Annotated in this window: 63 protein-coding genes (1 of these 63 running past the window's edge); 46 read left to right on the top strand and 17 right to left on the bottom strand. The window is 54.3% G+C overall.

The genetic code is table 11. The features are described 5' to 3' along the window. Window positions 1–240: 240 nt before the first annotated feature. The 14 genes from EKM97_RS00855 to EKM97_RS00790 all read left to right on the top strand — a co-directional run bounded on the left by EKM97_RS00855 (window position 241) and on the right by EKM97_RS00790 (window position 16675). The gene (locus EKM97_RS00855; protein ID WP_125570375.1) at window positions 241–795 is read left to right on the top strand and encodes a PadR family transcriptional regulator; all 555 of its coding nucleotides are present in this window, start codon (window positions 241–243) and stop codon (window positions 793–795) included. Continuing rightward, on the top strand, window positions 782–2365 hold the full coding sequence (locus EKM97_RS00850; protein WP_225419179.1) for an MFS transporter: 1584 nt from the start codon (window positions 782–784) through the stop codon (window positions 2363–2365). The genes EKM97_RS00855 and EKM97_RS00850 overlap by 14 nt, the downstream gene beginning before the upstream one ends. Window positions 2366–2594: 229 nt before the next feature. Beyond that, window positions 2595–4619 (top strand): methionine--tRNA ligase, encoded by a 2025-nt coding sequence (gene metG, locus EKM97_RS00845; RefSeq protein ID WP_125570374.1) that lies wholly within the window; start codon window positions 2595–2597, stop codon window positions 4617–4619. A 172-nt stretch (window positions 4620–4791) separates the two neighbouring features. Further along, window positions 4792–5574, top strand: a complete 783-nt coding sequence (locus EKM97_RS00840; RefSeq protein ID WP_125570373.1) for a TatD family hydrolase — start codon at window positions 4792–4794, stop codon at window positions 5572–5574. Next, window positions 5567–6136: a ribonuclease M5 gene (gene rnmV, locus EKM97_RS00835; protein WP_125570372.1), complete on the top strand. Its 570-nt coding sequence runs from the start codon at window positions 5567–5569 to the stop codon at window positions 6134–6136. Before EKM97_RS00840 ends, rnmV begins: the two co-directional genes overlap by 8 nt. Beyond that, window positions 6126–7016, top strand: coding sequence for a 16S rRNA (adenine(1518)-N(6)/adenine(1519)-N(6))-dimethyltransferase RsmA (gene rsmA, locus EKM97_RS00830; RefSeq protein WP_125570371.1), 891 nt, complete (start codon window positions 6126–6128; stop codon window positions 7014–7016). Before rnmV ends, rsmA begins: the two co-directional genes overlap by 11 nt. A gap of 134 nt (window positions 7017–7150) precedes the next feature. After that, the gene (locus tag EKM97_RS00825) at window positions 7151–7402 is read left to right on the top strand and encodes a Veg family protein (RefSeq protein WP_125570370.1); all 252 of its coding nucleotides are present in this window, start codon (window positions 7151–7153) and stop codon (window positions 7400–7402) included. A gap of 581 nt (window positions 7403–7983) precedes the next feature. Continuing rightward, window positions 7984–8832, top strand: a complete 849-nt coding sequence (gene ispE / locus EKM97_RS00820; protein WP_125570369.1) for a 4-(cytidine 5'-diphospho)-2-C-methyl-D-erythritol kinase — start codon at window positions 7984–7986, stop codon at window positions 8830–8832. 102 nt (window positions 8833–8934) lie between these two features. Continuing rightward, on the top strand, window positions 8935–9816 hold the full coding sequence (locus EKM97_RS00815; protein ID WP_125570368.1) for a cation diffusion facilitator family transporter: 882 nt from the start codon (window positions 8935–8937) through the stop codon (window positions 9814–9816). A 288-nt stretch (window positions 9817–10104) separates the two neighbouring features. Next, window positions 10105–10953 carry a pur operon repressor gene (purR, locus tag EKM97_RS00810; RefSeq protein WP_125570367.1) on the top strand — a complete coding sequence of 283 codons (849 nt, stop codon included), beginning with the start codon at window positions 10105–10107 and terminating at the stop codon, window positions 10951–10953. A gap of 1 nt (window position 10954) precedes the next feature. Then, window positions 10955–12106: a VanZ family protein gene (locus EKM97_RS00805; RefSeq protein ID WP_125570366.1), complete on the top strand. Its 1152-nt coding sequence runs from the start codon at window positions 10955–10957 to the stop codon at window positions 12104–12106. Between the two features lie 186 nt (window positions 12107–12292). Beyond that, on the top strand, window positions 12293–13015 hold the full coding sequence (locus EKM97_RS00800) for a LysM peptidoglycan-binding domain-containing protein (protein WP_164507378.1): 723 nt from the start codon (window positions 12293–12295) through the stop codon (window positions 13013–13015). A gap of 220 nt (window positions 13016–13235) precedes the next feature. After that, the gene (gene glmU, locus EKM97_RS00795) at window positions 13236–14627 is read left to right on the top strand and encodes a bifunctional UDP-N-acetylglucosamine diphosphorylase/glucosamine-1-phosphate N-acetyltransferase GlmU (RefSeq protein ID WP_125570364.1); all 1392 of its coding nucleotides are present in this window, start codon (window positions 13236–13238) and stop codon (window positions 14625–14627) included. Window positions 14628–15691: 1064 nt separating this feature from the next. Beyond that, window positions 15692–16675, top strand: coding sequence for a ribose-phosphate diphosphokinase (locus tag EKM97_RS00790; RefSeq protein WP_125570363.1), 984 nt, complete (start codon window positions 15692–15694; stop codon window positions 16673–16675). A gap of 124 nt (window positions 16676–16799) precedes the next feature. On the opposite strand, the gene mscL is transcribed toward EKM97_RS00790, so the two are convergent. Together mscL and EKM97_RS00780 are read right to left on the bottom strand one after the other, a co-directional pair. Next, a complete protein-coding gene (gene mscL / locus EKM97_RS00785) occupies window positions 16800–17177 on the bottom strand; it encodes a large-conductance mechanosensitive channel protein MscL (protein ID WP_125570362.1) in 378 nt (125 codons plus the stop codon). Between the two features lie 60 nt (window positions 17178–17237). After that, window positions 17238–18299, bottom strand: coding sequence for a YdcF family protein (locus EKM97_RS00780; RefSeq protein WP_225419178.1), 1062 nt, complete (start codon window positions 18297–18299; stop codon window positions 17238–17240). A 71-nt stretch (window positions 18300–18370) separates the two neighbouring features. Between EKM97_RS00780 and EKM97_RS00775 the strand changes: the two genes are divergently transcribed. Then, window positions 18371–18829: an NUDIX hydrolase gene (locus EKM97_RS00775; protein WP_125570361.1), complete on the top strand. Its 459-nt coding sequence runs from the start codon at window positions 18371–18373 to the stop codon at window positions 18827–18829. 59 nt (window positions 18830–18888) lie between these two features. Here EKM97_RS00775 and EKM97_RS00770 read toward each other — a convergent pair whose 3' ends face one another. Both EKM97_RS00770 and EKM97_RS00765 read right to left on the bottom strand, forming a co-directional pair. Continuing rightward, entirely contained in the window at window positions 18889–19707 is an 819-nt protein-coding gene (locus EKM97_RS00770) for a Cof-type HAD-IIB family hydrolase (RefSeq protein WP_125570360.1), read from the bottom strand. Between the two features lie 20 nt (window positions 19708–19727). Then, window positions 19728–21086 (bottom strand): HD domain-containing protein, encoded by a 1359-nt coding sequence (locus EKM97_RS00765; RefSeq protein ID WP_125570359.1) that lies wholly within the window; start codon window positions 21084–21086, stop codon window positions 19728–19730. A 1090-nt stretch (window positions 21087–22176) separates the two neighbouring features. Here EKM97_RS00765 and EKM97_RS00760 point away from each other — a divergent pair. From EKM97_RS00760 to EKM97_RS00710, 11 genes are all read left to right on the top strand, one after another. After that, complete coding sequence (locus EKM97_RS00760) at window positions 22177–22614, top strand: DUF1934 domain-containing protein (protein ID WP_125570358.1); 438 nt, start codon at window positions 22177–22179, stop codon at window positions 22612–22614. Window positions 22615–22665: 51 nt separating this feature from the next. Beyond that, window positions 22666–23232 carry a DNA-directed RNA polymerase subunit delta gene (rpoE, locus tag EKM97_RS00755; RefSeq protein ID WP_125570357.1) on the top strand — a complete coding sequence of 189 codons (567 nt, stop codon included), beginning with the start codon at window positions 22666–22668 and terminating at the stop codon, window positions 23230–23232. 695 nt (window positions 23233–23927) lie between these two features. Then, window positions 23928–25529, top strand: a complete 1602-nt coding sequence (locus EKM97_RS00750; protein WP_125570356.1) for a CTP synthase — start codon at window positions 23928–23930, stop codon at window positions 25527–25529. A gap of 133 nt (window positions 25530–25662) precedes the next feature. Beyond that, entirely contained in the window at window positions 25663–26931 is a 1269-nt protein-coding gene (locus EKM97_RS00745) for a UDP-N-acetylglucosamine 1-carboxyvinyltransferase (protein WP_125570355.1), read from the top strand. A gap of 93 nt (window positions 26932–27024) precedes the next feature. After that, window positions 27025–27273: a type B 50S ribosomal protein L31 gene (locus EKM97_RS00740; RefSeq protein ID WP_125570354.1), complete on the top strand. Its 249-nt coding sequence runs from the start codon at window positions 27025–27027 to the stop codon at window positions 27271–27273. Window positions 27274–27781: 508 nt separating this feature from the next. Next, a complete protein-coding gene (locus EKM97_RS00735) occupies window positions 27782–30331 on the top strand; it encodes a KxYKxGKxW signal peptide domain-containing protein (RefSeq protein ID WP_125570353.1) in 2550 nt (849 codons plus the stop codon). Between the two features lie 39 nt (window positions 30332–30370). Continuing rightward, window positions 30371–32023 (top strand): mucin-binding protein, encoded by a 1653-nt coding sequence (locus tag EKM97_RS00730; protein ID WP_125570352.1) that lies wholly within the window; start codon window positions 30371–30373, stop codon window positions 32021–32023. Window positions 32024–32627: 604 nt separating this feature from the next. Beyond that, entirely contained in the window at window positions 32628–33278 is a 651-nt protein-coding gene (locus tag EKM97_RS00725; RefSeq protein ID WP_125570351.1) for a hypothetical protein, read from the top strand. Window positions 33279–33363: 85 nt separating this feature from the next. Then, the gene (locus EKM97_RS00720; RefSeq protein WP_125570350.1) at window positions 33364–34110 is read left to right on the top strand and encodes a hypothetical protein; all 747 of its coding nucleotides are present in this window, start codon (window positions 33364–33366) and stop codon (window positions 34108–34110) included. A gap of 179 nt (window positions 34111–34289) precedes the next feature. Beyond that, window positions 34290–35675 carry a UDP-N-acetylmuramoyl-tripeptide--D-alanyl-D-alanine ligase gene (locus tag EKM97_RS00715; protein ID WP_125570349.1) on the top strand — a complete coding sequence of 462 codons (1386 nt, stop codon included), beginning with the start codon at window positions 34290–34292 and terminating at the stop codon, window positions 35673–35675. A gap of 390 nt (window positions 35676–36065) precedes the next feature. Beyond that, window positions 36066–37676 carry a DEAD/DEAH box helicase gene (locus tag EKM97_RS00710; protein WP_125570348.1) on the top strand — a complete coding sequence of 537 codons (1611 nt, stop codon included), beginning with the start codon at window positions 36066–36068 and terminating at the stop codon, window positions 37674–37676. 68 nt (window positions 37677–37744) lie between these two features. Here EKM97_RS00710 and EKM97_RS00705 read toward each other — a convergent pair whose 3' ends face one another. Further along, the gene (locus tag EKM97_RS00705) at window positions 37745–38233 is read right to left on the bottom strand and encodes a redoxin domain-containing protein (RefSeq protein WP_125570347.1); all 489 of its coding nucleotides are present in this window, start codon (window positions 38231–38233) and stop codon (window positions 37745–37747) included. 258 nt (window positions 38234–38491) lie between these two features. On the opposite strand from EKM97_RS00705, the gene EKM97_RS00700 reads away from it, so the two are divergent. Both EKM97_RS00700 and EKM97_RS00695 read left to right on the top strand, forming a co-directional pair. After that, window positions 38492–38842, top strand: coding sequence for a hypothetical protein (locus tag EKM97_RS00700; protein WP_125570346.1), 351 nt, complete (start codon window positions 38492–38494; stop codon window positions 38840–38842). 137 nt (window positions 38843–38979) lie between these two features. After that, window positions 38980–40035: an N-acetylmuramoyl-L-alanine amidase gene (locus tag EKM97_RS00695; protein ID WP_125570345.1), complete on the top strand. Its 1056-nt coding sequence runs from the start codon at window positions 38980–38982 to the stop codon at window positions 40033–40035. 90 nt (window positions 40036–40125) lie between these two features. Here EKM97_RS00695 and EKM97_RS00690 read toward each other — a convergent pair whose 3' ends face one another. Then, the gene (locus EKM97_RS00690; protein WP_125570344.1) at window positions 40126–42459 is read right to left on the bottom strand and encodes a cation-translocating P-type ATPase; all 2334 of its coding nucleotides are present in this window, start codon (window positions 42457–42459) and stop codon (window positions 40126–40128) included. A 193-nt stretch (window positions 42460–42652) separates the two neighbouring features. Between EKM97_RS00690 and EKM97_RS00685 the strand changes: the two genes are divergently transcribed. From EKM97_RS00685 to EKM97_RS00675, 3 genes are all read left to right on the top strand, one after another. Next, a complete protein-coding gene (locus EKM97_RS00685) occupies window positions 42653–43579 on the top strand; it encodes a proline iminopeptidase-family hydrolase (RefSeq protein WP_125570343.1) in 927 nt (308 codons plus the stop codon). 987 nt (window positions 43580–44566) lie between these two features. After that, window positions 44567–45103 (top strand): GNAT family N-acetyltransferase, encoded by a 537-nt coding sequence (locus tag EKM97_RS00680; RefSeq protein WP_125570342.1) that lies wholly within the window; start codon window positions 44567–44569, stop codon window positions 45101–45103. Next, on the top strand, window positions 45100–46290 hold the full coding sequence (locus tag EKM97_RS00675; RefSeq protein WP_125570341.1) for a multidrug effflux MFS transporter: 1191 nt from the start codon (window positions 45100–45102) through the stop codon (window positions 46288–46290). Before EKM97_RS00680 ends, EKM97_RS00675 begins: the two co-directional genes overlap by 4 nt. A 115-nt stretch (window positions 46291–46405) precedes the next feature. On the opposite strand, the gene EKM97_RS00670 is transcribed toward EKM97_RS00675, so the two are convergent. Next, window positions 46406–46870 (bottom strand): MarR family winged helix-turn-helix transcriptional regulator, encoded by a 465-nt coding sequence (locus tag EKM97_RS00670; protein ID WP_125570340.1) that lies wholly within the window; start codon window positions 46868–46870, stop codon window positions 46406–46408. Window positions 46871–46999: 129 nt separating this feature from the next. Between EKM97_RS00670 and EKM97_RS00665 the strand changes: the two genes are divergently transcribed. Together EKM97_RS00665 and EKM97_RS00660 are read left to right on the top strand one after the other, a co-directional pair. After that, window positions 47000–47929, top strand: a complete 930-nt coding sequence (locus tag EKM97_RS00665) for an alpha/beta hydrolase (protein WP_125570380.1) — start codon at window positions 47000–47002, stop codon at window positions 47927–47929. Between the two features lie 304 nt (window positions 47930–48233). Then, window positions 48234–49100: a DegV family protein gene (locus EKM97_RS00660; protein WP_125570339.1), complete on the top strand. Its 867-nt coding sequence runs from the start codon at window positions 48234–48236 to the stop codon at window positions 49098–49100. Window positions 49101–49836: 736 nt separating this feature from the next. On the opposite strand, the gene EKM97_RS00655 is transcribed toward EKM97_RS00660, so the two are convergent. Then, window positions 49837–51207, bottom strand: coding sequence for a hemolysin family protein (locus EKM97_RS00655; protein ID WP_125570338.1), 1371 nt, complete (start codon window positions 51205–51207; stop codon window positions 49837–49839). Between the two features lie 259 nt (window positions 51208–51466). On the opposite strand from EKM97_RS00655, the gene EKM97_RS00650 reads away from it, so the two are divergent. Then, on the top strand, window positions 51467–52084 hold the full coding sequence (locus EKM97_RS00650) for a type 1 glutamine amidotransferase (protein ID WP_125570337.1): 618 nt from the start codon (window positions 51467–51469) through the stop codon (window positions 52082–52084). A gap of 63 nt (window positions 52085–52147) precedes the next feature. Here EKM97_RS00650 and EKM97_RS00645 read toward each other — a convergent pair whose 3' ends face one another. From EKM97_RS00645 to EKM97_RS00630, 4 genes are all read right to left on the bottom strand, one after another. Beyond that, window positions 52148–52708: a class I SAM-dependent methyltransferase gene (locus EKM97_RS00645; RefSeq protein WP_125570336.1), complete on the bottom strand. Its 561-nt coding sequence runs from the start codon at window positions 52706–52708 to the stop codon at window positions 52148–52150. Window positions 52709–52729: 21 nt separating this feature from the next. After that, window positions 52730–53095, bottom strand: a complete 366-nt coding sequence (locus tag EKM97_RS00640) for a hypothetical protein (RefSeq protein ID WP_125570335.1) — start codon at window positions 53093–53095, stop codon at window positions 52730–52732. 27 nt (window positions 53096–53122) lie between these two features. Continuing rightward, complete coding sequence (locus tag EKM97_RS00635) at window positions 53123–53911, bottom strand: tyrosine-protein phosphatase (RefSeq protein ID WP_125570334.1); 789 nt, start codon at window positions 53909–53911, stop codon at window positions 53123–53125. A 791-nt stretch (window positions 53912–54702) separates the two neighbouring features. After that, window positions 54703–55110: a helix-turn-helix domain-containing protein gene (locus EKM97_RS00630; RefSeq protein WP_225419177.1), complete on the bottom strand. Its 408-nt coding sequence runs from the start codon at window positions 55108–55110 to the stop codon at window positions 54703–54705. Window positions 55111–55473: 363 nt separating this feature from the next. Here EKM97_RS00630 and EKM97_RS00625 point away from each other — a divergent pair, with 363 nt between their 5' ends. The 10 genes from EKM97_RS00625 to EKM97_RS00580 all read left to right on the top strand — a co-directional run bounded on the left by EKM97_RS00625 (window position 55474) and on the right by EKM97_RS00580 (window position 81358). Next, window positions 55474–55920, top strand: coding sequence for a universal stress protein (locus EKM97_RS00625; RefSeq protein WP_125570333.1), 447 nt, complete (start codon window positions 55474–55476; stop codon window positions 55918–55920). Window positions 55921–56032: 112 nt separating this feature from the next. Continuing rightward, window positions 56033–56590 (top strand): DNA-3-methyladenine glycosylase I, encoded by a 558-nt coding sequence (locus EKM97_RS00620; RefSeq protein ID WP_125570332.1) that lies wholly within the window; start codon window positions 56033–56035, stop codon window positions 56588–56590. A 54-nt stretch (window positions 56591–56644) separates the two neighbouring features. Further along, window positions 56645–57574, top strand: a complete 930-nt coding sequence (locus tag EKM97_RS00615; protein ID WP_125570331.1) for a DMT family transporter — start codon at window positions 56645–56647, stop codon at window positions 57572–57574. A 132-nt stretch (window positions 57575–57706) separates the two neighbouring features. Continuing rightward, window positions 57707–58201 carry a hypothetical protein gene (locus tag EKM97_RS00610; RefSeq protein ID WP_125570330.1) on the top strand — a complete coding sequence of 165 codons (495 nt, stop codon included), beginning with the start codon at window positions 57707–57709 and terminating at the stop codon, window positions 58199–58201. Between the two features lie 171 nt (window positions 58202–58372). Beyond that, window positions 58373–59674: a pyrimidine-nucleoside phosphorylase gene (locus tag EKM97_RS00605; RefSeq protein WP_125570329.1), complete on the top strand. Its 1302-nt coding sequence runs from the start codon at window positions 58373–58375 to the stop codon at window positions 59672–59674. 1107 nt (window positions 59675–60781) lie between these two features. After that, complete coding sequence (locus tag EKM97_RS00600) at window positions 60782–62041, top strand: carboxylate--amine ligase (protein WP_125570328.1); 1260 nt, start codon at window positions 60782–60784, stop codon at window positions 62039–62041. Window positions 62042–62067: 26 nt separating this feature from the next. Next, a complete protein-coding gene (locus EKM97_RS00595) occupies window positions 62068–62529 on the top strand; it encodes a universal stress protein (protein ID WP_125570327.1) in 462 nt (153 codons plus the stop codon). 852 nt (window positions 62530–63381) lie between these two features. Continuing rightward, the gene (locus tag EKM97_RS00590; protein ID WP_125570326.1) at window positions 63382–64983 is read left to right on the top strand and encodes a glycosyltransferase; all 1602 of its coding nucleotides are present in this window, start codon (window positions 63382–63384) and stop codon (window positions 64981–64983) included. A 1-nt stretch (window position 64984) separates the two neighbouring features. Beyond that, on the top strand, window positions 64985–66520 hold the full coding sequence (locus tag EKM97_RS00585) for a glycosyltransferase (RefSeq protein WP_125570325.1): 1536 nt from the start codon (window positions 64985–64987) through the stop codon (window positions 66518–66520). A gap of 27 nt (window positions 66521–66547) precedes the next feature. Further along, the gene (locus tag EKM97_RS00580) at window positions 66548–81358 is read left to right on the top strand and encodes a KxYKxGKxW signal peptide domain-containing protein (protein ID WP_125570324.1); all 14811 of its coding nucleotides are present in this window, start codon (window positions 66548–66550) and stop codon (window positions 81356–81358) included. 105 nt (window positions 81359–81463) lie between these two features. Here the strand turns inward: EKM97_RS00580 and EKM97_RS00575 are convergent, their stop codons facing one another. Next, on the bottom strand, window positions 81464–81880 hold the full coding sequence (locus EKM97_RS00575; RefSeq protein WP_125570323.1) for a winged helix-turn-helix transcriptional regulator: 417 nt from the start codon (window positions 81878–81880) through the stop codon (window positions 81464–81466). A 131-nt stretch (window positions 81881–82011) separates the two neighbouring features. On the opposite strand from EKM97_RS00575, the gene EKM97_RS00570 reads away from it, so the two are divergent. Continuing rightward, the gene (locus tag EKM97_RS00570) at window positions 82012–82989 is read left to right on the top strand and encodes an aldo/keto reductase (RefSeq protein ID WP_125570378.1); all 978 of its coding nucleotides are present in this window, start codon (window positions 82012–82014) and stop codon (window positions 82987–82989) included. A 235-nt stretch (window positions 82990–83224) separates the two neighbouring features. Here EKM97_RS00570 and EKM97_RS00565 read toward each other — a convergent pair whose 3' ends face one another. The 4 genes from EKM97_RS00565 to EKM97_RS00550 all read right to left on the bottom strand — a co-directional run bounded on the left by EKM97_RS00565 (window position 83225) and on the right by EKM97_RS00550 (window position 86674). Further along, entirely contained in the window at window positions 83225–83833 is a 609-nt protein-coding gene (locus EKM97_RS00565; protein WP_125570322.1) for a TetR/AcrR family transcriptional regulator, read from the bottom strand. 165 nt (window positions 83834–83998) lie between these two features. Continuing rightward, window positions 83999–84925: a glycosyltransferase family 2 protein gene (locus EKM97_RS00560; RefSeq protein WP_125570321.1), complete on the bottom strand. Its 927-nt coding sequence runs from the start codon at window positions 84923–84925 to the stop codon at window positions 83999–84001. Then, window positions 84925–85341, bottom strand: coding sequence for a GtrA family protein (locus EKM97_RS00555; protein WP_125570320.1), 417 nt, complete (start codon window positions 85339–85341; stop codon window positions 84925–84927). Before EKM97_RS00555 ends, EKM97_RS00560 begins: the two co-directional genes overlap by 1 nt. 193 nt (window positions 85342–85534) lie before the next feature. Then, window positions 85535–86674: a glycosyltransferase gene (locus EKM97_RS00550; RefSeq protein WP_125570319.1), complete on the bottom strand. Its 1140-nt coding sequence runs from the start codon at window positions 86672–86674 to the stop codon at window positions 85535–85537. 526 nt (window positions 86675–87200) lie between these two features. Here EKM97_RS00550 and EKM97_RS00545 point away from each other — a divergent pair. Next, window positions 87201–88126: the 5' portion of a GH25 family lysozyme gene (locus EKM97_RS00545; RefSeq protein ID WP_125570318.1), read on the top strand. The gene runs 751 nt beyond the window's last position; the window shows 926 of its 1677 coding nt (coding positions 1–926); the start codon lies at window positions 87201–87203; its stop codon lies beyond the right edge, outside the window.

Raw genomic sequence — 88126 nt, 5'->3', positions numbered from 1 at the left:
AGTATTCGCAACGCTCCAAACGTTGCTTTCAGACCGGCCAGATGCGATTTCATGTCCCAAATACCGAGGTGAATAATCCAGGTTAAAAGTGGTAGCTATCCTCCAGACATATTCTGGGGGATTTTTTATTTGCTGCCAGCTTAGGAATAATTTTCAGAAAGCTCTTGACTATATGTCGCAGCGACCTATACTGTAATAGGTCGTTACGACATATGAACGAATTCCGTGGGGGGTAAGTGGATGTACGAATTATTAATTCTTGGTGCGTTAATGGCGCACGAACGCAGTGGTTACAAACTCGGCCTGATTTTGGAAGCGAGCTTGGAACCGCGCCGTAAGATCTCCAACGGTGTCCTCTACCCGATGTTGCATAAGCTCGCTACCGCCGGGTACATCACCCTCCGCGACGAAACGACAACCGGACGCCGTTCGAAGGTTGCCACCATTACGGATGCTGGTCGTGAGCGTGTGCACGAACTGATGCGTGAAGCAATTCCCGAGGATGCCAAGCGTGAGTCGGCTTACCGTTTCAAGTTTCGGGCGATGAGTTATGAACCCGTTGCGGTGCAGCGGCAGATTCTTGAGGAATACCGGGCATTGTGTGAGGAGGACCAAACCGTCTACGGTTATGTCGCCCAACACTTGGAGCAACGCCGGGCTGCTGGCAAACGCGGCGACGATGTGGTGTCGATATTGAGCATGCTGCAATTGCAACTGGCCTTAGCCAAGACCAAATTGCAGTGGGTCGATACGCAGCTGGCTCAGTTGCCAGCTGCAGACGATGTCCAGAACTAGATTAAGAAACGAGGCAATTATTTTGGAAAAATCATACCGCCGGTGGATTGCGCTGATTGCGATGTCACTGGGAACCTTTATGGGGCTGCTCGATGTGACGGTTGTCAACGTGGCACTGCCCACCATGGCCGAGCACTTCAACGAAACCTTCACCAACTTGCAGTGGGTGCTGAACATCTATACTCTAGTGCTTGCCGTCAGCCTGCTCATCCTCTCCAAAATGGGGGACATGTACGGCCGCAAGCGCATCTTCTTGGCCTCCATTGTCATTTTTGTTATCGCGTCTGCAGTTAACGGGATGGCCCCGAACCTACTCATTCTGAATATTGGCCGTGCCGTGCAGGCAATTGGTGGTGCGGGGATGAACTCACTGGCCATGGCGCTAGTGGCGTCCAACTTCAGCGGTCGTCAGCGCGGTCTTGCACTAGGCATTCTGGGTTCCGTCATCGGGATGTCCACCGCTTCAGGGCCGCTGATTGGCGGTTACCTGGTTGGTCAGTTTGGCTGGTCGTCCATCTTCTACGTCAACGTACCAGTAGGGATTATCACCGTGATTCTCACCATCATCTACGTCAAGGAAACACCGAGTTATGGCGCGCACGACCGGATTGATTTTGCGGGTATGCTGCTGTCGGCGGCGACGTTGTTCAGTTTGATCTATGGTCTGATTCAAAAGGAAGGCCACCCGCACTGGAACTGGACCAGCCCGCAAGTTGCCGGCTGGCTTGTCGCTGCAGTGTTGCTGTTTGCGGTGTTCATCTACGTTGAGGCGCACGTCAAAGCGCCAATGGTGAATCTTGAGATGTTCAAGAGTCGCCACTTCATCGGTACCATTGTGGTCGCGTTCACGCTGGGGGTTGCCATCTATTCCTTCAATGCTTTCTTGACGGTACTGATGCAAAATTACATTGGCTACTCCGCGTTCCAGACCGGGGTTCGGCAGCTGACCATTAGTATCTGGTCGCTGCTGCTCGGTCCAATCACCGGACTACTGGGTGCGCGCTTCAGTAAGAAGCGCATGATTAGTCTGAGTTTGTTTGTCGGCGGCATTGGCTTTTTGCTGATGATGAACGCAATGACAGTGAACGTCAGCTTTGGCCAGATGTGGCCGGCAATGATCCTGATGGGGATTACCAACGGGATGGTTAACCCGCTGCTGAACACAGCGGGGATGGAAGGTATGGCCCCACAGGAAATGGGGATGGCTTCCGGCTTGATTAACGTCTTCCGGCAAATTGGGACTACCGTCGGGGTCGTCGGTCTCGGCCTAATTCAGGATCGACACTACGAAAACTACCTGGCCGGCCACATGGGTAGCTTGGCGATGCCAAGTGCCGCCAAGGCGGCAATCCACAAGGCACTGGTTGCGGCCGGTCCATTCTCCGGTCACGAGATTGCCTTCTCAACGCGGATGAGCAAAATGCCTTTTGCTCACGCTTTGCAGCACGTCGTTGTGAGTGCCTACACGGGTTCAATGGCGGCCATTACTCTGACGGCTGCGGTTGTGCTGGTAATTAGTGGGGTGCTCGCGGCGCTCCTCATGCGAGATCAGCCAGCGGCACGCGGGTAAGGTTCTCTAGTGTGAATTCGAGTAAATAATCATTCTGTCAGGCCATTACGATTCCAACTTGGAAACGCGGCCACCAGAGTAACTTTTTTCATTTAGTGCAAACAAAGGCGTATCTCCAAGTGCAGGGGATGCGCCTTTGTTTGCGCGAATGCGCGGAAGCTACCCGCTCTGCGGACGACTCTGTGATATACTCGTACTATCTATGATTGAATATCGGAGGCATCGCTTCATGGCTGAAAAACCTACTTACTACATTACCACACCTATCTACTACCCATCAGGTCGGCTGACCATCGGGAACGCCTACACCACAATCGTTGCGGACGTGCTCGCGCGCTACAAGCGCCAGACTGGTTACGACGTTTTCTTCCTGACAGGGACTGACGAACACGGTCTCAAGATTGAGCAAAAGGCCGAGGAACTCGGCACCAGCCCGCAAGAATACGTTGACGGCATGGTCAAGGGCATCAAGGAACTCTGGAAGACGCTGGAAATCACCAACGATAAGTTCATCCGCACAACCGATGCGCAGCACGTGGCAGCAGTGCAGAAGATTGTTGAAAAGCTGATTGACCAGGGCGATGTTTACCTGGGTGAATACACCGGCTGGTACTCCGTGGAAGATGAAGAATACTTCACCGAAACCCAGCTCGCTGAAGTCTACCGTGATGCGGATGGCAAGGTCATCGGTGGTAAGGCGCCATCAGGTCACGATGTGCAACTGGTGAAGGAAGAAAGCTACTTCTTCAAGATGAGCAAGTACGCTGACCGTCTCCTTAAGTACTACGAAGATCACCCGGACTTTATTCAGCCAGAATCTCGTAAGAACGAAATGATCAACAACTTCATCAAGCCAGGTCTGGAAGACCTCGCCATGAGTCGCACCAGTTTTAACTGGGGTGTACCGATTCCGCGGAACCCGAAGCACGTGGTTTACGTGTGGGTTGATGCGCTGCTCAACTATGTGACCGCACTGGGTTACATGAGTGATGATGACTCCCTGTTTAAGAAGTACTGGCCTGCCGATGTGCATTTTGTGGGTAAGGAAATTGTGCGTTTCCACACAATCTACTGGCCGATCATCTTGATGGCACTCGGTTTGCCGCTGCCTAAGAAGGTTTACGGTCACGGCTGGCTCCTGATGAAGGACGGCAAGATGAGCAAGTCCAAGGGTAACGCGGTTTACCCTGAGACCCTGATTAACCGTTACGGTCTGGATGCGCTGCGTTACTACATGATTCGTGCCATTCCGTTTGGCCGCGATGGTATCTTCACGCCAGAAGACTTCGTGCAGCGGATTAACTACGATCTGGCTAACGACCTCGGGAACCTTTTGAACCGGACTGTGGCCATGGTTAACAAGTACTTTGACGGCAAGGTACCTGCACTGGACGCCGGGCGCACCCAGTTCGATGATGCGCTGGAAGCAACTGCTGCGCAGACGGTTGCCGACTACGCCGCGGACATGGACAACCTGCAGTTCTCCGACGCAATGGACGCCACTTGGCGGCTCGTTGCCCGTGCGAACAAGTACATTGACGAGACCGAACCATGGGCGCTTGCCAAGGATGACGCCAAGAAGGGCGATTTGGCCGCCGTTATGGCCCACCTGGTTGAGAGCTTGCGCGTGATTGCCGTATTGGCGCAGCCAGTGCTGGTAAGTTCCGCCAAGAAGATCTTCGACCAGCTTGGTCTGGACATCACGGCTGAAGACCAGCTGCAACCAGAATTTGGTCACCTGCCAGCAGGTATCCAGGTGGTTGCCAAGGGTACGCCAATCTTCCCTCGTCTGGACATTGACGAAGAAGTAGCTTACATCAAGGGCGAAATGGCCAAGAGCAAGGATAAGAAGCACGAAAACAACAAGCACAAGAACGCTGAGAAGGCGGATAAGGTGGTTGTTGCGGCCGACACCCGGAAGGATGAGATCAGTTTCGATGACTTCGACAAGGTGGAAATCCGCGTTGCCGAAATCAAGGCCGTTGAAAAGGTGAAGGGCTCTTCCAAACTGCTCCAGTTCACGCTGGACGCCGGTGATGAAGGCGACCGTACCATCCTGTCCGGGATGGCAAAATTCCACCCTGACTACGAGAAGCTTGTCGGCAAGAAAGTCATGGCCGTGGTGAACATGAAGCCACGCAAAATGATGGGCATCGCCAGTGAAGGCATGCTGCTTTCGACTGAAGATAGTCAGGGCCACATCAGCCTGACCTTCGTTGACCCAGCACTGGAGAACGGGGCACTGCTCGGTTAATCAAATGTTTCTGCAAAAAGTCCGCATGGCGGGCTTTTTTTGTTACACGCCACTCGCCCATGCTCGCGGAGCCAAGTCGTCCTAATTTCGGAGAAGGTTGGCAGAACACCCCTGTACGCCTTACAATGGTAATAATTATGATTACGACCGGAACATTTGAAAGGAAACCGCCATGCAGATTTTTGATTCCCACACCCATCTGAACGATGAGCCCTACGCAGGGCAGGAAGCCGAATACGTGCAGAACGCGGCTGACTTGGGTGTCACCGAAATGGCCATCGTTGGCTCAGATACGAATCTGAACGCTGGTGCCGTGCGCCTCAGTCAGCAGTTTAAGAACCTCTACGCGATTGTCGGCTGGCACCCGGAATCTGCCAAGGACTACACGCCAACTGCCGAGAAGCTGCTGCTGGAGCAACTGGCGCTGGATAAGACGGTGGCGATGGGCGAAATCGGCCTGGACTACCACTGGGACACTTCCCCGCGTGATGTGCAGCGAACCGTTTTTAAGCGGCAACTTGAACTGGCAGCGGAGCTGAATATCCCCGTGTCCATTCACAGCCGGGATGCCTTCGAAGATACCTACAATATTCTGGCCGCCAGCAAAATTCGCGATTTCGGCGGCATCATGCACAGCTTCACCGGTAATGCCGAGTGGGCGCGCAAGTTCTTGGATTTGGGCATGTACATTTCTTACTCCGGTATTGTCAGTTTCAAGAATGCACCCGAGGAGCACGAATCCGTTCAGGTGATTCCAGAAGACCGCCTGTTGGTCGAGACCGATGCGCCTTACCTGACGCCAGAGCCACACCGCGGCCGGCCCAACCAGCCAGGTTATACCCGTTTTGTGGCTGAGGCTGTTGCTAAGTTCCGCGGCGACTCTCTTGAGCACATCGCGGCGATTACGCACGCTAACGCACACCGTATTTTCCGTCTCGGTGACGATAATGACTAAGTTCAAGCAAATCATCGTGGTCGAAGGGCGCGACGATACCAAACGCTTGCGGGCGCTGGTCGGGGACGTCGATACAATTGAGACGGGTGGCAGTGCCATCAGCGATGCGACCGTGCAAAAGATTGCGCTCGCGCAGAAAACGCGCGGGGTCATTGTGCTGACAGACCCAGATTTTCAGGGCCAGCGCATCCGCAACATCATTCGCCAAGCGGTGCCAGACGCGCAACACGCGTTCTTGCCGCGTGAGCTGGCGGTGCCGAGCAAGGCCGGCGGCTCCTTGGGCGTCGAACACGCAGACGCCCGAGCGCTACTTGATGCTTTAGCCAGCAAGGCAACGCCGACAGAAGACGCGCCGCAACTGATTACGCGCGACGACTTACAACTAGCCGGCTTGCTGGGTGGCCCGGATGCAAAACGTCGGCGCGAACGGCTCGGCGACCTGCTTGGCATTGGCTATGCAAATGGCAAACAGTTACTGCGCCGCCTGCAGGAGTTCCAGGTGCAACCCGCTGCTTTTGTCGCGGCACTCAAAACAATTAACGAGGATAAACATGACGAATAACTTACCACCAATCGCTTCTCCAGCCCGTACGCGAGCCATCATGGAAGAGTTTGGTTTTCGGACTAAGAAGCAGTTTGGCCAGAACTTCCTCACCAACACGGACGTTTTGCGCCGGATTGTTGATGCGGGTGAAGTCACCCCGGATGATGATGTCATCGAAATTGGTCCCGGGATTGGCGCACTGACCGAATTCTTGGCCGCTAGTGCCCACCAAGTGTTGGCATTAGAAATTGACACGAACCTTTTGCCTGTCCTTGCCGAAACGATGGGCCCATATCCCAACGTGACCGTGCTCAACCAGGACGTGCTCCAAGCGGATCTGCCTGCGCTCGTCGCTGAACATTTCGATGGTCAGCACAACATCAAGTTTGTGGCGAACCTGCCGTACTACATTACAACCCCAATTCTGATGCACCTGCTGACGGCGCCAATTGAAATTGCCGGCATCACGGTCATGATGCAAAAGGAAGTGGCAAGCCGTCTGACCGCACAGCCGGGGACCAAGGATTACGGCAGTCTGTCCATTGCGGTGCAGAATGGCATGGATGTCGAGGTCGCCTTTACGGTGAACCGCAACTCCTTTGTACCCGCACCTAACGTGGACTCTGCCATCGTGGTCTTGCACAAACGGCAAGAACCGCGTGCAGCGATTGCTAATCAGGCCGCTTTCACTAAGCTGGTGAAGGGGAGTTTCGCGGCGCGGCGCAAAACACTCTGGAATAACCTGCAGCATCTCTACGGCAAGGAAACCGACGCAAAAGTTAAGATTAAGGCAGCCCTTAACGCCAGTGATTTGGAACCAAGCATACGCGCAGAACGGCTCAGCATCGAAAAATTTGCGGAATTACAAAAAAACTTGCAAAATGAGGGCCTTTTGTGATTCAAAAATAATTCTAAAAAAGCGTTTCCAAATGCATGAGAGTGCCGTTTAACGCTTGTCGCATCTTGACTGTCGTGGTATAATTGCAAAATTTGCTAAATCGTGCTAAAATACCCCCATAAGGGGTGAATTGGATGCCAATTACATTAGCAAGTATTAAGCACCAGCTCGACAGTAAGATTGGTGAGAACATCATGGTAGTTGCCCAGGCAGGCCGTAAGAAAGTCACCCGGCGGCGTGGTGTTCTCCGTGAGACGTTCCCCGCTATCTTTGTGGTCGAACTCGACCAGAACGAAAACAAGTTCGAACGTGTCTCATACAGTTATGCAGACCTTCTGACCAAATCTATCGAAGTTAAATTTGACGACGAAGCCCAGGTTTCTTAATCTGGGAAGATCGCAACAAAATGAATTGAATTGGCGAACCGATTCTCTTCTCTAGAATTAGCATGCCAAGCGCACGCCCAGCTGATGTTGGACGTGCGCTTTTTGCTATAGGCCGTGGCTGGCCGGCATTGGTTCCGCAACCGGCGGCGGACTGGCGGGGACCGCTCCAGACCTCGGGTCTTCCGCTGGCAGATTTGCCGCAAATCCCGGCGTCAAATCTGCGCTCCCGAAAATGGTGTGTGCAGCCGCGTTCCGCGTCTTCAAACACCATTTTTTTCGCCAGTCCATCGCCGTTTGCTCCACCAATGCCGACCAGCCACTCCGTCATGATGCGAACTCTGCCCTTGCCAATTTTTTCTGGACAGTGAATGCGTAGTTAATTTTTATCAGGAGATATTCTGTTCCATTCTGGTAGCAATCTCCGTTAACGGCGCCCTCGCCCGCGGTACCAACTCACCCCAGTTCCAGCGCATGACTCGCGAAACACAACCGAAAAAGACGTGAGACCAGCATTCACAGGTGCATTGCTAGCGGTAAAAAAGTATACTTATAAGTAAAATTACGATGACTGGTGGTTGCTGATGGAAATTACGCAAAAAGCACCGGCCAAGATTAATCTGAGTCTGGATGCACTGTATCGCCACAGCAACGGGGACCATGAGTGGCGGATGGTGATGACCAGTGTGGATTTAGCCGACTACGTACACATTAAGCCGGCGGGGCGCATCACCGTAACGACTGATAGTGGTTTTTTGCCCGAAGATCCACGAAACTTGGCCTACCAGGCGGCGCGCGTGCTGCAGCGAGAATCTGGGGTGCGTGCTGGCGCCAAAATTCATATCGAGAAGAATATTCCGGTGGCTGCTGGACTGGGCGGCGGTTCATCGGATGCTGCCGCCGTCCTCCGCGGACTCAACGAATTGTGGGGACTTGGTTACAGCCGTGAGCGTCTCGCCAAAATCGGCTTGCAGGTCGATTCTGACGTGCCTTATTGCGTATACTCCGAAACTGCGCTCGTCAGTGGGCGCGGGGAGATTGTGCAACCACTGGGACGTCTGCCCCAGTTTTGGGTCGTACTGGCTAAACCGAGTGTTTCGGTATCGACACCGAGCATTTTGCGCGCCTTCGACTACGACGAAAAACACGTTTGCCCAGATACTGCGACTGTTTTGGCTGGCATCAAAGGCCTGGATTTTGACTTGATGGTTTCGGGCATGGCGAATTCGCTCGAAGACGTGACGGCCGTGCGCTATCCGGAAATCAACGCCCTCAAGGCTCGCATGTTGCGCTACGGTGCCGATGTGGCCCAGATGAGCGGTAGTGGACCGACAGTGTTCGGCCTGTGTGCCAAGAAGAGCCGGGCGATGCGCGTATACAATAGTATGAAGGGCTTTTGCAAAGAGGTTTACCTTGTGCATACGCTCACTTGATGGGCTATACTTGAGTACTAGGGTTGCGGCTTGCTACGACCTGATGATAAACGCGCAATCAAGGGCAACCTTGGTTGCAGCTTAGACGAGAGGTAGATTCGAATGCATGAACATAACGCAAATGGGCGCGCGTTCACGCTGGGAATGGTAGTCAACACTGCCTACACCGTGATTGAACTTGTTGTCGGGACACTGATTGGTTCGGTGTCCTTGGTGGCAGACGCGTTGCACAACCTGTCTGACGTTCTCAGCCTGGGGCTCGCTGCGCTGGCGAACTGGCTGACCCATAAAAGTCCTACTGTGCAGCGGACGTATGGCCTGAAGGGTGGGTCCATTCTGGCTGCACTGATTAACGCCTTTATTCTGCTGATTGCAATGGGGGCCATCATTTTTGAAGCCTTTGGGCGCTTTGCCCATCCTGAGCCAGTTTCTGGTGGCACCGTGATGCTGGTTGCGGGGATTGGGATTCTGATTAACGGTGGCACTGCACTACTGTTCATGAAGGGCCGTCATGGCGATTTGAACGTGCGGGGCGCATTCTTACACATGGCCGCTGATGCCGGTGTATCCTTGGCCGTGGTAATTGCCGCACTGATTATGAGCTTTACTGGTTGGAGCTGGCTTGACCCACTGATGTCGATTCTGGTTGCAGTGGTGGTCGTTGTTGCGACCTGGGGGCTGCTCCGTGACGCCGTCAACATGGCGCTTGCCGCGGTGCCGCGTTCAGTGGATGCTAGTGAGGTGGCGGAAGCCATTCGCGATTACCCAACTGTGCGTTCATTTCACGACCTGCACATCTGGGCAATTAGCACGACGGATACCGCACTCACCGTGCATCTGACGCGGACCACGCGGGCGGATAACGACAAATTTTTGGCAGGACTTGCGGAAGAATTACGCAAGAAATGCACAATCAGTCATATCACCATTCAGATCGAGTGCGGGGATTACCCAGAACTCTCCTCGACAGATAATAATTTCTAGCGCTGCTAGTGGCTGGACTTCTGCATGTGAAGTCCGGCTTTTTTGTTTCCACAATTATTGGCGGCACGTAAAATGGTGCTGATTCTGGCAGCTGCACGTGTAGATTTGCCATGTAAGCGTGAACGGTAACGTTCGGAATTAAGGGTGAATGGCGAAAATCGCAATTTTCCGCGAATATTCGGCAAATCTAGTGGAATTTGTTTGCTTAATTCACGGATGATTATGTATAATTGTCAGGTATAATACGCGTTTGAATATATAAATTAAATCCATTAAGGAGTGCTAACTATGAAAACTCGTCGTAGCGATCGTTTGATTGACATGACCCGTTACCTGCTGGAACGGCCGCACACACTCGTGCCGCTGACCTTCTTCTCGCAGCGTTACGAGTCCGCTAAGTCTTCCATCAGTGAGGATTTGGCCATTATTCGCCGGACTTTTGCCCAGCGTCACACTGGTATCTTGGAAACCGTCCCTGGTGCGGCTGGTGGGGTGCGCTACATCCCCGTCATTGCTGAGGCCGAAGCCAAGGATTTCATCCAGAACATGGCCACACGGCTGTCTGATTCCGAACGCCTGTTGCCAGGGGGTTACGTTTACCTGACTGACCTGCTCGGGACACCCGAAATTCTGCGCCAGATTGGCCGCCTCATTGCCACCCAGTACATCGACTCGTCCGTGGACGCCGTCATGACCGTGGCCACGAAGGGGATTCCAATTGCGCAGAGTGTCAGTCAGTACCTGAACGTGCCGTTTGTCATCGTGCGCCGTGATTCCAAAATCACTGAAGGCTCCACGGTGTCCGTTAACTACGTGTCCGGTTCGTCCGATCGCGTTGAGAAGATGGAACTGAGCAAGCGCAGCCTCAAGCCTGGCTCTGGTGTCCTCATTGTCGATGACTTCATGAAGGGCGGCGGCACTGTCAACGGGATGAAGAGTCTCATTGAGGAATTCGACGCTAAGCTCGTCGGTGTGTCCGTCTTCGCCGAAGGTAGTTTCGACGGTGATCGCATGATTGACGACTACACGTCCTTGCTGCAGATGGATCCAGTTGACGCTAAGGCGAAGACCATCAACGCCAAGCCAGGGAATTACCTGGACGTGAACGCAGAACTGCTGAACGGCCTGGAGAACTAAAATGAGCGCCTACCTGATTCCGATTCGCACGGCGATCATTGTTTTCCCTTTTCTGGCACTGCTCATCGCGTTGCCATTTCTGATTGTGCAGTACCGACGCTTTGGTAGTTTCACTTTTGGCCGGGCGTTCGTGCTCTACACCTTCGTGTTCTACATGCTCACAGCCTACTTCATGGTGATTCTGCCCTTGCCGGCGCGCGAGTGGGTGGCCAAGTTGACTACCCAGCGCTACCAGATTATCCCGTTCACCGCGTTGCGTGAGTTTTTGAATACCAGCGGCTTCGTGGCGACCAATCCGCACACCTGGCTCGGCGCGTTGCGTAGTGCGTCCTTCCTGCAGCCGGCATTCAACCTGCTGCTGACACTGCCGTTCGGATTTTACCTGCGTTACTATTTCCAGCGCAACTGGAAACAAGTGCTCCTGATGTCATTCGGGCTCAGCCTGTTCTTCGAATTAACACAGCTGAGCGGTCTGTACTTCATTTACCCGCGTCCATACCGCTTATTCGACGTTGACGATTTGATTGTGAACACCGCCGGCGGCCTACTTGGCTACTACTTAACGCCGCTGCTTCGTCTGGCATTCCCCAACCGGGACAAGATGGACCAGCGCAGTTATGAACGCGGGCAAAAGGTCAGTTGGTTGCGCCGCTGGGTGGCGTGGTTTATCGACTACGCTATCTGCGGTGCGCTGGTGCGCTTCGTGCTCATCCTGCTTTTACATGACGCATTGGGCTTAGCCAATAGTATCACCACACCACTGTCCTACATTGCCATGATTGCCCTGGTTTTCATTTTGCCAAGTTGGGGCGGTGGCGCGACGCTCGGCAAGCGCCTTGTACGGATTAAGGTGCAGCCGGTGGCGGCAGCGGCTGGCAACTGGCGTGTGCCATTGCGTTTTGCCCTGCTGTACTACTTCTGCATCCCAGTTTGGCACTGGTGGTGGCTAGAAGTGAGTCATGTGCTGACGGTCATCTCCGCACGCACGGAATTAAACCTGATCATTGTCGGCATTCTGAGTCTGGGCGTTCTCTTCTTCATGGCGGATGTCCTCTGGACACTCTGGCACCATGATGGGCGCCTGTTCTATGACGATTGGGCCCGCACCATGCAAAGCAGCACGGTGACCCCTAAGCAAAATAATGCGCAATAGCTTTAGCAAGCAGCAGCGCCGACTCCAAGAGGGGACGGCACTGCTGCTTTTTTGCGTAAACTGACACTTTTGTCTAGGTGGAACGTATTTCCCAGGCAATAACTCGCATTTGCGTGTTGGCTTAGTTTTGGTGCGGCCGTATAATAAATTTAAGATGTTGTTGGCGGGTGCATGAGGAGTAGCGAGATGCAGGAACAAAGTAGCGCAGAATACATACGGAAACTAAAAGCAAAAATTGCCGCTTTGCCGCGCAAAGAACGCATTAAGCGGCTTGAACACGAACGCCATAATTCGCCGAACCGGACGGTGGCTAAGCAACTAGACGAAATGCTGAAGGTGGAGCGCGGTGGCTACCGGCGCCGCATCGGCCTCAAGCTGGCAGGTTGGGTCGTCATTTTAGCTGCCATTTTTTACGTGCTGATTGCTTTTGGCCAGCCGCATCCGCAGCGCCAGGCCGCACAGTCTTCTAGTCGCAGTAGTAAGGTGCAAAAGTCTTCCTCAAGCAAGAAGAGCAAGCATAAGGCGAAGAAGCAAAAGCAGTCCAGCTCAAGTAGTAGCAGTTCAGCGGCAACGAGCTCCTCATCCAGCACCGTTGCGGCAAGCAGTAGCAGCGTCGTGAGTTCTTCCAGTAGTGTGGTCAGCAGCAGTTCGGTGCAGAGCAGTAGTGCATCTGTTCAGCGGCAGGCTACCAGCAGCTCACAGCGTAGCCAGACCACGCAACAAACGCAGACAACGCGAACACAGCAGGCAACTAGCACGAGTCAATCGAGCACATATACCATTAAGAATGGGGACAACCTCTACCGCATCGCGGTCAACCACGGTTTGACCTTGAAGCAGCTGCAGGCACTGAATGGCATGAATGACAGCTCAGCGCTGACACCTGGACAAACGATTCGGGTTAAGTAGGCGTGCATTGTTAGACGGAAGTAATCAAGATGGCAGCGCGGGCATTTCGCCGGCGCTGTTTTTGTGTGTGCAAGTTCTGATGTGCCGCCTATACCAATTTTGTTAAATGTTTCTAGCGACCGCGTACGGGTCGCCGTGAAATGCCAAACCGGCGTTGTTTCAGGCGGAACGCTGATATATGATATAAGCATGTATACAAGTTAATGAAGGAGTTAAATCGATGACAACAAGTAAGTTCACCATTATTTTGGCTGCAGGTAAGGGTACCCGGATGAAGAGCAAGCTCTACAAGGTTTTGCACAAAGTTTGCGGGAAGTCCATGGTCGACCACGTGCTCACACAGGTGGAAGCAATGCATCCGGACGAAATCGTGACGGTTGTGGGTCACGGCGCCGAAGCCGTGGAATCCGAGCTCGGCGACCGCAGTAAGTTCGTTGTCCAAGAACAGCAGCTGGGGACCGGCCACGCCGTATTGCAGGCAGAACCGCTGCTTGGCGATAAGGAAGGGATGACCCTCGTCACCATCGGGGATGCGCCGCTGCTGACAGCTGAAACTTTTGACAAGTTGTTTGCTTACCACCGCGATAAGGGTGCGACAGTCACCATTTTGACCGCCCAGGCACCAGACCCAACTGGTTATGGCCGTATTGTTCGCGGCGATCTCGGCACCGTGCAGAAGATTGTGGAACAGAAGGACGCCAGCAGCGAAGAAGCCAAGATTGATGAGATCAACACTGGTGTCTACTGCTTTGATAACAAGGCGCTCTTCTCCGCACTGCACGAAGTTAACAACGACAACGCCCAGGGTGAGTACTACTTGACCGACGTCATCGAAATCCTGAAGGCCCGCGGTGATGTCATTGCGGCATACAAAATGAAGGACTTCGACGAAAGCCAGGGGGTCAACGACCGGCTGGCGCTCGCTTCCGCCACTAAGGTGATGCAAAAGCGGATTAACGAGCAGCACATGCGCGACGGTGTGACCATCATTGACCCAAGCAACACTTACATTGACGTCGATGTCAAAATCGGTAACGACACAATCATTGAACCTGGGGTTATCCTCAAGGGCAAGACGGTCATCGGCAGTGACTGTGTCATTGGCGCCCAGACACGCATCGAAAACAGCACAATTGAAGACGGTGTGCACACACTGTCCTCCACGATTGAAGACAGCATTATGCGTGCCGGTAGCAACATCGGCCCTAACAGCCACTTGCGTCCGCAGAGCGACATCGGCGAAGGTGTCCACATCGGGAACTTCGTTGAAGTCAAGAAGGCAACGCTCGGTGCCGGCACTAAGGTTGGCCATTTGACCTACGTTGGTGACGCAACGCTTGGCAAGAACATCAACGTGGGTTGCGGGGTTGTCTTCGTTAACTACGACGGCGTGAAGAAGTGGCACGCCAATGTCGGCGACAACGCGTTCATCGGCAGCAACTCCAACATCATTGCGCCGGTCGACATCGCGGACCACAGTTTCGTGGCTGCGGGCTCAACCATCACGAAGGATGTGCCTTTCCACGCGATGGGGATTGCGCGTGAACGCCAGACTAACAAGGAAGACTTCTGGGACCGCCTGCCACTGTCCAAGTCTGACGACTGGAAGTAAGCTGTAACACTGTCCGTCAGCGTAAGTGTTGAAACTTTCAATCAAATCATCCGCAAGGATGAAAATAGTGGTTAGACCGAAGGTCGGAACTGGGCCGGATTAGCTTTGCTCCCGGGAAGGGCGTGCGTGGGACCGTTCCAGCCAGCTGCGCTGTCTTCCACTGGCGATTTTGCCGCAAACCCGCCGGCAAAATCCCGCTCCTATCGAAAATGGCGGTGTACATTTCGCACGAAGTTCATGTGCGAAACATACACTGCCATTTTCGTGGTCACGCACACCCTTCCCGTCCGCTGCCGGCAATCCGACCCAGTTCCGACGCGCATTCACATGACTGTGGTTGTGAAAGCTTCAGGTTACGGTGGTGAACGCTTATGCGTGCTCTGGTAGCAAGTCGTTCGACTGAAAAAAGTTGTATATTCTTGACACTTTAACCACGTGGTAATGTGTTGGCCACGGAGGTGTGGGTGTGCTTGGATGAAGCGATTGAGGGCGGAGCGGCGAATGCATTATCGTTTGGAGACACGGCGTGGTTTTAGCCGTGGCTGCACACGATAATGCCGGGAGCGGCGATTTGACACGGGTTTTGGCAAATCGGCCAGTGAAGGACAGGCGCAGCCTGGCCTGAACGGTCCCCGCCGCGTAGCCCTCAATCGCGGAATCCAAGCGCACCCGCGCCGGAGTTGCCAATCACCGCCTTGCGGCGGTATGAAAACTGCTTAAAGTGCAAAGCGCACCCTTGCGGGCGCAGACTTACACTGACGGACAGCGTCAGCCGTTATGTATCCATAAATTTTATGTTCAACTAAAAATGCCTCGCTATCCTCACGAAAGTTCCGAATAAAATGAGAGAATTGCGGGCGAGGGTGCGCTAAACCCGAACTTTCGTATTTGAAAACAAACAGAATTAGAATAAAAAAGGTGTTTTCACAGCTGAAAACGCCTTTATATTGCGATTGGTCTCATGTTCTTTCATGAGACACCAAGCTGTTTCCGGCTTGCTTTTTCCATACATTCCGTTACACTTTAATACGGAAGTAAAATACTATCTAAATATGGAGGCTACCATGTCTGCGCATTACGCCGACCCGAAACTCAAGATTTTTGCCCTGAACTCAAACAAGCCACTCGCCGAGAAAATTGCGGCTGAAGTTGGTGTCGAACTGGGTAAGTCATCTGTTCGTCGCTTCTCCGATGGTGAGATTCAGATTAACATCGAAGAGAGTATTCGTGGGGACGATATCTACTTGATTCAGTCCACCTCAGCGCCCGTCAACGACAACTTGATGGAACTGCTGATCATGATTGATGCACTCAAGCGGGCGTCTGCTCACACAATTAACGTTGTTATTCCTTACTACGGTTACGCACGGCAGGATCGTAAGGCTCGTAGCCGTGAACCAATCACAGCCAAGCTGGTCGCTAACATGCTCGAACGCGCCGGTGCTGACCGCGCCCTCGTGCTTGACCTGCACGCCGCTCAGATTCAGGGCTTCTTCGACATTCCTGTCGATCACCTGATGGGTGCGCCACTGCTGGCTGACTACTTCCTGAGCAACGATTATGTCGGTGCCGACACTGTTGTTGTTTCACCTGACCATGGTGGTGTGACCCGTGCCCGGAAGCTCGCTGAGTTCCTGAAGGCACCTATCGCCATCATCGACAAGCGTCGTCCTCGTCCAAACGTGGCCGAAGTGATGAACATCGTTGGTAACGTTGACGGTAAGCACGCCATCATCATCGATGACATGATTGACACCGCCGGCACGATTACGCTTGCCGCCGCTGCGCTGAAGAATGCGGGCGCTAAGTCCGTGCTCGTTGCTGCAACGCACGCCGTCTTCTCCGGCCCTGCTGTGGAACGTCTGAACAACTCTGTCATTGAACAGGTTGTTGTAACGGACTCCATTCAGCAGCCCGCCGAGCAGAAGCTCGACAAGCTGGTTACCGTTTCCGTGGGCCCACTTATTGGCCGCGCCATCAAGCACATTCACGAAAACCGTCCAGTTTCCCCACTTTTCGAAAACCGTTTCCGCAAGGATGCTGAATAAAAATTTGGCGACGCCACTTGGCGCTTAGCCATCGTTAAACCAAAACGTCCCCGCACAATCCTGAATCAGGACTGTGCGGGGGCGTTTTTGTTGTCGCGCACGCTGTTGTGTGCTAACCGCGCGATTACTTGCTTTGCTGCTTGAGGAGGTCACGAATCTCCGTCAGCAATTCTTGTTCGCTCTGGCCTGCCGGGGCGGCTTCTTCAGGCGCCGGTTTGCGCAGAATTTTGTTAACGGCTTTGACCAACAGGAACACCACGAAGGCCATGATGATGAAGTTAATGACGTCATTCAGGAAGTTCCCAATTGGAAACTTCGCGGACAAAATGGTGAAGCTCAGCTTGCTCAGGTCGGTCTTGCCGATGAACAGGGACAGCAACGGGTTGATGAGATTGGTGGTCAGCGAACCAACCAGTGCGGTGAACGCACCCCCAATGATGACACCAACGGCTAAGTCGAGCATGTTGCCGCGGGTGATAAAGTCGCGGAATTCTTTGAGCATTTTGCGTTTTCCTCCCTTGTGAAAGTTGTCTTTAGAATCATTATACGAGTTTGCCTTGGCCTAATGGAACAGGTTGACGATGCCGCCGATGAAAATAATCAAGGAAGGAATGCTTAGAATTCCCAGGCTGATGGCGTGACGGCGCTTGTTCATCAGGAAGACGGCCGCGAATTCGCGAATGGTGGCATTAGGCAGGAAGTAGAACGCCGTGTGCGCCCCCATGCCGTTGGCATTCAATCCGGCTTCTTTAGCAAACAGTCCGGCGCGGAACAGGTGGTAATTGTTGGTGCAGAACTGCGCCCGGTACTGGCCGTCAGGGACTAAATCGTTGATAATCCGTGCTGAAAATTGCATGTTTTCCAAGGTTGTGCGGCTACGGTCTTCCAGGAGGGTGGCCTCTTCAGGGATGCCGTGGTCGAGTGCGTACTGGCGCATTGCGGCACCCTCACTGAGTTGTTCATCGCCGCCCTGACCGCCAGAGAAGATAATGCGTGGCAGTGGCCGGCCCTTGATGCGCTGTTTCTGGTAGTAGGCGATGGCAACGTCGATGCGCGCACCGAGTAGCCGGGAGACCTTGTGCCCGTCAATCAGACCAGCCCCGAGGACGATCAGAAAATCTTGATTGTGCAACGGTCGGCGCAGGTTATAGGCGACCAATACAGTTAAGAAATTCCACAGGGTGAACAGCAGGTATGCCGTGCCCAGTGCAATCATGCTACTGATGGCCTCGTAGATAAAGGTGGGCAAAAAACGCTGGCCAAACACCCCAAAAACATCCACGATGACGATAGCAACAGCGAGAAGCAGGGTCAACATGTTGGCTAGCGAGTGACTTTCTTTGCGCCAGACGATGATGGCGTTCCAGATTAGCCAGACCAGGTGCAGGGCGAAGAATAGCACAATCAGAATGACGATGACCCCGAACACCGCGAGTGCCGGGTAGATTAACCAATTTTTGCCGGTCGCAATCACCAGGGTGCCGCCGCAGAAGATATCGCACGCGAGCGCAATATTAATGAGCAAACCGTTAATGAGTCGTCGGGGCTCGATGGTGAGGCTGATTCCCGCTGCGAGTGTCGTGATGGCGGCCATGGCCAGCACCACGTATACAAAATCATTCAAAGTGCATGGTTTCCTTTCGCTTGTGATTTAATGGGTTTATAATGATAGCAATATAAGAAGGCGGTGCGATTATGACGAACCCGGTTTTTGGTACTAAGGATCCGAAGTTGCAGTATGAAAAGCGCGTCGGCGTGTATGCGGTCATTCCGGATGCATCTGGCAAGCGGATTCTCACCCTCGCGGCGCCCAACGGGGCCGTGTTCTTGCCTGGCGGCGGTGTTGAGGCCGGCGAAAGCGACGCGCAGACGTTGACACGCGAACTGCTTGAGGAATTCGGTGTCGCCGTCGACATTGACGAGTGCCTGGGCAAGGCAGCGGAGTACTTCTACTCTCACCATCGCGAGACGGATTACTACCACCCGGCGACCTTCTACGCGGCGCATAATTTGCGTGTGGTGGCCAACCCGCTAGAGGATTTCAACGTGCTCATGATGATGCCGGTGTCCGTGGCCCTGGCGCAGCTCAAGCGACCAACCCACCGGTACGCGGTGGGTGAGTGGCTCAAAATGCGTGATCAGGCTAATCGCTAAACTAAACAAGCAAGCGCGTTCTGCCGCAATTACGGCAGAACGCGTTTTTGTTGACCACGCTATTGTTGCGCGTCGAGGACGTACTGGCGCAGAGCGACCGCAACCCCATCATCCTTATTGCTGGCGGTAACGCCGGTCGCGATGGCCTTGAGTTCATCTTTGGCGTTGCCCATGGCGATGCCGGTGCCGGCAAAGTCGAACATGGACACGTCGTTGTGCGAATCGCCCATCGCCATCACTTCGTCTGCTTGCAGGCCCAGCTTAGTCGCCAGTTCGCGCAGGGCGTTGCCCTTGCTGGCGTGCTTGCTGACAAACTCGAGCAGGAAGTCCTCGCTGCGGTTGGCGTAGAAATCAGTCTGCAGCTTTGGGTCTAGTTGCGGCATGGCCTTGTCCAGCAGCGGTTTGTCGGCGAAAAACATGATTTTGGAAAACTCAATGTCGCGGGCGATTTGCTGCGGGCCGGCGAACTTGACTGCCATGTTGGTGTCGACGGCTTCGAACAGCTCACGGTGGGTGAGCAGCGGCGCGTCAGTGTACATGGCACTCTGGTCTTCGGCAATCATGGTCAGCCCAAACTTGGCTGCTTGCGCGTACAGGCGCAGGTAGTCTGCGTAACTCAAGCTATGCTCAATGAGTACCTTTTGGCTCGCCGTTGTTTGCACGAGCGCGCCGTTGTAGGGGATGGCGTAGTCGTCATCGCTCACTAGGTTCAGCTCGGGCAGGAAGTTCATTACGCCGGGCAGAGGCCTGCCCGTTGCCAATACGACGCGCACCCCCCGCGCGCGCACCTGGCGGATAGTCTCCGCAACAGCGGGGCCGAGTTCTTGCCGCTCGTTGAGCAGGGTGCCATCCATGTCTAAAGCAACCAACTTAATCATTTTGCTGCCTCCAAAATTCTTTAGTCTTGCCCGTAGATAGCCGGGTCAATCACGTGCCCGCTGGATAAGTAGCGCTGGAACTGGCCGTATACCGGCTTGTAGTCCGGGCTGTCCGCTGGTGTCAGCATGGCTTTCGGGAAGTAGAAACGTTCGTCACCAGTGACCTTACCGGTAATGGCACCAACCAGGGGACTGAGCGTGGAGAGCTCTTCCAGTGTGTTGTCGTCCTCCATGATTTCGATCTGGGTCTTCGGACTGGCGCTGGTCGGATCGTACTGGTCGTAAGGCAGATCAAAACTAGAGTTCCGGGCGGAATAGTAGTGGCTGTCAAAGCCGGCCTCATCAACGAGTGCCGCCATTTCTGGCAGCAGATGCGCCGTTGCACTGTTAAAGGCTGCCGATTTAAGCGGCTGTCGGTTCAAGAAGCGGGCGGACAGGTCCGCCAGAATTGGGTCAGGGTGCTTTTCCCAGTAGTGGAAGTAGGTAGTCAGCACGCCGTCATCGAGCGCCAAGTAGTCCGGCAAGTCGAACTTACCCTCAAAGAATGGCAGGAGCAGTGTTGGCGTGAACTCAGGTGCGAAGGCATCGTCTTCGTAGAGTTCTTTTGCCCGCTGCAAAATGCCCGTTAGCACGACCTCCATCCCGCGGGAAACGGGGTGGAAGTAAATCTGCTGGTACATTTGGAAGCGGCTGACGATGTAGTCCTCAACCGCGTGCATGCCGTTCGGTTCGAACGCAATGCCGCCAGCATAGGGGCGCATCACCCGCAAAATGCGGGTGAGGTCAAACAGCCCGTAGTTGGTGCCTGTGTTGTAGGCATCGCGTAGCAGGTAGTCCATCCGGTCAGCGTCAATCTGACTGCTAATCATTTGAACAACTTGCGGGTTCGGGTAAGAGTGGTCAATGACGCTAGCCACCTTTTCCGGAAAATCAGGTGCCACGGTCCGCAGTACTTTGTTAACGGTGGTGTCGGGACTGGTAAGAATTTGCCGTGTAATGGCTTCATGGTCAGTATTAAAAATATGCTCGAACGTATGAGAATAAGCGCCGTGCCCAATGTCGTGCAACAGAGCCGCGCAGAGCGCGACGAGGCGCTCGGAATCATCCCACAAGCCGTCGCCGGGTGTCTGGCTCGGGTAGTTCTGGGCAAAATTGTCACAGATTTCTTGAGCGACTTCGTAAACACCCAGCGAGTGGGTGAAGCGGGTGTGTTCGGCACCCTGGAAGACGGTGTTGGCCACACCTAGCTGGTGGATGCGGCGCAGGCGCTGCATCTCGGGGCTGTTGATGAGGTCAAGGATGACACGGTAGCGAACGGGAATGTAATTGTGTACAGGATCGCGAAAGACTTTTTCGCGAGGTAAAATTTCAATATTCACGGCTGCAACCTTTCTCCGTCCAGAGGGCGGACTTCTGCAACAAATTTCTATCCTTAATTATAGGATATGTCTCGTAAATTGGGAAACAAAGCAGGCCAGAAGTTATCGCTGTCCGTCAGCGATAGCGTTTCAGTGACGAAGTCACGCTGGGCCTCTTTGGCGTTTTCATGACGCCGTTAGGCGGTGGAGTCGGCAACTCCGGTGGTGGTGCGCTTGGGCTACGCTCCGGGAACTACGTCGGGCGGGGACCGCTTCAGCCCGCTGTCACGGTCTTCCGCTGGCGGAGTTGCCGCAAGAACAGCGTCAACTCCGCGCTCCCGAGATGATTGTGTGAAGCCACGACGGCAAATACGGCCGTCCTGTCTCCAAACAATCATCTTTTCGCCCGACTCCGTTCCCTGCACTTCGCCCAAGCACACCACCACCTCCGTGGCCGACACGTTACTGAGCAGAATACTACAGAGAGAGGCCCATGCTGTGACACTGAAATGCTGAGACCGACGTTCGACTGTACATGGGCCGTGCAATTGGACGATTATGAAATTCCTGTATGCCGCATGGTAAAAGTATTCAAGGTGTTTGATCAACTAGATGAACCGCTCACGATGCCAAAGTTGCTTAATTTCGTGTTCATCTTTGTCTGCCATTCTCGCCACCGAAGCCCGAAACATTCACCACCACAGTCATGTGAATGCGCGTCGGAACTGGGCCGGATTGGCGGCAGCGGACGGGAAGGGTGTGCGTGCCCACGAAAATGGCAGTGTATGTTTCGCACATGAACTTCGTGCGAAATGTACACCGCCATTTTCGTTAGGAGCGCAATTTTGACGCTGGGTTTGCGTCAAAATCGCCAGTGTAAGACAGCGCAGCTGGCTGGAACGGTCCCACGCACACCCTTCCCGGGAGCAAAGCTAATCCGGTCCAGTTCCGACCTTCGGTCTAACCACTATTTTCAATTCCACCATCCTTGCGGATGGGATTTTCCATGCTTACGCTGACGGACAGCAAGAATAGCGGGCTAGATGTGCGACTTTATGAGCAATTTTGCCTCTTATAGAATATAATGAACAGGAAGAAAGGATGAGGATACATGGATATGTCACGCGGTGTGCCAGTACGGGTGCAGATGGAGACCTGGGTCGAGCAAGATGGCCAGCAGGAACATCACCAGTACGACGAACCCGGTCAGATGGTGCAGCTTGGTAACACCATTTATATTCGGTACGTGGAGCCTGATCAGGACCACCTGCCGGTTACGGTGAAGATTAAGGGTGACAATAACGTGGAACTCACCCGCGGAAGTAATCAGGGCGATACGCGCCTGCACCTGCAGTTCATTGCCGAAAAGCAGGTTCACGCGCAGTACCGGACGCCTTACGGGGTAATTCCGGTTGATACGATTACACCCCGCATTGATGTGGCGTACACATTGGAACCGGTTAACGGTCAGGTGTATGTGGAATACCGTTTAATTGCAAATAATGAACACTTGGGTGATTACCGCATGCGGTTGATTTTTAGCGCTTAGTCGGTTATATTTGATTGTATCTGTGAAAATGTTGAAAGGGGCGCGACTAACTTGAAACTTGACGTATTCAAAGACGCCGACAAGAGTCAGTTATCCATGATCGAGGTTGCCCACGCGATCCTGGAGGAAAAAGGCGATACGATGGCATTCGTTGATATCGCCAACGAGATTCAGGAATTCCTGGGCAAGAGTGATGAAGAAATCCGTGAACGGCTGCCACAGTTCTACACGGACATGAACATTGACGGGAGCTTCATCTCTCTCGGCGATAACGTCTGGGGGCTGCGTTCCTGGTACCCATACGAATCCGTCGATGAAGAGGTTAACCACCCAGAAGAAGAAGAAACACCACAGCGCAAGAAGAAGCACAAGAAGGTTAACGCCTTCCTCGCTGACGCTGGCGACGATGATGATGTTATCGACTACAACGACGATGATCCAGAAGATGATGATCTTGACGACGACGATGACCTTGATGACAGCGGCGACTACGATGACAACGCAGACGACGATGGCAACGAGGACAACGACGACGAGGAAGACTCTCTTCCAGACGGCATCGAAGGTCAGCTGAGCGAATTCAGCGACGACGATGACGAGGATGACGACGAAGCTTAATCTAAGTTAATCAAAATGCGAGCTGCCGGTAACGGTGGCTCTTTTTTTCACTATTGGTATAATCACATCTAATTGGAATACTTACCGATACAATACTAGGTGGTTCATACTTAATTACTCTGAGTACAGCTGATTTTTAGCTTTTAGAGTACACCAAATAGACCTCTGGCATTTTCATCTTTTGCCTAAAGGTTTACACTATTCACGTAATCAGTTTTATTGGCGCTGGACGTCGTATTGATATAACTGATTCGTGTCACGAGATGATAAATCGTTCGTAGTAGGCGATTCATCACGGTGACCGCAACTTTCTTTGAGTCAATGGTTTTACCATTGATCACGGGGAGTTGCTTTTTTGTTGCGTAAATTTAGCGGTGCTTCGTGAACTGAAAATCTGTCGTACGTAGGTTTACGTCAATTATGGCGGATGAAGCTGACTATGGTAGTGTGAACCCGCCCTAATTCCAGCACTAGTCGCACAAACCACCCAAGTAAACGTTTCCCCTTCCTTGACACGCAAGGGCCATTTGGATAACATACTATTTGGGCACTCCGGAGACCTGTTATTTTGGTATTCCGGAATCGATCGGTTGCAAGCTCCCTGTTCTATGGAATAGGGAGCTTGCTTTTTGTTTTTCCCCGTTGCCAAGTATTTATTAATGTGGCCGCACTGCGACCAGAAGATAGGAGTAAATATGACCAAGTATATTTTTGTTACCGGTGGTGTTGTTAGTTCTCTCGGTAAGGGGATCATTGCAGCTTCCCTTGCCCGTTTGCTTAAGAGTCGCGGACTCAAAGTTACCATCCAAAAGTTTGATCCGTACATCAACGTCGACCCCGGTACCATGAACCCTTACCAACACGGTGAAGTTTTTGTTACTGATGATGGTGCGGAGACTGACCTTGACCTTGGCCACTACGAACGCTTTATCGACATCAACCTCAATAAGTACAGCAATGTTACGACAGGGAAGATTTACTCAGAAGTACTCGCCAAGGAACGGCGTGGTGATTACAACGGGGCAACCGTTCAGGTTATCCCGCACATCACTGGCATGATTAAGGAAAAGATCATGCGTGCGGCTAAGCACAGCGATTCTGACGTCATCATCACCGAAATCGGTGGGACTGTTGGGGATATCGAAAGCTTGCCATTCCTCGAAGCCATTCGCCAGATGAAGGCTGATGTGGGTAGCGACAACGTGATGTACATCCACGCCACGCTGGTACCATACCTGCGCGCCGCTGGTGAACTCAAGACCAAGCCAACGCAACACTCCGTTAAGGAACTGCGCAGCCTTGGGATTCAGCCAACGATGCTGGTTCTGCGTTCCGAAAAGAAGGTTACCGACAGCATGAAGGAGAAGATTGCGCTCTTCACCGACGTGCCAACCGAAGCCGTCATTGAATCACCTGACGTGCCAACCATCTACTCCATCATCCGTGTGCTCCACGAACAGGGCATGGACGACTTTGTTTGCAAGTACCTGGGCCTGCCACAGGCGGATGCCCACATTGAAGACTTCGCTGAACTGGAAGAACGCGTGCAGCACCTTGAAGGCAAAGTGAAGATTGCGCTCGTTGGGAAGTACGTTTCCCTGCAGGATGCATACATCTCCGTTTCCGAAGCACTGAAGGCTGCCGGTTACCACTTCAACACCGGCATGGACATCGACATGATTCACGCCGAGGACGTCACCGATGAGAACGCCGCACAGATTCTGGGCGACGCTGACGGGATCCTCGTTCCTGGTGGTTTCGGGGACCGTGGCCTGGAAGGCAAAATTGCAGCGATTCGCTACGCCCGTGAAAACAACGTGCCATTCCTGGGCATCTGCCTGGGGATGCAAATGGCATCCGTTGAATTTGCCCGCAACGTGCTCGGCCTGAAGGGTGCCGGTTCAACCGAAACCCAGCCAGATGCCGCTGATCCAATCATCGACATTCTGCCGGACCAGGACAAGGATGGCGACCTCGGCGGGACACTCCGTCTGGGTCTGTACCCATGTGACCTCAAGGAAGGCTCCGTTGCCGCTGCTGCTTATGGCAACGCCAAGGAAGTCCAGAAGCGTCACCGTCACCGCTACGAATTCAACACCAAGTACCGTAGTGCGATGGAAGCTAAGGGCATGGTCTTCTCCGGGACAAGTCCTGACAACCGCCTGATGGAAATCATCGAACTGCCAAGCAAGAAGTTCTTCGTTGCGGCGCAGTACCACCCAGAATTCCAGTCCCGCCCAACCAAGCCAGAAGGCCTGTTTGAAGCATTCATTAAGGCCGCCGGAAACTTTAATTAAAGCTGGCTAACTAAATAGCAGTATAAAGGAGCGCCCCTTGTATTTTGAGGGGCGCTTCTATAAACTGGAATAATGAGTGTGCGAATATAGGTTCGCACGATTTCGAATAGCAAGTAGTGAGGAATCGTTTCTGATGGAAAAAATGCTGATTCACGGCGGCAAACGGCTGGCCGGAGAGGTCGTCATTGGCGGCGCAAAGAATAGTACGGTGGGGCTTATTCCCGCTGCAATCTTGTCTCGGACCCCAGTGACGCTGGATTCGGTCCCCCACATTCAAGATGTCTACAACCTGATGAGTATCCTGGGCGAAATGAACGTGACCTCTGACTTCAGTGGTAACGTGCTACGCATCGACCCCACCAACATCAAGATGGTCGACCTGCCGAGTGGCAAAATCAAGTCCCTGCGCGCGTCCTACTACTTCATGGGCGCGATGCTCGGCCGTTTTGGCCACGCGGTGATTGGCTTGCCAGGTGGGGATGACATCGGTCCACGGCCGATTGACCAGCACGTGAAGGGCTTTGAGGCCCTGGGCGCAAAAGTCGTTGACCACAACGGGATTTTCACCATTAACGCCCCGAAGTCTGGTTTGACCGGCGCGCGTATCCACCTGGACATGGCGTCTGTGGGAGCGACTATCAACATCATCTTGGCGGCTGTTACGGCAACCGGTCAGACGGTCATTGAGAACGCGGCCCGCGAACCTGAAATCATTGACCTAGCGACCTACCTTAACAACATGGGCGCGGTCATTCGTGGTGCGGGGACTGATGTGCTGCGCATTTCTGGCGTACCGGAATTGGCGGCCCACAACACGCACACCATTATCCCGGACCGCATTGAAGCCGGCACCTACTTGGCAATTGCGGCCACGATGGGTGAGGGTATCCTCATCAAGAACATCATCGCGGAACACCTGGACGCCTTCCTCGCCAAGCTTGAAGAAATGGGCGTGATGATGGACATTAATGAAGATTCCATCTTCGTTTACCCATCTGGAGAACTCCACGGGGTGACGCTGCGGACCAACACTTACCCGGGCATTGCGACCGACTTGCAGCAGCCCGTGACGCCACTACTTTTGCACGCGCAAGGCGAAAGCCGGGTCATCGACAAGATCTACCCGAAGCGCACCCGCCACGTGGAAGAACTCGTCAAAATGGGCGCGAACATCCGCGTGGAAGATTCCCAGATTGTAATCGACCACAGCGAGGAACTGCACGGCGCGGAAGTCGTCGCTGAAGAAATTCGCGGCGGTGCGTGCCTGATGGTCGCGGGACTCATGGCGGATGGCGAGACAGTCATTTCCAAGGTGGACAACATCCTCCGCGGCTATGATCGCGTCGTCATGAAGCTCAAGAATCTCGGCGCTGATGTGCAAATTGTCGACTTGGCGGAATGATTGTCAAGCTGGCGCAACTGTGTTAAACTTACAAAGTTATTGACAAGAATATCTCTAGGTCAGGCAATGGCTTAGGGCAAAGGAGAAATTATCATGAAAAAAGGCATCCACCCAGATTACCACCAGGTTGTATTTATGGACTCATCTACAGGTTTCAAGTTCATTGCAGGCTCAACTGCCGGCAGTGCTGAAACTGTAACCATGGACGACGGTAACGAATACCCACTCATCCGTGTTGAAATCAGTTCTGACTCCCACCCCTTCTACACTGGTAAGCAGAAGTTTGCCAAGGCTGACGGTCGTGTTGAACGATTCAACAAGAAGTACGGTCTCAAGAAGTAAGACAACTAATGAAGCGCGTCACCCCGTCTGGGGCGGCGCGCTTTTTGTATGCCCGGAATTCTTGCGCGGTTAAATAGCAAAAAATATTCGGTGGATGAACGATTTTGTCGGTAAATTGTTTCGTTATTTAATTGTTCTGGGCAATAGTAAGTGCTTAGATTATCCGTGTTTTTGAGTACAATTGTTGCTTTGCTGCGCGGCAATTGCGTAATTAGACTGTATTTTTCGACAAAATGTTCGTGAATTGCAGATTAGCATCGGCTTAATACGTATAAATAATAACTTATATTGCCAGCACGTTTTTTATTGGTATAGGTGCACGATTCGTAATGGTAGTTCTTTAATGTTGACGACCTATTGCATAGTGGCGGGGTTATATTCAGTTATGGATAGGAGATTTAGTTATCCTAATGTTCAACTGTTAAAAACGGTATAACCCGCGTCGCTGCAGGCTTTCACAGGGATTTAGCTTCAATAGCGGAGAAGTTATTTCAGGGAGGAACTCACCATGGAAAACATTAATCGTCATGAACGTCGGCTCCGGGCAGAAGCAGCACGGAAAGTGCACTACCGGATGTACAAGGCAGGGAAGAAGTGGGTGTTTGCCGGTGTTGCGGTATTGAGCCTCGGTGGCGCCGCCGTACTGAGTAGCCAGCAAGCGAACGCTGCCACCGATGCGTCCGCAAGCGCTGCGGAGCTGAAGCAAGACGCTGCAACTGGTGACTCAGCTGCGGCAGATCAGAATACGGATGCCGCGTCGCAAAAGTCAGGTGCCGCGGCCAACACTGCGGATTCTGCAGGAGATAGTCAAGCCGCGAGTGCTGCTAGTCAGAACGGCGGTGCGCCCGCAACGTCAGCTGCTGAATCCAGCGCGGCCCAGTCGAGTGCCGCAGCACCGAGTGCAGATTCTGCAAGTGCGGCTGCTGCAAGTACGGCGCAACCGCAGAGTGACACCAGTGCGGCTACAAGTGCCGCGAGTGCCACTGACAATACTACCGACATTGCGGATGCCGCGTTCGTACAGGCCAGTGCCGTCAGCGCTGAAGTACAGACGGGCAGCCGTGCCGGTTATACGGTAACTTTGAACACGACGGGGATTAAGACCACGCTGCACAATGCAAAGCTGGTTTTGAACATTCCAACCGGCAGCGGAATCAGTTTGGCCAATTCACTAGCATCGCTCGCCATTGATGGCGTGACACCGGTGCCTGATACGGCTGCGGGGACGCTGACTTACGATTTTGGCACCCTCGAGTCCGGAATTAGCGCGAAGCTCGACCTGGATTTTGACACAACCAATGCGCTGGCCACGAATACCAGTGTTGAATTAAGCGGCAAGCTGAGTGCAGATGAAACGACGCAGGATATTCCAGCGGCGAGCGTGAAGCTGACCTCAACGGCAAAAGGTGGCGCCACCAACGTGCTACACAGCGTGAAGAGTGCGGACGGAACGGATACGCAAACCAACCCGATTGCTGGTGATACCGTCAGCTTTGACTTTGGAACCTGGATTCCAACGACTCAAGACGGGACGACCTTGGTTAAAGAGGGCTCACCAATTACCGTGACCTACACACTGCCAGCGGGCATGACTTACACGGGCATGCAAACTGGCACTGACCTCGATGACACCACGCCAACGATTACGCCAAATACTGATGGGACGACCACATTGACCTGGCAGTACACTGCTGGTGATGCGGATTCCCAAATCACGACTGATTTTATCAAGGAATACATCGCGCAGGCGTCGATTGCAAAGACTATAACGGACTGGACAAAACTCACGACTAGTGCGGACATGACCTTTACAGACATTAATGGTGATGGGCAAATGGTGCCAACTGCTGATGCTACGTTCACCGTTACGCCACAGGACTTGCGTGCGGCGATTGCTCAAAAAGGCACAGCCTGGGCGCCAATGTACACTTATAATTCCTATAGTGGCAACATGGAGTCGGATAGTAAGGTGAATACCAACCCAGACCCAACCGTCTACACGGAGGATAGCCCGCTGCTTTACCGGCAAATCCTCGCAACATCTAGCGTTGCGGGGTCCGGTAATCCGGAGGGAACCTTCGTGTACTACGCGGTTCATAACCAGATTGATCCGAACGAGACGCTGCAGACCTTGTACATTAATCCCGCCGTATTTAATGCTAGCGTTACTATTGGCTCGCAGCCGCTCACACGGTATCCATACATTACGATTGCCGTTAAATATCAAGACGATGGCAAGAATGTCTACCATGCTCTGAAGTCAGATGTGAACACCGCTGAATCAACGATTCTGCATCGTGAAGACTTGGTTGCACTGGGACTGGACCCAACAAAGGCGGTTACTGATCTTTATCTCTACTACCACATGACCGCTAATCCAAGTGCCGTCATTCCGGCAAATGTTGACACCTTCTTCACCGATGGGGCAATGGTACATTCGGGAGCTACAGCTGGGCAGCCGACGAATGCACAAGGGTATCCGGTGGATGCGAGTGGGAATGAGATATTGACGTCAATCAAAAAAACGACTTCAGATTTCACTGGTTTTCCGAGTGATTCGGGGGCGCCAATGGGCATTTACCAAAAAATTGGTATTGTAACTAGTGTTAATGATGGCTTCACCGGTAAGATTACACACAGTAGCCTCGTGCAGATGGACACGGGATTGACCATGTTTGCTGACTACTGGTATCGTTTCTTAAATGCCACGGATTATGATTACACCAATGATAAAGTGATTGTCGCCAGCATTCAGCCGTCAACGGTTGAAGTCGCGCACACCCCAACTGGTGTTGAACGTGACGTTGATGCTACTGCAAGCCTAGTTAACAGCGACAGTAGCACCATTGAAGCCGGCAACAAGGTCCTGCACGTACAGTTCACCTTGGGGAAGAACTCCACGGCTAACATTGTGACGAGCACTGCGCCAATTAGTGCTTACGTCATTTTGCCAAGCGGCGTTACTCTGAACACGACCCAGAACACTGATGCCACCGTTGTGGATGCAGATTACCAGGGCACTGGTCAGCAACTGGTCAAAATGAGTTTTGGCCAGTAAATTGCGGCCATTGGTGCCACGCTGAGTGCTGACCTGCCAGTGACCATCAGTGATGTAGCGCCAACTAACTTGGCCTTCAAGACTTTCATTGACCTTGGTGCTAACTCTTACACCGTGACGAGTCTGGATGGCACCACGACTGTCGCCCAGGCGGTCACGGATACCAGTGACCTTAACGGTAATGGTGAGACGACCGACCAGCTTGTGGCCATCGACAGCAACTACATTCTTGGTCAGACCAACAAGGTGCAGACTGGGCAGACGATGACGGGCTCTGGCACAACGGCTGATGGTATCGCGGAGACGACCATCGGTGGTCAGGGCACCGTCACCATCACCACGAGTGCGGACACCGATGCCAAAATCACTGCGCTAGATCTGCTGGATGTGCTTCCGCAAAAAGGTGCGACTGGGCTGACTACCACTGATAGTCGCGCGACCGACTATGCCTTCACGCTGGATGGGCCGATTACCCTGCCAGCGGCATGGGCCGATCAAGTGAACGTCACTTACAGTACGGCCAAGACGGTGGATGCTACGGATGCAAGTCAATGGCAGACTGCTGACGCCATTACAGATTGGTCTGCGGTTACTGCCTTCCGAATTCAGCTTGCCGCCGATAGCGGTAAGGTGATCGCCGGCGGTGCGCAGACCCTGAGCTTCAAGGTGGACGTGCCAAATGATGCCGCGCAGTTTGCGGGTGGCGACCAATTCGTGGCCGACAACACTTACTCGCTGAGTGTGAACGGACTGCAGGCAACTGAGCCACACGCGGCGCAGCTGGCCGTAACGCCGGTCACGATTGACCACGGCACTTACACAACAACGCGGACAATTCACTACCAGACGGCCGATGGCAAAACGCTCAAGCCGGACACGGTGCAGACCATCACCTACAAGACGACTAGCAGCAGCGCCGACGGGCGGACTGTCTACACACCAAGTGGTGCCTACGCCGGCTTCACGCCAGCTGCGATTGACGGCTACACGACGACTGACGCGGTACCAACCGTGATGCCAGACGTCACAGATGCGGCGCCTGCAAACACTGAGTACACCGTTGTCTACAAGGCTGATGCACTGGTAGAAGGCACGTACACGACGACTCGGACTATTCATTTTGTGGACGCCAGTGGCAAGACGCTGCACCCAGACATCGTGCAGACGCTGACCTACAAGACGCTGATTGATCAGGTTAACGGCCAGACCATCTACACACCAGCTGGCAGTTACGCGAGTCTGACGGTTCCTACGGTTGCAGACTACACGCCAACACAAAAGACGGTCGCAGCTGAGGCCAAGGGTGCAACGGACACGCAGCCAGGCAACAACGGTGGTACTGGCATCGGAACGACTACACCGGATAACGGTGGCAATGGTACCGGGACGACAACGCCGGACACTGATGGCGGTCACGTGCTGCCAAGCACCGGTGGTGATGAGACCACTACCGCTACCACTGCCAAGCCAACTGTGGTGAAAACCACGGCGCGGACAACTGGTACTAAGCAAGGTGCAAGCAAGCAACTGACAACCGTAAAGCCGATCGCGAATGCGGCTGCTCAGACGACACGAACCGGCCTGCCACAGACTGGTGATAGTGATACGAAGACGCTGTCCTTCATTGGGATTGCGCTTGCGGGTATCATGAGTATTCTCGGGCTTGGTGCAAAGCGGCGTCGGGAAGACTAATTTTTGGAAGGTTGCAGTGAATAATCATCTCGAAACGGAGTGACAAACTTCGCTTAAACAAGAAGGATGTCCCGCACTGTTAAGGTGGTGGGACATCTTTTTTGCTGTCCCACCGTGAATGCTTAAAGTGAGGGTTAGTTTCAGGTAATACAAAGCGTGTCTAAAATAGACGCGTTACTTACTTTTGTGTCATAATGCGAAGATTTCATCCTGTGTTGTCTTTTTTTCAGGCACCGTCGCCACTAAATTAACAATCGAAAGAAAACAGGCGGGCAAAATATCACCATAATAGTATGTTACAAATCGTATTTAACCGATAGGATTTAGCTTATTCATTTCCGCATAATCCCAAATTAATTTCGAAAAAGGGGTTTCATCTTCTTGCTGGAGAGTGTACTATTAGGCTTGCAAGGGCGAAAGCCAAACAAACCTATACTTGCACTCCCCTAAAAAGTTCCCCCAAACTTTTCCACCGCATTGCGGTGGTTTTTTTATGCCCGCAGTTGTTAAATATACTTATGAAAACCATAATTCCACTTTTGGCCGTCCTTTGGCATCGGGGCTGCCGGCTTGTATAATGGAGCTATACAAAAGGAGGGGTAGCATGGCAGCGTTACGAAAGTTTCTTTACTACTTAAACGTGGTGGGCATGGTGATTTACATTCTGGTGTGCAGCACCTTCTTATTCATGGGCAAGTCTTTGTACCCAGGACAACTGACACTGATTTTGGAAGTGGCAGCGGGCATCGTGCTGGTGTCACTGCCACCGATTATTGAGCGGGTGTTCCACGTGCAGTTGCCTGATATTCTGGTGGCACTGTACGAAATCTTCATCCTGATGGCGATTTTGCTCGGCTCAGGGATGCAGGGTTACTCCGTGCCGTACTGGGATAAGGTTGAGCATTTGTTCTCTGCGGGGATTCTGGCGGGGAGCGGCTTCATGATCTACTCGGCGCGCACGCCAGCGGGGAAGAAAGTGGATCCACTACTGATTTGCTTGTTTGCCGCTAGCTTCGGCGTGATGCTCGGCGTGTTCTGGGAATTCTACGAGTTCACCGGCGACTCTCTGCTGGGCATGAACATGCAGCGCTACATGGCGGGTGGCCACCCACTGGTTGGTCACCCGGTGCTTTATGACACGATGGGCGACCTGCTGATGGACTTTGTGGGCAGTGCTGGGTTGGCGCTTTACGGCTACTTTGCAATGCGCAAGAACGCGGCGTGGTTGAACACCTTCAAACTCGTCAAAAGATAGTTCTGTGTCACATTAGCAGAATGGTAGCGACTAATAATTTTGCGGTGTACAATGGTGGGTGACCAATCAGAAAGTGACGATAGCCTTGCGTAATTCATTGATGTACGTGCGGTTCGAACCGATTTCGACTGCTTTTGTTACCCTCGGGGTGGACCCCGTGGACATGCTTAGTACTGCGAGTCCTAACCCGCGGCACCTTCTTTTGTTGCCCCCAGTGACGGACGACCTCAGCATTAACCAGCACACGGGTTTTAACGTGCTCGATGGTGAAGAGGAAGCCCGCAGCTTTCTGAGTAGCGAGGTGGGCAAGAAGGCCGCCTGGCTGGACGTGCGCGAAGCAGATTACGTTGACGACCTGCTGCCGCAGGAAATCGCGGAACTGCTCTACCTTGCGCACAAGAAGACGCACATGGTGCTGCCTTTCTACTATAAATTGCAGAATGAGTATGCCCGCGTTCCCTTGCCGAGCGGCTTGGTGACGAGCTACTGGCGGCATCCGGAGCAGTTTGAGGCCGTGTTCAGTGCGGCGGTGAACCGGCACTTGCAGGACATTCTGGCATCGCGGCCATTTTGGCTCCGCGGGCGCCGATCGCGCGGCGGTGTGCCACTGCCGTCAGCTGTGCAAAAAACCTGGCAGGACCTCTTGCCAGACGGGGTGGCTTTTGACTGGCCACACGCACAGGTGACAGGGCACGTCGTCAAGATTGCGCTGCTGCGGGTGCAGGAGCGCCGGCTGTTTGCCGAGATGGATCAGGATGCGCTAGATGCTCAGGAGCTCGGCCATCTGATTCTGAACCGCAATGACGGTACTTGGCAGGCAGAACTTAATTGAAAAAACACTACAAGGGGCTGTGACAAAACGGTCGGTGCATCTGCCTAGTATGGCGTGCACACAGAAGGGTCCCACGTCGAACTTGAATTGAATGAGCGGTGCTTGCGCCGCTTGAATTTGGCGGAACCCGAACGTTGTTGTCACTGCTTTTTTGTGGCTTTGAATGGAGAATTGTAATCATGAAAATGACCCTTGAAGAAATAGCTGGCGTCCTGAACGTGACGGCACCAGCGGGAAGCGACCACATTGCCGTTACGGGCGTTTGTTTCGACACACGCAAATTACGCGCCGGTGACCTGTTCGTTCCCCTCCAAGGAAGTCGGGATGGCCACGAATTTATCGAACTTGCGCAGCAGAAGGGTGCTGCCGCAAGCTTGTTCGCTGAAGGCCACGCACCAGTTAACGCCTCCTTGCCAATGCTGACGGTGGCAGATCCACTGACCGCTCTGCAAGATTTGGCGCGCTACTACCTGATGCTGAAGGTGAACCCCAAGGTTGTTGCGGTCACCGGCAGCAACGGCAAGACCACGACCAAGGATATGACCGCGGCCGTGCTCGCCACGCAGTACCACGTTGTCAAGACGCAGGACAATTTCAACAACGAAATTGGTGTGCCAATGACCATTCTCAGCATGGAGCCTAACACTGAGGTGCTGGTCGTGGAGATGGGCATGGATCGGCCAGGACAGCTCGAATTTCTGAGCAAACTTGCTGAACCGGACGTGGCCGTTATCACCATGATTGGCGAGGCACACATCGAGTTCTTCAAGACGCGCGACAAGATTGCCGATGCCAAAATGGAAATCACTCACGGCCTCAAGGAAGATGGTTTGTTCGTCTACAATGGTGATGAACCATTGCTGAAAGAGCGCGCGGCTGACGTGGATCAGGAGCAGAAGACTTTTGGCCTTGATCCGGAAAACGATCTCTACGCCAAGAACATTGAGGCGCACCAGACCAGCACCGAGTTTGACCTGTCCCGCTGGCCGGATCTGCACTTCGAGATTCCAGTAATGGGCGAGTACAACGTGACCAACGCGCTGGCCGCCATCCTGGTGGGTCGCCGTTTCCACGTGAAGCCGGAAGCCATTCAGCGGGCGCTGAAGAACTTCCAGTTGACTGGCAATCGCACCCAGTGGCTGCGCGGTGACAGTGGTGAGCAGATTCTGAGCGACGTGTACAACGCTAACCCAACTGCAACGAAGGCCGTTTTGAACGACTTCGCAGAGTTCCCGGCAACGGGCGAGCGCATTGCAGTGCTCGGTGACATGCTCGAGCTCGGGGATGCCAGTGCCGAGCTGCACGCCAGCCTCGCCGATTCGCTGGATCCAGCGAAGGTACAAGAAGTCTACTTGTACGGGGATGAAATCGCCGCTTTGCGCGATGCCCTGCAAGACAAGTATCCAGAAGGTAAGTTGCATTACTTCCCATTCGGCAGTCAGGCGCAACTCATTAAACAACTGCTCGACCGGGTCAACAGTACTGATCTTGTGCTCCTGAAGGGGAGTCACGGGATGCACCTTGAGAACGTCTTGACGGCACTTCAAGAAGCAGATCGCGGTTAAAATTTTGAAAATATTCTGTGAAAACGTGGTCATTCGTGGCTGCGTTTTTGCATTACCGCTTAAATCATGTTAGATTAGTAGGAGTGCTTTTTGCTTCCACTTTGTTAGTGAAGCAGAAAAAACCGAAAATAGAAGATGCACTTTTCAAAACAGTTTTGACGAATTACAAAATTACTCCTGTTTTGTGAGGTGCGAGGAACCCGCACGGAGCTGCGGCAAAAAGATTGTCACGCGAAACGTTACAACGCAATCGCGCGGCAAAAGGCAGGGGCCTAATAGCCAAGTCGGTGCTGACCAAAATCCTAAAACCGGGATTTTCGTCAGCCCCACCTTGGCTAACGGCCCCTGACCGCCTTTTGCCGCAGCTTCCCAAAATAGGAGGAAATATATTTGAAATTTGCCGAATTAGGCCTTGATCAGGACTTGCTTGCTGCCGTTAACCGGGCTGGCTTTGAAGAAGCCACCCCAATCCAGGCGGAAACAATTCCACACGTACTTGCCGGTGAAGATGTCATTGGGCAAGCACAGACCGGGACTGGGAAGACGGCTGCTTTTGGCTTGCCATTGTTGCAGCTCATCGACAACTCAGACCCATCAATCCAGGCGCTCGTAATCTCCCCAACCCGTGAACTTGCGGTACAGACTCAAGAAGAGCTCTACCGTTTGGGTAAGGACAAGCGCGCTAAAGTGCAGGCTGTTTATGGCGGTGCTGACATTCGTCGTCAGATTCGCGCCCTGAGCAGCCACCCCCAGATTCTGGTCGGAACTCCCGGCCGTCTGCTGGACCATATCAACCGCCACACGGTTAAGCTCGAGAACCTGAAGACTCTGGTTCTGGACGAAGCTGACGAAATGCTGGACATGGGCTTCATTGAAGACATCGAAAGCATCGTTAAGACCGCGCCGGCTACTCGTCAGACCCTGCTCTTCTCCGCAACGATGCCTAAGCCAATCATGAACATCACCAAGAAGTTCATGAAGGACCCAGTCACCATTCAGATTAAGAGTAAGGAACTGACCGCGGATACCGTTGAACAATACTACGTGCGTTCAAAGGAATTCGAAAAGTTCGACATCATGACCCGTCTGTTTGACGTTCAGTCCCCTGAACTCGCCCTGATTTTTGGTCGGACCAAGCGTCGTGTTGACGAATTGACCAAGGGTCTGCAGGCGCGTGGTTACAACGCCGAAGGGATTCACGGGGACTTGTCTCAGCAAAAGCGGATGCAGGTTCTGCGTCAGTTTAAGGCTGGCCAGCTTGACTTCCTGGTTGCGACCGACGTTGCGGCCCGTGGTCTTGATATCTCTGGTGTGACCCACGTTTACAACTTTGATATTCCGCAGGATCCAGATAGCTACGTGCACCGTATCGGCCGTACCGGCCGTGCCGGGAAGTCCGGGATGTCCGTGACTTTCGTTGCACCAAACGAAATGGACTACCTGCACACCATTGAGGACTTGACCAAGAAGCGGATGCTTCCCCTCAAGCCACCAACGGAAGCTGAAGCCTTCAAGGGCCAGATGACGGCGGCAATTGCCAACGTTAAGGAACAGATGAATGGTTCCGAACTGGACCGGTTTGAAGACCAGGCCCAGGAACTGCTCGGCCAGTACGATGCTTTGCAGCTGGTTGAAGCTTACTTGAAGGAAGTTGCACCAGATGATGCTTCTTCTGTACCTGTTAAGCTCACGCCAGAACGCCCACTGCCTCGTCACAAGGGCGGTCAGCGGCGCTGGAACCACGGTGGCAGCCGTAATGGTAACCGTGGCGGCGGCCGCGGTGGTGATCGTCGTGAAGGCGGCAACCGTCGTTATGGTAACGGTGGCGACCGGCGCGAAGGCGGCAATGGCCGTCGTTACGGTAACGATGACCACCGTGGTGGCCACAGCAACTACCGTGGCGACCGTGATCGCGACCGCAATGGTAATGGCGAACGTCGTTACAGCGGCAAGCGCGATGGCAAGCGGAGCTACACCACTCGCCGGACTGAAAACAAGTAATTAAAAGTAGTTAAGCAAAAGGACTTCCGGAGACGGAAGTCCTTTTTTGCTGGGTAAATTAGCTGCAATTAGTGTTCGCACAAGAAGGTGATGGCAGCCTGAAAGTCAGGCAAATCACTCTGCTCCTGGACAATGTCGCGGTAACGGATGACACGTCCGGGATCAACGATGTACAAACTACGGGCGAGTGTGTCACTGGACTTGATGAGTAGCCCCATCTGCCGTCCGAATTCACCAAGCGGGTCCGCGAGCATCGTGACCTCGTGGTTGGCAATTAAGCCGCACCAATTAAGCAAGCTATCGGGTTCAGCGAGCACAATGGTATACAGGTTAATCCGGTTGAATCTGCTCATGAATTGATGGAAGGCGAGCAGCGTTGCGTCGCAAACTTCGCGCGCGATGGTGGGCATAATGGAGAACACCGACCACTCGCGAATGCTGCTGGTGTAGAAGGGCTCACCAAGTGATGTGTAGAGTGTGCACATTGGCAACCGCTGGTTTGTTGCCAGTGGCTCTTTATTCAGTTCGATTGGGCGACCGTAACGTGTGATGCGCAATTTTGCCACCTCCAGCCTGACTACAGGAACCTCCGCCGTCAGGATAATCCAGAATGCGTGGCGCGGCTAGCATGTGCTTGCAGAACATTGGTCTAGTGGTCATTAATGGCAGCTGATTCATCCGCATGGGAAAAGTAATTCAAAATTTTGCAGCTAACGTCGACGAAACTTGCAGAAACTGCCGATAAAATGGCCGATATTTCTTTCCAATCCGCTTATATATGGGTAAAATTAACAAAGACAATCTAGGAGGATATTATGCCTGAAATTGATAACAACCAGTTAGTTGCGCGCTACTTCAAGATGCAACGTGAGAACCGGCCTTACTTCCTCACGGTTAAGGAATACATTGATCAGCAGGTCAATGACCTGTACGCCCGCTTGGAAACCACATTCCAAGACACTGTGATGCTGTCCGTTCAGGACGCCATTGCTTACGCTGCTGACAAAGGTCAGGCGCTTGACCCTGGTTCGAACGTGAACCTGGCAACCCTGAACTACATCATCAAGAGTCTCGACAATCTCGGGATTCTGGTTGAAGGTGGCACCCACGCGCCTGACGTTATTGTCGGGAAGCTGAACTTCGAGAACCGCGCACGGTACATGTAAAACTAAGCAATATGAGTCTGTTCAGCACTCCAACAGGAGAGCGAACGGACTTTTTTTGTCCACAACCAGCGTCTACCTATAATCGGCCTCCCCACCGTGGTAAAATTTAAGATAAACATAACGATGGAGGAATCGCCATGAAGAAAAGCGTGTGGGGACTTATTGTTGCGGCGGCACTGGGTTTGGGACTAACCGGGATTAATGCGGTGAGTGCCAGTTCAATTAATACCCAAGCAGCCAAGTATCCGGTTGCCAAAATTACGACGAAGAAGAGTAATTTTACGTATAAGAAGGCCTTTCGCCAGGGCGTCGGGCGGCCTGAAGGCATTGTCATCCACGAAACGGCTGAACCGACGTGGACTGCTGCTAGCGGCGCGCAGCACTTCATGAACGAGTGGAAGACCAAGCAGACCTACGTCCAGTCGCTGGTTGATTCGGGCGCCATTATTAACATTGGTAGCAACGACTACCAAACTTGGGGTACCGGTGCGGTGGCCAACAAGCGGTTCATCAGTATCGAATTGTGTGAAACGACCAACCAGACCAACTTCATCAAGAGTGTGAACAACTTGGCGTACTACACCGCCACACTTTTGCGGCAGTACAACTTGAAGCCGGACCTCGCCACCAATGATGGCTTCGGGACGGTGTGGTCCCACTACGACGTGACCCATTACCTTGGCGGCACGGATCACAGTGACCCAGTCGGTTACTTTGCCGCCCACGGGTACGACATGAACCAATTCTACGCGCTCGTGCAGAGCTGGTACGGCAAGCTGGGCAAGGTGAAGGCTAAGGCCAGTGCCAAGAATGCCAACGTCATCAAACTTGGCGCCACCAGCAGTGTCTATGCCGGACCAAGCACCAACTACAAGAAGGTGCGCACGCTGAAGAAGGGTAGCGCCTGGAAGTACGCTTCTGTGCACGTGACGCGCGGTCAATTCTGGTTCCAGATTGCCACGAACCAGTGGCTGGTGAACGGGCTGAACGGCAAAACGACAATCAAGACCACCAGCAAAAATCATGGCGTGATTAGCCTCGGCACCAGCACAATTCTGCGTGCCGGTGCCAGCGATAAGGCAAAGGCCATTCGGACGCTTCCTGCCGGCGGTAACTGGAAATTTGACCTGGTGCAGAAAGTTGGCAATCAGACTTTGTACCGTCTGGGCGGTAACCAGTGGGTGAAGGCTTAAATTATTACCCAGGAAATTTTGCGAAATTAAAGAGGCACTGTCAGAATCATGTGCATTGATTCTGGCAGTGCCTCTTTGCGTTGGTAAATGCTAGCGCCAGTTGATTCGCGCCAAGATGCGGCGGCCCAGGAATTCCTGCAGGAGCAGGTACACAGGCACGGTGGAAATCGCCATTGGTCCGTAGATCAAGAAGAGCTTGAAGTCCCATAGCGAAACCAGAGAGAAAAGCTTGTTGATGACGAAGAAGACAACGACCAGCGCGGTTCCGGAGGCGACGACCATCGCAAACTTGTAACGGTTGAATGGGCGCGCAACGCGGAACAGGACGTTGTAGGAAACGCAGGCAATCATCAGGGCGACGAGGGTGCCGGTGGTGCTAAAGGACAGCCCCAGCGCAGTTTCTAGCCAGGTGAGCACCATGGTGTAGATCACAATCTCGAGCGCGGCGGGTGTGGCGAAGGTCATGACCTTCTTCATGAACTGACCGGTGACGCGGGCAAAATTTGGTTCGAGGGTCAGGAAGAAGGAAGGGATGGCCACCGCAATGGCCGACACGGGCGTCAGGTTAATCGGGATAATCGGGTAATCCGCATTGATGAAGATGAACAGCGCCGTGAGCGTCGTGGAGTACATCGTTTTGATGAGGAACAATGAAGCGATGGACTCGATGTTGTTGATGACGCGGCGGCCTTCGTTGAGCACGCCGGTCATGGCGCTGAAGTCAGATTCAAGGAGTACGAAATCAGCAATCGCGGACGCGGCCTCGGAACCGCTAGCCATGGCGACGGAGCAGTCCGCTTGCCGCAGCGCGAGCACATCGTTGACGCCATCACCGGTCATCGCGACCGTGTGGCCGAGCTGCTGGTAAGCGGCAATTAGGCGTTTCTTCTGTTGCGGTGTGACGCGACCGAACACCGTGTTGGCCTGCATGAGGGCACCAAAGTCGGCATCGTCGGCAACGGTGGACATATCGACGTAATGCTCAGCACCAGCGATTCCTGCTAAGCTGGCGACTTTGCCGACCGTGACGGGGTTGTCACCAGAAATGACTTTCAAGGTGACGCCCTGACCGGCGAAGTAACTGAAGGTGTTGACGGCACCGGGGCGCAATTCGTCGGCAATGGTGATCAGACCCAGCAGGTGCGGGGCGGTTAATTGCGGGGTAAGCGCCTGCGCCGAACCGACGACGAGCACCCGCAGACCGGCACGCGCCGCGGCATCGACTTGCGTTTGAACATCAGCGGGCAAATCGCCGCCAAAAGTAAACTCCGGCGCGCCCATGAAGTAGTGGCTGCCGTTGCTGAAGCTAGCGCCAGACCACTTACGGGCGGAGCTGAAAGGCACGGTGTTCGTGCTCGTCCAGAACTGCGGTTGCGGGCAGGTGTCCTTGATGGCGAGGGCGGTTTCGTTGTCGTCGTTCAGGGCGTAGACGAGGGCCGCGGCTGTTTCCTGCAATTTTTGTTTACTAGTGCCGGCGACGGGGATGAATTGCTTGACGTGCAGCTTGCCACTGGTGATGGTTCCGGTTTTGTCTAAGCAGATTGTATCCACGCGCGCCAGTGCTTCAATGGCGGTCAGAGAACGAACTAGTACCTTTTTCTTGGCCAGGTTGCGACTGCCGACGGCCAGCGCCACATTGGTCATCAGCACCAGTCCTTCCGGAATCATGCCAATCACGGCGGCACTGGTGGTCAGAATGGCGCGGTTGTAAACGCCGCGACGGAACATCGACACGGTGAAAAGCGCGATACCCAGCGGAATCAGGACGTAGGTTAGAATCTGAATGATGCGGTTGATGCTGGCGAGCAGCTTGCTGCTGCTCTCCTTCTCGGATTTGGCTTCGAGGGCGAGCTTGCTGGCAAAAGTATTCGCGCCAACCGCGGTAACCTCCATGCGGCCGTTACCGGCAACGGCGAAGCTGCCGGAGAGAATGCGCGCACCCTGCTCCTTGGCAATTGCGTTGGGTTCACCGGTCAGCGGGCTCTCGTCGATTTCTAGCGGTCCAGCGCTGCGCATAATGCCGTCGACAGGGACCTGACCACCGCGGCTAATGGCCAAAATGTCGCCAACCACGATGTCACTGGGCGGAATCTCCTGCATTTTGCCGTCGCGCAGGACGGTGGCGGGCTCCTGGCTCAAGATGGTCAGGGAATCCACCTGGCGCTTAGCACGGATTTCCTGGAAGGTCCCGATTGCCGTGTTGACGATGGCGACACCAAGAAACAGTAAATTCGTATAGCTGCCAGTCGTAAAGATAAAGGCAGCCAGGACCACGTTCACCAAGTTGAAGAGCGTGAAGGTGTTATCCTGCACGATCTGTTTCACGGAGCGGGTCAGGGCCTCATCATGGCGATTTTGCAGTCCGGCCGCAATTTGCGCGCGCACCTGCTCGCTACTTAGTCCGGTTTCAAGCGTCGTTTTCATGGCCACCCCTCCTTACAAGTGTTTGCCCTGTGCGTCTACTTTCTAATTTCATTGTATCCGTTTGCGGGTCACTTTACCTCGGCAAATAGTCTGGTTTTAGTGAAAATTAGTCGGCTATTTTCGAACGAATGGCTGAATTTTGCCGGCAAGTGGTTGATAATAGGAATAATTAGATGAGAGAGGAATGAGGACATTGCCAAAAACAAACCCAAACGGAACGCGCTTCATTGAACTCGACAACGGCTATAAGTTGTGGAGTCAAACACAAGGAGAGGGCGACATTCAGTTGCTCACGCTGCATGGTGGCCCCGGTGGTACCAACGAGATATTCGAGAATTTTGCGCAGGAATTGGCACCATACGCTGTGCGGGTGAGCCGCTACGACCAGCTGGGTTCCTGGTTCTCTGACCAGCCTGACTTTAGTGACCCAAAGAACCGTGAAAAATTCTTGAACATTGACTACTACTTGGACGAAGTGGAAGAAATGCGCCAGAAGTTGGGTCTCGATAACTTCTTCCTGCTTGGCCAGTCCTGGGGCGGCGTGCTCGCCATTGAGTATGCACTCAAGTACGGTCAGCACCTGAAGGGGTTAATTCTCAGCTCCATGATTGACAACCTGGACGAGTACATTACGAGCATCAATGCCATTCGTGAATCCATGTTCAGCGCCGACGAAGTGCAGTACATGCAGCAAAAGGAAGCTGAACACGATTTCCAGGATGCACACTATCAGGAACTAGTTAGCGAATTGGGCGAGCAGTACCTGCACCACCAGAGTGACCCGCAGCCGCGTCACCTCATCAGCACAATGGGCACGGCGGTGTACAACTACTTCCAAGGTGACAACGAGTTCGTCATGGTCGGTGCGCTGAAGGATTGGGATCGGCGCGGCTACATGCAGCAAATCAAGGTGCCAACCTACCTGACTTTTGGCGGCCACGAGACGATGCCTCTGAGCGCGGCTGCGCGGATGGCAGAAGAGCTGCCTAACAGCCGCTTGCACATCACGCCGCACGCCGGTCACGGCCAGATGTTGGACAATCCGGAAGACTACTTCACCAACCTCGGTGAATTCCTGCGCGACGTGAACGATGGTAGTTTTGTGCCAACGCCAAAGTAAGTTCGCTGTCCGTCAGCGATAGCATTTCAGTGACGAAGTCACGCTGGGCCTCTGTGGTGTTTTCACGGCCACCGTTAGGTGGTGGGACCGGCAACTCCGGTAGGAGTGCGCTTGGGCTTCGCTCCGCGGAAACTGCGTCGGCGGGGACCGTTCAGGCCTCCGTTGGAGTCCTTCACTGGCAGAATTGCCGCAAGACCAGCGTCAATTCTGCGCTCCCGGCATTATCGTGTGCAGCCGCGGCGGAAAAGCACCGCCGCGTCTTCAAACGATAATGCTTTCGCCGACTCCGTTCCCGCCCGCTACGCCCAAACACACTCCTACCTCCGTGGCCGGCACGTTACTGAGTAGGGAAAGACCCAGAAATCTGGCGATAACGCACTGAAATGCTCCAACTGACAACAGGACGTCAAATTAATGGTGACAAGATTAGTGTATTCAGACAGAAGACTGACTAACCGTTAATTGTGCCAATATTTCTGAATCGTGTTCCCTCTTCGTTTGGTGTTTCCGCCAGCGCAACCTGAAATTTTCCCCACCAGAATGCTGTTGTAGCACTTAGGGACTGGGGTGACTTGGTGGAGTGAACGCAGGTAGGTGGCGCGCAAAGAACATGAATAGCCCATACAACCGGCGTCAGCCGCATTGTATGGGCTGTTCATGTTCGGGGTAAAGCTTTTTGCCAAGGGCTTCGGCAAAAAGTTTAGCGGTAGCCTGGTTTACCAGGCGTGAGCCAGTGGCACTTTGCGCTTTAGCGCTTAGTGCCACGGCCGCGTAGCTCGCCCCCGCGCCACCTACCTGCGGGCACGTAACCAAGTCGCTCCAGGCTCGACCTTGCGGTCAAAGCCCTATTTTCAACCCCTGTATCCTTGTGGATGAAAGTTCTAACGCTGTCGCTGACGGACAGTATTAGTATTGCCCGGGAAATGTAAAAGCGTGATAATGAATGCTAAACGTATGCGGCTGTGAAGCCAGAAGGAGTGACAGTTAATGCCTGCAATTTTTGTTCGTCCGGGACAGTCGGATGATGTCGACGCCATCATGAAAGTGATCGCTGGTGCCCGCGCCTTTTTGGGCAGCCAGAACATTGACCAGTGGCAGGGAAACTACCCTGACCGTGCTGCGGTGGAAACCGACATTGCCAACGGGGCCAACCGGGTGCTGGTCGTCGATGGCCAAGTGGTTGGGATTGCCAGCCTTATCCAGGGACCAGATCCGTTCTACAAGTACATTGAAGGTGGCACCTGGATTGGTGGCCCCGACGTGCCTTATTACGCTATTCACCGTTTTGCCATTGGTGACGCTGGCCGCGGTTTGCACCTCAGCCGGGCGTTCTTGACGGCACTTTTGTCCGAATTATACAGTCGCGGTGTGCGCGACGTGCGGATTGACACGCATCCGGATAACAAAATTATGCAGCACGTTGTTCTCAGCAATGGGTTTGAACATCGCGGACTTGTTTACCTGGATGAACCAGTGCCGGAGCGGCTTGCCTACCAGTTGGTGTTTGGCGGTGCGACTGAGTGAAGAATGAGCGTAAATTTAGTTGGGGTTTAGCCATTTTGCTTGGGACCTTATCGGCGTTTGGTCCCTTGTCGATGGATTTGTACCTGCCGGCGTTGCCGACGATGCAGGCGGGCCTGCACACTAGCGCAACAATGGCGCAACTGACCATTACGGCCAGTGTTGTTGGATTGGGACTTGGCCAGGTGATTATTGGCCCCTTGTCTGATCGTTTCGGACGGCGCTGGCCGCTACTGCTTGGTGTCCTGTTGTTTACCATTTGCTCCGCACTGATTGCGGTGCAGCAAAATATTGCCATTATTATTGCCATTCGCTTCCTGCAGGGGATTGGTGGGAGCGCCGGGCAGGTACTCTCCAGGTCTATTGCTCGCGATTTGTACAGTGGCAAGCAATTGACGCGCTTTATGGCACTGCTGATGGCCATTAACGGGATTTTTCCAATCATTTCGCCGAGCATTGGGAGCCTGATTCTGATGGCCACCAACTGGCGCGGAATTTTCATCGTGCTAACGGTGATTGGTGCGCTGCTCATTTTGTTCAGTCTGCTGATGCTGCGGGAAAGCTTGCCGGAAACGCGGCGGAGCACGCAACTCTGGGGTGCCTTTCGCGATATGGCTTTCCTGATGGGCGACCGTGAGTTTATGACTTACGTACTTGCGCAAGGGTTCGCTTACAGTGCGCTGTTTTCTTACATCTCTGGCTCCAGCTTCGTTTACGAACGTTACTACGGTGTGCCCGTACTGGTCTTTTCAATTCTGTACGCGGTTAATGGGCTGGGCATTGTACTCGGAACCAACCTGGTTGGCCGTTTGAGTCGGCGTCTATCGACCAAGCGCATTATGCACGCGTCACTCATGGGCGGCGTCGGGGCAGGGCTATTGCTGCTGGCCAATGCACTCACGCTCGATTCATTGATTGTGATGATTATCGGATTGGTGCTCATGCAGATTTGTTTTGCCGGCGTCAATACCACTGCCACCAGCCTCGGTATGAATGGAGAAGCCGAACGTGCCGGCGGGGCGAGCGCCATGCTCGGTCTTGGCAGCAACGTTCTGGGCGGTGTGGCGTCACCACTTGTCGGCATGTTTGGCGCGCAAAACGCGGTGCCCATGGTCGGCATGATTCTAGCCAGCAACATCCTTGCGCTCGGCACTTACGCCATCGGCATGCATGGTCGCATGGATGACTAGTTGGTAATAGCCAAAAGGCCTCAACTCCAAACGCGTGGTACTTGCGCAGGGGTGAGGCCTTTGTCTTTTGCTAAACGTTACGGGTGTCACACTGGCACTAGTGCTTGTGATACTGCTATGATTGGTTGGTGTTATTTCCGTCACGCATTGGCTGGAGGACGTCGTTGTTGATGTGTTCCAAAATGGTGGTGAGGGTCTGCACCTCGCCTTCACCGATGGTACTGGTGAGTTGGTTGAAACTGCGGTTGAGCGCGGTTTCGATTTGCTTTTCGACCTGCACGCCGTTAGTGGTGAGGCTGAGCACATGCCGCCGGTGATCGGCGGTTGCGGTGGTCTGGTTGATGTATTCGAGACTCCGCAGCGTGCGCAACTGGCGGGCAATTGCGGGTTTCGTTACGCCGCGCAATTGGACTAATTCCGTTAAATTGCTTGCGCGTTTATGCGCAATGTCGCGTAAAATTTGGTACTGTTCGAAAGAAACATGGAATTCAGCCGTCGCATTTTGAAGCAGGTTGGCCATTCCCTTTGTAGTTTTGAAGTAAATGTCAGTGAACGCATTACTTAACTGATTGCTATTCATGCTGAGGGCCTCCGAGTTGTATTCATGAACAATATAGCAATTATTGTGCGATAAGTATACCGTATTTGGTTAACTTAAAGTACATAGAGTCAAAAAACAGTCAAAGTCGAGGATTTTAGATTGAAATTTATCCGCAAACATCGTAAACTCACTGCCGCAATTGTGATTGCCCTGGTGGTACTTGGTGCCTATGGTGGCGCTTGTGAGTATTTTTACAGAGTCGCCTTCATTCCGAGTACAAAGACGTTCCTGAACAACAAAGTCAGCAAGCGCGAACAGGCCAACCGCGACTGGTTGGCCGCTGTTCATAAACAGACGTGGACCCAGACAGCGGTTGGGCACAGCGATTGGCAACTGAAGGCGGATTACGTTCCCGCCGCCAGCAAGAGCAGCAAGACGGTGGTGGTGGCGCATGGTTACATGAACACCAAGGAAGATATGGCGGCATACATCCGAATGTTCCACAACGCCGGCTACAACGTGCTGGCGCCAGATGATCGTGGGCATGGTCAGTCTGATGGCACATACATCGGCTATGGTTGGGCGGACCGTCGCGATTACCAGAAGTGGCTTCAGCAACTTCTGCGCCGTGAAGGCAGTCAGCAGCAGATTGCCCTCTTCGGTGTTTCGATGGGTGGTGCGACTGTGATGTACCTGAGCGGCATGAACTTGCCCAAGCAGGTGCAGGCCATCGTCGAAGATTGCGGCTATACGAGTGTCGACGCGGAATTATCCTTCCAAGCCAAGTCGATGTACAACTTACCAAGCCGGCCGCTTGTTCCTAGCGTGTTACGGCTAGCGCAGCTGCATACTGGCGTTGATTATCCGGCCGCGTCCGCCACACGAGCACTTAAGAAGAACAACTTGCCCACCTTCTTCATCCATGGAGCGCAGGATAAGTTTGTGCCAACCAAAATGGTTTACGCCAACTACAAGGCAAGCGCTGGTGAAAAGAAGCTGTGGGTAGTCCCTGGCGCCAGGCACGCCCAAAGCGAACTTAAGCACCCGGCGGAATATCAGCACCGTGTTCTCAACTTCTTGAGTACGCACTTGCGTTAACTTCCTTGTGCAACCGCATTGTAGAACCTGCGCGCTGGCGACCAGTTCAGCGCTGAATTTCGATAGTAAATCGTAACTTTTGCGCAGATAGCGCCAGTTTTTGCCAATCAAAATAGACGTAAACAAGCCCCTGCTAGCGACAACTAGCAGGGGCTTGTTTATGCCGTAATGCTAAACCCAAGCACGCTAACCATATTTTGCACTTTTTGCACAAATTGCTTGCGCAAGGTTACAGCTGAAACCTTGAGTATGACCGCTCGGCAACTTACACTTAGGAGAAAAGCGGAGAAAAAGGGTGGGTGTCATGAAGACAGCAATCGTAACTGATAGTTCGGCATACTTGACGAAGGAGCAGGTTACTGCCGCGGGGATTACCGTAGTGCCGTTAACCGTTATGTTTGGGCAAGAGGAATTGTTCGAGAACGAGACAATTTCCAGTCAAGAATTCTACGAACGCATGCGTACTGAGGACATGCCAACGACGGCGCAGGCACCGCTATATCGCCTCGATGAAACGTACCGGACGCTCGCCGCAGCAGGCTTTGACGCGGTGCTCTCGATTCACCTAAGCGGTGCACTTAGCGGGATGGTGGATAGTCTGCGCGGATTTGTGCAGGACTATCTACCCATCAAGGTTTACGTGCAGGATTCGCGCACGATTAGTGCTGGCCTGGCTTATCAAGTTCAGCTGGCCGCCCGCATGGCAAATGCTGGTTATGCGCCGGAGCAGATTATGCCGGTGCTAGATCAGTTTGATGAGCAGGTGTCCGTAGGCTTTGTGGTCGATAATCTCAAGCACTTGCTGCGTACGGGCCGCATCAGCGGCTCCACGGCATTTTTAGGCAATCTGCTGGCAATCAAGCCAGTCCTGGAAATGCATGACGGCAAAATTGTGCCAGTGGGCAAGGAGCGCACAGCCAAACGGGCTGTGAAGCGCATCGGTAGCGACGCGCTGGCGAATGCGGCGGCGATTGACGGGCCGGTACGCTTCAACATCATCGACGCCACTAACCCAACGGCCGTCACGCAGTTGCGCGAGCAGGTGCTGGCCGCAGACGCTGATGCCACTATTGACCGTAGCGACATCGGGCCGGCAGTCGGTGTGCACACTGGTGAGGGTGTGGTCGGTATCTTCGTTGCACCAGACTGGACGACGTATCCCATGGGCTGAAACTGTCTGTTAGTGTAAGTCGTGAAACATTCATCCGCAAGAATGCGGGTTTTGAAAAGGTGCTAGACCGAAGGTCGGGACTGGGGCGACTTGGTTACGTGCCCGCAGGTAGGTGGCGCGGGGTCGCTCACGCCTGGCAAGCCAGGCTACCGCTAAACTTTTTGCCGAAGCCCACGTCAAAAAGATTTACCCCGAGCACGAATAGCCCACACAAAACGGCCTTCGCCGGTTGTGTGGGCTATTCGTGCTCTTTGCGCGCCGCCTACCTGCGTTCACTCCACCAAGCCGCCCCAGTCCCTAAGTGCTACAACAATACTCCAGTAGGGAAAGTTTCAGACTACATGAGTCGGGGCGCCAAACGCAGACGAACACGTAATCGAGGAATGCTGTCACAATATGCAGTTCATCTGTCTTCCTAAACATGGTGAATATTGAAGTCATAGCCTTTCTAAGTACCGGAGACAGTCATCACTTAGTCACGACTGATGTGTACTGTATTTCCTACTTAGTAATATGTCGGCCACGGAGGCGTGAGTACGCTTGGGCGGAGCGGTCCCGCCCGACGTAGTTCTCCGGAGCGCAGCCCAAACGCACTCACGCCGGAGTTGCCGACCTCACCGCCTAGCGGCGGTATGAAAACAGCACAGAGGCCGTGCGTGACTTCGTCACTGAAACGCTATCGCTGGCGGGCAGTAAAAGGGCGGTGCACCCATCATGAGTGCACCGCCCTTTTGTGTTAGTTATTATCGTCTGTGCTCTCGTCAGCCTTGGCCGGAACTTCTGGCCCAACCGTGACGGTGAACCACTTGACGAAGCCGCGTTCATATTCCGTAACGTGGAAGTGGTAGCGACCCAGGACGATGTCGTCGCCCTGCTTCATCTTCGGGTGGCTTTCCTGCAAGGAACCGCCAACCGTGATGATGTCGGAATCATCGAAATCCGGAATGTCAGTGTGGAAGAATCGCTCGAAGTCGTACAGCGTGGTTTTCCCGCTGACCTTGTAGACATTATCCTGATCGGTGCCGATGATGTATTCATCAGAAACGTCATCGATTTCGTCCTTAACGGTCCCGAATAATTCTTCGTAAATATCCTTGTCCGTGACAATCCCGCTGGTACCACCGTACTCGTCGGAGACGACCACGATAGGGGATTGGCTCTTAATCATTTGCTGCAGAATACTCTGGATAGGGGTAACTTCCGGTACCGTGACGATGGCCCGCAAAATTTTGGCAATGCGGATGGAGTCGTCAACGCGGGACTGGCGGACTAGATCGTAGACATAAACGTAGCCCAGGATCTTGTCCTTGTCGCCATTTGCGACGACGGGGAAGCGGCTGAAGCCTTCTTCAAGGTAGAGGCGCAGCACTTCCTTAACCGTGGCGTTGATGTCGACGACGACCAGACGGGTGCGGTCGACCATGACGTCGCGCGCAACCTTATCGTTGAAATCGAAGGCGCGCTCCATGTAGACCAAGTCATTCTTGTCCAGCTCCCCAGTGGTGACCGCGGTCTTACTCAGGTTGAGGATTTCAGCCTGGGAGAAGGCCTCGCCACCTTCTTCTGCGGGTTTGATGCCAAACAGCCGCAGAAAGGCGATAGAAGACGTGTTCAGGAACCACACGAAGGGGTAGAACAGAATGTGGAAGTAATGCAGTGGTGTGACCACGAACATCAAAGTTTTGACTGAGTAATCAATCGCGATGTTCTTCGGGACGATTTCAGTTAAAACAACTTCCAAGTAGGTCAGGATGATAATCCCGAGAAAAGCCCCAATCACGTGCAGGCCGCCACCGGGCAGCTGCAGGTGCGTGAAGCCGAGCAGACTGACGAGGAGGTATTCTGCCACCTCTTCACCAATCCAACCCATAATCAGACCAGCGACGGAAACCCCAATCTGGGTCGTCGACAGGTACTCGTTTAAGTTGTGCGCCATCTTGAGAGCACGGGTGAGCTTGGTTTTGCTACCTTGGCCCGCCTTCAGCATTTCCTCAAGTGTGCTGGGCCGAGTCTGCACCAGCGCAAACTCGCTCGCAACGAAAAACGCTGCGAACAAGAAGGTAACGACCATCACCAATAGACTAGAGGCGACTTGGCCACTATCCATAGTTTATATTCCCCATTTCACATTAAAATATTCGCTTTAATTTTACCATGAATGCAATAGCTAAGCTAATCGGTCGATTAGTAGTAGATGATTGCTATCTGGTACTTTGCAAGCGACGGATGGCGTACATTATAACAGTATTTGGCAAGGCGTGCAGTCGTCTGGGGTACTTTTCAGTAAAATTCAGGACTAAAGTCGCAGGGCCGGCGCGGCGACCGCGCCAAAAGTGCTAAACTTGGTGAAAAGTGAGGATGACAACATGCAAATTGAAGTAATGCAACACACCCCAATTGAAGAACCCGGCGCTATCGCGGTTTGGGCGCAGGAGCACGACGTTGAGCTCAATGTGCACCGCATCGATATTGGCGATGACATCAAAACGCTTAATCCGGCGGCAATGGACGCGTTGATTGTGCTCGGCGGTCCCCAGAGCGTGAACGATGATGACGACTGGCTCGCTGCCGAGCGGATTATCATTCGCAGCCTGGCCAAACTCGGCCGCCCGGTGCTCGGCATTTGCCTAGGCGCGCAGCAGATTGTGCGCGCGTTCGGGGCGCCGGTATTCACCGCCGATGAACCTGAATACGGCTACCAGCAGGTGCGCGATCTGGCATCTGGCGCCGATTTCACCGCTTTCCAGTGGCATGGCGAGGAGATGGCGGAGTTGCCAGGCGCCAAGCAGTTGTACACGAACGCTGCGGGCACGAATGAGGGCTTTGTCTACCACGACAACATCGTGGGCCTGCAGTTCCATCTGGAGATGACGTCCGCGATGATTGATGAACTTTACGCGAGTGAGAACAAAATGCCGGTGGCTGATCAGCCGGTTGCAGTTGACCGCTTGAACGCAATTTTGGACCAGTTGTTTACGGCATAAAAGCCATGTAAAAGGCGCCGGGGACTCCTCATCGTGAGGAATTTCCGGCGCCTTTTGCATAGCTTAACGTTGATGCCCGCCGAGGCGACTGCGGCGCAGGATGCTCATGACATTCCCGCTGGGCAATTTGGCGAGGTCACTGGCGCTCCAGCTACCAGAGCGGTGGTCACTGGAGTAGATGCTACTTTCAACTTGCTGGACGTATTCGGCGACACCACTCAGCACGATGCGGCCGTGCCCGTGCCGAAGCAGGTGGGCGGTGTTCGCCAGCACGTTGTAGTTCTCGGGACCGACATTGGGCACGATGATTAAATCGTACTGACCGCCGAGAATTGGCCACGTGGCAGTTGGCATGAGCCGGTAGCGCAAACGTGAGGAAATCGCGGCGGCGCGGGCGGTGGCAACGTTGGTGCGGCTGGCATCGACGCCGAGGCTGGCGAGCGCGCCGGCAATAACCGCTTGTTCGTTCAGCCAGCCGTTTTGACTTCCGAGAACAATGACCCGTTTGCCGGTCATGTCGGGTAATTTTTTACGTAAGTTTGTCCAGTCAGCGCTGGGCGCCTTTGTGGTTTTGAGATTCCGTAAGTCGGTGCCGGCGACTTGCGGGTAGATGTGTTGCACCATGTTGAATCCTTTCCGTGGCCGTTAGTCGACGAACTGTAGCTGGTATTCACGCAACTTGCAGTCGATGTTGACGCTGACGTGCCGGTTCAGATCGGTCACGATATTACGGGCCGCCTTCATTTTGGTCTCGAAATCAAAGAACTTACTTTCTGCAGCAAAGACCGCAAAGTCATAGTTCTCGGCGATGAAGGATGCGTCGGTGACAAAGCTGAGGTTATTCTGGTCATGGCGACTGCCAGGCTTCAGAACGGAGTCGATGTAGTGGTACAACTCGCTAGGGGTGAAGTGGAGTGGCGCAATCAGGTCGGTGGTGATGGTGAAGTTCGGCGCATCATCAACCATCGCGTCGTTGATGGTGACTTGAGTTAAGGCTTGGTATAGTTTCATGATTGAATCCTCCACTTGATGAATGAATTACGCGAGGTAGATTTTCTGCAGGTCGCGCAGCTGCTGGTCGGATAGATCCATTGCTTCGTGCAAGTAGCGCTGCATGTCGCCATAGTTCGCGCGGATGGCAGCCAGTGCGGTATCGATGTAGTCTTCCTTAACGGTCCACAAATCGCGAATGCTCTGGGTAAAATTCTGGTTGCGGCCCGCAGCGTGCACCTTAACCATCATTTCCTGCAGTGGTGTTTGGATGAAGTCGTTGGTGGTGATGTAGTCCTGGCGAATGGTGGTTTCCTCCACGCCCAGTGCAGACAGCAGGTAAACAGCGCCCATCCCAGTGCGATCCTTCCCAGCTGCGCAGTGGAACAAGAGGGCAGAGTCATCCGCATCGTTACTCAGCAAAAGGTCAAAGAACTGCCGGTACGCTTTTTGCGCGTGGGGCAAGAGCACCATTTCGGAGTAAGTCCGCATCATGTTCTTGTAACCACCCTGAGCATCGGCGGCAAATTCGACTTCTTCTTCCTTACGGGTCTTGCTGACCTGTGTTTCGTCAGTTTCGAAGACGGGCAGGTGGTAGTAATTTGCACCCACAGGTACGCGGTCGGGCGCGGTGCTGAGTTCTTCCGGTGAGCGGAAGTCAACGTCGTACTTCACGCCGTAATCGCTGAGAAACTTGATGTCGCGATCACTCAGCAGGTCCATTTTGCCGGAACGAATCAGTTTATGTTCCTTGATGTGCTTCTGGCCAGTGCCTGCGTAACCGCCAAGATCGCGGAAGTTAAAACCGTGGTGGATGTTCAGCAGTGTGGGTTCCAAATTAAAGTCACCGTCTCTTCATAGATTTGCGCTGCGTGCGCATATATTAGTTCCATTATAGTCTATCCCGTCTTTTCGTGCGCAGCTAAGCGCAAACTGATACTGTCTGTTAGCGTGAGTCGTGAAACTTTCAATTAAATCATCCGCAAGGATGAAAATAGCGGTTAGACCGAAGGTCGGAACTGGGCCAGATTAGCTTCGCTCCCGGGAAGGGTGTGCGTGGGACCGTTCCAGCCAGCCCTACGGTGTCCGTCTCACTACGCGCTAAAGCGCGAGGTCGACTGGCTGCGCTGTCTTCCACTGGCGATTTTGCCGCAAACCCGCCGGGAAAATCCCGCTCCTAACGAAAAAGGCAGTGTACATTTCGCACGAAGTTCATGTGCGAAACATACACCGCCATTTTCGTGGGCACGCACACCCTTCCCGTCCGCTGCCGCCAATCCGCCCCAGTTCCGACGCGCATTCACATGACTGTGGTGGTGAAAGTTTCAGACCACGCTGGCGAAAACACCAAACGCATGGACAAGTACTGGGAAAAGTCGACGCAGGGATCAACATGTCTGCTTACCGCACACATTGAGAACCGTTATCGCAGCCTTTAACAGTGTTGGAAGTTCGTCGCCCAGTCTCTGTGGGGTTGCCACTCAGTTACGCACCACCACCGGAGTTGCCGACTCCACCGCCTAACGGCGTCATGAAAACACCAAAGAGGCCCAGCGTGACTTCGTCACTGAAATGCTATCGCTGAGGGACAACAAAACAGCCCTTCCACGATGTGAAAGGGCTGCAAGTTATGCTTTGTCGTCGGCCTTGCTGAGCAAGATGCCGGAGACGAATGCGGCGAAGAGCCGCTTGTCTTGTTCGGAGATCAGCTTGTCGTTAAAACTCAGTTCGGTTTCAGGGGAGATAACATCCTCGATGCGAATTGTGTTTGCAGGCAGGGCCGTCTTCTCGCTTTCGGCTTCTTCCTGAGCGTACTTATCAGGGTAAGCCAAGACGAGGAACTGCTGCGCTTCAACGCCGTAGTAATCGGCGAGTTTACGCAAGCTGCGCTCGGACGGAATGGTCTGTTCATTTTCCCACTTAGTGAAGCTGGCTGGGGACGTGTGGGTTGCCATTGCAACCTCCACGATTGATTCACCGCGGCCTTTACGAACCCGCCGGAGTTCTGCACCAATTTCGTTTGCCAAAAAAAACACCACATTTCTTATTGTTGTGAGGTTCAAATCTGAAGACTATTTCTTACTAAGCATAATGTAACCGCCAAAGTGCCCAAAATCAAGTTGTTTTCATGATAAATTTTGCGTTCTTTATCAATTTATAGATAGCAGTAGCGTTATCTGGTAATAGTGTTGGGTACAAATACAGTATGGCGACGCAGGTCGAGGAACACAAAGGATGTTTTTCATGCGCTGAAGTTAGAAAACGCCGTCATGTCGGGCGTAGTAAGGGTTACTGTCCTGATATGTGGTGGGTACAAGTGACAATATAACCGTTTTCACTTGTAATTAATGCGTCAGCGCCGTATGCTTAATTAAACGAAAGCAAGGGAGTTGATTGGTATGAAACAAGAATATGAACGCTTGCTCGTCCCCGTTGATGGTTCAACAGAGGCCGAATTGGCTTTTGCCAAGGCAATCAAGGTAGCATTAAGCAACCACGCCCGCCTGGATATTCTGAACGTATTGGACACGAAGCAGTTTATTGGCAGTTATGGCGGGATGATTTCCGGGGATGCAATCTATCAGCTCACCCAGGATTCGCAGGAGTATCTTGAAGGCCTGCAGAAGCAGGCTGAAGATGCTGGCGTTAAGGACGTTGCGATTCACGTTCGGTTCGGCAATCCGAAGAACGTTATCGCCACCGACTTCCCTAACGAATACCACACTGACCTGATTATGATTGGCTCAACCGGTCTCAACGCAATCGAACGTGTGCTGGTGGGTAGTGTCACCGAATACGTTAACCGCACCGCACCTTGCGATGTGCTCATTGTGAAGACAAAGTAAGTGCGCTAGCATTTGCACCGCAGCTCCCGTTTGGGAGCTGTTTTTTTGTGTTGCGCCAAGCAAACGGCGGTATAATTGCGGAATCTAAGGCAAAAGGACGGGAGGATGACTCATGGAATTAGTCGCAGGAACAGATGAGCATTTTTGGGCGAACCGGAGCAGCTTACTACAGGATTATTACCTGCATGACTGGTGTGTTCCCAAGCATGACGACAAGACGGTTTTCGAACTACTGGTGATGGAGATGGCTTCGGCCGGACTGAACTGGGAAATGATTTTGCGCCGCCGGGAGGCTTTGCGGACCGCATTTGCGGATTACGACCTGGAGACACTCGCCAGCTGGGATGAACAGAAGGTTGAAGAACTGATGCAGGATCCGACCATCATTCGCAACCGTCTCAAAATTCAATCCGTCATTAAAAATGCACAGGCAACGCTCGCGCTGCCGCCGGACTACGCTGGTTTGGCTGACTACATGTGGCACTTTACGGACGGTGCGGTGGTGCAACACCACCCGCGCAGCCTGGCAGACACACCCACGCAGGACGATTTATCGCGGCGAGTTTCCAAAGAGATGAAAAAGCGCGGTTTCAAGTTTGTTGGCCCTGTCATTGTGTATAATTACCTTCAGGCCTGCGGGATTATTGATGATCGCATCAGTCCGCAATAAAGAAACGGCCGCACTGGTAGTTGTCCAAACTGGCGGTGGGGGAGAAGGCTAATTTTGCGCAGGGCAAGATTACTGGGAATCGCGCTGGCAACGGGTGCCTCGCTTTTGTGGGGTGTGTCCGGTCCGGCCAGCGAGTACCTGTTTGACCACGGGGTGCACGTCACCTGGCTCATTAGCTCCAAAATGTTAATCGCCGGACTCATCTTGGGCGCTTACTGCATTGTGCGCGACCGGCAGGGCTTCTTTGCTTTGTGGCGGCGGCCCAAAGCCATCGTGCACCTGCTACTGTTCGTCATCTTCGGGATGGTGACGATGCAATACATCTACTTTAAGGCGGTCGCCGTGGCCAATGCCGCGACCGCGACGGTACTGCAGTACTTATCCCCCATTCTGATTCTGATTTGGGTGGCCTTTGCGACGCACACTTTGCCGCGGCGTTTGGACATTGTGACGATTGCGGCGGCGCTATTGGGAACGGTGTTAGTGGTAACCAAAGGTCACATTACTAGCCTTGCGATTACGCCGACCGCCTTGTTTTGGGGTCTGATGTCGGCGGTGGCTGCAGCGGCTTACACGCTGGTACCGCGCTGGTTGCTGGCGAACTATTCCGGGACGGCGGTGTCCGCGTGGGCGATGCTACTAGGCGGGTTGGGGATGAACCTTTATCAGCCGTCGTGGCAGCATGTGCCGCACATGACGGGGCTGATGTGGGCTTGCTACGCCTTCGTTGTGATTTTTGGCACGATTTTTGCTTACGCAATGTACCTGGTGAGTCTGAATTACATTGCGCCCACAGCGGCTGGTTTGCTCGATGCGTTCGAACCACTGGGTGCGGTGGTGGTTGGGGTATTGTTCCTTGGTTTGCGCCTGAGTTTTTGGGAACTAGTTGGCGGCCTCATTATTCTGCTGACGGTGGCGATGATGACGCTACTTACGCCCAAAGCGCCGCCAGAGGCCGCAACGCCTGATGTGAAGGACGATTAGACACTCCGTTACACACGTTACTGGGACGAGGCGGGCGGACGTGCTACAATAATGCAAGATACGCTGCGCTTGCGGCGCGAATGTGCAGGCGCTGCGTGGGTCTCCCGCGTAGCCCTTAAATCAGGAGGAAATATGGATCAATTTGGCGTAAGTGCCCTTGCTGACTGGCTTGAAGACCAGACAAGCGCACTCCTTAACAAGAAGACAATTGTTGACCTCGACCGTGTGTACACGGCCATTGATTACTTGCAGGTACTGAAGAACCCCGCAGCGGCTTACCCCGAGATGAGCGAGGAAACCTACCTCAAGTCTGAATCTGACAAGAAGCTCAGTTTGCTCAACGACCACGCGACGCTCGGCCAGTTGCAAGACCGCATCATGGTCAACCACGTGGACGGCTCCATCACAGATGATGACATTAGCTTCAAGTACAATCACGACACGCCTTTTGTCAATGGCGAGTACAAACCACGTAAGGATCTGGAAATCCTCAAGTTTGGTTTGGAAGTCATCGGCGCAGTGACCGCCACGAACCACCACGACACCGTGCGTGCTGCACTGGCACCAGATGCCGTGCTCAGCCTAATTTTGGCTGCCAACACGCTGCACGATTGGCAGATTAAGTAAAATCAACATCAGAATAGCCGCGCCGCAATTAATTTTGCGGCGCGGCTATTTTTTGCAGACATTTGACCGGGCAAGGGCAAAATTTTTGCTTAGGCCAGCGGTAGTTAACGAAATCGCTCGTGAAAGCTGTTACAATGTAGCTATATTAATGTTTATTAAGGGGGACTTGCCATGCGAATGGTTGACTTGATTGCAAAGAAACGGGACGGACACGCCCTGAGCAAGACCGAAATCGACTGGATGATTACCGCCTACGTGGATAAGCAGATTCCGGATTACCAGATGAGTGCGTTCCTGATGGCCGTTTACTTTCAGGGGATGGCCGACGACGAGATGGCGAACTTTGCCGGTGCCATGCTGAACTCTGGTGAGGTGCTCGATTTGTCTGCCATTCCGGGCATTAAAATCGACAAGCACAGCACTGGTGGGGTCGGCGACAAAATTAGCCTGATTCTGGCTCCCGTCATGGCCGCCATGGGCGTGAACATCCCGATGATTAGTGGCCGCGGACTTGGCTTTACTGGCGGCACACTCGACAAACTGGAAGCGATTCCTGGCTTTAACGTCAACCTGACCACCGAGCAGTTTATCAAGCAGGTGACTGAACACCACGAAGCCATCATTTCGGCAAGCAGCGAAGTGGCACCGGCTGACCGGCGTCTGTACGCCCTGCGCGACGTGACGGGCACCGTGGAGTCGATTCCACTGATTGCCGGATCCATCATGAGCAAGAAGATTAGTTCTGGCATCAACGCACTGGTGCTGGACGTCAAAGTCGGCAACGGGGCCTTCATGAAGACTCAAGAGGACGCGGAAAAGTTGGCCCACGCGCTGGTGACCATCGGTAAGGCCCACGGTGTGCAGACGCGCGCCATCCTGAGCGACATGAATCAGCCGCTAGGTCTCACCATTGGCAACGCGCTGGAAGTCGCCGAGACCGTGGCCTTGCTGAACGGCCGGGGCCCACAGGACGTGCGGGAACTGACCGTTACCTTGGCTGCGCACATGGCCGTGATGGCTGGCAAGACCGACAGCCTTGAGGTTGGTGCCCAGCTAGCTGGGGATGTGCTGCGCGATGGCCGCGCCAAGCGGGCCTTCCGCCAGATGGTGGCGGATCAAGGCGGCGACGTTAACGTCATCGATAGCCCGCAATTGTTGCCAAAGGCGCAGTACCGCATCTCCGCGGTAGCACCGCGAGGCGGCTTTGTACAAGCCATCGACAGCGAAGCGCTCGGGAAGGCTGCCATGCAGCTCGGCGCCGGCCGCGCGCAGGCGGATGACAAGCTCGATGTGGCCGTTGGTCTGGTGCTGCACAAGAAGGTCGGGACGCCAGTCAGTGCGGGGGATGTCCTCGCCACGGTGCACAGCAACACGGCTGATCCTGCCGCCGTCGTGGCTGCGGTCGTTGATGCCTTCACGATTGGCGCGGAAGAGCCAGCGAAGTTGCAGCTGATTAAAGAAATAATTGAGTGATTTAGCAAAAATTTTGCAAATAAAAAAACGAATTTACTTGCGTAGAAAGCGCATACATGATATATTCTAGATGAGGTTAAGGAAGCGCTACCAAGTCGGTGGTAGCGAGACCCTCTCAGTCTTAACGGCGAGGCGCGAAGCTAGCAGTTCGCCACTGTATCATGTTGTCAGTCCCGTACGTCAACTGTGGTTCATCTCAGTTAATATCGATTTGCTTGTGTAAGCCAAGTGACCCCGTGTTCAGGTCCTTGGCAACCGGATACACCGCCCGAATTGGCGGGAAAGCAACGTGTTTAGTCCGATAGCAGTACCGTAAGCGTTGAGCATGGAAAATGTGAACGTCGGTGTAGGAATAGCTGAAACGTTGTTACAGTGAGTCAGAATTACAGTATGTTGTTAGTCGCATAAAATTGTTTCACCAAGTTGGTTGTCACAGTATTTGGTGAATGCAGTTGATACGGCGGGACGGATGTTTAGGATGTCAGGTGTCGAAAGCGATTTCGAAGGGATTTGATTCCGATGCCACAAGTTGTTTAGTTGATCAGATTACAGGGTTACTAACTTGCTGAAGGGAGCAGATAGCCGTTAAATTGACGAGCGTATCGACTCGGCGCGTGCCGAGCAGCTTAGTAACAAGCGGCCTGCAACTCGCAGAATAATCTAGGACCGAGCCGAATGGCAGTCAAACTAACACGTTAATGTGAATTAGCGACTGCAGGCAACTAGAAGTAAGTAAAACAGAATATCTACAATTGAATAAGTTTGTTTAGAGGTGTAAGCATTAAGAAACTGACACAAACACCTACTAACCGACAAGCATCCTTAACCTAACATTCCGAGACGAGAGGCTCGGAATGTTTTTTTAGTTGGAGTCGTTCGCAATGCTCAGCGGCTATACGCATTGCGGGCAACGTCTGCAGGCCGGCCCCTCACCTTAAATCAGATTGGTCAGGGGCCGGCCAGATGCTTGAACTGTGAGTACCTGACCCGCTGACACTCGTCCGAGCTGTTTTTTTAGTTAAGCACAGGCTGCCATTTCCGCGGCAAAACGCACACTGTGGTATAATGCACCCAGTGTAAATAGCGATAAAAGTGAGGAGACATCACATGGCAGATGTGCCTAATTTCACCCCGATTTTGCTCGGGAGCGACATGAATGTTTACGGGATGGCGCGTTCATTCCACGAAATCAGTGGCCAGACGGTTGACGTATACGCCCGTTTGCAGCTCGCACCAACACGTTTTTCCAAAATTGTGAACGTGCACCTGATTGAAGATTTTGATTCTGACCCAGCGTTTATCGAGGCAATGCGTAAGATTGCTGACAGTTACAAGGGTCACAACGAAAAGTTGATTTTGATTGCTTGCGGCGATGGCTACGCGGAACTCATTTCCAAGCACAAGGACGAACTGAGTGAAACCTTCGTGTGCCCATACGTTGATTACAAGATGCTGAAGCGCTTGAACAGCAAGGAAAGCTTCTACGAAGTCTGCGACGAGTACGATTTGCCGTACCCAAGTACGAAGATCATCACCAAGGCGATGTACGAAAGCGGCGTGTCCATCACGCCACCATTCCCATTCCCTGTTGCCCTGAAGCCGACCAACTCGGTTGAATGGCTGAACATCCACTTTGAAGGCCGCAAGAAGGCCTTCACGATTCACTCCCAAGTGGAACTGAACACGGTGATTGGTAAAATCTACGACAACGGCTACACTAGCGACCTGATTCTCCAAGACTTCGTGCCTGGGGATGATAGCCACATGCGGGTGCTGAACGCCTACGTGGATCAGAACCACCAGGTCAAGATGATGTGTCTCGGGCACCCACTGCTCGAAGACCCAACGCCAGCGGCCATCGGGAATTATGTGGCCATTTTGCCGGAATACAACCAGCCGCTGTACGACAAGATGAAGAAGTTCCTGGAAGACATCCAGTTCACTGGTTTTGCCAACTTCGACATGAAGTATGACGAGCGGGACCAGACCTTCAAACTCTTTGAAATCAACATTCGCCAGGGTCGCAGCAGTTTCTTCGTTACCCTGAATGGTTACAACTTGGCTAGCTGGCTGGTGAAGGATTACGTGACCGGCGAACTGAGTAGTGCGGACACGGTATTCGGGAATCAGGACGACAGCCAGGCGAAGTTGTGGCTGGGTGTGCCGAAGAAGATTTTCCGTAAGTACGCCAAGGACAACGAATACAAGGCGCGCGCACTGAAGCTGCTTGAAGAAGGCCGCGTGGGCACGACCGTGTTCTACAAGAAGGACATGAACCTGAAGCGCTGGGCGCTCATGGAATACATGTTCTACAACTACTACGGCCGTTACAAGCGGTACTTTGCGGAGAACAAGGGCGATAATTAGGCCTCACAATTTAGGAGGATCCAAACATGGCTACTGAAGAAGAATTCGAAGTTGAAACGATGGAGTTTAACAAGCTGCTGCTGGCGGTGGACGACGATGATGATGAATCCAGTCACCGCGCATTCAACTATGCCTGCACGCTTGCCAAAATTTACAACATTCCACTTGGAATTGTTTCTGTTCTAGAGACTGGTGACTTGAACATTTACCAGTCTTTGTCGCCAGACATTCTGAGCGAGCGGCGTAGTGAGATTTCCGCGCACCTGAACACTTACGTCGAGAAGGCGGAGGCATTCGGGGTGACCGACACCGAACCCATCATCGGGGAAGGCAAGCCGGCGCAGGTCATCATGGATGAAGTGGTCCCTAACTTCAAACCAGACCTGATCATTCTGGGTTCCCACGACAAGCATGGTCGCGGTCACTTGGGTAGTGTCGCGTCTGAAATTACGCGTTTTGCCCGCCAGAGCGTCATTGTGGTTCGTTAACAACATTTCGATATAATCAATTAGCCCCGTCTACCGGATGAACTTCTGGTGGCTGGGGCTTTTTTATTACAAACAGAATTGCGAAACCGACAGTTGTCATACGGAGCTTGCCTTCATTTACCAGACGCATCCGTAACCGTTCTTTTTTGACGTAAGCAAAACAAATCGACAACGTCGTTATGGCGTCACTCATCAATTACAGCGCGTTAATTTTCAGCTACAAGGTGAAAATTAACGCGCTTATTTTTATGGGTCAGAGATGGTGTATTTAGCTCATAAAGCGCCGAATCGCTCGCTACTTTTTGCTAATGGAAGCTTAATGAAGAAACTTATTTATGCGAATCGTGAACACGTGTCGATGAAGTGTTTGGCTAATGGGTCGGTTGTAAATAGACGATTGGCGCGCAGTTGACGGTCCTACATACCGATTGAACCGCCCAATTGGCTGCAAGTGTTTTGCGGCATTGGACGGGTGCGGATTGGAGCGGCAGTAAAATTATCGGGGGTAGTCGATGGCGGGTCACATTTAGACTGTAAAAGCAGGTGAGTCAAACATTGATAATAAAACTTATAATTCCATTAATTACATCGCTGACTTAGTGCTGAATAAGAAACTTTAGCTCCATCATCTTGCACGCAAATTGCATATAAGAAGATGTACATTTACATATGTAGGAGTGTAAAAAAATCACACTATCCTTGACTTGCTACAAACAAAATCATTATGTAACGGGCGTTTGTTAATTTATCAAAGCGAAGTGGGAATGACCATGGCACTGGAGTTTATAAGATTACATAAATTCCGAATGCTTGACAGATTATCTACCAATAAATGAATCGGGGGATTCAAATATGATTTTTTTCATTAATTCAATTATGCCAAAGCAAAAATCCGGGATTGAGCACGCCGAACTGAAGCGGCTCGAATTGTTCCGGGCAAACAACACACCGGCGATGTTTGCCATCCGGGACTGGGATCCCAGCCTGCACACGAATGCTAACAATGCCGGCATCAAGGACGAGGAACTTGTCAGCATGTTCGATTACTTCCAAGAAGCACGTTTCGTGCCGCAGAAGACCGTCCACATGAGTGACATTGAATATGGTGTCCTCGGCGCGCATGCCGACGAAGAGGCGGATAAGCAGCGCTACCTGATTTTGTCGGGCAGTGGGCAATTAGTCGCGCGGGTTAATTACGTTACGGATGAGGACAAACGCGTTCGTTCTATTGAATGGTTTGACGGTTACAACAACTTGTACCGGGTGGATGTCTACGATGCGCGCGGCTTTGTCTCCTTGTCCCAGTGGTACACGCCGGACAACAAAATTGGTACGGAAACCTGGCGGACACCAAGCGGACGCGTTGTGCTTGAAACCTATAACCGCGATGACGTGAAGGGCAAACGGCAAAAATCTGGCTGGCGTCTCATGGATACCGATGGTCAGGTCTACCAGTTCGACACGATTGACGAGCTGACCGTGCACTTCCTCAACCGGCTCAGCGATGATTACTGGTCTGAACAAACGCCTAACATCTTCATTTTGGATCGCGGCCATGTGGCGGATTGGGGGCTGAACGTCCTCAAGAAGCCAGCTTACACGGTGATGCACCTGCACAACGCGCACACCGCTGATGCCCAGAATCCGGACGAACCGGTTCTCAACAACAACTACGAGTACCCGCTGTACGCGGTCGATGGTTATGACGCTGTGGTTTCCGCAACCCATAAGCAGACGGCCGATGTCATCAAGCGCTTCAAGCCGCGCGCGCGGATGTTCACAATCCCAGTTGGGGTTGTCCCGAACCGCTTGTTGAGCGCTCCGCGTGTGCCAGTCAGCGACCGTGAATTCGGCAAAATGGTGGTGTTCGCTCGCCTCGCACCCGAAAAGCACCTCGATGATCTGGTGCGGGCCATTGGCATTGTGCACCAGCAGATTCCGCAAGTGTCCTTGGACATGTATGGTTACGCGGACGCAACGGACAATTACAGTGCCCGCCGCGCGGTGCAGGCAGTCATCAAGGAGTACCAGCTCGAAGACGCCGTCCACCTACACGACTACACGACGGAAATCGACAAGGTGGAGAACAACGCCATGTTCTACGGCCTGACTTCAATTATGGAAGGTTTCAACTTGGCCATCATGGAAGCTATCTCGCACGGCCTGATTGGCCTCACCTACGACGTCAACTACGGGCCGAACGAAATCATCGAGGACGGTGTGAACGGGAATGTGGTGCCATATGGCGACTACAAGGCCTTGGCGGCGCGGATGATTGCGATTTTGCAGGACAAGCAGTTGCAGCAGCAATACTCAACCAGCGCTTATGATTCTGCAGAGCGCTACTCGGAAGCGAATGTGTGGCAGGCATGGCAAGCACTAATTGATGATGCGGACGCTGGCTGGTCAAAGAAACTCGCGGCATACCCGCTGAGCACAGTGGAGGGGGACTAATATGTATTACTTTATCGGTGAGAGCATTTTTACTTTTAATTCTGGTACTGAGATTAGTCAGGCTAAGCGGGCGCGGCTGTTCAACGACAACGGCGTGCCGGCCAAAATCGTGACGCGCAATTACAGTCGTTATCTAGACCGCGACCGCGCGGCACTTGATGTGAAGCAGGAAGAACTCGTGAACATGTACGACTTCTTCCAAGGCACCACGGCAGTGCCGCGGCAGGAACAGAACTTGCGCCTGCTTAAGCAGATTCCGAAGGACACCTACCATATCGTGAGTCACGGTCCAAACTACTCCACTATTGAGCTGGCCAGCCGCGAATTGGCCCGAATTGATGTCCTGCCAGCAACAGTCGGTTTGGTCGACAAAATCACTTATTATGACCGTTTCGGCAACACAACTAGTCGCGAAAACTACGACTGGCGAGGCTTTAAGAGCTCGATTGATTACTTCCACCCGAATGGGGAACTCGCGTACCAGCAGTTCCTGAACCTGGCGGGCGAACCGGTGCTGGAAATCGCGCACATGAACATTAACGGTAAGCTCAGCCCAACGATGTGGCGGCTCTTGAATTACAAGGGGCATAACTTCCGCTTCAACACCGAAAACCAGCTGTTTGTGTTCTTCTTGAACGAACTGGTGGCCGGCGATGATGCCGCAACGCTGATCTCAGATCGACGCAGCCTGGATGCTGTGGTGGCAGACGTACAGCATGTGCAGCACCGTTATGCCTACCTGCATGAGTTGCACACGCCAGATGTCACCAGTATTCGCGGTGGCCGCCTGTACAATTTCAACCGCGATTTGTTCGTAAACCGCGCGGCGGATTTTGACGCCGTGTTGGTGCCAACCGCCAAGCAGGCGGCAGACATTCACGCCGATTACCCGCAACTGCACGTCATGACGGCACCGGATACCTACGTGCCTAAAGCGTTGCAGGCAAAGCCGGTTGTTAACCTGCGGGAGCGGCAACGCCACCAGCTGGTTTACCTGGGCCGCTTGGCCAAGGAAAAGCATGTTGACGAGCTGGTGCACGTCTTGAGTTTAGTTCGCCAGACAGTGCCAGATGCGACCCTGGAGTTGCGCGGTTACTACCAAAGTGAGGAGCTCAAGCAGAGCCTCAGCGATGTCATTAGCAAGGCGAAGCTGGAAGACGCTGTGACCATCGCGGATTACGCGACCGGCGACAAACTCGCCGCAGATTACGATGCGGGTGCGGTGTTTGTGCAGAGCAGTGATAGTGAAGGATATGGTCTGGGGATGTTCGAAGCGCTGAGCCACGGCCTGCCGGTTGTGACGACCAATGTGCCATACGGACCTGCAATGCAGATTCAGGATGGCCGCAACGGCTTCCTGCTACGGCCAAACGACCGCCAAGCGTTCGCTGCGCGCGTGAGCCAGTTGCTGCAAGATGACCAGCTGTGGCAGACAATGAGCAGCCAGGCAAAAGCCAGCGTGCAAACGCATGATGAGGCCAAGGCGTTAGCGCAGTGGCAGCACGTGCTGGCGGGCGCCGCCACCGTCAAACAGTGAAGATGAAGAGAGCGAGGTTTGCTTAACATGATGAAGTTAATCAATTTAAAGAAGCAAAAGGGTGCTAAAAACACCCACTGGAAAATGTATAAGGCCGGTAGTAAATGGGTATTTGGCTCAGTACTGATGGCCGGGCTCGCCATGGGCGCGCTACAGACCCACGACGCGGCCGCCGCCACTGATAGTGCCGCGACCGACGTCCCCGCAAGCGCGCAAGAGGCCGCTGGCAGGACGGGTATCAGTCAGGCCAAGGTGGTGACACTCAGCGGTGCAGCAAGTTCTGCAGACGTTGCCACGAACGCCGATTCTGCAACGGGCACGCAGGTGGCCAGCACAGATACTACCGCTACCAGCACGAATGCGAGCGCCGGTAGTGAAGACAGCAACACGACTGCGGCGAACGCCGACAGTAGTGCTGCTTCTTCGGGTACTCAGCTGACTGCAACAAGCGCCCAGCAGCAAACGCAGAGCGGGAGCAGCGACACGGCACAGTCTAGTGGCGCCAGTTCGAGTGCGGATGCTGCGACAAGTGCCGCGACGTCTGGGGCAAGCGCGTCTTCGGCGGCTACCGATACCGTGCAGTACAAGCGGCCACAGGTGAAGATGCTGGCGGCTTCAACGGCTGACGCGTCCGCGACAGCGTCTAGTGATGCGATTCAGTTGACTGCGGGCAGTACGACTACATTTTCACCGTCAGTGACGATTAACAGCGGCAGTGATGCGGATCAGTACTTCTACCTGCAACGAACAGGTAGTGGCGAAAACGTCTCTGGTGGTGCACTTTCTGCCGGGACAATCGATATTGTTAACAACCAAGACCAAAATGGGAACGTGGTCATGTATAACCAGTTTGACATGACTACAGCCGTTAGTTTGGCCGGTAGTTTCGTTGTGGGTTCTGCGTCAAATGTTGGTGGGTCGGCGGCCACAGATCTTCAGGGACCTGGGGATGGACTAGGCATTATTCTGGCGAATGTGGCACCAGCCTCTATCGCTACTGGCACAAGTACAGGCGATTCCAATATGGAAATGGGAATTGCGGGACTTGGACCTGGTGCCGTCTTTATGGGTTGGGATATGTTCCAAAACGCTGGAAGTGCGAACAACCCGTCTAACTATCCATACGATGATAGTATTATTCAAAATGCATTGGCTTTACTAGCGACGTACATTACAAGTCCTAGCGATGCTAATAAGATTGAATTTGTGACGAACGCTGGTGCTTCTGCAAAAATGAGCGGCGGCGTCACATCAGCAAACACGAATGTTAATTATCTCGCAGGTAAGACAGTCAATTGGGCATTTACGTGGACACCAAAGACAACCAATGCAAACGGCACAATCAACGGTGACCTCACCTACACGATGACGTTAGCCGATGGTACGAAGGTCGGCACGATTACCTACAACATGAATGTTGCCAGCGCGATGGCGATTGCCATGCACATGTCGACTGGTTGGGCATACTCCACAACCAGCGTGACGATGTCTAGCGGTCAATTTAATGTATCCCAGGCTAAGTTGACGGTAAGCTACACTGGCGACGGGGTCACTGAACAGCCATCAACGCTGACTGCGAACATCGGGGATACTTTTGTAACGACCTCGGCAGCTGCTGGCCAGCAACAACTCATTGCGCCCGCAATTACAGGCAAGACTGCGCTCGGTATTGGCAGTGGGACAACCTTGGTTAAGGGTGGCTCATCGATGGCGATTGCCTACATCACTGATAAACAGACGGCAACCACAACGGTGGATAACGGTGCGACAGCGGTTTCGAGTGCGTACGCAAACGCGAACAAAATCAACACCACTAACGTTGATAAGACCAACGCCGCAGTTTCAGCTGCACTTGATGCATACAACAGCACCGTTGCGGCTGCTTCAACCGCCGCCTCCAACGCCGCCTCAGCCGCCACCAGCGCTGCGAGCGTGATTGCTACGGCGGCAGACTCCGCTGTCGCAGACGCTGCTGCCGGTTCATTGGCGAACGTTATCGCGGACGGCCGCAAGATTGATACTGCCGTGACTGCAGCAACTGCCGCACAGACAGCCGCGGATAACGCCATTACCGCGATGCAAAATGCCGGCGCTGCCCTTGCTAATGCGATTGCAGCAGCTAACAAAGCAACCACGGCGACAACAAGTACTAACACTAGCACGGCTGCAGACGTGATCGATAAGCTGGCTACCAGCTACCCAAGTAACGACACAATCACAAGTGCTGCGCAGGTTGCCACGAGTGCATCCACTGCTGCATCCACTGCTGCTAGCACCGCTGCTAGCACCGCTGCCAGTGCCGCTAGCGATGCGAGCTCGGCTGCTGCAGTTGCCCTTAAACAGAGCACTGCAGCTAGCACGGCCAACGCTACGGCCAGTACTGCTGCTTCTGCTGCTAGCAGCGCGGCTTCCGTAGCAAATGCGGCGACTACCAGTGCTGCTGCATCAGCGGCCGCAAGCACGGCTAGTTCCGCTGCTTCTGTTGCCGCTAGTGCCGCAAATGATGCATCGGCCGCAACGGTTGCTGCCAACAGTGCCAACAGCGTTGCCAGCAGCGCTGCGGCCGTTGCAACAACTGCAGTTGCTACAGCCAACACGAATTTTGACCTCGCAAGCAACGCCGAGAACGCAGCCAAGGCTGCAGCTAATGCCGATGATGCGAAAACTGATTCCACGGCTGCAAGCAATAGTGACAAAAATGCTGGTCAAGATGCAACTAAGGCTAGTTCTGCTGCCAGCGCCGCTTCTACAGCTAACAGTGCTGCCAGTTCCAGCGCCAAGGTGACAGAATCCCTTGCCACTGCCAACAGTGATAATGCCATCGTGCAGTCTGCAAGCGACGTCGCAGCCAGTGCCGCGACGGTCGCTGATTCAGCGTACACTGCTGCTAGTTCTGCTGCCAAAATAGCAAGCGCTGAAAGTGCAGCTGCTTCAAGTGCCAACTCAACAGCTATTGTCGAAAGTAGTAAAGCAGTTTCTGCTGCCAACGTAGCTAGTTCTGCTGCTTCTGCCGCCAGTGCAGCGCTAGCGGAAGGCAGTACCTCTGCAGCCAAGAGCCTCGGGGATGTTGCTTCCAGCGCCGCTACTGATGCAAGTAACGCAGCAACGAGCGCTGCTAACGCCTCATCCGCTGCCAGTTCTGCGGCCAGCGCGGCGAGTTCTGCGGCGAGTGTCGCTGAAGCGAACAAGGGTGTTGGTGACATCGCCGCTTCTACAGCGCAGACTGCAGAAGATACAGCACAGGCGGCTGTTGATGCTGCAGGGGCCAAGTCGACAGCTAATTCGGCTGCTGTAGATTCCAACGCAGCCAGCTCCAGTGCCACGCTGCTAAAATCCGTGGCGCCAGACAACGCTGCGGCTAGCACCGCCGTTTCCACCGCCGCCAGCACTGCATCATCGGCAGCTTCCGTTGCTAGCAGCGCCGCCAGCGTCGCATCTGATGCCACTATTGATGCCAGCACCGCAATGAGTGCCGCCAGCAGTGCTGCCAGCCTGGCAAGTTCTGCGGCTTCTGCAGCTAGTGTTGCAAGTGATCCAGCTAGCGCTGCGAGTCTCGCCAGTGTGGCTAGTTCTGCAGCATCTGTCGCAGACGCGCAGACGGCTAACGCTTCAGTTGCCACCAGTACTGCAAGCAGTGCAGCCGTGACAGCAGCAGAAGCTTCGAACGCAGCAAATGCTGCTAGCACCGCGGCTTCCACAGCCGCTTCGACGGCAGCTAGTGTTGCCAGTGAAGCTATGGGTAATGCTGCCACGACTGCTAGCACGAACGCGGGCAGTGATTACACTGTGACCAGCACTGCCGCTAACAATGCCAGTGACTACGCCGCCGCTGCTTCGACAGCAGCTTCCCAGGCAAGTGATTCTAACGTTGACGCTAAGTCGAGCGCGACGGCAACGGCTGACCTGGTAGATCAGTACCCTGATAACTCTGCAGTCAGTGCGGCCAATAGTACCGCTAATAGTGCTTCCGCAGTGGCAAACACTGCCGCCAGTGCGGCATCGTCTGCCGCGTTGGATGCTCGTACTGCCAGCAACGATGCCTCCGCTGCAGCTGACAAGGCAAGCTCCGCAAGCAGTGCAGCCAGTTCTGCCGCAACTGCTGCTAGCTCAGCTGCTTCTGCCGCAAGTAGTTATGCTGCAGAAGGTAACACGGCTTCAGCCGCTGCCGCCAAGCAGACGGCCGAAACAGAAACCGCTGCTGCCCTGAAGGGCGCGGCCGATGCCAGCGCTGCTGCAGTAGTGGCAACGAGTGCTGAGAGTGCAGCAAGCACAGCAGCTGACATTGCTAAGGCTAATAGCGCTGCCGCTAGTGTGGCCGGGGATGAAGCCAAGGCTGCTGAAGAAGCAGCAAATGCCGCAATTTCCAAGGATGAAGCCGCTAGTGCCGCTGCCGCTGCTGGTGTTGCAAGTGATGCGGCTGCAGCGAGTTCCAAAGCTGTCGCAGAGATTGCGCCAAATGATAGTGAAGCTAACGCAAAAGCGACCTCAGCAAGTAGCGCGGCTTCATCCGCTGCGAGTGCTGCTGGTAGTTATGCATCAGTTGCAAGTAAAGCAACTCAGGCAGCATCCGCCGCCAGTGTTGCTGCTATTTCCGCAGCACAAAATCAATCTAGTGCTGCAAGTGAAGCAGCTGTGCAGAGTGCCGCTGCCAGTGTAGCCGACTCCAACGCAAGTAGTGCATCTGCTGCAGGCGATAAAGATTTAGCTGCTAGCTATGCTACTGATGCAAGCACAGCGTCCAGCGCTGCATCTAGCGCCGCTTCACTTGCTAGCTCTGCAGCGGATGTAGCCGCATCCGCTGCTTCAACTGCAACCGTTGAGGCAGGCAAGGCCGCGGAAGCTGCGCAGAAAGCCAAGGATGAACTTGGAATTGCAACAACTGAGGCTAATGCTGCCAAGGCCAATCAGGATAGTGCAGCCATTGCTGCTGCTGCCAATGCTGGCACAACGGCTCAAGTTGATGCAGATACTGCAGCAACAAAGGTAACTGACGCAGGCGATGCTGCTGCAGAAGCCGTTAAAGCCGCTTCTCAGGCGAGTGATTCTAACAGTGCGGCTCAGTCCAGCGCGTCAATTGCTGATAGCCTTGCAGAAGCGAACAGCGACAATCCTGAAGTGAGTGCCGCTAACTCACTGGCGCAGAGTGCTGCCAGTGACGCAGCGACTGCCAAGACTAACGCCAGCACCGCTGCTTCAACCGCACTCGCGCAAAGTGGTGTCGCCAGCACCGCTAAGGTGGCAGCTGATTCTGCTAATACTGTGGCGTCAAGCGCTGCGAGCGCTGCAAGCTCCGCCGCGACCGACCTGGCGACCGCAATTGCCGCTGGTAACAGCAGTGCCGCAAGTAGTGCCAGCGACGTTTTGAAGGCTGCTACGATTGATGGCAGCACTGCTGCTGGGATTGCCAGCTCCGCTGCCACTACCGCTAGCCTCGCTGCTGATGCTGCCAACTCCGCAGCTACGGTCGCTAAGGCCAACAGTTTCGCCGCGAGCGTTGCCGCAGATGTGGCCACTGCCGCCGCAGATGCCGCCACGACTGCTGTGGATCAGAAGCAAACTGATGCTTCCACATCCGCAACCAGTACCGCAACTCAGGGTGTGGACGTCTCTAAATCCGCCGCAGATACTGCTGCTGACAAGGCGGATAGCCTGGCAAAAGCTAACCCAGACAATTCAGTAGCAGCCTCCGCCGCTACGACTGCGACTAGCGCTGCCGGCGTTGTCAGCTCTGCGGCGACAGTTGCCAATGATGCAAGTACCGCGGCTGACCAGGCGCTGACGGATGCGGATAAAGCGCAGATCGATGTCAGTGCTGCTAACTCGGCCACATCTAGCGCCGCAAGTGTTGCTAGCTCCGCCGCCGTTGCTGCTTCCAGCTATGCTGCCGCGGGTGATACCGACAACGCATCCAGTGCCGCAGCTGTGGCTAGTTCCGCAGCCTCTGATGCGAGCGTTGCAGCGACGACAGCAAGCACTGCTGCTTCTACAGCAAGTAGCGCCGCAAGCACGGCTAGCTCCGCTGCCAGCGTCGCCACTGCTGCCAGTACCGCGGCCAGTGTTGCCGCAGACGTCGCCGGTGCTGCGGCTGATACAGCCGCAGCTGCAATTGCCAATGACAATGCAGTTAGTGACGCAGATGCTGCTGCCGCAAGCACGACAGCGGCACAGGGTAGCGTTGACGAAATTAGGTCATTAGCACCAGATAACACGTCTGCCGCATCTACTGCTGCAAGTTATGCGTCTACTGCTAGTTCAGCAGCGAAGGTTGCTGAAACGGCTGCTACCGATGCCTCCAGTGCTGCAACTGATGCTGCAAATAAGAGTGCAGCTGCGGTGGACGCGGCAACGGCACAGTCTTCGGCAGCTAGTGCTGCAAGTTCCGCCGCTAGTCTTGCAAGTTCCGCCGCTTCAGCAGCCAGTGCTGCCAGTGTAGCGGGTAATACCAGCGATGCTGATAGTTTGGCAACCATTGCGGACTCCGCCAGCACTGCAGCCTCCACTGCCAGCGTTAAGGCTAGTTCCGCTGCGACGACCGCTTCATCTGCTTCGGTAGCTGCGAGCGTTGCAGCATCAAGCGCAGCCAGCTATGCTACTGCGGCTAGTTCTGCAGCCAGTGATGCCAGCGATGCAGCGTCCGCCGCACAGTCAACAGCAGATGCCGCAACGGCTGGTGCCGTGACCGCGGCCAATAGCAACGCGTCCAGTGCTGCTATCAATGCCGGGGTCAGCGCTTCTGACGCTGGTGATTCTGCATCACTGGCTGCCAAGGCTGCTTCTGAAGCAAAAGTTTCCGCCGATGGCGCTGACACAAGCGCGACGGCCACTACTACTTTGGCTCAGGACAACCCAGACAACAGCACAATCACGACGGCTAATAACACGGCAACTAGTGCCGCGGGCATTGCAAGTAATGCTGCGACTGTTGCCAATTCCGCAGCAGGCACTGCTAGTGCGGCAAGCACTGCGGCTTCATCTGCCGCATCGACTGCAAATGCCGAGAGCATTGCGGCATCTAGTGCCGCGAAGGCCGCTGAGGCTGCTTCTGCCGCCGCATCAACTGCGGTGGTGAACAAGGACAGCGCGGCAGCTTCACTTGCCAGCACCGCCAAGGACGAGGCTGCTAAGGCGAGTTCCGCTGCGATGGCAGCCAGCTCTGCTGCTGCCGACGCAAGCACTGCCGCCAGCACCGCTAGTTCTGCAGCATCAGTCGCAGAACTGCAAAATGACGTGGCAAGTACAGCTTCCGACGCTGCGAAGGCAGCATTAGAAACCGCCCAGGCCGCGGTTGATACAACTGCTGCCAGCAGCGCTGCTAGTGCCGCTGGTAATAGCAGTGTTGCTGCTAAGTCCAGTGCGGATGTGATTGCATCTCTGGCTGGATCTACTAGTCCAGAAGCATCGACCGCCAGCTCCCTGGCTGGTCAGGCCAGTTCCGCTGCTTCTCTAGCAAGTGATTTTGCCGGCAAGGCCAGTGATGCGACCCAGACTGCGGCGACTGAAACTGCAACTGCATCGAGTGCTGCGAGCGCTGCATCGAGCGCTGCAATTGTGGCGTCCACCGCCGCTACCCTTGCCAGCTCCGCAGCATCAGCCGCGGCAGCAACCAGCGATAGTGATGCGGCTGCTAAGCTGCGCGACCAGGCCAGTTCTGCAAGCTCTGTTGCGACAGCTGCAAGTACCGCAGCCAGTGATGCCGCTACCAATGCAGCTAGTGCCGAAAGTGCTGCAAGTACTGCAGCGACTGCGGCCGCTGACTACAAGGACAAAGCAATCAGTGCTGCAGATGACGCTGCTAAATTTGCGGCAGACGTCAAGACTGCCGAAAGTAATCTGGCTAAGGACGTCACAACAGCTGCATCAACCGCGGCTACCAGTGCCGCCACTGCTGCCAGCACCGCAGCTGTCGATGCCGGCAGCTACGCGGGTGACGCAAGCAGTGCTGCTTCGGTTGCCTCCTCGGCAGCTTCAGGCGCTGCCAGCGATGCCGGCGTGGCCAAGAGTCTGGCAGATGCTAACCCAAGCAACGCTGCAGTGAGTGCGGCAAACGCAACGGCAACGGCTGCTAACGCCAGCGCTGCCAATGCCAACAGCACCGCCAGCGAGGCAGCTAAGACCGCATCAACCGCAAGTACTGCTGCTTCAACGGCTAAGTCTGTTGCGGATAGTGAAAACGCCGCTGCAAGTAGTGCCGCGTCTGCCGCCAACTCTTACGCTTCCGCTGCTGCGAACATGAGTGACGCCAGTGCAGCCAGCGAGGCAAATAGCCTTTCTAAGGTGGAACTGACGAAGGCCAGTTCTGCTGCTAGCGCTGCAAGTACGGCCGCAAGCACTGCTAACAGTGCTGCGTCCACGGCCAGCTCTGCGGCTTCGGTTGCAGAAACACAGGCAACTACCGCTAAGGCGGCGTCTGACGTTGCTAGTGCGGCAGCTGCAGCAGCCAAGGCGGCGATTGCGAGCGCCGCAGCGTCCAGCTCTGCTGATGCCGCTGGTGCAAGCAGTGATGCTGCCCAGGCAAGTTCTAAAGCCATTAAGGAGCTAGCGCCAAACGATAGCGCGGCAGTGAAGGCGGCCACCGAATTTTCCAATGCTGCCGCCTCCGCTGCAACTGCCGCATCAAGTTACGCGACGATTGCTAGCAGCGCAACCAGTGCTGCCAGTTCCGCCGCTGCGAGTGAAAACTCAGCAGCTAATACCCAGGAAGCTATCGCCAAAACTCAGGCCAGCCTGGCAAGTTCCGCTGCCAGTGTTGCCGCATCTGCAGCAGCTCAAGCGGCTACTGAAACGGCGAACGCCAGTGCTGCCGCAACTGCTGCGAAGAAGAACGAGGATCAGGCTGCCGCTGCCGCTGCAACTGCTGCCGGGTCCGCCGCCAGTGCTGCCGCCGATCTTGCGGCAGCTAAGGCCAAGGATGCAGGTAGCTATGCCGATGACGCCGCTAGTGCTGCGTCCGCAGCTAGCACCGCCGCTGTTGGTGCTGACAAGAGTACTGACGTCACGGCGAGTCTCGCGACGGCTAACCCAGACAACACAACGGTGTCGTCCGCTAACAGCACCGCCCAAAGTGCGAGTGCTGTTGCAGCTAGTGCTGCTGGTGCCGCGAAGGATGCTGCTAGCTTTGCCGCCAGTGCTGCGTCGGCTGCCGATGCGGCAAGCACGGCCGTTGCCGGGTTTAACACGAATGCCGCATCCGCCGCTGCTGCGGCGGCCACTGCATCTGCCGCCGCTGCTGCAAGCAGTGACGCATCAGAAGCCGCATCACTAGATGCGACCGCTAAGGCCGAAACGGCCAAGGCGAATGATTTTGCTGCCAGTGCCGCATCCGCCGCTGCGGATGCAAGTAGCGCTGCGGACGTTGCCAGCTCTGCTGCAACGGTTGCCGAGGTGCAAAGCAACATCGCGAGCGCCGCTTCTGGTGTCGCGAGCGCTGCTGCTGAAGCTGCCAAGGCGGCTGTTGCCAAGGATCAGGCTGACAGTGCCGCTGCGGCCACCATTGCCACCGATAGTGCGGCAGGTTCCAGCGCGACCGTTACGGCCAGTCTGGCAACGACCAACTCGACCAACTCAGCAGTTAGTTCCGCCAACGTTACTGCGCAGAGTGCAGCCACCATTGCGCAATCCGCATCCTCTGCAGCGCGTTCGGCTGCCGATGTGGCGAGTGCCGCCAATGTAGCGGTCAGTGCCGCGCAGAGCGCAGCCGACAGTGCCAATGTGGTCGCGGTTAGCGCCGCGCAGGCTGCAAGCACCGCGGCAGCCTCTGCAGCTAGTTACGCTGCCGCCGGCCAGACGGATTCTGCCAGCGCTCAAAATGCCCTGGTCACCGCCGCGAAGGCTGCTGGTAGCAATGCTGCCAATGCCGCGAGTGCCGCTGCAAACACCGCAAGTAGTGCTGCTACCGTGGCCAGCTCGGCCGCTGCAGTTGCCGAAAACATGAACGCAATTGTAAGCAATGCCGCAAATGAAGCCAAGGCCGCTGAAGAAGCTGCCAAGGCCGCAATTGCGAACGCGAGTGCTAGTGCTGCTGCATCTGGTGCCAATGACCGCAATAGCGCGGCCAGTTCCAGTGCGGATGTCATTGCCTCCCTGGCGCCTGACAACAGCGCGGCTATCAGTACGGCCAACAGCCTTGCCAGCGCGGCTAGTTCCGCAGCGACTAAGGCTGATAGCTACGCAGCAATTGCGGATTCGGCAACGACGGAAGCCGCAAACGCTAGCGATGCAGCAATCAGTGATGCTGCCAAGGCCATTAGTGCCGCCAGCGAGGTTGCACTGCAGTCCACTGCCGCGAGCGTGGCCGCCAGCAACGCGGACTCTGCGCAAGCAGCAGGTGATGATGCCGCGGCTACCAGTTACGCAACGGTAGCAAGTACCGCCAGTGCCGCCGCTGCTACGGCTAGTGCTGCAGCATCAACTGCGGGCACGGCCACCAGTATCGCGGCCAACACGGCAAGTTCCGCCGCTTCGGTTGCTGCATCCGCAGCAGCCAAGGCAGCAACTGAGAACGCGACCGCAACAACGGCTGCTGATCAGGCAAAACAGAACGAAAGTCAGATTACTGCCGGTGCAACGACCGCAGCTAGCACCGCGGCAAACGCCGCCAAGCAAGTTGCTGATAGTTATGCAGTGACCGCAGACAGTTACGCAGACGCCGCCGAAAAGGCTGCTTCTGAAGCCAAGGACGAAGACGTGGGTGCAGGTTCAAGTGCAAACGTGACCGCCAGCCTGGCCAAGGACAACCCGAACAACACGGTTGTGAACTCAGCTAACAGCACTGCAAGCAGTGCCGCTAGTGTCGCAACTTCCGCGGCCGCTACTGCTAGCGATGCTGCAACGACAGCGCGGAGCGCAAGCAATGATGCTGCAACAGCTAAGAGTGTTGCTGACAGTGCAAATGCACAAGCTGCTAGTGCGGCCAACGCCGCCAACAGTGCGGCGAGTGCAGCTGCAAGTTACACGGCTGCCGGGAACACCTCGGCCGCAGCAGATGAATACGCAACGGCGAAGTCCGCAACCACTGCGGGTATTGCTGCTGCGGCAGTTGCAAGTACCGCTGCTGATAATGCAAGTACTGCTAACGCGATTGCAAGTAGCGCCGCTGCGGTTGCGCAGTCGGCCAACAGTACCGCCAGTGTTGCCTCTGATGTGGCTAAGGCCGCTGAAGAAGCAGCTAAGGCAGCCATTGCCAACACCGTTGCAAGTAGTGCGGCCAGTGCCGCTGGTCAGTCCAGCAGTAGTGCCGCAAGCACCGCAACGTTGATGACGGACATGGCTGGTGCACATCCAAGTGATGCCAACCTGCAAAGTGCCGCAAGTACGGTCAACAGTGCAACGGCGAAGGCAAGCAGTGCGGCAAGTACGGCTAGTTCTGCCGCCAGCGTTGCGGCCAGCGCCAGTCATGACGCGCAGAACGCAAGTAGTGCTGCAATCACGGCCGCTAGTCAGGCCAACAGTCTGGCCAGCGCTGCAAGTAGCGCCGCCAGCGCGGGTGATACCAGTGCTGCAAGTAGTTACGCCCAGGCGGCCAGTGCCGCTGCCGGTGTGGCAAGTACGGCTACAAGCACCGCCGATTCGGCGGCAATTGTGGCTAGCTCCGCCGCAGAAGTTGCCAAACAGCAAGCAGTCGTTGCCAATGGTGCTGCGACCCTTGCGAAGACGACTTACGACAACGCCAAGGCTTACCTCGCAACGAGTGAAGCTAACCAGGCGGCGTCCGCAGCGGACAGTGCCAGCAGCAATGCGGACACGAATGTGGCAGACATCACGAGCCTGGCTTCTCTTGCTGGTAGTGATTCTGCAGTGAGTGTCGCCCTCAGCACCGCTACGAGCGCGGCCAGCACCGCAAGTAGTGCCGCTAGCACCGCAAGTAGTGCCGCCAGTGTTGCTATCGTAGCTAGTCAAGCGGTTGATTCAGCCGCTGCAGGGGCAGACAGCGCCAATGCCATCGCTAGCAGCGCGGCCAGTGTTGCGAGCTCCGCAGCCGGTGCTGCAAGCACCGCCAAGAGTACCGCCAGCAGCGCGGCCAGTGTGGCCAGCTCCGCAGCTTCTGCTGCATCCGTCGCCCAAAGCATCGTAAGTAGTGCCGCCAGTCAGCAGAGTACCGCTGACAGTGCCTACAGCGGTGCAAGCAGTACTGCTAGTGTTGCCAGTGATGCGGCGGTGGTCGCGCAAAATTCAGCCGACTCCGCGACGAGTGTAGCGGGGAGTCTCAGCGCTGCTGCCGAATCCATGGCCAGTGCCGCCAGCGCTGCATCTTCAGCATTCCAGGCCCTAGACACACCAGAATCGGTTGCCAGTTACGCAGCTGATGTTGCGGCTGACAATGCAAGCAGTGCAAGCACCCTCGCCAGTGTTGCTGCAAGTGCAGCAAGTTCCGCGAGTGCCGCGGGTGACAGCAGTGCCGCTACCAGCCTCGCTAACGTGGCAAGTAGCGCTGCCAGTGTTGCATCAAGCGCGGCGAGCGTCGCAACTTCAATGAGTAGCGCCGCAAGCAGCATTGCAAGTGCAGCAAGTTCCGCGAGTGCTGCTGGTGACAGTAGTGCCGCTGCCAGCCTTGCAACAATTGCAAGTAGCGCCGCTCAGGAGATAAATGATCAACTCAGTGCTGCTGCCAGCGTGGCAAGCAGCGCGGCAAACACGGCTGTAGATAGTGCTGCGGTGCTGAGCACTGCGGCAAGTACTGCCAACAGCGTGGCTGCAAGTACGAGCGCGGTTGCCGAATCCGCCGCTAGCGCAGTGAGTGCGGCAAGTACTGCGGCCTCTGCTGCCACGAGTGCAGCGTCCAGTTACGCCACTGAAGCGAGTCAGGCAAGCAGCACCGCCACACAGGCCCAAAGCGATTACGCCACGCAATCGGCGGCTGCTTCGGTAGCCGAAACCGATGCCAATAGTGCGGCCAGCGTTGCTGATTCACTTTCTTCAATCGCAAGTAGCTCGGCAGTTGTTGCTAGCTCCGCGGCCGAAGAGGCTAAGCAGCAATCCACCGCTGCTGTGACTGCGAACTATGTGGTCGGAGCTGTTGCCGATGGCGTTCGCGCCCAGGCATCAACCAGTGCTGCTGGCAGCTCTGCAAGCCTGGCAAATAGTACCGCGACGAGCGTAAGCAGTGTCGCGGCAAATATTAGCAGCCTGAACGCCGTCAGCACCAGCCCAGCAATTTCTGCAGCACTCAGCACGGCAACTAGCGCAGCTACGGCCGCCAGTGTCGCCGCAAGTACTGCTAGCTCCGCAGCCAGTGTGGCTTCGTCTGCAAGCACCGCGGCAACATCTGCGGCCAGCGCTGCCGATGCTGCCAACGATCTGGTGGCAAGTGCAACGAACGTGGCCAGTTCCGCGGCCAGCGTTGCCTTCAGCGCGGCGAGTGTCGCAAGCAGTGCCGCCAGCGCCGCTAGTGTTGCAACGAGTCTCGAAAATGCTGCCAGTGCCGCCGCTAGCGTTGCGGCTGCGGTTTACACCGCGGCCAGTGTCGCTGCGAGCGTGGCAGCACAAACGGGTAACAGTGCTGCTGCAGAGGAAGCACAGTCAATTGCCGATAGCGCTAGCGTTGCGGCAAGCAGTGCCGCCAGCACCGCTACGAGCATCGCGATTGATGCCAGTGCGGCTAACAGCACTGCTAGTTCCGCGGCTAGTGCAGCCAGCGCGGCCAGTGCAGCACTGACAACGGCACAGTCTGCGGTTAGCTCCGCAGCTAGTGTTGCGGCAAGCACTGCCAGCCTGGCAAGCAGCGCCGCAAGTGTGGCGAGCTCCGCAGCCAGCGTTGCGGCTGCTCAAAACACGATTGCACTAGACAATTTCAGTCTTGCTAGCGCAGCCGTTGCCACGGCAAAGACTAACGTGACGGTGACAACAAGTCCTTACGATCAGGAAACTGCTGTTCAGCAGGCAAAGGCGGCTCTTGCAACCTTAGTCGCTGATCCTGATAGCACGATGGCAGAAGTCATTGCGCAAATTCAGGAAGTGGAAAATGTTGTGACGCAGCAGAAGCAGTTGCGTGATGCCGCCATTGCTGCTGGTGACCAGATTGTGGCCGCAATGCCAAGCGCAGTCGCGCAAAATGCGACGGTTGCAGCCGCTCTGCAAGCTTACGCACAAGCCAAGAACAATGCGGCTGCCAATGTTGGCAACACGCAGAGTATCAAGGATGCTGCGGCGGCACTGCAAAGTGTTATCACCGCTGCCAAGACCGCACATGACGCCGCAATTAGCGTTGTGACTGCGCCTTACAGTAAGGACCAGAACGTCGCTGACGCGAAGGCCGCGCTCGATACCGTATTGAACGCACCAAACAGCAGCACCGCCGACATTGAAAGTGCGGTGGCCGCCGTTAAGGACGCTGTCACTGCAGCTACAGCCGCTCGTCAGCTGGTTGAAAACCAGGGTGCAGAGATGATTGACAACATCGACAGTCAGAATCTGCAAAATGACAGCGGTGTGAAGGCTGCGATTCAGCACTACCTTGACATCAAGGCGCAAGCTGCAAACGATGCCGCATCTACTGCTGACGAACAAGCGGCACTTGCCGCACTGCAGGCCGCATTCACGGCCGCAGAAGTAGCACGCGACAATGCGGCACACGACCTGCCAAGCACTGGTTCCACCGCTAACAGCCAGACAACTGGCCAGCAAGGGAAGCAGACGAGTGGTAACGTGCTGCCAAGTACTGGCGCTGCTACAAGCGGCCAGGCTGGCAGCTCATCAGCAATCAAGTCGAGTGCCGAAACGCTGCCACAGACTGGTGCTGGGGATGACAGCACAGCGACTAAGACTGGGATTATTGGTCTGGCACTCGCTAGTGCGCTCAGCCTGTTCGGCCTGGCACGCAAGCGTAAGCACGACGAGGACTAAGCTGAATATTTCTTAAACTAAAGGTCAACGTTGTGCGTTGACTGACACACAAAAAGCCCCGAGATTGCGCATGCTGCGCAGTTTTGGGGCTTTTTGCTGCTGTCATTAGTCTGTCGTGCGGGGGATGCGCGGCGTTACCGACTCGTTGATGGAGAATTCTGGCTGTGCCTGCATCTCGTGTATGCGCGCTTTGCCCCATTCGTACATGCCGTTAATAATCGGCATGAGTGAGTGGCCGAGTGGGGTAATGGCGTAGTACTCCTTCTGCTGTTTGCCTTCCTCAACCGTCCGCGTGATGAGGTGGTCTTGTTCGAGTTCTCGCAGCTGATTGGTCAGCACCTTGTGGGTAATCTTCGGCAGTAAGCGGCGCAGGTCGTTGAAACGGTAGGTGCCGTCGTCCAGGTGGCAGATGATGGGCAGCTTCCACTTACCTGAGAACATGGCAAGCGTCATTTCCTTCTCGCAACTGTAGTCACCGTCGGCGAGTCGCGCCAGCACGTCTTTACGAATAATATCAGTCATGATGAATCCTCCAAAATAATTTTGCTAATCAGGGCACCTATAAGTGCGTTATTGTCACAATCCGCGGCCAAGTATAAATTAGATACCTGTAAGGCGCAAGCGCAGGCCTGCGCGGAAAGGACTAAATGACTATGAAATATCGGCAATTAGGTGACACGGGTTACAGCATTAGTGAAGTGTCGCTCGGTACTTGGCAGCTCGGCGGCAAGTGGGGCGCGCCGTTTGATCAGGCAGATGCAGACGCCACGCTCGAAGAAGCCTACAAGCACGGCGTGAACTTCTTTGACACCGCCGATGGCTATCAAGGCGGCGCGAGTGAAAAAACCGTCGGCGCTTTTGTGAAGAAGCACCCAGACGTGCACTATACCACCAAGATTGGCCGCAAGGAGGAGCCGCTGAGCTTGGAACACTTCACGCCGGCCGCACTGCGCCGCTACGTGGACGACTCCCTGCGCAACATGGGGACAGATAGTTTGGACATCGTGTTGCTGCACTGCCCGCCAATGCAGACTTACTACAACCCCGAGATGTTTGCGACGCTCGATGCGCTCAAGACTGAGGGCAAAATCAAGCATTACGGCGTCAGTGTGGAGCGCGTGGAAGAGGCCATCAAGGCACTGGACTATGGCGTTTCGGTGATTGAAATCATCTTCAACATGTTCCGTCTGCGTCCAGCAGAACTCTTCTTCAAACTGGCTAAGGAACACAAGGTTGGCATTTTGGCCCGCGTGCCACTGGCCAGCGGTTTACTCAGCGGCAAAATGACGGCGGACACCAAGTTTGCGGCCACCGACCAGCGGACGAACAATCGTCATGGTGAGTTGTTCGACAAGGGCGAGACGTTCTCCGGCGTTGACTTCCTGACCGGGGTGGCAGCTGCGGATGAACTCAAGCAGCGTCTGCACACCGACAACCTCGCGGGCACAGCGCTGCGCTACATTCTAATGTACGACGCCGTTTCCGCCGTGATTCCGGGAGCAAGTAACCCAACGCAGATTGAGCGCAACACGGTTGCATCTGACCTCGCGCCATTAAGCCACGAACAGATGGGCATTGTGCGGGATGTCTACGACGAGAAGATTAAGAATCCAGTGCACTACCTCTGGTAAACGTGATTGCAAGCAGGCAGGCCATAGGAAGCGGCTCCAGTATTTTCCGCTCACACTAACGACGGCCGGCTTCTGACCAATCTGAGTTACGGTGAGAAGCCGGCCTATTAACGTGAGTCACAATGCAGCTCCCTGCGCCTAACCCAAAAAGGCGGAGATTCCCAAAATCAGGAATCTCCGCCTTTTTACGTTAGTGCTCAGGAGCTAAACGCATTGTGACTCACTATCTGTTGCTTTAGCTAACATCATCTTCATCGTCGTCGCTGCCTTTGGAGTCGATGGCGACGTTGGGCACCGGTCGTGGCGGCTGGGCCGCGAGGTGGTTGGTGACCGAAACGAGTGTTGGAATCGGGGTGACGAAGCCTTCCTTGATCCAGGCCGTCGTCACCGCGTAGATTCCGGAAGTGACAAAATGTTTCCAGTACTCCGCGTACGGTCCTGTGAACCAGGAACGGCGGATGTTGTCCGTGAAGAATTCACCAACTAAGGTGACAAAAGGTTTGTAGAAGGCGTTGTCGCCCGCACGCTTGAGTGCGAGGGCGAAACGCTCACGGTTGTCGTAGAGGTAGTTAAAGTAAACCGGCGTCAGATTTTCGGCCGTCAACGGTTTGATGTCGGTAATGCGACTAATGACCTTGCGCATCTCGCCCTCGAAGTAATCGTCGAGGACGTCTGTCTTGGTTTTGTAATTACGGTAGAAACCCATGCGGGAAATCCCCGAGCGGGTGGAAATGGCGCTAATGGTGATGTCGTCGAGACTCTGGTCTTCCATCAGCAGGAAGAGGGCTTCCTGGATGCATTCCCGACTCAGCGCTTGTTGACTGCGCGTATATTCAGTTCCCATGCGGTCCTCCTCTCAAGGGTTAATGACAAAAGGTAGGCGCCGCAGCGGTGCCTACCTTCATCACGAACCTGGTGATGTCGATGGCGGCAGCCACAAACTCGGGCTGGCGCTTTGATATCACTATTTTATTCTTAAATGCACCTAATGGCGAGCTGATTATTGATACTACTTAATCTCTTTAGCAATAAAGATGGGGCGGTTCTTAACTTCCACAAAAATTTTGCCGATGTAACGGCCGACAATCCCGATTGCGAATAACTGGAGGCCGCCAATCATCAAGAAAATGGACACCATGGATGGCCAGCCCGGCGTTGGGTCGCCGAAAATGGCGGCGCGGATGACGATGAAGGCCAAGGCGATGAACGCGCCGATGAAGCTGACGATACCGAGCACGGACACGATGGTCAGGGGGACGTCGGAGAAGTTCACGATGCCGTCGATGGAGTAGCGTAGCAGGCTCCAGAAGCTCCAACTGGTTTCACCGTGCTTGCGTTCAACGTTGGTGTAAGGCAGGTACTTGGTGTTAAAGCCCACCCAGCCGAAGATGCCCTTGCTGAAGCGGTTGTGCTCGGACATCGACAGCACGGCGTCGACCACTTGCTGGGTCATGACGCGAAAGTCGCGGGCACCGGGTACAATCGGCGTCTCGCTGATCTTGTTCATGATTTTGTAGAACATGTTGGAGAAGAAGGAGCGAATTGGCGGTTCACCCGTCCGGTCGGTGCGGGCGGCGCCGACCATGTCGTAGCCGGCTTCAATGCCGGCGAGCATGTCGGGAATCATGGCTGGCGGGTCCTGCAGGTCAGCATCCATGACGGCATAGAGATCCGCCTTGGCGGTGCTGAGGCCAGCGTACATGCCGGCTTCCTTCCCGAAAGCGCGGGCCATGTTGATGTAATGCACGTTCGTGTCCTGTTCTTGCAAAGTCTTGATGGCACAGAGTGTACCGTCGGTGGAACCGTCGTTGATGAACCAGACAATCAGCCGGTAGTTGGGCAGCTTGGCGAAGGTGTCCGTCAGTGCCTGGTAGATCAGCGGCACATTTTCTTCCTCGTTATGGCTCGGAATAACGATAGCAACGTCTTTCAAAATTAACGATTCTCCTTTGGGTGAATGAAGATTAATTTGCTAAAAATATAATTCGTAATAATGACAATGATTTGCACCGCAATCTTGACCAGCCCGGTGTTCCACAGTAGCACACTGATACCCAGGTACATGAGACCGTCATCCAAGGCGAGCGATACGCCACGCAGGATGAAGAACAGCACCATTTCCGCGAAGGCGGCTGCGTTTTTGGACTTGGATTGGAACACAATTTGCTTGTTGGTGAAGAAGGCGAAGATGACGCTCACGAGCCAGGCAATTGTGTTGGCGATGAGGTAGTTCATGCCGAGATGCTTCAATAGGAAGAAGACGACGAGGTTGACCACGGTGGTTAAAACCCCAATCACGACGTAGCGAATAAACATCGCGTATTTCTGGTACAGCTGCTTAATAGTAGTCATGGGGCGCTCCTTTGTTAAGACATACAGTGAGATTATACCACGGGGGGGCGGCTTTCTTGGCAGCAGCTTGTCTTATGCGCAAAAGCTTAGCAAAATGGCACCTGGTGAGGGCGCCGCGTGTCGTTTTGCGTCAAGTGGCAACACCGTCAGTACCGAATTTTGACGGGCAGGTCGACCAGTGATGACGTTAATCTTATTGGGGCAGCTGGTCGTAAGCATGCCACTTGTCCAGCACCTGCCTGATGACATCGAGCGCGGCCTGCTGGAAGTAGAAGCCGGAACGAATTAGCGGCCCGATGCCCTGAACATTCGCAACAATCGCCGCGTACTCACTGTCAGTGGTGTCCTGAATAATTGCAGGGAGCGCCGTTAAATCCGGAATCGCAAAACCGAGGTGGTTAGCGGTGACAAATGGCGCTAAGGCACTTTGGTCCCAAACGATTACGGGTTCGTCGGCGGCCAGGTACTGGGCGAATTTAGACGGCGTGTTGTAGCGTTCATACTCGCCCAAGACACTGTCAACTTGGGGATAAGAATCGGCCGCCCAGTCCAGACCGAACGAGCCGGTCAGTGAGTGCACGACGGCTTCGGGATCCATCCAGCCTTTGAAGTCCACGACTTGACGTTTGGCTTCAGGAAAGTCGGGCGGCACATCGCCAAAGACGTGTACTTTGATTGTGTTGGGTAGTTCGAGTAAGAACTGCGCTTTGTGCAAAGAACCAGAATAATCGAGGCCCTGACCATTTTGCCGGGTTGGTTGGTAGACGGAAGCCAGGTTGCCGCCGGGGCCAATGTAACTGACGGCGCTGGGCATCTGCTTGCCAGCCAGCGCCAGTTGCGCGGCCAGGCGCTCACGCATTTGCGGTGAGTGCAGAATGAGGCCATCTGCCTGGGCAATGAAGTGAGCTTCAATGCCGAGTGCTTCCGTATCCATGTATGGCCCCGCGTTTGCTGGCGTGAGACCGGCCGGAAGTTTGCTTTCGTGCCGCCAAGTTTCGACGTCGTCAATCCAGAAAACGAGCTTCGCACCGAAAGCTTTGATGCGGTCGAAGAGCTTTTGCAACCACGAATTAGCACGGGTGGGGCGGATTGGCCAGGTCACGATGACCACGTCATTTATTTTGAGACCGGCGAAGATGCCATCCAGGCGCGCGTCGAGGACGTTATCCGGCTCGCTTGGCCAGTCGTAGGTAAAGGCGTCAATCCGCTTAAAGCCGATATGCTCCAAGGCCTGTTCATGATCGTGGTTGGCCTTGCCGATGGCGCCATAGTGCCAGAAGGGGAAATGGTTGGGGGTTGTGCTTTCGTTAAAGTGCAAGTAGTAGAATGTCAAAATGCGTCTCCTTTAATTATGTCCAATTACGTCTGGCGGTGCTTGTCAGGAGTCGCCGTGGTAGCCGTGATCTTGATTAGGAACGGGTGCGTTAAATTGAACTCGCGACGGTGGGTGCGGCACCATAAAACATCGACCGGTCACCGCTGAACTGGTCGCGGATGATTACGGGTACGTCGAGCCAGACTTAATGAATGAGTTGCCGATTATGGCCAAAAATTACAGTTGTAATTATACATTAGGCGTGTGCAGTGTGCCATTTTGTTGAGATATGCCGGTACTTGCGGATAGCGAGTGACCAGTGCGAAATATGCCGTGGAGGGCCACAGCGAAGCATAACTAGCGGCTTGCACATGCTGGCCACATCAATTTGCATCAGGGGCGAACAAGCGCGCGAACAGAAACTTAAGATAATTCAACTGCATAACGACTGCTTTCAATGTGGTTACATTAGGGCAAATGCGTTGAGGGAAGTTTGACCGTCTGCTACGATAAGTAAAGGAAATTATAAAAATGAGGTCAAAAAATGAAAATAAGTAAGAAGCTACTAGGAACAGTGGTTCTTGGTGCAGCGCTCCTTGCGGCACCTGCGTTAGGCCACCAGCACGACGCTGCGGCGGCAACGAAGACTTACCTAGGTGTTGACTGGGCGAAGTACCAGGGCGCTAACGGGGTCTTCGGTCAGAATGATGAGTTCGCCATCGTCCAGCTTGGTGGGACTTACAACGGGACCATCAGTGTCCAGAGCACTTACAGCTCACAGCTCGCAAGTGCTAAGAAGAAGGGGTACCGGACACACACCTACCTCTGGTATCAGGTCGGCTCAAGCACCAGTGTTGCGAAAAAGGCACTGGATTACTTCCTGCCCAAAGTGAAGACGCCAAAGGGTTCGATTGTTGCGCTGGACTATGAAGATGGTGCCACCAGCAGCAAGTCTGCCAATACTGCCGCCATTATGTACGGCATGAAACGGGTCAAGGATGCTGGGTATACGCCACTGCTTTACAGTGGTCAGTACTACTTGAACGATCACGTCGACATGAAGACGCTCCTCAAAACGTACCCGAACAGTTTGTGGGTTGCGCGCTATGCGGATTACAACGTGACGCCAAAGCCAAACTTCTCCTACTTCCCAAGTATGGATGGGGTCGCAATGTGGCAGTACACTTCCACGCAGGTATCTGGCGGTCTGGACGGGAACGTCGACTTGCTCGGGGTGTCCTTCAACGGTTACAAGACCACATCGACGTCAACACCATCTAACAGCAAGACGCTCGTGCAGAGCAGCTACAAGGCTGTCGGCACGGTGGCTTCCGGCACCACGGGTTACACTTACTCCACCTCTAAGGGGATGGTCGCAGGCGCCAAGGTCACGGCAGGTAACTGGAAGACGCTCACCAAGGGAATCATCAATGGCAAGACTTACTACTCCATTTCTAAGGATGGTAAGGC

This window comes from Lacticaseibacillus songhuajiangensis (genome assembly GCF_003946025.1).
Taxonomy (GTDB): domain Bacteria; phylum Bacillota; class Bacilli; order Lactobacillales; family Lactobacillaceae; genus Lacticaseibacillus; species Lacticaseibacillus songhuajiangensis.
This window is presented reverse-complemented; position numbering and strand designations above follow the sequence as displayed.

Coding starts and splice junctions, on each gene's coding strand:
- EKM97_RS00855 (WP_125570375.1), top strand. CDS start 241: ATGTACGAATTATTAATTCTTGGTGCGTTAATGGCGCACGAACGCAGT.
- EKM97_RS00850 (WP_225419179.1), top strand. CDS start 782: ATGTCCAGAACTAGATTAAGAAACGAGGCAATTATTTTGGAAAAATCA.
- metG (WP_125570374.1), top strand. CDS start 2,595: ATGGCTGAAAAACCTACTTACTACATTACCACACCTATCTACTACCCA.
- EKM97_RS00840 (WP_125570373.1), top strand. CDS start 4,792: ATGCAGATTTTTGATTCCCACACCCATCTGAACGATGAGCCCTACGCA.
- rnmV (WP_125570372.1), top strand. CDS start 5,567: ATGACTAAGTTCAAGCAAATCATCGTGGTCGAAGGGCGCGACGATACC.
- rsmA (WP_125570371.1), top strand. CDS start 6,126: ATGACGAATAACTTACCACCAATCGCTTCTCCAGCCCGTACGCGAGCC.
- EKM97_RS00825 (WP_125570370.1), top strand. CDS start 7,151: ATGCCAATTACATTAGCAAGTATTAAGCACCAGCTCGACAGTAAGATT.
- ispE (WP_125570369.1), top strand. CDS start 7,984: ATGGAAATTACGCAAAAAGCACCGGCCAAGATTAATCTGAGTCTGGAT.
- EKM97_RS00815 (WP_125570368.1), top strand. CDS start 8,935: ATGCATGAACATAACGCAAATGGGCGCGCGTTCACGCTGGGAATGGTA.
- purR (WP_125570367.1), top strand. CDS start 10,105: ATGAAAACTCGTCGTAGCGATCGTTTGATTGACATGACCCGTTACCTG.
- EKM97_RS00805 (WP_125570366.1), top strand. CDS start 10,955: ATGAGCGCCTACCTGATTCCGATTCGCACGGCGATCATTGTTTTCCCT.
- EKM97_RS00800 (WP_164507378.1), top strand. CDS start 12,293: ATGCAGGAACAAAGTAGCGCAGAATACATACGGAAACTAAAAGCAAAA.
- glmU (WP_125570364.1), top strand. CDS start 13,236: ATGACAACAAGTAAGTTCACCATTATTTTGGCTGCAGGTAAGGGTACC.
- EKM97_RS00790 (WP_125570363.1), top strand. CDS start 15,692: ATGTCTGCGCATTACGCCGACCCGAAACTCAAGATTTTTGCCCTGAAC.
- mscL (WP_125570362.1), bottom strand. CDS start 17,177: ATGCTCAAAGAATTCCGCGACTTTATCACCCGCGGCAACATGCTCGAC.
- EKM97_RS00775 (WP_125570361.1), top strand. CDS start 18,371: ATGACGAACCCGGTTTTTGGTACTAAGGATCCGAAGTTGCAGTATGAA.
- EKM97_RS00770 (WP_125570360.1), bottom strand. CDS start 19,707: ATGATTAAGTTGGTTGCTTTAGACATGGATGGCACCCTGCTCAACGAG.
- EKM97_RS00760 (WP_125570358.1), top strand. CDS start 22,177: ATGGATATGTCACGCGGTGTGCCAGTACGGGTGCAGATGGAGACCTGG.
- EKM97_RS00750 (WP_125570356.1), top strand. CDS start 23,928: ATGACCAAGTATATTTTTGTTACCGGTGGTGTTGTTAGTTCTCTCGGT.
- EKM97_RS00745 (WP_125570355.1), top strand. CDS start 25,663: ATGGAAAAAATGCTGATTCACGGCGGCAAACGGCTGGCCGGAGAGGTC.
- EKM97_RS00740 (WP_125570354.1), top strand. CDS start 27,025: ATGAAAAAAGGCATCCACCCAGATTACCACCAGGTTGTATTTATGGAC.
- EKM97_RS00735 (WP_125570353.1), top strand. CDS start 27,782: ATGGAAAACATTAATCGTCATGAACGTCGGCTCCGGGCAGAAGCAGCA.
- EKM97_RS00725 (WP_125570351.1), top strand. CDS start 32,628: ATGGCAGCGTTACGAAAGTTTCTTTACTACTTAAACGTGGTGGGCATG.
- EKM97_RS00715 (WP_125570349.1), top strand. CDS start 34,290: ATGAAAATGACCCTTGAAGAAATAGCTGGCGTCCTGAACGTGACGGCA.
- EKM97_RS00700 (WP_125570346.1), top strand. CDS start 38,492: ATGCCTGAAATTGATAACAACCAGTTAGTTGCGCGCTACTTCAAGATG.
- EKM97_RS00695 (WP_125570345.1), top strand. CDS start 38,980: ATGAAGAAAAGCGTGTGGGGACTTATTGTTGCGGCGGCACTGGGTTTG.
- EKM97_RS00690 (WP_125570344.1), bottom strand. CDS start 42,459: ATGAAAACGACGCTTGAAACCGGACTAAGTAGCGAGCAGGTGCGCGCG.
- EKM97_RS00680 (WP_125570342.1), top strand. CDS start 44,567: ATGCCTGCAATTTTTGTTCGTCCGGGACAGTCGGATGATGTCGACGCC.
- EKM97_RS00670 (WP_125570340.1), bottom strand. CDS start 46,870: ATGAATAGCAATCAGTTAAGTAATGCGTTCACTGACATTTACTTCAAA.
- EKM97_RS00660 (WP_125570339.1), top strand. CDS start 48,234: ATGAAGACAGCAATCGTAACTGATAGTTCGGCATACTTGACGAAGGAG.
- EKM97_RS00655 (WP_125570338.1), bottom strand. CDS start 51,207: ATGGATAGTGGCCAAGTCGCCTCTAGTCTATTGGTGATGGTCGTTACC.
- EKM97_RS00650 (WP_125570337.1), top strand. CDS start 51,467: ATGCAAATTGAAGTAATGCAACACACCCCAATTGAAGAACCCGGCGCT.
- EKM97_RS00645 (WP_125570336.1), bottom strand. CDS start 52,708: ATGGTGCAACACATCTACCCGCAAGTCGCCGGCACCGACTTACGGAAT.
- EKM97_RS00640 (WP_125570335.1), bottom strand. CDS start 53,095: ATGAAACTATACCAAGCCTTAACTCAAGTCACCATCAACGACGCGATG.
- EKM97_RS00625 (WP_125570333.1), top strand. CDS start 55,474: ATGAAACAAGAATATGAACGCTTGCTCGTCCCCGTTGATGGTTCAACA.
- EKM97_RS00620 (WP_125570332.1), top strand. CDS start 56,033: ATGGAATTAGTCGCAGGAACAGATGAGCATTTTTGGGCGAACCGGAGC.
- EKM97_RS00610 (WP_125570330.1), top strand. CDS start 57,707: ATGGATCAATTTGGCGTAAGTGCCCTTGCTGACTGGCTTGAAGACCAG.
- EKM97_RS00605 (WP_125570329.1), top strand. CDS start 58,373: ATGCGAATGGTTGACTTGATTGCAAAGAAACGGGACGGACACGCCCTG.
- EKM97_RS00600 (WP_125570328.1), top strand. CDS start 60,782: ATGGCAGATGTGCCTAATTTCACCCCGATTTTGCTCGGGAGCGACATG.
- EKM97_RS00595 (WP_125570327.1), top strand. CDS start 62,068: ATGGCTACTGAAGAAGAATTCGAAGTTGAAACGATGGAGTTTAACAAG.
- EKM97_RS00590 (WP_125570326.1), top strand. CDS start 63,382: ATGATTTTTTTCATTAATTCAATTATGCCAAAGCAAAAATCCGGGATT.
- EKM97_RS00585 (WP_125570325.1), top strand. CDS start 64,985: ATGTATTACTTTATCGGTGAGAGCATTTTTACTTTTAATTCTGGTACT.
- EKM97_RS00580 (WP_125570324.1), top strand. CDS start 66,548: ATGATGAAGTTAATCAATTTAAAGAAGCAAAAGGGTGCTAAAAACACC.
- EKM97_RS00575 (WP_125570323.1), bottom strand. CDS start 81,880: ATGACTGATATTATTCGTAAAGACGTGCTGGCGCGACTCGCCGACGGT.
- EKM97_RS00570 (WP_125570378.1), top strand. CDS start 82,012: ATGAAATATCGGCAATTAGGTGACACGGGTTACAGCATTAGTGAAGTG.
- EKM97_RS00565 (WP_125570322.1), bottom strand. CDS start 83,833: ATGGGAACTGAATATACGCGCAGTCAACAAGCGCTGAGTCGGGAATGC.
- EKM97_RS00555 (WP_125570320.1), bottom strand. CDS start 85,341: ATGACTACTATTAAGCAGCTGTACCAGAAATACGCGATGTTTATTCGC.